General features: G+C 42.8%; 117 protein-coding genes and 1 tRNA gene (2 of these 118 cut by a window edge). 27 read left to right on the top strand and 91 right to left on the bottom strand.

From position 1 onward, the window contains the following. From ybaK to rsfS, 13 genes are all read left to right on the top strand, one after another. Window positions 1-417, top strand: partial view of a Cys-tRNA(Pro) deacylase gene (gene ybaK / locus ABE547_RS05485; protein ID WP_347377812.1) — the 3' portion only. Its footprint begins 63 nt before the window's first position; 417 of the gene's 480 nt are visible here — the last part of the coding sequence; its start codon lies off the left edge, out of view; its stop codon occupies window positions 415-417. Between the two features lie 70 nt (window positions 418-487). Beyond that, window positions 488-1,828 carry an aspartate kinase gene (locus tag ABE547_RS05480; RefSeq protein ID WP_347377811.1) on the top strand — a complete coding sequence of 447 codons (1,341 nt, stop codon included), beginning with the start codon at window positions 488-490 and terminating at the stop codon, window positions 1,826-1,828. Window positions 1,829-1,859: 31 nt separating this feature from the next. Then, entirely contained in the window at window positions 1,860-2,285 is a 426-nt protein-coding gene (locus tag ABE547_RS05475; RefSeq protein ID WP_347377810.1) for a CBS domain-containing protein, read from the top strand. Beyond that, the gene (locus ABE547_RS05470; RefSeq protein WP_347377809.1) at window positions 2,282-3,082 is read left to right on the top strand and encodes an amidohydrolase family protein; all 801 of its coding nucleotides are present in this window, start codon (window positions 2,282-2,284) and stop codon (window positions 3,080-3,082) included. The genes ABE547_RS05475 and ABE547_RS05470 overlap by 4 nt, the downstream gene beginning before the upstream one ends. Then, window positions 3,082-3,975 (top strand): DMT family transporter, encoded by an 894-nt coding sequence (locus ABE547_RS05465; RefSeq protein WP_347377808.1) that lies wholly within the window; start codon window positions 3,082-3,084, stop codon window positions 3,973-3,975. The genes ABE547_RS05470 and ABE547_RS05465 overlap by 1 nt, the downstream gene beginning before the upstream one ends. Window positions 3,976-4,104: 129 nt before the next feature. Next, entirely contained in the window at window positions 4,105-4,413 is a 309-nt protein-coding gene (rplU, locus tag ABE547_RS05460) for a 50S ribosomal protein L21 (RefSeq protein WP_235249401.1), read from the top strand. 15 nt (window positions 4,414-4,428) lie between these two features. Next, the gene (locus tag ABE547_RS05455) at window positions 4,429-4,761 is read left to right on the top strand and encodes a ribosomal-processing cysteine protease Prp (protein ID WP_347377807.1); all 333 of its coding nucleotides are present in this window, start codon (window positions 4,429-4,431) and stop codon (window positions 4,759-4,761) included. Between the two features lie 5 nt (window positions 4,762-4,766). Continuing rightward, the gene (gene rpmA / locus ABE547_RS05450; protein WP_016225477.1) at window positions 4,767-5,048 is read left to right on the top strand and encodes a 50S ribosomal protein L27; all 282 of its coding nucleotides are present in this window, start codon (window positions 4,767-4,769) and stop codon (window positions 5,046-5,048) included. Between the two features lie 102 nt (window positions 5,049-5,150). Next, window positions 5,151-6,434, top strand: a complete 1,284-nt coding sequence (obgE, locus tag ABE547_RS05445; RefSeq protein WP_347377806.1) for a GTPase ObgE — start codon at window positions 5,151-5,153, stop codon at window positions 6,432-6,434. 23 nt (window positions 6,435-6,457) lie between these two features. Beyond that, a complete protein-coding gene (gene yhbY, locus ABE547_RS05440; protein ID WP_347377805.1) occupies window positions 6,458-6,748 on the top strand; it encodes a ribosome assembly RNA-binding protein YhbY in 291 nt (96 codons plus the stop codon). A 39-nt stretch (window positions 6,749-6,787) separates the two neighbouring features. After that, on the top strand, window positions 6,788-7,420 hold the full coding sequence (nadD, locus tag ABE547_RS05435; RefSeq protein WP_347377804.1) for a nicotinate-nucleotide adenylyltransferase: 633 nt from the start codon (window positions 6,788-6,790) through the stop codon (window positions 7,418-7,420). A gap of 32 nt (window positions 7,421-7,452) precedes the next feature. Beyond that, a complete protein-coding gene (gene yqeK, locus ABE547_RS05430) occupies window positions 7,453-8,037 on the top strand; it encodes a bis(5'-nucleosyl)-tetraphosphatase (symmetrical) YqeK (protein ID WP_347377803.1) in 585 nt (194 codons plus the stop codon). A gap of 1 nt (window position 8,038) precedes the next feature. After that, window positions 8,039-8,392 (top strand): ribosome silencing factor, encoded by a 354-nt coding sequence (gene rsfS, locus ABE547_RS05425; RefSeq protein ID WP_347377802.1) that lies wholly within the window; start codon window positions 8,039-8,041, stop codon window positions 8,390-8,392. 108 nt (window positions 8,393-8,500) lie between these two features. Here the strand turns inward: rsfS and lexA are convergent, their stop codons facing one another. Next, window positions 8,501-9,118: a transcriptional repressor LexA gene (lexA, locus tag ABE547_RS05420; protein WP_347377801.1), complete on the bottom strand. Its 618-nt coding sequence runs from the start codon at window positions 9,116-9,118 to the stop codon at window positions 8,501-8,503. A gap of 228 nt (window positions 9,119-9,346) precedes the next feature. Here lexA and ABE547_RS05415 point away from each other — a divergent pair, with 228 nt between their 5' ends. From ABE547_RS05415 to ABE547_RS05405, 3 genes are all read left to right on the top strand, one after another. After that, window positions 9,347-9,709, top strand: a complete 363-nt coding sequence (locus ABE547_RS05415) for a LysM peptidoglycan-binding domain-containing protein (protein ID WP_347377800.1) — start codon at window positions 9,347-9,349, stop codon at window positions 9,707-9,709. 242 nt (window positions 9,710-9,951) lie between these two features. After that, the gene (locus ABE547_RS05410) at window positions 9,952-10,869 is read left to right on the top strand and encodes a MerR family transcriptional regulator (protein WP_347377799.1); all 918 of its coding nucleotides are present in this window, start codon (window positions 9,952-9,954) and stop codon (window positions 10,867-10,869) included. Between the two features lie 206 nt (window positions 10,870-11,075). Next, on the top strand, window positions 11,076-12,149 hold the full coding sequence (locus ABE547_RS05405; protein WP_347377798.1) for a tyrosine-type recombinase/integrase: 1,074 nt from the start codon (window positions 11,076-11,078) through the stop codon (window positions 12,147-12,149). Between the two features lie 41 nt (window positions 12,150-12,190). On the opposite strand, the gene ABE547_RS05400 is transcribed toward ABE547_RS05405, so the two are convergent. Beyond that, window positions 12,191-12,709, bottom strand: coding sequence for a hypothetical protein (locus tag ABE547_RS05400; RefSeq protein ID WP_347377797.1), 519 nt, complete (start codon window positions 12,707-12,709; stop codon window positions 12,191-12,193). A gap of 176 nt (window positions 12,710-12,885) precedes the next feature. Here ABE547_RS05400 and ABE547_RS05395 point away from each other — a divergent pair, with 176 nt between their 5' ends. After that, window positions 12,886-13,644: an ATP-binding protein gene (locus ABE547_RS05395; protein ID WP_347377796.1), complete on the top strand. Its 759-nt coding sequence runs from the start codon at window positions 12,886-12,888 to the stop codon at window positions 13,642-13,644. 47 nt (window positions 13,645-13,691) lie between these two features. On the opposite strand, the gene ABE547_RS05390 is transcribed toward ABE547_RS05395, so the two are convergent. From ABE547_RS05390 to ABE547_RS05355, 8 genes are all read right to left on the bottom strand, one after another. Continuing rightward, window positions 13,692-14,336, bottom strand: a complete 645-nt coding sequence (locus ABE547_RS05390) for a cytidylate kinase-like family protein (protein ID WP_235251170.1) — start codon at window positions 14,334-14,336, stop codon at window positions 13,692-13,694. Window positions 14,337-14,414: 78 nt separating this feature from the next. After that, on the bottom strand, window positions 14,415-15,335 hold the full coding sequence (locus tag ABE547_RS05385) for an RluA family pseudouridine synthase (protein ID WP_347377795.1): 921 nt from the start codon (window positions 15,333-15,335) through the stop codon (window positions 14,415-14,417). Next, window positions 15,313-15,822, bottom strand: a complete 510-nt coding sequence (gene lspA / locus ABE547_RS05380; protein WP_347377794.1) for a signal peptidase II — start codon at window positions 15,820-15,822, stop codon at window positions 15,313-15,315. Before lspA ends, ABE547_RS05385 begins: the two co-directional genes overlap by 23 nt. Window positions 15,823-15,869: 47 nt before the next feature. Further along, window positions 15,870-16,625: a YlmH/Sll1252 family protein gene (locus ABE547_RS05375; protein WP_347377793.1), complete on the bottom strand. Its 756-nt coding sequence runs from the start codon at window positions 16,623-16,625 to the stop codon at window positions 15,870-15,872. Continuing rightward, on the bottom strand, window positions 16,625-17,167 hold the full coding sequence (locus tag ABE547_RS05370; RefSeq protein ID WP_235250152.1) for a cell division protein SepF: 543 nt from the start codon (window positions 17,165-17,167) through the stop codon (window positions 16,625-16,627). The genes ABE547_RS05375 and ABE547_RS05370 overlap by 1 nt, the downstream gene beginning before the upstream one ends. Window positions 17,168-17,191: 24 nt before the next feature. Continuing rightward, window positions 17,192-17,890 (bottom strand): YggS family pyridoxal phosphate-dependent enzyme, encoded by a 699-nt coding sequence (locus ABE547_RS05365; RefSeq protein WP_347377792.1) that lies wholly within the window; start codon window positions 17,888-17,890, stop codon window positions 17,192-17,194. A gap of 17 nt (window positions 17,891-17,907) precedes the next feature. Continuing rightward, window positions 17,908-19,281 (bottom strand): HlyD family efflux transporter periplasmic adaptor subunit, encoded by a 1,374-nt coding sequence (locus ABE547_RS05360; RefSeq protein WP_347377791.1) that lies wholly within the window; start codon window positions 19,279-19,281, stop codon window positions 17,908-17,910. A gap of 15 nt (window positions 19,282-19,296) precedes the next feature. After that, window positions 19,297-20,244, bottom strand: coding sequence for a TIGR01212 family radical SAM protein (locus ABE547_RS05355; protein WP_347377790.1), 948 nt, complete (start codon window positions 20,242-20,244; stop codon window positions 19,297-19,299). Between the two features lie 84 nt (window positions 20,245-20,328). On the opposite strand from ABE547_RS05355, the gene ABE547_RS05350 reads away from it, so the two are divergent. Next, window positions 20,329-20,529, top strand: a complete 201-nt coding sequence (locus ABE547_RS05350; protein WP_235250160.1) for a DUF378 domain-containing protein — start codon at window positions 20,329-20,331, stop codon at window positions 20,527-20,529. A gap of 147 nt (window positions 20,530-20,676) precedes the next feature. Here the strand turns inward: ABE547_RS05350 and ABE547_RS05345 are convergent, their stop codons facing one another. The 33 genes from ABE547_RS05345 to ABE547_RS05185 all read right to left on the bottom strand — a co-directional run bounded on the left by ABE547_RS05345 (window position 20,677) and on the right by ABE547_RS05185 (window position 51,626). After that, window positions 20,677-21,663: a serine hydrolase gene (locus tag ABE547_RS05345; protein ID WP_347377789.1), complete on the bottom strand. Its 987-nt coding sequence runs from the start codon at window positions 21,661-21,663 to the stop codon at window positions 20,677-20,679. Then, complete coding sequence (mgsA, locus tag ABE547_RS05340) at window positions 21,647-22,042, bottom strand: methylglyoxal synthase (RefSeq protein ID WP_235250165.1); 396 nt, start codon at window positions 22,040-22,042, stop codon at window positions 21,647-21,649. The genes ABE547_RS05345 and mgsA overlap by 17 nt, the downstream gene beginning before the upstream one ends. A 13-nt stretch (window positions 22,043-22,055) precedes the next feature. Further along, a complete protein-coding gene (locus ABE547_RS05335) occupies window positions 22,056-23,180 on the bottom strand; it encodes an FtsW/RodA/SpoVE family cell cycle protein (RefSeq protein WP_347377788.1) in 1,125 nt (374 codons plus the stop codon). Beyond that, window positions 23,177-23,389 (bottom strand): cell division topological specificity factor MinE, encoded by a 213-nt coding sequence (locus tag ABE547_RS05330; protein ID WP_347377787.1) that lies wholly within the window; start codon window positions 23,387-23,389, stop codon window positions 23,177-23,179. Before ABE547_RS05330 ends, ABE547_RS05335 begins: the two co-directional genes overlap by 4 nt. Window positions 23,390-23,401: 12 nt before the next feature. Further along, window positions 23,402-24,193, bottom strand: coding sequence for a septum site-determining protein MinD (gene minD, locus ABE547_RS05325; protein ID WP_347377786.1), 792 nt, complete (start codon window positions 24,191-24,193; stop codon window positions 23,402-23,404). Then, window positions 24,175-24,765, bottom strand: a complete 591-nt coding sequence (locus ABE547_RS05320) for a septum site-determining protein MinC (protein WP_347377785.1) — start codon at window positions 24,763-24,765, stop codon at window positions 24,175-24,177. Before ABE547_RS05320 ends, minD begins: the two co-directional genes overlap by 19 nt. A 21-nt stretch (window positions 24,766-24,786) precedes the next feature. Continuing rightward, window positions 24,787-27,729, bottom strand: a complete 2,943-nt coding sequence (locus ABE547_RS05315; RefSeq protein ID WP_347377784.1) for a penicillin-binding transpeptidase domain-containing protein — start codon at window positions 27,727-27,729, stop codon at window positions 24,787-24,789. Then, window positions 27,722-28,240 carry a rod shape-determining protein MreD gene (gene mreD / locus ABE547_RS05310; RefSeq protein ID WP_347377783.1) on the bottom strand — a complete coding sequence of 173 codons (519 nt, stop codon included), beginning with the start codon at window positions 28,238-28,240 and terminating at the stop codon, window positions 27,722-27,724. The genes ABE547_RS05315 and mreD overlap by 8 nt, the downstream gene beginning before the upstream one ends. Before the next feature lie 3 nt (window positions 28,241-28,243). After that, entirely contained in the window at window positions 28,244-29,128 is an 885-nt protein-coding gene (gene mreC / locus ABE547_RS05305) for a rod shape-determining protein MreC (protein WP_347377782.1), read from the bottom strand. Beyond that, window positions 29,128-30,156: a rod shape-determining protein gene (locus tag ABE547_RS05300; RefSeq protein ID WP_347377781.1), complete on the bottom strand. Its 1,029-nt coding sequence runs from the start codon at window positions 30,154-30,156 to the stop codon at window positions 29,128-29,130. The genes mreC and ABE547_RS05300 overlap by 1 nt, the downstream gene beginning before the upstream one ends. 14 nt (window positions 30,157-30,170) lie before the next feature. Continuing rightward, the gene (gene radC, locus ABE547_RS05295) at window positions 30,171-30,863 is read right to left on the bottom strand and encodes a DNA repair protein RadC (protein WP_347377780.1); all 693 of its coding nucleotides are present in this window, start codon (window positions 30,861-30,863) and stop codon (window positions 30,171-30,173) included. Window positions 30,864-30,899: 36 nt separating this feature from the next. Next, complete coding sequence (locus ABE547_RS05290; protein WP_347377779.1) at window positions 30,900-31,160, bottom strand: DUF4321 domain-containing protein; 261 nt, start codon at window positions 31,158-31,160, stop codon at window positions 30,900-30,902. Window positions 31,161-31,254: 94 nt separating this feature from the next. Beyond that, window positions 31,255-32,892, bottom strand: coding sequence for an FAD-dependent protein (locus ABE547_RS05285; protein WP_347377778.1), 1,638 nt, complete (start codon window positions 32,890-32,892; stop codon window positions 31,255-31,257). Continuing rightward, window positions 32,889-34,169, bottom strand: coding sequence for an NAD(P)/FAD-dependent oxidoreductase (locus ABE547_RS05280; protein ID WP_347377777.1), 1,281 nt, complete (start codon window positions 34,167-34,169; stop codon window positions 32,889-32,891). Before ABE547_RS05280 ends, ABE547_RS05285 begins: the two co-directional genes overlap by 4 nt. A 41-nt stretch (window positions 34,170-34,210) precedes the next feature. Then, window positions 34,211-35,497, bottom strand: a complete 1,287-nt coding sequence (locus ABE547_RS05275) for a methionine gamma-lyase family protein (RefSeq protein WP_347377776.1) — start codon at window positions 35,495-35,497, stop codon at window positions 34,211-34,213. A 14-nt stretch (window positions 35,498-35,511) separates the two neighbouring features. Then, window positions 35,512-35,808: a hypothetical protein gene (locus ABE547_RS05270; RefSeq protein WP_347377775.1), complete on the bottom strand. Its 297-nt coding sequence runs from the start codon at window positions 35,806-35,808 to the stop codon at window positions 35,512-35,514. Continuing rightward, the gene (miaA, locus tag ABE547_RS05265; RefSeq protein WP_347377774.1) at window positions 35,802-36,743 is read right to left on the bottom strand and encodes a tRNA (adenosine(37)-N6)-dimethylallyltransferase MiaA; all 942 of its coding nucleotides are present in this window, start codon (window positions 36,741-36,743) and stop codon (window positions 35,802-35,804) included. The genes ABE547_RS05270 and miaA overlap by 7 nt, the downstream gene beginning before the upstream one ends. Window positions 36,744-36,746: 3 nt before the next feature. Beyond that, the gene (gene mutL / locus ABE547_RS05260; protein ID WP_347377773.1) at window positions 36,747-38,756 is read right to left on the bottom strand and encodes a DNA mismatch repair endonuclease MutL; all 2,010 of its coding nucleotides are present in this window, start codon (window positions 38,754-38,756) and stop codon (window positions 36,747-36,749) included. A 3-nt stretch (window positions 38,757-38,759) separates the two neighbouring features. Further along, window positions 38,760-41,390 (bottom strand): DNA mismatch repair protein MutS, encoded by a 2,631-nt coding sequence (gene mutS, locus ABE547_RS05255; RefSeq protein ID WP_347377849.1) that lies wholly within the window; start codon window positions 41,388-41,390, stop codon window positions 38,760-38,762. A 93-nt stretch (window positions 41,391-41,483) separates the two neighbouring features. Continuing rightward, on the bottom strand, window positions 41,484-41,900 hold the full coding sequence (locus ABE547_RS05250) for a hypothetical protein (RefSeq protein ID WP_347377772.1): 417 nt from the start codon (window positions 41,898-41,900) through the stop codon (window positions 41,484-41,486). A gap of 77 nt (window positions 41,901-41,977) precedes the next feature. Then, on the bottom strand, window positions 41,978-43,420 hold the full coding sequence (miaB, locus tag ABE547_RS05245; protein WP_347377771.1) for a tRNA (N6-isopentenyl adenosine(37)-C2)-methylthiotransferase MiaB: 1,443 nt from the start codon (window positions 43,418-43,420) through the stop codon (window positions 41,978-41,980). Then, on the bottom strand, window positions 43,386-43,568 hold the full coding sequence (locus ABE547_RS05240; protein WP_347377770.1) for a DUF4250 domain-containing protein: 183 nt from the start codon (window positions 43,566-43,568) through the stop codon (window positions 43,386-43,388). The genes miaB and ABE547_RS05240 overlap by 35 nt, the downstream gene beginning before the upstream one ends. A gap of 65 nt (window positions 43,569-43,633) precedes the next feature. Then, window positions 43,634-44,188 carry a 5-formyltetrahydrofolate cyclo-ligase gene (locus tag ABE547_RS05235; protein ID WP_347377769.1) on the bottom strand — a complete coding sequence of 185 codons (555 nt, stop codon included), beginning with the start codon at window positions 44,186-44,188 and terminating at the stop codon, window positions 43,634-43,636. Beyond that, entirely contained in the window at window positions 44,166-44,387 is a 222-nt protein-coding gene (locus tag ABE547_RS05230; RefSeq protein ID WP_347377768.1) for a DUF896 domain-containing protein, read from the bottom strand. Before ABE547_RS05230 ends, ABE547_RS05235 begins: the two co-directional genes overlap by 23 nt. A gap of 79 nt (window positions 44,388-44,466) precedes the next feature. Further along, complete coding sequence (locus ABE547_RS05225) at window positions 44,467-44,844, bottom strand: OadG family protein (protein ID WP_347377767.1); 378 nt, start codon at window positions 44,842-44,844, stop codon at window positions 44,467-44,469. Window positions 44,845-44,890: 46 nt separating this feature from the next. Further along, window positions 44,891-45,712: a pyridoxamine kinase gene (locus ABE547_RS05220; protein WP_347377766.1), complete on the bottom strand. Its 822-nt coding sequence runs from the start codon at window positions 45,710-45,712 to the stop codon at window positions 44,891-44,893. A 2-nt stretch (window positions 45,713-45,714) separates the two neighbouring features. Further along, window positions 45,715-47,382 (bottom strand): polysaccharide biosynthesis protein, encoded by a 1,668-nt coding sequence (locus ABE547_RS05215; RefSeq protein ID WP_347377765.1) that lies wholly within the window; start codon window positions 47,380-47,382, stop codon window positions 45,715-45,717. A 13-nt stretch (window positions 47,383-47,395) separates the two neighbouring features. Then, window positions 47,396-47,890: an rRNA maturation RNase YbeY gene (ybeY, locus tag ABE547_RS05210; protein ID WP_347377764.1), complete on the bottom strand. Its 495-nt coding sequence runs from the start codon at window positions 47,888-47,890 to the stop codon at window positions 47,396-47,398. After that, window positions 47,890-48,879 (bottom strand): PhoH family protein, encoded by a 990-nt coding sequence (locus ABE547_RS05205; RefSeq protein WP_347377763.1) that lies wholly within the window; start codon window positions 48,877-48,879, stop codon window positions 47,890-47,892. The genes ybeY and ABE547_RS05205 overlap by 1 nt, the downstream gene beginning before the upstream one ends. Window positions 48,880-48,882: 3 nt before the next feature. Then, window positions 48,883-50,139, bottom strand: coding sequence for a sporulation protein YqfD (locus ABE547_RS05200; RefSeq protein ID WP_347377762.1), 1,257 nt, complete (start codon window positions 50,137-50,139; stop codon window positions 48,883-48,885). A gap of 12 nt (window positions 50,140-50,151) precedes the next feature. Continuing rightward, window positions 50,152-50,436: a YabP/YqfC family sporulation protein gene (locus ABE547_RS05195; RefSeq protein ID WP_347377761.1), complete on the bottom strand. Its 285-nt coding sequence runs from the start codon at window positions 50,434-50,436 to the stop codon at window positions 50,152-50,154. A gap of 50 nt (window positions 50,437-50,486) precedes the next feature. Next, window positions 50,487-51,203 (bottom strand): DNA alkylation repair protein, encoded by a 717-nt coding sequence (locus ABE547_RS05190; protein WP_347377760.1) that lies wholly within the window; start codon window positions 51,201-51,203, stop codon window positions 50,487-50,489. Between the two features lie 15 nt (window positions 51,204-51,218). Next, window positions 51,219-51,626 (bottom strand): PH domain-containing protein, encoded by a 408-nt coding sequence (locus ABE547_RS05185; protein ID WP_347377759.1) that lies wholly within the window; start codon window positions 51,624-51,626, stop codon window positions 51,219-51,221. Between the two features lie 112 nt (window positions 51,627-51,738). Between ABE547_RS05185 and ABE547_RS05180 the strand changes: the two genes are divergently transcribed. Next, the gene (locus ABE547_RS05180) at window positions 51,739-51,969 is read left to right on the top strand and encodes a helix-turn-helix transcriptional regulator (protein WP_347377758.1); all 231 of its coding nucleotides are present in this window, start codon (window positions 51,739-51,741) and stop codon (window positions 51,967-51,969) included. 39 nt (window positions 51,970-52,008) lie between these two features. Here ABE547_RS05180 and ABE547_RS05175 read toward each other — a convergent pair whose 3' ends face one another. From ABE547_RS05175 to ABE547_RS05065, 23 genes are all read right to left on the bottom strand, one after another. Next, window positions 52,009-52,797 (bottom strand): Cof-type HAD-IIB family hydrolase, encoded by a 789-nt coding sequence (locus ABE547_RS05175; protein ID WP_347377757.1) that lies wholly within the window; start codon window positions 52,795-52,797, stop codon window positions 52,009-52,011. A 20-nt stretch (window positions 52,798-52,817) separates the two neighbouring features. Further along, a complete protein-coding gene (locus ABE547_RS05170) occupies window positions 52,818-53,528 on the bottom strand; it encodes a DUF6198 family protein (protein WP_347377756.1) in 711 nt (236 codons plus the stop codon). A gap of 90 nt (window positions 53,529-53,618) precedes the next feature. Continuing rightward, window positions 53,619-54,170: a GNAT family N-acetyltransferase gene (locus ABE547_RS05165; RefSeq protein ID WP_347377755.1), complete on the bottom strand. Its 552-nt coding sequence runs from the start codon at window positions 54,168-54,170 to the stop codon at window positions 53,619-53,621. A 68-nt stretch (window positions 54,171-54,238) separates the two neighbouring features. Then, window positions 54,239-55,138 carry a recombinase family protein gene (locus ABE547_RS05160; RefSeq protein ID WP_347377754.1) on the bottom strand — a complete coding sequence of 300 codons (900 nt, stop codon included), beginning with the start codon at window positions 55,136-55,138 and terminating at the stop codon, window positions 54,239-54,241. Between the two features lie 12 nt (window positions 55,139-55,150). Next, window positions 55,151-56,005, bottom strand: a complete 855-nt coding sequence (locus ABE547_RS05155) for a HipA domain-containing protein (protein WP_347377753.1) — start codon at window positions 56,003-56,005, stop codon at window positions 55,151-55,153. 237 nt (window positions 56,006-56,242) lie between these two features. Further along, window positions 56,243-56,722, bottom strand: coding sequence for a 23S rRNA (pseudouridine(1915)-N(3))-methyltransferase RlmH (gene rlmH / locus ABE547_RS05150; protein ID WP_347377752.1), 480 nt, complete (start codon window positions 56,720-56,722; stop codon window positions 56,243-56,245). A gap of 3 nt (window positions 56,723-56,725) precedes the next feature. Next, window positions 56,726-57,313 (bottom strand): HAD family phosphatase, encoded by a 588-nt coding sequence (locus ABE547_RS05145; RefSeq protein ID WP_347377751.1) that lies wholly within the window; start codon window positions 57,311-57,313, stop codon window positions 56,726-56,728. A 17-nt stretch (window positions 57,314-57,330) separates the two neighbouring features. Next, the gene (locus ABE547_RS05140; RefSeq protein ID WP_347377750.1) at window positions 57,331-59,364 is read right to left on the bottom strand and encodes a UvrD-helicase domain-containing protein; all 2,034 of its coding nucleotides are present in this window, start codon (window positions 59,362-59,364) and stop codon (window positions 57,331-57,333) included. Window positions 59,365-59,412: 48 nt separating this feature from the next. Continuing rightward, window positions 59,413-60,186, bottom strand: coding sequence for a ZIP family metal transporter (locus ABE547_RS05135; RefSeq protein ID WP_347377749.1), 774 nt, complete (start codon window positions 60,184-60,186; stop codon window positions 59,413-59,415). A 134-nt stretch (window positions 60,187-60,320) separates the two neighbouring features. Next, the gene (gene gltA, locus ABE547_RS05130; protein ID WP_347377748.1) at window positions 60,321-61,709 is read right to left on the bottom strand and encodes an NADPH-dependent glutamate synthase; all 1,389 of its coding nucleotides are present in this window, start codon (window positions 61,707-61,709) and stop codon (window positions 60,321-60,323) included. Further along, a complete protein-coding gene (locus ABE547_RS05125) occupies window positions 61,709-62,596 on the bottom strand; it encodes a sulfide/dihydroorotate dehydrogenase-like FAD/NAD-binding protein (protein ID WP_347377747.1) in 888 nt (295 codons plus the stop codon). Before ABE547_RS05125 ends, gltA begins: the two co-directional genes overlap by 1 nt. A 166-nt stretch (window positions 62,597-62,762) precedes the next feature. After that, a complete protein-coding gene (locus ABE547_RS05120) occupies window positions 62,763-63,944 on the bottom strand; it encodes an iron-containing alcohol dehydrogenase (protein ID WP_347377746.1) in 1,182 nt (393 codons plus the stop codon). 148 nt (window positions 63,945-64,092) lie between these two features. Further along, window positions 64,093-65,340 (bottom strand): chitobiase/beta-hexosaminidase C-terminal domain-containing protein, encoded by a 1,248-nt coding sequence (locus tag ABE547_RS05115; protein WP_347377745.1) that lies wholly within the window; start codon window positions 65,338-65,340, stop codon window positions 64,093-64,095. Beyond that, window positions 65,330-67,762, bottom strand: a complete 2,433-nt coding sequence (locus ABE547_RS05110; protein ID WP_347377744.1) for a DNA translocase FtsK 4TM domain-containing protein — start codon at window positions 67,760-67,762, stop codon at window positions 65,330-65,332. Before ABE547_RS05110 ends, ABE547_RS05115 begins: the two co-directional genes overlap by 11 nt. Before the next feature lie 64 nt (window positions 67,763-67,826). Beyond that, window positions 67,827-68,549: an ATP-dependent Clp protease proteolytic subunit gene (locus ABE547_RS05105; protein ID WP_347377743.1), complete on the bottom strand. Its 723-nt coding sequence runs from the start codon at window positions 68,547-68,549 to the stop codon at window positions 67,827-67,829. A 52-nt stretch (window positions 68,550-68,601) separates the two neighbouring features. Next, entirely contained in the window at window positions 68,602-69,882 is a 1,281-nt protein-coding gene (locus tag ABE547_RS05100; protein ID WP_347377742.1) for an O-acetylhomoserine aminocarboxypropyltransferase/cysteine synthase family protein, read from the bottom strand. An 11-nt stretch (window positions 69,883-69,893) separates the two neighbouring features. Next, window positions 69,894-70,670 carry a CFI-box-CTERM domain-containing protein gene (locus ABE547_RS05095; protein WP_347377741.1) on the bottom strand — a complete coding sequence of 259 codons (777 nt, stop codon included), beginning with the start codon at window positions 70,668-70,670 and terminating at the stop codon, window positions 69,894-69,896. A 26-nt stretch (window positions 70,671-70,696) separates the two neighbouring features. Next, entirely contained in the window at window positions 70,697-71,428 is a 732-nt protein-coding gene (locus ABE547_RS05090; RefSeq protein WP_347377740.1) for a YebC/PmpR family DNA-binding transcriptional regulator, read from the bottom strand. A 46-nt stretch (window positions 71,429-71,474) separates the two neighbouring features. After that, a complete protein-coding gene (locus ABE547_RS05085; RefSeq protein WP_347377739.1) occupies window positions 71,475-72,269 on the bottom strand; it encodes a hemolysin family protein in 795 nt (264 codons plus the stop codon). 25 nt (window positions 72,270-72,294) lie between these two features. Beyond that, entirely contained in the window at window positions 72,295-72,642 is a 348-nt protein-coding gene (locus tag ABE547_RS05080) for a type II toxin-antitoxin system PemK/MazF family toxin (RefSeq protein ID WP_347377738.1), read from the bottom strand. Between the two features lie 87 nt (window positions 72,643-72,729). Continuing rightward, window positions 72,730-73,896, bottom strand: coding sequence for an alanine racemase (alr, locus tag ABE547_RS05075; protein ID WP_347377737.1), 1,167 nt, complete (start codon window positions 73,894-73,896; stop codon window positions 72,730-72,732). After that, complete coding sequence (locus tag ABE547_RS05070; RefSeq protein WP_347377736.1) at window positions 73,883-75,397, bottom strand: NAD(P)H-hydrate dehydratase; 1,515 nt, start codon at window positions 75,395-75,397, stop codon at window positions 73,883-73,885. The genes alr and ABE547_RS05070 overlap by 14 nt, the downstream gene beginning before the upstream one ends. Before the next feature lie 77 nt (window positions 75,398-75,474). Beyond that, window positions 75,475-76,119: a redox-sensing transcriptional repressor Rex gene (locus ABE547_RS05065; RefSeq protein WP_235248225.1), complete on the bottom strand. Its 645-nt coding sequence runs from the start codon at window positions 76,117-76,119 to the stop codon at window positions 75,475-75,477. A 122-nt stretch (window positions 76,120-76,241) separates the two neighbouring features. Between ABE547_RS05065 and ABE547_RS05060 the strand changes: the two genes are divergently transcribed. Further along, the gene (locus ABE547_RS05060; protein ID WP_347377735.1) at window positions 76,242-78,194 is read left to right on the top strand and encodes an ABC-F family ATP-binding cassette domain-containing protein; all 1,953 of its coding nucleotides are present in this window, start codon (window positions 76,242-76,244) and stop codon (window positions 78,192-78,194) included. Between the two features lie 86 nt (window positions 78,195-78,280). On the opposite strand, the gene ABE547_RS05055 is transcribed toward ABE547_RS05060, so the two are convergent. The 15 genes from ABE547_RS05055 to mgtE all read right to left on the bottom strand — a co-directional run bounded on the left by ABE547_RS05055 (window position 78,281) and on the right by mgtE (window position 94,430). After that, window positions 78,281-78,457, bottom strand: coding sequence for a DUF6472 family protein (locus ABE547_RS05055; RefSeq protein ID WP_347377734.1), 177 nt, complete (start codon window positions 78,455-78,457; stop codon window positions 78,281-78,283). A gap of 55 nt (window positions 78,458-78,512) precedes the next feature. Continuing rightward, window positions 78,513-79,712 (bottom strand): NADP-dependent isocitrate dehydrogenase, encoded by a 1,200-nt coding sequence (locus tag ABE547_RS05050; protein ID WP_347377733.1) that lies wholly within the window; start codon window positions 79,710-79,712, stop codon window positions 78,513-78,515. Window positions 79,713-79,768: 56 nt separating this feature from the next. After that, entirely contained in the window at window positions 79,769-80,425 is a 657-nt protein-coding gene (locus ABE547_RS05045) for a GntR family transcriptional regulator (RefSeq protein ID WP_347377732.1), read from the bottom strand. A 10-nt stretch (window positions 80,426-80,435) separates the two neighbouring features. Further along, entirely contained in the window at window positions 80,436-81,830 is a 1,395-nt protein-coding gene (locus tag ABE547_RS05040; protein WP_347377731.1) for a 2-isopropylmalate synthase, read from the bottom strand. Window positions 81,831-81,999: 169 nt separating this feature from the next. After that, entirely contained in the window at window positions 82,000-83,214 is a 1,215-nt protein-coding gene (gene ilvA / locus ABE547_RS05035) for a threonine ammonia-lyase (RefSeq protein WP_347377730.1), read from the bottom strand. A 35-nt stretch (window positions 83,215-83,249) separates the two neighbouring features. After that, window positions 83,250-84,188, bottom strand: a complete 939-nt coding sequence (gene ftsY, locus ABE547_RS05030) for a signal recognition particle-docking protein FtsY (RefSeq protein WP_347377729.1) — start codon at window positions 84,186-84,188, stop codon at window positions 83,250-83,252. Window positions 84,189-84,197: 9 nt separating this feature from the next. Beyond that, a complete protein-coding gene (gene smc / locus ABE547_RS05025; RefSeq protein ID WP_347377728.1) occupies window positions 84,198-87,758 on the bottom strand; it encodes a chromosome segregation protein SMC in 3,561 nt (1,186 codons plus the stop codon). Window positions 87,759-87,765: 7 nt separating this feature from the next. After that, window positions 87,766-88,461, bottom strand: a complete 696-nt coding sequence (gene rnc, locus ABE547_RS05020) for a ribonuclease III (protein ID WP_347377727.1) — start codon at window positions 88,459-88,461, stop codon at window positions 87,766-87,768. A 91-nt stretch (window positions 88,462-88,552) separates the two neighbouring features. Next, a complete protein-coding gene (acpP, locus tag ABE547_RS05015) occupies window positions 88,553-88,786 on the bottom strand; it encodes an acyl carrier protein (protein WP_235248213.1) in 234 nt (77 codons plus the stop codon). A gap of 34 nt (window positions 88,787-88,820) precedes the next feature. Beyond that, window positions 88,821-89,843, bottom strand: coding sequence for a phosphate acyltransferase PlsX (plsX, locus tag ABE547_RS05010; protein ID WP_347377726.1), 1,023 nt, complete (start codon window positions 89,841-89,843; stop codon window positions 88,821-88,823). 121 nt (window positions 89,844-89,964) lie between these two features. Continuing rightward, the gene (gene rpmF / locus ABE547_RS05005) at window positions 89,965-90,144 is read right to left on the bottom strand and encodes a 50S ribosomal protein L32 (RefSeq protein ID WP_004606185.1); all 180 of its coding nucleotides are present in this window, start codon (window positions 90,142-90,144) and stop codon (window positions 89,965-89,967) included. Window positions 90,145-90,147: 3 nt separating this feature from the next. Further along, window positions 90,148-90,675 (bottom strand): DUF177 domain-containing protein, encoded by a 528-nt coding sequence (locus tag ABE547_RS05000; protein WP_347377725.1) that lies wholly within the window; start codon window positions 90,673-90,675, stop codon window positions 90,148-90,150. 68 nt (window positions 90,676-90,743) lie between these two features. Beyond that, the gene (locus tag ABE547_RS04995) at window positions 90,744-91,934 is read right to left on the bottom strand and encodes an acetate kinase (RefSeq protein ID WP_347377724.1); all 1,191 of its coding nucleotides are present in this window, start codon (window positions 91,932-91,934) and stop codon (window positions 90,744-90,746) included. A gap of 42 nt (window positions 91,935-91,976) precedes the next feature. Continuing rightward, the gene (gene pta / locus ABE547_RS04990) at window positions 91,977-92,978 is read right to left on the bottom strand and encodes a phosphate acetyltransferase (RefSeq protein WP_347377723.1); all 1,002 of its coding nucleotides are present in this window, start codon (window positions 92,976-92,978) and stop codon (window positions 91,977-91,979) included. Between the two features lie 114 nt (window positions 92,979-93,092). After that, the gene (gene mgtE / locus ABE547_RS04985) at window positions 93,093-94,430 is read right to left on the bottom strand and encodes a magnesium transporter (RefSeq protein ID WP_347377848.1); all 1,338 of its coding nucleotides are present in this window, start codon (window positions 94,428-94,430) and stop codon (window positions 93,093-93,095) included. Window positions 94,431-94,666: 236 nt separating this feature from the next. On the opposite strand from mgtE, the gene ABE547_RS04980 reads away from it, so the two are divergent. Next, on the top strand, window positions 94,667-95,890 hold the full coding sequence (locus ABE547_RS04980) for a nucleotidyltransferase (RefSeq protein WP_347377722.1): 1,224 nt from the start codon (window positions 94,667-94,669) through the stop codon (window positions 95,888-95,890). A gap of 4 nt (window positions 95,891-95,894) precedes the next feature. On the opposite strand, the gene ABE547_RS04975 is transcribed toward ABE547_RS04980, so the two are convergent. The 5 genes from ABE547_RS04975 to polA are packed head-to-tail and all read right to left on the bottom strand — an operon-like array spanning window position 95,895 to window position 101,637. Beyond that, a complete protein-coding gene (locus ABE547_RS04975; protein ID WP_347377721.1) occupies window positions 95,895-97,259 on the bottom strand; it encodes a PFL family protein in 1,365 nt (454 codons plus the stop codon). Between the two features lie 32 nt (window positions 97,260-97,291). Continuing rightward, window positions 97,292-97,564, bottom strand: a complete 273-nt coding sequence (locus tag ABE547_RS04970) for an ACT domain-containing protein (RefSeq protein ID WP_347377720.1) — start codon at window positions 97,562-97,564, stop codon at window positions 97,292-97,294. Between the two features lie 35 nt (window positions 97,565-97,599). After that, entirely contained in the window at window positions 97,600-98,397 is a 798-nt protein-coding gene (locus ABE547_RS04965; RefSeq protein ID WP_347377719.1) for an MBL fold metallo-hydrolase, read from the bottom strand. Window positions 98,398-98,418: 21 nt separating this feature from the next. Beyond that, on the bottom strand, window positions 98,419-99,009 hold the full coding sequence (coaE, locus tag ABE547_RS04960; RefSeq protein ID WP_347377718.1) for a dephospho-CoA kinase: 591 nt from the start codon (window positions 99,007-99,009) through the stop codon (window positions 98,419-98,421). 12 nt (window positions 99,010-99,021) lie between these two features. Then, window positions 99,022-101,637, bottom strand: coding sequence for a DNA polymerase I (gene polA / locus ABE547_RS04955; protein ID WP_347377717.1), 2,616 nt, complete (start codon window positions 101,635-101,637; stop codon window positions 99,022-99,024). 149 nt (window positions 101,638-101,786) lie between these two features. On the opposite strand from polA, the gene ABE547_RS04950 reads away from it, so the two are divergent. Continuing rightward, window positions 101,787-101,869 (top strand) — tRNA-Leu (locus ABE547_RS04950). A gap of 176 nt (window positions 101,870-102,045) precedes the next feature. Then, window positions 102,046-103,824, top strand: a complete 1,779-nt coding sequence (locus ABE547_RS04945) for a bifunctional homocysteine S-methyltransferase/methylenetetrahydrofolate reductase (protein ID WP_347377716.1) — start codon at window positions 102,046-102,048, stop codon at window positions 103,822-103,824. Window positions 103,825-103,890: 66 nt separating this feature from the next. On the opposite strand, the gene ABE547_RS04940 is transcribed toward ABE547_RS04945, so the two are convergent. The 5 genes from ABE547_RS04940 to ABE547_RS04920 form a co-directional block, all read right to left on the bottom strand. Then, window positions 103,891-104,532, bottom strand: a complete 642-nt coding sequence (locus tag ABE547_RS04940) for a hypothetical protein (RefSeq protein WP_347377715.1) — start codon at window positions 104,530-104,532, stop codon at window positions 103,891-103,893. A 28-nt stretch (window positions 104,533-104,560) separates the two neighbouring features. Beyond that, window positions 104,561-105,835: a diaminopimelate decarboxylase gene (locus tag ABE547_RS04935; RefSeq protein WP_347377714.1), complete on the bottom strand. Its 1,275-nt coding sequence runs from the start codon at window positions 105,833-105,835 to the stop codon at window positions 104,561-104,563. After that, window positions 105,832-106,548 (bottom strand): helix-turn-helix domain-containing protein, encoded by a 717-nt coding sequence (locus ABE547_RS04930; protein ID WP_347377713.1) that lies wholly within the window; start codon window positions 106,546-106,548, stop codon window positions 105,832-105,834. The genes ABE547_RS04935 and ABE547_RS04930 overlap by 4 nt, the downstream gene beginning before the upstream one ends. Window positions 106,549-106,709: 161 nt before the next feature. Beyond that, window positions 106,710-108,146 carry a pyruvate kinase gene (gene pyk, locus ABE547_RS04925; protein ID WP_347377712.1) on the bottom strand — a complete coding sequence of 479 codons (1,437 nt, stop codon included), beginning with the start codon at window positions 108,144-108,146 and terminating at the stop codon, window positions 106,710-106,712. A 54-nt stretch (window positions 108,147-108,200) separates the two neighbouring features. Further along, entirely contained in the window at window positions 108,201-109,073 is an 873-nt protein-coding gene (locus ABE547_RS04920) for a hypothetical protein (protein ID WP_347377711.1), read from the bottom strand. Window positions 109,074-109,297: 224 nt separating this feature from the next. Here ABE547_RS04920 and ABE547_RS04915 point away from each other — a divergent pair, with 224 nt between their 5' ends. From ABE547_RS04915 to ABE547_RS04900, 4 genes are all read left to right on the top strand, one after another. After that, window positions 109,298-113,551 (top strand): acyl-CoA dehydratase activase-related protein, encoded by a 4,254-nt coding sequence (locus tag ABE547_RS04915; protein ID WP_347377710.1) that lies wholly within the window; start codon window positions 109,298-109,300, stop codon window positions 113,549-113,551. A 54-nt stretch (window positions 113,552-113,605) separates the two neighbouring features. Further along, window positions 113,606-114,370 (top strand): alpha/beta hydrolase-fold protein, encoded by a 765-nt coding sequence (locus ABE547_RS04910; RefSeq protein ID WP_347377709.1) that lies wholly within the window; start codon window positions 113,606-113,608, stop codon window positions 114,368-114,370. A gap of 10 nt (window positions 114,371-114,380) precedes the next feature. Then, complete coding sequence (locus ABE547_RS04905) at window positions 114,381-115,133, top strand: alpha/beta hydrolase-fold protein (RefSeq protein WP_347377708.1); 753 nt, start codon at window positions 114,381-114,383, stop codon at window positions 115,131-115,133. Between the two features lie 64 nt (window positions 115,134-115,197). Beyond that, window positions 115,198-115,343 carry the start of a carbamoylphosphate synthase large subunit gene (locus ABE547_RS04900; RefSeq protein ID WP_347377707.1) on the top strand. 1,051 nt of this gene lie beyond the right edge of the window, so the window shows 146 of its 1,197 coding nt (coding positions 1-146); it begins with the start codon at window positions 115,198-115,200; its stop codon lies beyond the right edge, outside the window.

The following is a 115,343-nucleotide window of genomic DNA, read 5'->3' as shown; positions in this document are numbered from 1 at the left end:
ACGTATGAAGAGTATGAATGTGATGAATTTACAGATGGGATCCAGGTGGCTGATAAGCTGGGATATGCACATGAACTGGTATACAAAACGCTGGTGACGACAGGAAAAACGGGTGGATACTATGTCTTTGTCATTCCGATCGAAGAAGAGATTGATTTTAAGAAGGCGGCCAGGGTTGTCGGTGAAAAGTCCCTGGAAATGCTGCATCTGAAAGATCTGACCCGGGTAACAGGTTATGTCAGAGGCGGATGTACTGCGATTGGTATGAAAAAGCAGTTTCCTACGGTTATACAGGAAAATGCATGTGAACTTACGAAAATGCATGTAAGCGGCGGGAAACTCGGAATGCAGATTACCTTATCGCCTCAGGATCTTCAAAAAGCAACGAATGCAAAATTTGCTGATGTAATACGTTGAAGTTCTCCAGAAAATGATGTAATATAATAAAGGTTAAAAAGAAAAGTATTTTGAAGGAGTACGAAAGAAGATGAAAAAAGTTGTAAAATTTGGTGGAAGTTCGCTGGCGAGTGCCGAGCAGTTTAAAAAAGTAGGCAGAATTATTTCAAAAGATGAGACGAGAAGATATGTCATTCCTTCCGCACCCGGAAAGCGTACGCCAGATGATACAAAAGTTACTGATATGTTATATAGCTGCTATGGGCAGGCGCTTCTGGAAGATGATTCAGAAGATTGTGAGACAAGCTTTGTTGAACAGTTCCATAATATTGAAGAGCGATACAACAGTATCATTGAAGGTCTTGGGCTGTCACTTGACTTAAGCGAAGAATTCAAAATCATCCGAACAAATTTCAGCAGGAAAGTAGGAAGGGATTACGCTGCATCCAGAGGAGAATACCTGAATGGTATTATTATGGCAGCATATCTTGACTATGAATTTATTGATGCGGCGGATGTAATATTTTTTGATGAAAACGGTAATTTTGATGCAGAAAAAACCGATCAGATTCTCTCTGCACGGCTTGAGCATACAGAACGTGCGGTCATACCGGGATTCTATGGATCCAGACCGGATGGAAGAGTACAGACTTTTTCCAGAGGCGGATCGGACATTACAGGTTCCATTGTTGCAAAAGCAGTGCATGCAGACATGTATGAAAACTGGACAGATGTTTCCGGATTTCTGATCGCTGACCCCAGGGTTGTTAAGAATCCAAAGCCAATTGACGTAATTACCTACAGGGAACTCAGAGAGCTTTCCTATATGGGAGCAACCGTACTTCATGAAGATGCAATCTTCCCGGTAAGAAAGGAAGGTATCCCGATCAATATCCGCAATACGAATTCGCCGGAAGATAAAGGAACTTTAATTGTGGAAGACACCTGCAGAAAACCGAGATTTGTAATTACCGGTGTTGCAGGAAAGAAGGATTTTGCATCTATTACGGTTGAAAAGGCGATGATGAACTCAGAAGTGGGGTTCTGTAAACGAGTACTGGAAGTGTTTGAACAAAATGACATCTCTATTGAACATATGCCGTCCGGAATAGACACCATGACGATCTTTGTTCATCAGGATGAATTTGAAGAGAAAGAACAGAAAGTGATCGCAGGAATCCATCGTGCAGTTGAACCGGACTTTCTGGAACTGGAATCGGATCTTGCACTGATTGCAGTCGTAGGAAGAGGAATGCGTGCAACACGCGGAACATCCGGAAGAATCTTTTCTGCACTGGCACATGCCAATGTGAATGTAAAAATGATTGATCAGGGCTCCAGTGAGCTGAATATTATCATCGGTGTCCGCAATCATGATTTTGCGGCAGCCATTAATGCAATCTATGACATCTTTGTAAAAACAATCATATAATGAAATGACGAAGACTTGGGGAGGTCTTGTAATGAATATACTTTTTTTCCTGAAGCCAAAAAGTGAACTTGCTTACATATATGACTATCACACACTTAGACAAGCGTTGGAAATAATGGAATATCACAAATATTCCAGTGTGCCGATTCTGAATAAAGAGGGCAAATACGTGGGGTCGATCACAGAAGGTGATCTGCTGTGGTCATTAAAGAAATTGAATCTATTTAATATAAAAGAAGCAGAAGAGATTAGTATCATGAAGATTGAACGTCGGGTCGATTATCAGTGCGTGACGGCTGAATCAAATATGGAAGATCTAATAGGACGCGCTATGGAACAGAATTATGTGCCTGTCGTAGATGACAGAGGACATTTCATCGGCATTATTACCCGACGGGATATCATCGGATATTGTTATGACAAAATGAAAGAGAAAGAAAGTGAAAGAGAAATATGATTATTGATTTCCATACACATATATTTCCGGAAAAGATTGCTGAAAAAACAATTGATTTTCTCAGCGGAGTATGTCAGGCCACTCCATGTACCAATGGTATGTACGGTGGACTGAAGGCTTCCATGCAAGAGGCAGGAATCGATATCTCTGTAGCACTGCCGGCAGTAACAAAAGCCTCGCAGATGTCTTCTGTGAACTGCTTCGCAGCACAATATCAGGATGCTCCGATTATATCATTCGGCGGAATTCATCCGGACTGTACAGACTATAAAACAGCACTTCGCGAGATCCGCGACATGGGCATGAAAGGGATTAAGCTTCATCCGGACTATCAAGACAGATATTTTAATGACATCCAATATAAAAGGATCATCAGTTATGCATCCGAGCTTGATCTTGCAGTGGTTGTTCATGCAGGTGTGGATCCAAAATGTCCGGAGGATGTTCACTGTACCCCGAAGATGGCGCGTGAGTTACTGGATGAAGTGAAGCCTGTAAAGCTGGTTCTGGCACATATGGGCGGTAATGAAATGTGGGATGATGTGGAGAATTATCTGGTCGGTGAAGATGTATATCTGGATACGGCTGTTGTGCTTGACAGAATGTCACAGGAACAGTTCCTGAGAATGGTTCGTTCCCATGGCGCTGAAAGAATCCTGTTTGCAACAGATTCTCCATGGGCAGGACAAAAGGAATTTGTTAAGATTCTTTCAGAGATGCCACTTACGGACGTAGAAAAAGATAAAATATTTTATAAGAATGCATGTAAGTTATTGAATCTGTCAGGAGAATCATAATGAAGAGAGTGGCTCCTTTGTTTGTATTATCGGCTTCCGTTCTGTGGGGATCCATGGGAATTGTGACAAGATATGTGGCATCGCTCGGATTCAGTACCCGTCAGACAGCAGCGGTACGAATCTGTTCTGCTGCACTGGTTCTTGTCCTGTATCTGTTGATTACGGACAGACAAAAGTTTCATATCGAAAAGAATGATCTGAAATGGTTCCTGGGTACCGGATTTGGAAGCCTGTTTGTTAACAATCTTGCATATGCGGCCACGGTACAGATGGCATCATTGTCGGTTGCTGTTGTTTTGTTGTATACTGCACCGTTTTTTGTATTGGTTTTATCAGTAGTCCTTTTCAGGGAGACGTTGACACTTCGGAAAGTAGCTGCACTTCTTCTTGCATTTACGGGATGTATTCTGGTGGTTGGGTTGTCAGGAGCAAACCTGGGAGAAAAGCCTGTTCTTACACTTTTTCTGGGATTATGTACCGGTCTGGCATATGCGCTTTACAGTATTATCGGAAAATTTTTGGTTGGCAGATATGAATCAATGACTGTGACGGTATATACCTTTATTTTTGCAGCTTCAGGTACGTTTCTGATCAGTGATCCCGGAGATACGTTCTGTATCATAGCAGAACATATAAAAGAGATGCCGATTGTTATAGTCGGAAGTGTGATTACACTGGCCATGCCATATGTGTTGTATTCTCTGGGGCTTCGCTATATGGAGAGCAGCAGAGCATCAATTATAGCATCCTTTGAGGTTGTGGCTGCCAGTCTGTTTGGAGTGATTTTCTTCCATGAACGTCTGGATTTTCTGAATCTTGCAGGAATCGTATGTGTGATAGCTGCGTTGATTCTTCTTCAGGTGAATTCTGAAAAAAATATTGAAAATAATTGATGCAGAACACTTGATTTTTATGAAATCATATGATATCATGCAATAGTGTGCCGCACAATGAGGTTTAAGTTCTGCCCTGTTACAGGTCGGACACCGTAGTTGGCGAGTAATGATAATAGGAGGTGCCATATGTACGCAATTATAGCAACAGGTGGTAAACAGTACAAAGTAGCAGAAGGCGATATCATTAAAGTAGAGAAGCTTGGTGTAGAAGCCGGAGAGACTTATACATTTGACCAGGTGCTTGCAGTAAGTGACAATGGATTAAAGATTGGTAATCCTACTGTTGAAGGTGCAACAGTTGAAGCTTCTGTAGTTGAGAACGGTAAAGCAAGAAAAGTTATCGTTTACAAGTATAAGAGAAAAACTGGATACCATAAGAAAAATGGTCACAGACAGCAGTATACTGCAGTAAAGATTGAAAAAATCAACGCTTAATATTGGAGAACATCCATGATTCATGTAACCATTTATCAAAACGCTCAGAACGAATATACAGGTTTTCAGACAAAAGGGCATGCGGGATATGATGATGCAGGACATGACATCGTCTGTGCAGCAGCATCAATTCTTGTCATCAATACGATCAATGCGATTGATCAGTTTACGGATGACGATATTTCACTCAGTTCTGATGAGAAAGATGGGATGATTTCCTGTTACATCGGCGGGGAAGTGTCTGATGCTACACAGCTTCTTTTGAAAACAATGGTTCTGGGACTGGAGCAGATGGTTGATGATGAGAACTATGCAGAATATATTGATTTAACATTCGAGGAGGTGTAACAACCATGATGAAATTAAACCTTCAGTTTTTCGCTCATAAAAAAGGTGTTGGTTCTACAAAGAACGGTAGAGATTCTGAGTCTAAGAGACTTGGTGCCAAGAGAGCTGACGGACAGTTCGTTAAAGCTGGTAATATCCTTTACAGACAGCGTGGAACAAAGATCCATCCAGGTATCAACGTAGGTCGCGGTGGAGATGATACTTTATTTGCACTCGTTGATGGTGTGGTAAGATTTGAAAGAAAAGGAAGAGATAAGAAACAGGTTTCTATCTATCCGGTAGCTTAATTATGAGTTGAAAAGAGCGTTGCAGTTAACTCCGTTTACAGTTATGATGCAGCGCTCTTTTTTATGTCACAGAAAATATGATCGAACAGAAAGGAAAGACGTATGTTTGCAGACAGAGCAAGGATATATATCAGATCCGGTAAAGGAGGCGACGGTCACGTCAGTTTTCGCCGCGAATTATATGTACCGAATGGCGGACCGGATGGCGGAGACGGAGGCCGTGGCGGAGATGTGATATTTGAAGTGGATGAAGGACTGAATACGCTTCAGGATTATCGACACAAAAGAAAATACACGGCAAAAGACGGACAACCGGGCGGTAAGCGCAGATGCCACGGAGCAGATGCAGATGATATTATATTGAAAGTTCCGGAAGGAACTGTAATTAAAGAATCAGAATCCGGAAAAGTAATTGCGGACATGTCCGGAGATAATCGCAGACAGATTGTTTTAAAAGGCGGCAAAGGTGGTCTGGGAAATCAGCATTTTGCGACTGCGACCATGCAGGTGCCAAAGTATGCACAGCCCGGGCAGCCTTCCAGAGAATTGTATGTGGATCTTGAGCTTAAGGTGATTGCAGATGTAGGTCTTGTAGGATTTCCAAATGTAGGAAAATCTACTTTTTTGTCCAGAGTTACTAATGCACAGCCAAAGATTGCGAATTATCATTTTACAACACTGAATCCTAATCTCGGGGTTGTTGATCTGAAGGATGGAAAGGGATTCGTAATTGCAGATATTCCCGGACTGATAGAAGGAGCTTCTCAGGGAGTGGGGCTTGGACATGAATTTCTGCGTCACATTGAACGTACCAAGTTAATGATCCATGTTGTAGATGCTGCAGGAACTGAAGGACGTGATCCGGTAGATGATATCTATAAGATCAATGCCGAACTGGAAGCTTATAATCCGGAAATCGCAAAACGGCCACAGGTGATTGCTGCAAATAAGATTGATGTCATATATTCTGACGAAGATGATCCGCTGAAACGTCTGAAAGATGAATTCGAGCCAAAAGGAGCCCGTGTATTCCCGATATCCGGAGTCACAGGAGAAGGCATCCAGGATCTTTTATATTATGTATCTGAACAGCTGAAGGGACTTGATCAGGCACCGATCGTATTTGAGCAGGAATATTTCCCGGAAGAAGAGCTCTTACTGGATGATCTTCCGTATACAGTTGAAAAGGAAGATGATATGTATGTAGTGGAAGGACCGAAGATTGAGAAAATGCTGGGATATACGAATCTGGATTCTGAAAAAGGATTTGCATTTTTCCAGAAATTCTTAAAAGAATCCGGGATTCTTGAACAGCTGGAAGCAGCTGGAATTCAGGAAGGCGACACCGTGCGTATGTATGGGCTTCAGTTTGATTATTATAAATAGGTATATTACAGGAGAATGAAAAGATGACAACAAAACAAAGAGCATATTTGAAAAGCCTTGCGATGACTATGGAACCGATATTCCAAATTGGGAAGAACAGTATGACTCCGGAAGTTACCAGTGCAATCCAGGAAGCTCTGGACGCAAGAGAACTGATTAAGATCAGTGTTCTCAAGAACTGTGCGGATGATCCGCGTGCGCTTGCGGAAGTAATTGCGGAACGTACCCGTTCCCAGGTGGTTCAGGTAATCGGTAAGAAGATCGTTCTATATAAAGAAGGAAAAGATAAGAATAAAAAAATTCAGCTTCCGTAATTATGGAACGGAAACAGCAATGCAGAGATGGAGGGTGTTATGAAGACTGGAATTATGGGCGGAACCTTTGATCCGATACACAACGGGCACCTGATGCTGGGACAGGCCGCATATGAATCATTTGATCTGGATCAGGTATGGTTTATGCCAAATGGAAATCCTCCGCATAAGAAGTCTTCTTCCATGGAATCGGAGGTGGAAGACCGGATTCGTATGACAGAACTTGCAATTCGGCCTTTCCCGCAGTTCAAGATAGAGTTATACGAGGCAGAACGTACAAAGATTTCTTATTCTTACAGTACGATGGAATACCTGACAAAAGCACATCCGGGTGATGCGTTTTACTTTATCTTAGGAGCGGATTCTTTATTTACTATTGAGTCATGGAGATATCCGGAACGATTCTTTCGTACCTGTACTGTTTTGGCAACGTACCGGGATGATATAAATACAGTAGAAAAGATGAATACTCAGATCCGGTATCTGAGGGAAAAGTATGATGCCAGAATAGAGCTCTTTGCGACTTCCCCTGTCAAAGTTTCATCTCATGAACTCAGGGAAGAAGTAAAAGAGGGCAGATGCATTGCCTCTTATGTTCCGGCAGAAGTAGAAACGTATATATCGGAGCATCACTTATATCAGGACAGATCATGCATTCTGCTCCGTAAGTGAGTCTTTAACAGAACATTAAAAGAGGAAAAGAAATGGACGATAAGATTACAAAGATACGTATAAAACTTGAAAAAGAACTGGATAAGGATCGATTCCAGCATACTCTCGGAGTTATGTACACGTCGGCGGCTATGGCAATGCGCTATGAGGCAGACCTGGAACAGGCACTTCTTGCGGGTCTTCTTCATGACTGTGCCAAATGCATTCCCGGAGATAAAAAAATCCAGCTGTGTGAAAAACATCATCTTGGCGTATCCGAGGTAGAACGAAAAAATCCAAGTCTATTGCATGCGAAGCTCGGAGCATTCATAGCAGAAGAAAAATACCATATCAAAGAGCGGGAGATTCTGGATGCTGTTCGAAGTCATACAACCGGAAGGCCCGGAATGTCTCTCCTGGAAAAAATCGTATATATTGCAGATTATATGGAACCGGGAAGAAAAAAACTGCCCAATATGGCTGATGTTCGCAAGCTTGCTTTCACAGATATTGATGCATGTCTGTACAGGATACTGAAAGATTCTCTGGTATACCTGAATACCCGTAATATATCTGTGGATCCGATGACGCAAATGACGTATGAATATTATAAGAAAGAATTAGGCAGGGAGGATTAGTATGGATCAGGCAAAGGAAATGGCACGTGTCGCTTTTACGGCACTGGAAGATAAAAAAGGAAGAGATGTCTGTATTATTGATATTTCAAACATATCCGTTCTCGCAGACTATTTTGTTATAGCAGATGGTACCAGTGACAGCCAGGTAAGCGCACTGGTAGATAATGTAAGTGAAAAAATGCATCAGGCAGGATTCCAGCAGAAGCAGTGCGAGGGACAACATGGCGGATCATGGGTGCTTATGGATTATGGTGACGTGATCGTTCATGTGTTTGACCGGGAAAGCAGAGAATTCTATAATCTGGAACGCATCTGGAACGATGGAAAAAGAATTGACAGGCTCAGTGAATTATAAGATAAAAAATATGTTAAAAAATAGAATTGCCGCAGAACGCTGTTGCTCTCTGAATGATGCAGCTGCATTCTGCGGCAATTCTTATATGTGATTTGTCAACAAACATAATTAACGCAGAAAACGGAAAACGCCAATAACCTTTCCCATAATCTGCACTTCCGAAACAATAATCGGATCTAAAGCGTCGTTCTCAGGCTGAAGCCTATAAATACCTTCTTCTTTGAAGAAGCGTTTTACAGTTGCTCCATCTTCAACAAGTGCAACGACAACTTCACCGTTACGTGCAGTCGGGGTCTGTTCAACCAGTACAAAATCTCCATCGTAGATTCCGATATTAATCATACTGTCGCCTCTGACTTTCAGCATAAAAGTCTGATTGTTCGGCATATAATCCATTGGAATAGGGAAGTAATTTTCAATATTCTGCTCTGCAAGAAGTGGTTCTCCGGCGGCAACACGGCCAACGATCGGAACGTTAACCATCTCACGGCGATTAAAATTAAATGTATCATCCAGAATCTCTATTGCACGGGGCTTAGTCGGGTCTCTGCGGATATATCCGTTCTTTTCCAGTGTCTCCAGATGAGAATGTACGGAAGAAGTGGATTTTAAATGAACTGCTTCACAGATATCACGAACAGAAGGCGGAAAACCTCTTTCCAGAATCTGAGACTTAATATATTCTAATATTTCCTGTTGCTTTGCACTGATTTTACCCTGAGCCATGAAATCCTCCTTGTATATCAAATATGATACGAAATTCTTAATATAAATATTTTATCATAGGAAAGTTGAAAACGCAAACAAATGTTTAGAAAATATGTTCGATTTTTTTGCAGTTCCTATATTGACAAACACATGTTCTGGATATATAATACAAATACAGAAGCGAACAGATGTTCAGAACTATTGTTCGCAAAAGGGGATATAAGTATCATATGAGGAGGAATTGTCATGAATGCACACAGATTACATGTAACTAGTAAAAGAAGAAGAGATGTATATTTGAAAAGAATGATGCTTGTCTTTACAGCTTTGATCCTGGTTTTGGGAATCAGTGTATTTTATGGAACACGTCTTGTAGACGCTCATGATCGTACAGATTATACTAATACTGCAGATCATAAATATTATAAAAGCATTCAGATTGTTTCCGGAGATACATTATGGAATATTGCAGAAGAATATATGAATGAGAATTATGATTCTGTTACCGAATATATTGATGAATTGAAAAAAATTAATGGACTGACGTCTGATGATATTCAGGAGGGACAGTTTATTACGATTGCATATTTTGATACGGATTCTAGATAACATGTATGAATCTATCTGCCGATATATAAGAAAATTCTTTATCTTATATATATTATACTCACCCATGGCAATGCCGGAATTCAGGAACAATTTTCCTTTTCAGGCATTGTCTTTTTGTTTATAATTAGATTTGTATATATAAATATTAAAAAAATAATTGACATTATAGCGACTTTAGGGTCTATGATTTAGGAAAGAAAAGACATACGCGTATGAATTTAAATTTATGAGAGGTGAAGCAAATGCTGATAAAAGAAGTAGAGCAGGTGACAGGGATAAAGAGTGTGAATATCCGATATTACGAGAAAGAAAATCTGATCCACCCGGTTAGAAAGCTGAACGGGTATCGGGAATATTCAGATGAAGATGTCAGACGACTGAAGCAGATAAAAACACTGCGGCTTCTGAATGTGTCCGTTCCGGATATTCAGGAGGTTCTGGATGGCAAAACATCCCTGAGTTCGGTGATGGAAAAAAGGCTGAATGAACTGCAGGAGGAAGAGCAGAAGTTAAAAGAAATTAAAGCCACATGTGAAACAATCATCATGGATGATATCAGTGTTGCCGATCTCGATGAAAGTGTACTTTATGGTGATAAAAATACCTGGAAAGTGAGGTTGGAACAAATTATGAAGGAAGATATTGATAAAAAATTTTTAGGAAAGAGTATTCTTTATCTTATATTATGGATTTTACTCGGAAAAATGTTTGTTGTGGCATTTTCGCATCTGTCACCTCCTGAGGCAGATATCGCCGTAGTTACCTCCTATGTAGTGAAAGGAATCGGTATATTTTTTATCTTATATGGAATTGGTCTTACTATATTTGAAGGAATCACGGGAAAAGATTTTTTATGGGTTTATGGAAGAGACTGGGGTGCAAACGGACTTGGTGCCCTTGGCAATTCTTTTGCAATCTGTGGTCTTGGAATTGCATTTTTGGGATCGTCTGTAGTACAGATTCTTATTGAATTCGTGGTTGTATGTGCAATCTGCATCGGAATACGCGGATTTATTATGTATCGGAAAAAAGCCCTGAAACGAAGTGGTCGGATGCCGATGAAGAACAGCGTGATCATGTTGATTGCTACAGGTGTATTACTCGTAATGTTTATTCTATCAATCAGATTCCTGCAGTATGATTATTCCATTCATCTGTAGAAAATATAAAATTTGAATCATGCGATTTCACAAGAAAAGCTGAGGTAAGCGAATGAGCGTCGAAGCGTTCTTGTGAAATCGCAGGTTTTCAAATAGATCTATACGACAAATACCGATTTTTCCAAAAGATATAGACGAAAAATGAAGGATATGGTATGATAAATGCAATTAAGGGGTTCATACATTTCTTTTAAGGGGGATTTTTTATGACTGATACACAAAAAACTCGTACCTACCATGAACAGACTCGTATAGATCAGACCATACGTCTTCGTGAAGTTCTGAAAACATTACCGCCATTTGCGAAAGATTATTTTCGTGCGATTGAACCAAGATCTTCAGCAAAGACCCGCATTAGCTATGCATATGATATCCGGGTTTTTTTTCATTATTTAGTAGATAATAATCCTGTATACAAGAATTATACCATGGATCAGTTTACACTTCAGGATCTGGAACGGCTGGAACCTGTGGATATTGAGGAATACATGGAATACTTAAAAGTATATACACGTGAAAATGACGGGGAACTAATAACAAACGGGGAAAAGGGATTGTCCAGAAAAATGTCTGCATTACGCAGTTTTTACAATTATTATTTTAAACATCAGATGATTTCGAAAAATCCTACTTTGCTCGTGGATATGCCAAAGCTCCATGAAAAAGCGATCATTCGTCTGGATACGGATGAAGTTGCCATGCTGCTTGATTATGTAGAAACTGCAGGTGATCATCTGACCGGTCAGGCACTTACTTATTATAAGAAAACACGCGATCGTGATCTGGCGATTCTGACACTTCTTCTGGGAACCGGAATCCGAGTCTCTGAATGTGTGGGTCTCGATCTTACCGACGTTGATTTTAAAAATAATGGTATCACGGTTACGCGAAAAGGCGGTGGACAGATGGTTGTATATTTTGGTGAAGAAGTTGCAGAGGCGCTGATTAATTACATAGAAGGTGACCGGAAATCCATTACTCCCCTCTCCGGCCATGAAAATGCATTATTCCTGTCTTCTCAGAAGAAACGCATGGGGGTCCAAGCCATTGAAAACATGGTAAAAAAGTATGCCCGTCAGGTAACACCGAATAAAAAAATCACACCACATAAATTAAGAAGCACTTATGGTACCTCTCTGTATAAAGAAACGGGCGATATTTATCTGGTCGCAGATGTTCTGGGGCATAAAGATGTCAATACGACCAAAAAGCACTATGCAGCAATCGATGAAGACAGACGCCGGAAAGCTGCGACAGCTGTACATCTTCGGGAACCATAACTCAAAAATAAGCGTATGACTACAGAAAGAGACAGGAATGATTACCAGATTCCATAACAGACAGATCGTTCAATCACAGCAACCAGAATCGTGGTTATCAGATTACTGATAATAATTGCAGATAAGAGGCGCTTTTTTCTAGTATCTCCCACATCTTTTTTTAAAGAAAAGTACATGATCGGTCCTTCTGCCAATAACGTCAGAATGAAATAATATGTTCCGACTGTATAGATATGATCATATTGTATCATATCAGAAAATACAGGGTATTTCATATGTGTAACCTGGTCTGCCCAGTTCAGAAGATATGGTACAAGAAAAGATACCATGTTTGCCAGTATATTCATACCAAATACTTTATAAAGGCGATGTACGTTTCCACCCCAATTGATTGCAGCTGTTTCAATAAAAATGGTAGCAACGGCAACTATGGGAAGGAGGTCAAACGGTCTTGTTTCTGATATCCACTGCCAGGATGAGTTTGCAAATACAGTGGTATCAAAAAGAACTACGCTAATCAGTAAAAATAATATCAAAGAAGCATGAATCCATCTCTTCATAGGATCATCCTTTCCGTCTGTTATTTGTCCGTTTTATTATCTTCTATCTTAATTGTTTTACCGGATGATATCAACATACTTCATGAATTCATAAAACGATATTAAGAAAATATTATGTACATTGGCGTGCGCTTCTGCTAAAATATAGTCTGGATATTACGAAAGGACAGATGAAAATGAAACTACAGAAATTACTCAGCTATACAAGAAAAGCTGTTGATGAATATCAGATGATTGAAGAGGGGGATCATATTGCAGTTGGAATCTCAGGAGGCAAGGACAGCCTGACTCTATTATATGCCATGCATGGTCTGCAGCGATTTTATCCAAAGCATTTTAAACTCAGTGCCGTGACTGTGGATCTTGGATACCGCGAATGTGATTTTACACCGGTCGTAAAACTGTGCGAAGAGCTTGGAGTTCCCTATAAGATCGTAAAGACGGATATTGCACATATATTATTTGAAGAACGAAAGGAAAGCAATCCCTGCTCTCTGTGTGCAAAGATGAGAAAAGGTGCATTAAATCAGGTGGTAAAAGAGATGGGATGTAATAAAGTGGCATATGCTCATCACAAGGATGATATCATAGAAACCATGATTTTATCCATGCTGTTCGAAGGCCGCTTTTACTCTTTCTCTCCGCGTACGTATCTGGACCGTATGGATCTTACAGTCATCCGTCCGATCATGTTTGTGGAAGAGGCAGAGGTCATCGGATTTAAGAATAAGTACCAGCTTCCGGTTGTGACCAGCCGTTGTCCGATTGATGGATATACAAAGCGCCAGTATGCCAAGGAGCTTGTAAAACAGCTGAACATAGAGCATCCAGGTGCAAAACAGAGGATGTTTACTGCGATATTAAATGGAAATATTTCCGGGTGGCCGGAGCGTGTTCCTTATGTTCGACACAAAGAAAATCCTGAGATAAATTGATATATCTCAGGATTTTCTTGTGGGAATCGCGCGTGACAGAGTAATCGTCAGATCTTTTTACTGCAGTCCCGCTCTTTAATTTCAATTATTTTTTCAATTGCTTCGGCAGTTCCGTCAATTCCCAGAATCGAACTGTCCAGACAGATATTATAGCTTTCTGCAGCACCCCATTTTTTGTTGCTGTAATAGTTATAATAGCTGGCTCTCTTTTTGTCTGTTTTACGAATAATATCCTTTGCTTTTGCATCCGTAAGATCATAGATTCTTGCAATTCTTCTGACCCTTGCATTGATATCTGCATGAATGAACACACTCAGAACATTTTCGTATTCTTCCAGTGCATAATCTGCACATCTTCCTACAAGTATGCATGGGCCTTCATCTGCAATTTTACGAATTGCGTCAAATTGAGCAAGAAAGATCTTGTGATTGATTGGCATATCCGTATAATTTGAAGATGGATAGCCGAGAGAATAAGAATCCATTACCAGAGAATACAGGAAACTGTTTGTTGGCTTCTCATCATGTGTCTGAAACAGCTCTTCGCAGATTCCGCTTTCTTTTGCTGCTCTTTCCAACATCTCTTTATCATATAATTTGATATCAAGGTCTTTTGCAACCTTATATCCAATCTCGCGCCCAGCACTACCATACTCTCTTCCGATAGTAATAATTGTATTTGTTTTAGCCATATACTTCACGCTCCTCATGATTAATATAAAGCTATTATACAATAATTGAAGAGAAAAGTATAGAATTATCACATTATTTTAATTCTTAAGTTTTCTTAGTCTGTCTAATAATTGAATAAAATAGTCAGGAAGAGGTGCATTGATTTCCAGATATTCACCGGTTCTTGGATGAATGATACCAATTGTCTTTGCATGCAATGTCTGTCCCTGCAGATACGGAAACGGACATTTTCTGGGACCATATACCTCATCGCCCAACAAGGGATGTCCAATGCTGGCCATATGGACACGAATCTGATGAGTTCTTCCGGTTTCAAGTTCGCATTGAATATATGTGTAATCCCCAAATCTTTGCAGAACTTTAAAATGTGTGACTGCTTCCCGACCGTTTTTTGCATGAATGCTCATCTTTTTGCGCTCAACCGGATGCCTGCCGATCGGAGCATTGACTATCCCCGATTCTTCTTTAATATTTCCATGAACAACGGCTACATAGATACGTCGGATGGAATGTTCCTTGAGTTGTTCTGAGAGACTCTGATGTGCCATATCATTCTTGCATACAACCAGTGAACCGGTGGTGTCCATATCAATGCGGTGTACAATTCCCGGACGCATGGTTCCATTGATACCGGATAATTCACTTCCGCAATGATACATCAGTGCATTTACGAGTGTTCCGGTGTAATGTCCCGGAGCAGGATGGACAACCATCTGTTTTGGTTTGTTCACAATGATAATATCCTGATCTTCATACAAGATATCTACAGGAATATCCTCAGGAACGATGTCGGGCTCCTTTGCCTCCGGAAGCTCTATCTCTACCCTGTCACCCAAAGAAAGCCTGTAATTGGCTTTTACAGGCTTGTCATTAACGATTACGTACTGATCTTTGATTAACTTTTGAATATAGGATCTTGATCTGTCCTCCAATTCTTCCGAAAGATACCGGTCTATACGGTCACCGGCCTGATTTTCAACGATGAAGTATTCTTTCAAGTTCTTCCTCCTTATAATAGAAAAATATGAGCAGAATAATCAGAAAAGCAGAAACCGTTACATAAATGTCTGCCACATTAAATATCGGGAAATCTATCAGCTTAAAATAAAAGAAATCTATTACATACCCGAGTCGGATCCGGTCAATGCAGTTGCCGAAAGCTCCTGAGATGAGCAGGACTGCACAGATTCTTAATGGTAAAAATCTGCGTTCAAAAGGTACCCTGCTGTAAAACAGTATCACAATAATGCATATGATAACTACGCTGATAAGAAAGAAAACTCTCTGATTCTGAAACAGTCCAAATGCCGCTCCCCGGTTTTCAAGATATTCCAGCTGAAATACACCGGGAATCAGAACGCAGGACGGCTTATCTTTCAGATTGCCGACTGCCGCATATTTGGTAATCTGATCCAGTATGGTAAGCAGGCATATACTGATCAATGCTCTCATGTAATAGACATAACGTTTTTTGTGTGTATTCATAGTATTCCCAAGCCTCATATTATTATTAATTCTATTATGTTTGTGTATCAGATATATTTTCTGACAGATATCATATAACGTCCTTTTTTCGTTTCGGAAAGAATTCCCATATAAGCGATTCGCCCCATTTTTCGAACAGATATCATATCATTTTCTTTCAACCGGTATCCATTACTTGTGACCAGTTTTCCATTCACAAACACTCTTGCACCTTCAATGAGCGCTGTCAGTTTGCTTCTCGAAAGCGGATATGCGATGGACAGGACGGTATCCAGACGAATTGACGGAACGGTTCCCTTCAGTTCCTCATAATCCGGTTCATAATCACTGTTGAATTCTGCGGTAAATGTTGTTGCTACACTTGTGTGTCGAATCTGTGTGAGATGTTCAGCAATATATTCGGCCATTTCTTCTTTTACAAAAAGCAGAGCACGCCCCTCTTCCACTATAATATCTCCCAGCTTGCAGCGCTCAATCCCCAGATTCATCACAGCTCCCAGATAATCCCTGTGAGTCAGTTCTTCTGCAAATCGTTTATTCAATGGTCTGATTTCAATAATCCGGACAGGATATTCATAATCATAATAAAGAGCATCAGGTAGAAATGCTGCCATCTGACGCTCTGATAAGTCATATCCGCCATATGTCTTATACTGTGATAAAAACATGTTCTTTGGCGTAGTATGAAGAATATTTAATTCATTCAGATTAAGAAAATCAGAGAATGTGACAATTCCCCGGTTATATGCCATACGGGACAGCTCAATGAGCCTTTTTTGCAACATGCTCTCTTCTTTATTCATTAGAACCTTGACCTCATAGATGACGCGTCAAATGAGGTGTTCAGAAGATCCTGAAGATCACCGGAAATATCTACATTTGTCGGTGTAACCAGGAATATGTAATTGGAAATCTTCTGAAGATTGCCGCTGATTGCAAATGTAGCACCTGAAGTAAAATCAATAATACGCTGTGCTACTTCAAGATCCATGCCTTCCAGATTCAGGATTACAGTACGACCACTTAAAAGAGTCTCTGTAATCTCACGTGCGTCATCAACGGAATTTGGTTTGATGACACATACTTCCATGCTTACACTGCTTCTTCTTGAAGGTTGACGCATCGGTGTTACTTTATTATTTGAATATGATGATTTTGTCTTTGCAGGAACTTCATAATCATCATCGTAATCGTCGTAATCCTTTTCCTTTTCTTTATGAAAGAGACTTCTCTTGGGCTTCTTTTCATAATCATCATCATAATCGTCATCGTCGAAGAATTCGTCATCATCGTAATCTTCGTCGTCTAACTTCATGATATTTAAGAATTTATCTAATACTCCCATCTTCAATCTTCTCCTATCCTAGGTTTATACTTGTTGAGTATAATCACGCGCACCAAAAATTCCGGTTCCAACCCGGACCATTGTTGCACCCTCTTCTATAGCTACCTGATAATCATTGGTCATACCCATAGAAAGAATACCCATAGACATATTATCAACGTTTTTCTTTGCGATGTCAACAGATAATTTGCGTAAATGCGCGAAAATCGGGCGATTTTCCTCCGGATCATCTACAAAAGGAGCAATTGTCATGAGACCTTTTACACGCAGATGCGGAAAATCTGCAAGTTTATCCACAAAATCAATGACTTCTTCCGGCATGAGGCCGTATTTGCTTTCCTCTTTCGCAACATTTACCTCAATGAGGATATTTACCGTAACGTTACGTTTTTCAGCCTCTTTCTCAATTGTTTCCGCAAGTCGGACTGAATCAACGGAATGAATGAGATCAACCTTGTCAACAATGTATTTTACTTTATTGCGCTGCATATGCCCGATCATATGCCAGTGAATATCATCCGGAAGGACTTCGTATTTACCTGCAAGTTCCTGGGCTTTATTTTCACCAAATATCCGTACGCCAAGATCATAGGCTTCCTGAAGGGTTTCTACTGGTTTTGTCTTACTGACTGCGATCAGTGTAACTTCGCTGCGGTCTCTGCCTGCCCGTTCACATGCGGCCTGAATATTTGCTTCTACTGCTTCAAGATTTTCTCTTAACATTTCTGTATCTCTCCTTTTTAATACACTACGTCATTTTCATGAACATCTTTACCAACCAGTGCGATATGATCATAGTTTGCAAGTCCATAATTGCTGCCGGCTTCCACAATATAGTATTCATCACTTTCGCAGAGGATATGAATCTGTTTGAAAACGGCATAGCCTTTATTTATATTATATACTCCTTTAAGACTCATGGTCTTTTCCAGAGGATAAGTCTCTGTAGAATCCGGTTTTCGAAGAGACGTGTTTTTCTTAAAATCATTGGGGTCAAGATATACTGTTCCGTTTTCTTCATCCCGATAGTAGACCTCTACACTCTGGAATTCCGCGTTTTTGTCCCCATTATCGATCAGAACTCCGGTATTATTGCTGTTACCTCCCTGAGTCAGATAATCCTGTGGAACCAGATAGAAATCTTTTTCCGTGACAGCAGATTTTGGAATCTTCAGTCCGGATACATCCTGAAGAATCAGCTCCAGATCCAGGTATCTCTCCTGTACATAGCGGACCATAGAATTGCTGAACGAAAGGACTCCGACATTCATTCCATTGATTTTCTGCACGGAAAAGCCTGCAACTGCAGTTTCATTGTCTTTTGAAAAACGAACTTTTACACTTGTCATCTCAGACATGTCTTTTGCACTTTCATCACTGAGAAGAATCACGATATTCCATTTATTATCCTGTATCAGTTTATAGATTGCATCTCCCTTTTTTACCTGCGTATTATCTTTTACGCTTGAAGACTCATACCCCTTTTTATTCAGGATATCTTCTGTCAGGTCACTAAGTGTTATGTTTTCATATCCATCTGTTGAATAGGCGATAATTCCGTCTCCGGATGCATTGAATACCTGCAGACCATTCTGTCCTTCGGAAGCCATAGCATCAAGCTGGATCTTTCGGCTCTGACTGGATTTTCCATCAAGAACATCAGTAATGGTGTCTTTCATGGAATAAACATCGCTGAATTTCTGATCATCAAAATCTTCACAGAACGCCTGTGTTCTTACAAGCATAGATGCCTGTTCTTCGGCAGTCAGTTCCTGAGTTTCTGAATTGTCACTGTTAAAGTCCAGCTTTTTATCGGACAGAGAGTAAATCCTGCTTTTGGCTCCGACTTTACTTCCCTCCGTAGCAAAGAAGTTAATATATCCACCGCTCTCTGCCTTAATGACCTCTTCCTCACGCAGAATAAAACCGGTATAGGAATTATCCTTGAGGATAGAGCCTTCACGAACTTCGTATGCAGTAATATGCTTATTGGTAAGATACATCAATACTGTAACAAATAAATAGACAAATATGACACCAAAGATGATAATACCAATATTAATATGTCCTTTTTTATGATATACCTTTATATTTGTTAATTCTTTTCCAGCCAAAGCCTGATAAGCCTCCTAATCTAATAGTCTAAGCGCAGCACCATCAAGATAGTCATAGTGTTTCCCTTGATAACTACTATTTTCTTTCATCATCATAAGCAATTCATCTTTTAATTTCCACCAGCTGGTTCCCCAGTTACAGAAGACAGCATCCTCTGACGGAATCCGACTGAACAGACGCTCTACCGCAATTGATGGATCCAGATATTCCAGAAACATCATAAGACGAAAGAGATAGTCCTCTTTTGAGCATAAAGTTATTGTACCATTTTCATACGCTTCACACAACCTTGTGTTTTTGGCAATGTAAAGAGAATGTACTTTTACAACGTTTGTTTTCAGAGCAGAGATGATTTTTGCAGATTCAATGGCGTCTTCTGTATCATCCTGAGGCAGATTCAAAATCATATGTGTACAGATATCAAAACCGTATGGCCGGATTCGAAGAACAGCATCAATATACTCTGCAAGACCATGCCCACGGTTGATCTGCTGCAATGTATGATAATTGACCGTCTGAAGGCCAAGTTCTATTGTAATCTGTACTTCATGTGAACGAGATATCTCCTGCAGAATATCAAGATAATCTTCACGGATACAGTCTGGTCTCGTAGATACTGCGATTTCTACAATATCGGGAACACTTAATGCTTCCTCAAGATATTCCCGGAAACGCTCTGCCGGGAGAAAAGTATTGGTATAATTTTGAAAATATGCAATAAACTTATGTGCATGATACTTTTTTTCAATATGTATGCGTGTCTTTTCCAGCTGTTCCCGGACCGACAGCTGATTACTCAATGCTTCGAACCCGGTTCCTGACTCTGCACAGAAGGTGCATCCCTCTCCGAGCAGACGGTTCGGACAGGTCAGAGGAAGATTGACCGGGAGCTTATATACTTTTTCCTGATATTTTGATTTCAGATATTCAGAATATGGATAATATGGAAGCTTTTCGTTCATCTGATTATTTTTCCCTTCAAAAAATGTATATTTCCTCTCTAAGACGCTCATACTAGCTTCAGTATGATAAAAGGAGGAAATCATATGAAATGGTTCGATAATACTGCATTAACACTGGTGATCATCGGAGCAGTCAACTGGCTTCTGGTTGGAATCTTCCGACTGGATCTTGTTGCCGTTATTTTTGGAAATCTGTCATGGCTGTCGCGTATTATCTATACGATCATAGGATTGTGTGGATTATATTTAATCAGCCTTTATGGAAGAATCGGCGGTTCTGATTAAAGGCATATAGGGCTCAATTTATAATGAGAATTGCCATGAAGCAAGGGACTGCTGAAAATGAATCGGCTGCCGCTCAGTGATATCACGAAAAACGGCAGCTTACATTTTTTAACAGTCCCTTCATGGTTGATTGTTTTGTAGATTTTCTCATTCATTATCCCCGGGAATTGCATTGATCAGGGCTGTCATATCCTGATATAGTAATGCCTTGGTGTCAGCACCCATCACGATTGAAATGTATGGATGCTGCTCTTCATCTTCTTCAAGCAGAACCAGACAGTTACCAGCCGGTGTTGTTGTTCCGGTCTTGCCACCAATTACAGTTGCATTGTCCGGCAGCGTAGCTTCTCCTGTCGCATAGTAATTTGTCGGTTCCCATGTAACCTGCCGTACATATCCGTCTGCGCCAGTGATATCAGCCGTATAGGATCTGGAACTGATGATTTCCATAAATTTATCATATTGCATGCATTGATCAAATATCAGATACAGGTCGTACGCAGTCGTATAATGATTATCATCATGAAGACCACTGGAATTCACAAAATGTGTTCCCGTAGCAAAGATCTTTTCTGCCTCTTCATTCATCATATCTGCGAATTCTTCCATTGTTCCCCCGATATATTCTGCCACAGCAACCGCATTATCATTACCTGAATGCAGAAGCAGGCCATACAGAAGATCCAGTAATGTAAGCCGGTCTCCGGTTTCCAGACCACAGGTCTGTTCATCTGCCGCAAAACTGTCTTTATCCGCGTGTGACGATACAGTCACTACTTCGGACAAATCAGCATATTTCAATGCAATGAGTGCAGTCATAAGCTTTGTTGTACTTGCCGGATATACTTTTTCGTATACATTATATGAAAAATCAACCTTTTTCCCGTTCAGATCAAACAGTGCAGCAGAATACAGATTCTCTGTTACTGATGATGAAATGCCGTCTAAAGAGACATCACCGGATGCGATACATAAGTCGGATGCATATAACTTTTCTTTATATAGACTCTTATTATAAGTGTCTGTTTCATAGTCTGCAACTACGGCTTTCGGATGAAAGATACAGGCAGACAAAAGCAGTGCAGATGACACTGCAGCCAGAGCTGATTTATATACTTTATCGATACATTTCACGCCAATCAAGATCTCCTCTGTCTATTGCTAATACGATAAGTTCCGCTGTTGCCAGGTTCGTAGCTAACGGAATATTGTAGGTATCACACATACGAATGACATCATTCAAGTCCGGATCATGGGGTTTTGGATTAGAAGGCTCCCTTAAAAAGATCAGAGCATCGATATCGTTCTGTGCAATCTGAGCACCTAACTGCTGTTTTCCGCCAAGAGGTCCGGCCAGATATTTGTGAACTTTCAGGTTCGTGACTTCTTCAATTAATCTTCCGGTAGTTCCGGTAGCATAAAGACTGTGTTTGCTTAAAATTCCTCTATAAGCAATACAGAAATTCTGCATTAATGCCTTTTTTGAGTCGTGGGCAATCAGTCCTATATTCATTATTATTCACTCCTTACTGGTATTTTTTAGGCTGCAGGCCAACATTCAGTACAAGTCCTATACCGATATATAAACTAACCAGAGAAGTCAGTCCATAGCTTACAAAAGGTAACGGAACGCCTGTGTTGGGCAGTATTTTTGTAGCAACACCGATATTAATAAAACTTTGTATTCCTATGAGACCGCCGACCCCACAGCATATGATTCTCCCTGCCAGGTCCTGCGATCGCATGCCTATCAATATACATTGTATCACAATTAACAGTAATAACGCAATAATTATGCAACTTCCAACAAAACCAAGTTCTTCTCCGACAATAGCAAAGATGAAGTCTGTCTGCGGTTCAAGAATAAAGTTACCATTTTTTACAGAAGTAGTCGTATTATTGTTCAGTCCCTTTCCGGTCAGCTGTCCGGATCCTATTGCCATAACAGAGTTTTTCTGCTGATATGCTTCATCACTTTCATATTTTTCCGGTTCAATAAATGCCAGAATACGCTTCTGCTGGTAATCTTTCAATATTTTCTGATCCGGCTGCACAACGATACTCAGAAAGATAGCTGCTACCGGTATGAGGATCAGTAAAACAGAGACGATAAATTTGTAGCTCAATCCACCGACATAGATCATAAGACAGATCAACAGCGCAGTACATATCGTTGTAGACAGGTTCGGCTCAACGATAATCAGTGCAAGCGGTATTCCTGCAAGAATCGCATATTTTATCAATGTAAACTTATCGTTGATATCTTCTTCATGTTCCATAATAAACTTGGAAAAAAACAGTATCAGAAGAATCTTGGCCAGTTCTGACGGCTGAAATGTCGTAAAGCCAAGGTCGATCCATCGGGTTGCACCATTTACATTGGTTCCGATAACCAGAACGGCACCAAGGATCAATACGGTAAATATATAGATCAGCCAGTAAAAATTCTGAATCCACATATAATCGATCATGGAAACAATAAACATGGCAATCAGTCCGATAAATACACCCAGAATCTGCTTTCCCTGAAAAGAAGCTTTGGCACTTCCTACGACCAGCACACCGATCACCGATAATGCCAGTACAAGAAATACCAGACTGAATTTGTAATCTTTTAAATGATATGGTTTTGTAAATCTATGTGATCTCACGTCTCTTCTCCTGTGAATGTAATAATAACCTGTGTTCTTTTAAATTCCACTTGAAAATTCTCTTCTGTAAGCTCTATATATTTTGAAAGTGATTCGTATAATTCCCTGCATATATTCTCATACGCTCCGGGAATGCAGCTGACACGATCAGAGACAACCAGTGCCTTTAACCGGTCTTTTGCGATTACAACAGAAGATTTTTTCAACATCTGCTTTCCCTCCTAATCTTTTTTAAAGATATGTGAAAGCTTTGAAAACAATCCGTTTCCGGCATCCAGATCCAGGAACGGAACTTCAATGCCCAGAATTCTTTTGCATATGTTCATGTAAGCCTGTCCGGCTTTTGAATCAATTCCAACGACCGGTTCTCCCTGATTGGTGCCGATTACTACTTTCTCATCATCAGGAAGTGCACCAATCAACGGAACAGACAGAATCTCTGTCACATCATCAACGGACATCATATCTCCCCTTTTTACCATATCCATACGGATGCGGTTAATAATGAGGTCAATCTTTTTCATCTGATTATGTTCCAGAAGACCAATGATCCGGTCGGCATCCCGGATGGCAGAAACCTCCGGTGTCGTAACAACGATCGCACGATCAGCTCCCGCAATTGCATTCTGGAAACCCTGCTCAATTCCGGCAGGACAATCCAGGAGGATATAATCAAATTCTTCCTTAAGTTCAGAAGTCAGTTTTTTCATCTGGCCGGGAGAGATTGCTGACTTATCCTTTGTCTGTGCAGAAGGCAGAAGATAGAGATTCTCATATCTTTTGTCCCGGATCAGAGCCTGCTTCAGCCTGCAGGATCCTTCGATTACATCGACCAGATTGTACACGATCAGATTCTCCAGACCCATGACAACATCCAGATTGCGCAATCCCAGATCAGTATCTATCACAACTACCTTTTTGTCAAATTTTGATAATCCGGCGCCGATATTGGCAGTTGTGGTTGTCTTGCCAACGCCGCCTTTTCCTGATGTAATTACGATAACTTCGCCCATGAATAACTTCCTCCTATAACTGGTTTTACTTCAATATCTCCGATGCGCAGCTTTCTTGGCTGCATATGGAGAGCTGCAATGACTGCATCCTGTCTTCCGGAAGCGCCTGCAATCACGGTACCGTAGATCGTCCCGGTCACGATCACATGACCCTTGGATGCCACGGTTGCTCTGGTGTCTACATCTCCTATGATTACAATGCTTGTCTCGGATTCCAGAATCTGTCTTCCTCTGAGTGTACCTTTATAGAACTGACCGTCCCTCTCATGTATGGCTTTCAGGCTCTCTCCAAGCATACGTTTATGAACCTGTTCTGTGTAAGTGTTTTTTTCAATGATACATCTGATTCGTATATCAGCAGCGCTCTGAATGACTTCTGTCATCCTTCGCTCTTCCTCTTCTGTGAAAGTACGGCCCTCATACTCCACTGCCATGTCTGCATGTTCAAAAAAATGTGCAGATGCCTCGAACTTGTTTTTTACCTCTTTCGTTAATTCTTCAAAAGGCATGTCCGAATCAAAGTATATGGTTATGCCGTATCTGTTACTCTTTATGAGTACCGGATCTTTCACATACACTCATCCTTTCCGCTTTTAGTCTCCTCCGGAGTTTCCTGCACTGATAACTGCTGCTTCACCTGTAATGATCTCATCCTCAGGCGTTACTCCATAATAGTACTCCATGACGGCATTTCCGATTTCAGCAGCATAGGTAGAGCTGTATCCGTTTGCGATACGGATCGCAAATGCTACTTCCGGGCTGTCACTCGGTGCAAATCCGACGAACAGGCCGTGGTCAGGATGCGTCTGACTCTGTTGTGCGGTACCTGTCTTTCCAGACAGTGCTATCCCACTTGCAATTAACTTTGAAAAAATATCTGCATGTGCCGAAGTTACAACTGCCCGCATTCCATTATGGACTGCCGTCCATGTGGAAGAAGATACGTTGGTGACGGTATTCTTCACTTCCGGTGTGTAATCTTTGATCACCTTTCCGTCCACATCTGTAACCTTATCGATCAGGCTGAGATCATAGACGGTTCCCTTGTTGGCAACTGCAGTCACATAACGTGCAAGCTGGCTGGTGGTATAGTTATTCGTTCCCTGTCCGATTGCAGACGGAACAGAGGATTCATCTGATATCTGTGGTTCTGATTCGGGGATCTCAAGCCCGGAGGTGTCCCCGAGTCCAAATTCTTCTGCGTATTTTTTCAGCTTCTCAATACCAACATCACTGGAATAGTAGGACTGTGTAGCATCGCCTTCCTCATTATCGGACTCAATCTGTGATTCTCCGCTTTTGGTGATTCCAAGCCGGTAACCAACTTCATAAAAGTAACTGTTACAGGAATTTGCTATTGCACCTTCCACATTCAGACTTCCGTGAGCAGACGGATAGATCCAGCATTTTGGATATGGCGTTACTTTTTTATATTCCCCGTAGCAAGGAAGGTATTCACTGGCATTAATCACACCTTCTGTAAGACCTGCAATGGCAACCAGCGGTTTGAAAGTAGAACCGGGTGCTGTTTTTTCCTGTGTCGCATTATTGTAAAATGGTCTTGCATTATCTGTAACGAGCTTGTTGTAATACGTGGAATCCATGGTATTTGCAAGCCGGTTATTGTCATATCCCGGGTACGATACACAGGCAAGAACCTCGCCTGAATTCGGATCGGTCATCACCAGAGAACCGGTGCATGGTTCAAGGGCAAGCTGTCCGGGAGTAATTTCCAGCGTCTGTATCTTTCCTCGAATAAAATCATATGCTCCGATGCTTCCACTGTTAAGTGCACTGTATTGAGCTTCGTCATACTGAAGAATTTCCTGCTCATAAAGCATCATACAGATCTGACGGCCCGTAACAGCACCGGATTTGATCATATACCGGTAGATCAGTTTATCAAAACTGTTATCAGAATCAATATAATCCTGAATAAATGCAATAATTCCCTGATAGATCTCACCGGAATCTGAGTAATCCCCCTTGGAAGATACATAATCCTTTAACAAAGATGTATCCACCCAGTTCTGTGAAATGGCATAATTCAGATACGTATATATATTGATGGATTCATCGTCCCTCCAGGCTTTATATGTCGCATCTTTTGTGTCCAGCACATCCGGATCAATAATATTGGTTCCATTCGTCAGAACGTCTGTGACCAGATATGTCAGATATGCCTGCATCTCTTTTGGCTGCTCTTTATAAGCGCCTGCATTGGGATCGGATAATACATTCTGAAGTTCTTCTTTCACTTCCGTCTTACGTGAAACAAACGCTTCGGAAACTTCCTGCTCGGCAATGCCTGCTTCTTCATCTGAAAAATGTTTAATATCCAGAATATCATTACTGATAAATGTATCATACACATCACCGATTGGAATAATTACATCACTTCCGTCTGTAACCTGTGTTCTGTCATAGGTCAAAGTATTCTGGATCTTTGCGAGAAGAATTCCTGCAAGCTCCTGCTCAATGATGTTATATGCTGCCTTCTGAAGATCTGCATCAATGGTAAGATACAGATCATTACCTGCTTTCGGGTCTGTGCCCTTCACAGTCTCAATGACTCTTCCGACACTGTTCACATAGAGCTTTACTTCACCCTTTTTCCCCTGCAGAACAGAATCCATGGTCTTTTCCAGTCCCGATTTTCCAACGGTATCTGTTTTATCATATTGTTCCTGTTCTTCTTCACTGAGCGCATCATACTCTTCCTGAGAGATCTGTCCGGTATAGCCGATAATATTGGCAAAACATTTACTGTCGGTATATCTTCGGAGAGATTCTTCTTCAATATTGATTCCCTGAAGCTCATCAAGATGCTCCATCACATCAGCGACGGTCTCTTCACTGACATCTTCCGCAATGGTGGTGGTAATATATTTCTGGTAATTATTGAGCGACAGATTATAGCGTATGTTCACCATCTTAAGGACTTCTTCTTTTCCAAGTTCGCTCTGATCAATTCCATAGCCATTGATCTTATCTGTACAGAGATAATTGATTACTTCCTCTGCGGTATTGTTCTGTTGTTTTGCTGACAGTTGATCGATTGTTTTCTTTCCATAAACATCAGCAATAAAACGAAGCTTCTGTGTCTCGTTTTCTGCAACATACTTATATTCATTATTGTTATCCAGAATAATACCAAAGTCATTGATCACGGTATCACCATTCGATTCCACCATATCAATTACAGTAGAAACGGTCTGATTGATGATGGTATTCTTCTGTTTGATACTGTCGTACTCTCCGTTATCTTCAATCGTGACGGAATAAGCCAGTTCATTATAGGCAAGGAGATTACCGTTGCGATCATAAATGTTGCCACGGGTACCCTGCACTTCTTTTGTCTTCTGGATCTGCAACTTATAATCGTCAAAATATTCCTGCCCTTTTACTATCTGAAGATAGAATACTCTCTGTACCAGAATTGCAGACAACACGCAAAATACGATGATGACCACAAAGATTCTGGATTGTACGACTTCTGCGATTCCGGACTTTATCCGTTCCCATAAACTATACAAATCTGCTTGCACTCCTTTGTTCTTCTGCTTCGAGTTTCTTATTAATCTGTAATATGATCTGATACAGGATCAGAGTAACCAGAATCGTGTATACCAGTTCCGGAAGAATAATCTGCATCAGATAGATGCCAAATGCAAAATCGCCCTGGAGCATCTGCATACAAAAATAGCATACCAGACCGTAGATCATCTCACTGGCAGCAATCAGAGCAATCGGAAGTTTGATATCGTCATCAAAAAATAATCGTCTGAAAGAACCATTCATGTATCCGATCACTGCGAACAGCAGGGTATGAAATCCAAGAAGATTTCCCCAGCATATGTCAATCAGCAGTCCGGAACACACCCCCACCGCCATGCCTTCTTTCTTGCCACGCATAAAGCCGAACGAAGAAGTGATAATGATCAGCAGGTTCGGTTTTACGGAAGCAAATGACAACCTGTGAAATACGGTACATTCTAACAGAAAACAGACAATGATAATGATAAAAGTAATCAGCTTTCGTTTCATGCTCTAATCTCCCTTGCTATTTTCATCCGCATCTGAACCATTGATGAGATCCTGTTTTGTTGTAGTAATGACCAGGACCTCCTGAAGTTTGGTAAAATCTACGGCCGGAGTGATATAACCGGATCTGGTCAGGTTATTGGAATCTACCTCCACTTCACTGATATATCCTATAAAAAGGCCCTGCAGGAAACGACTGCTTACATGAGAAGTTACTACCTGCTCTCCGACCTCTATCTCATTGTCGTTATTGGCAAGCTTTTCAAACCGGATCCTTCCGTCAGACATTTGTTTCAGATCACCTCTTACAATACAGGTATCTGACGTGGACAGGATCATGCCGCTGATACTGCTGGAATCATCGATGATAGAACGCACTCTGGCATAATTCGGTCCGACCTCCGTAACAATACCGACCAGACCGCTTCCGGCCAGAACATTACAGTCTTTTTTAATTCCGTCGTTGCTTCCTTTGTCAATCGTAAAATCATTGAACCAGTTACTTCCGTTATTTGCAATTACATGAGCGCCTATCTTGGTGTAATCCGAATAATTTTCATCCAGCTTGTACAATTCTCTGAGCCGCTCCAGTTCGTACTGCTCCTGCCTCAGTCTGGTATTATCTATGGTCAGTTCATCAACTTTCGTCTGCAGCTCATCATTTTCTTTTTTCATCTCTTCCAGCGTCTTGAAATTATCGGAGAGATCGCTCATAAAACGACCCACATAACTGATTCCCTTCTGCATCGGAATCACTGTATAATTTGCTACAAATCTCAGAGGACCTCCACCATCGGTAAAACGTTCGATTCCAAGAAGGATGATGCAGCACACGATGATAATCATCAGCCAGTATTTACTTGGTAAGGAAGATTGGTTTTTCATTTTCATTATCTCATCCACCTATAATTTTCATCAATCATTGAGTATGCAAGTTTACGTAATTCTTTGGACATAATAATCTTCTTCAGACCATTGACTGCACAGATATCGGGTTCCAGAGCAGTTCTTGTTTTGATACCTGTCATCTGTTCAATATAGATCTCAAGTCCGGGCATGTGTGCAATGCCTCCGGTCAGAAAGATTCCGTTTTCATGAATCGCTTTTCGCATTTCCGGAGGTGTACGGTCCAGAAGAGAATTGATTGCACGTACACATTCCAGAAGAGGATCTTTCATAGCCGCCCGGACCAGTGTAATAGAGATTGGTTTACGGACCGGAACGCCGGTGATAAGATCACGGCCGGCAACAGATAACACAGACTCTGCATCACCCGTAAAGATTGCAAAATTCTTTCTCAGTGCCTCGGCAGTCAGTCTTCCGATCAGAAAATCATGACTGTGACGCACAAGCGTAATGATAGAATTATCAAACGTTGAACCTCCGACCTTCAAAAGCTGGTTGAAAACCAGTCCTCCACCGGCAATTACAGAAATCTCAGTTGTCTCTCCGCCAAAGTTGGCAATCATCGTTCCGGCGGTATTCTGAATATCAAGATTCAGTCCAACCGCATCCGCGATTGAACGTTCCACAATATTGACTTCTTTCGCTCTGGCAGTAGAATGAATTACCAGATCGAAGAACGCCTTTTTTTCAACTTCTGTGACATCTGTAGGAACAGCAATTACATACTCTGAACCTCTTGAAAATTGTCTTCCTCTTTTTAAAAGATTCTGAAGCAGAAACTGCATATCGTTAAATCTTGAGATAACACCCTGTTTCATTGGAAAGGCAATCTCAATGGATGAAGGGGCCTTTCCGTACATTTCATATGCATCATCTCCTACCGCAAAGATATCTCTGTCACGGTTATTCTTAAATGCAATCACATCTTTTTCTTTCCAGATCGTATCTTTTTTCTTATCATAGACCTTGATCTCATAGGAGCCAAGATCCAGTCCGTATACATTTCTCGCCATCTGACAGGTCCTTTCTACAATATGCCCTCCTCCCTGAAGCTGATATAACAATTATTGCCAATAATGATATGATCTAACAATTCAATCCCGATCAATGCACCTGCATCCAGGATCCTTTTGGTTGTCAGCATATCTTCCCGGCTGGGAGTCGGATCACCACTTGGGTGATTATGCATAATCACAATAGACACGGCATTTTTTTCCAATGCCTCTATGAAAAGCTCTCTTGGTGTGATCACGGAAGCATTCACAGTTCCTTTCGAGATATTGGTCTCACCAATCAGCTTTGCTTTCGAATTTAACATTAACAGTTTCATAAGTTCCTGCTTTTCGTGCCGGAGGTCTTCCATATAATAATTGGCGATCGTCCGGGGATCCGAAAAACAGAGTGCTTCCTGATGTGAGGCCTTGGAAAGCCGCTTTGCAAGTTCCGATATGCAGGATATCTGAATTGCTTTTACTTTTCCAATGCCCTTCATTCTCATAAGTCTTTCAATGCTGAAACGATGGATTCCAAGAATTCCGTCTTCACCGGAATCATATAGAATGCGGCGTGCCAGATCGAGTGCACTCTCGCCCCTGGTGCCCGTACGTAAAAGTACGGCCAGCAATTCAACATCACTCAAACTGCCGGCACCCTTGCGTACACATTTTTCGTATGGACGTTCGTTTTCCGGCAACTCTTTCATGGTATTTGTCTGATTCATCTTATCTTTGGATTCGCATGATACTCATAATAGAACTTACAAGAAACGATATAATATAATGGAAAGAATTACGCCAATAATACTTGCCATAGTAATCTTTATGGACAGGCCAAATGTAATGACCAGAATCCCCAGATTCAGGATGATCGGCTCATCCAGACCAAAAGACTGTCCATAGCTCAACCAGGAAAGTGCCGGCACCCCTTCCGCCAGCATTCCGATGAAACCACCGAGAACTATGCCACATAAGATCATCAGAAATAAAGTCCAGGCGTTTTTATTTCCTTTTCCTTTCATATGTACTCCTCCTCGTTTTTTATCTATCTAAAAAACTCAATACATTTTATCACATTTAAAAAAATGTGTATAGACTTATCCCATTAAATTTTTCTTAATCATCCGACACCGTGTCGAATGGGCGGTAGGCCATGGCAATATTTTCTGCCACTTTTAGTCCATCCATGGCAGCTGATGTAATTCCACCCGCATATCCGGCACCTTCTCCACAGGGAAAGATTCCCCGGATATTGCTCTGAAGAGTGTCATCACGCAAAATCCTGACAGGGGAAGAGGTGCGACTCTCTACACCGGATAACACAGCGTCCTCTCTCGCATATCCGTGAATCTTCTGTCCGAAAGACCGGATACCTTCTTCCAGAGACTGTGCAATCTCTTCCGGGAAAATACTTCTTACATTGCTCCAGGCGTATTCGCCTTTCATCTGTGGAAGTACTTCCTGAGGGCCATCTGAGACCTTATTGGAACAAAAATCGCCGAACAATTGTACCGGAATCTTTCCATTCCCTGCAAGATATGCGGCCTCCTCAAGTCTGCGCTGGTATTCCATACCGGATAAAGCATCCCCGTTTCCGTAATCTTCAGGAGTCACGGTGACGATCACAGCACTGTTTGCATTTTTTCCGTCACGTCCACTGTAGCTCATCCCATTTACGGCAAGACGATGTTCTTCTGACGAAGCATTGACAACATATCCGCCTGGACACATACAGAAGGTATAGACCCCTCTTCCGTTTTCCAGATTAACTGCCAGTTTATAAGGTGCTGCCGGAAGACAATCAGGGTAATGCTCTCCATATTGATCTTCATTGATCATAGATTGTGGATGTTCCATACGGACACCGACTGCAAAAGACTTTGGTTCCATCGTCAAACGATGTCCCTTCAGCATGGCAAAGGTATCTCTCGCGCTATGTCCGATCGCAAATACTGCAATGTCTGTAAAAAGAAGTTCCTCTTTGCCGGTATGCAGGTCTCGAACACAGAGTCCTGTCAACTGCTCCCTGTTATCAGAATAAGATGTCCTGATATCTGTCACCTGAGAATGAAAACGAACTTCCCCGCCATGTGTACAGATGGTATGACGCATATTTCTGATCACGGAAGCGAGTATATCCGTTCCGATATGTGGTTTGCTCTGATACATGATCTCCTGTGGTGCACCATGTGCGTGAAAGATCTCAAGAACTTTGGTGTTGCGGCCAAGTTTATCATTGACCAGTGTATTCAGTTTTCCGTCCGAAAAGGTTCCTGCTCCTCCCTCCCCAAATTGTACATTCGAATCAGGATTCAGAGGACCTCCGTTCCAGAAACATTCCACATCTTTCATACGCTGATCCACATCCTCGCCGCGCTCAAGAAGAACAGGGCGATATCCGGCAAGCGCCAGCATATATCCGCAGAACAGGCCGGCAGGTCCTGTGCCTATGATTACAGGTCTGTGCATAAGCGGCTGTGTACCGGAAACGGAGAATGAATATTTCACCTGCTGCTTTCCGAAAATGACCTGTCCGTTTTTCACTTTCTTCTTCAGGGAAGATTCATTTTTTACGTGGACGTCCACGGAATAAATGTAGAATAACTGTGGTTTTTTCCGGGCATCAATGGATTGCTTCTGAATCTGCCAGGAAAGAAGTTCTGAGTCGTTGATACGCAGTGTTTTCAAGATCTTTTTCTTCAGATCATCTCTGGTATGTGTGATCGGTAATTTTAATTGACTGATTCGGATCATGAGCGTTTTCCTTTCCCTGATGTCTTTGGTTTCTTTCCGGTATCTCCGTGTCCGGAGGATGCGCATGCTCTTCCGGCCAGATAACCGGTTGCCCATGCCCATTGAAGATTATATCCTCCACAGATGCCGTCTACGTCAAGAAGCTCTCCGGCCAGATAGAGCTGCCTCATACACCTGGATTCCATCGTCCCCGGATCTATTTCTGTAAGAGGAACACCACCGGCACACACCTGTGCATTTTCAAATCCATTGGTGTCGGTGATCGTCACCGTATCCGCTTTTACTATGCGTACCAGTCGGTGAAGCTGTCTGTCAGTCAGACCGGAAGCTTTCTGATCCATACGGATATCTGCACGCTCCAGAAAACGTGGGATCATTTTTTTGTGAAAGATCCCCATGAAAAAATCAGCACATGTCAGAAACGTGTTTTCTTCTTTTCTCCTTTTTAAAAGTGAAAGCAGTTCTTCTTCTTTCACATCAGGAAAAAAATCAATCACTACCTGCACGTTACGTTTTTGCCGGAGACCGTCTGCAGCAAAACGACTGATCTGAAATACCGGAATTCCGGAGATGCCATATGCTGTAATCTGAAGTTCTCCCTTATCGGATGCAATGGGTTTGCCGTCGATGACGGCGGTCACCTGTGCATCTGTACGGACACCCGCTGCTTTGGCATACGGATGCTGCTTTACTTTCAGCTGCACAAGAGCCGGAACAACCGGGACAAGGCTGTGCCCCGCTGACTTTGCAAGTGTATATCCACTTCCATCGGATCCGAGTGCAGAAGATGCACGGCCGCCGGCAGACAGAATCACGGCGTCTGCCTGAAAATTCTGAGCACTCGAATGAATACAGAAGCCTTTGGCACTGCGGGTAATCCGTTCAACATGAATCCCTGTCTGTATCTGTATTCCAAGCCGCCTGGTTTCCATAAGCATCAGATCCAGGACCGCAGCTGCCTGATCCGATCTGGGATACACATAATCTCCGCGCATCCGGAACAAAAGTCCCAGAGAAGAAAAGAAGGAAAGCGTCTCTTCATATGTGAATTGCCGCAGGATCTTCTCTGCAATCTCGGGATGACGACTCCGGTAACAGTCCATTGCCTGAAACCGATTGGTCAGATTGCATCTGCCGTTTCCGGTTGCCAGGATCTTCTTACCGGGGCTGTCTTTATGCTCCAGAATACAGATCTGTGCTTTGGGATTCATTCTTGCCGCAGTAATTGCAGCTGTAAGACCGGAGGCCCCGCCTCCGATAATCATGATTTTTTTCATATTTGATCTTCAACCTCACAAAGTGATGAAACAGCTATATTTTAACCTAAGGTTACAATTCCTGCACGTACAAGATATTCAAGAGACATCAGAATACCAAGCTTTGCATGCGGCCATGTAAGGCCTCCCTGAAAATATACGGCATACGGAGGCTTGATCGGACCATCGGCACTCAATTCGATAGAAGAACCCTGAACAAATGCTCCCGCCGCCATGATTACGTCACTGTCATATCCCGGCATTGGCCATGGTTCCGGTGTAACATAAGAGTCTACCGGTGCTGCGGCCTGAATTCCCTTACAGAACTCTATCACGCCTTCCGGAATACCGAATTCCACGGCCTGAATAATATCATGTCTGTCTTCGGTTCCGTCTGGAATCACATAATATCCTAATTTTTCATAGATATTGGCTGCAAATATCGCTCCTTTTAACGCTCCCGCAACAACAGTCGGCGCAAGAAAGAGCCCCTGATAGAAATCCTTCATGACTCCAAGAGATGCACCTACTTCCCTTCCCAGTCCCGGTGAAGTCAGACGGTAGCCGCAGGCTTCGATCAGATCCGCCCTGCCGGCAATATAACCTCCAATCGGTGCAAGTCCGCCGCCCGGATTCTTAATCAGTGAACCAACGACCATGTCTGCGCCTACATCACTTGGCTCGATCGTTTCTACAAATTCTCCATAACAGTTGTCAACCATGCAGATCACATCCGGCTTGATCGACTTCACAAAAGCGATCAGCTCTCCGATCTGTGCAACAGAAAAGCTCGGACGCGTCTGATATCCTTTGGAACGCTGAATCGTAACAAGCTTTGTTCTGTCATTGACCGCTTTTCGGATATTGTCATAATCAAAGGTTCCATCCTCCAGAAGATCCACCTGTGAGTAGGTCACTCCATATTCTGCGAGAGAACCGGTAGAAGGACGGATCCCGATTACTTCTTCCAGGGTATCATATGGCTTTCCAGCCGGCGACAGAAGTTCGTCACCAGGTCTCAGATTTGCAGACAGGGCAAGAGACAGTGCGTGTGTTCCGCAGGTAATCTGCGGACGAACCAGAGCGCTTTCCGTATGAAATACGGCAGCATACACTTCTTCCAGAGTATCTCTTCCCAGATCATCATATCCGTATCCGCTCGCATAATTAAAGCATCCGGCACGAACCTTACTGTCCTGCATGGCTTTGATCACTTTCAACTGATTGTATTCTGCAATCTCATCGATCCGGTCAAATCTTTCTTTTAATCCGGATTCAACCTCAAGGCCAAAATCCAGCACCTGTTTACTGACTCCAAGTTCCTGATACATATTATCTATTATCGACATATCTTTGTTCCTTTCTAGTTCATGGCTTCCATAATTTTTGTTCTGACATAAGCACATCTTGCATCAAACTCCGGATTCAACGGATGAATCTGCATAATGATGTCTGCGGCTTCTCTGTACCTTTGCATATCATACAGAAGAGAGGCACGGTTCAGGTCATAGAATGCCCGTTCTCCCTCTGTACGAATCAGAGATTCCAGTCCCAGAAGTTCACGAAAAGCAAAATCAACATCATGACTTTTGGAATAAATCTCCATCAGTGTATTCATTTTTTTTAAAAATTTTGAACCTCCAAATAATCTTCTTAACATATAACTCCCTTCGTATATTGAATCATCGCATTCAGAATGCGTTCTTCATCATAAGCATACTGGTCCTTTTCAATCCAGGTCACCTGACGCTCCCTCTTAAACCAGGTGATCTGACGTTTCGCAAAATGTCTGGTATCTCTTTTGATAATATATACAGCCTCTTCCAGCGTACATTCTCCGTCCAGATATGCAAGAATCTCTTTGTAACCAAGCCCCTGCATGGATACCATATCCCGGGTACATCCCATCTCTCTGAGATGTCTGACTTCTGCTACGAGTCCCTGTTGTATCATCTGATCGACTCTCATATCAATCCTCTGATATAGATTTTTTCGGTCATCATTCAGCACAAAATATACGAACTGATACGGAGACTGTTTTTTTCTCTCAGTTTCATTATGTTCTGAGATTCTCTTCCCGGTCTGATGGTAATACTCTAACGCGCGGATGACACGTTTTACGTTATTGGCATGAATCTCCTCCGCTGCTTTTGGATCCACCCTGCGAAGCATATCATGAAGATAAGCTGCACCCTTTGAATCCGCATATGCTTCCAGCTCTCTGCGATAACTATCTTCCTCCCGGGTTTCTGTAAAATCAATATCATACAGAAGTGCCTGAATATAAAAACCGGTTCCGCCAACAATGATCGGGATATTTCCATGGGAATAGATCTTTTTCATCGCTTCTTTTGCCATCTGCTGAAAGCGGACAACATGAAATTCTTCTGATGGTTCCAGCTCATCAATCAGATAATGCGGAACCCCTTCCATCTCTTCCGGCATTATTTTTGCAGATCCGATATCCATATGCCGGTAGATCTGCATGGAATCAGCAGATATGATCTCCCCGCCGATCGCTTTCGCAAGGCCGATAGACGCTTTTGTTTTCCCGACTGCCGTAGGCCCAGTTAGTACTACTAATGGTTTTTTCATATCTTATATAATCCTTTTGAATTTCTTTTCTAATTCTCTCTTTGTCATTGCGATAATCGTTGGTCTTCCATGCGGACAATGATATGGATTGTCCAGTGTCAGAAGTTCTCCGATCAAAGTATCTACCTCTGCTGCAGACAGCTTCATATTTCCCTTCACAGCCGCTTTACATGACATGGATGCTACTTTTTCGTCAATCAGTTCCGGGGAAAGATTCCGGTTCAATTCATCTGACAGACTGTCCAGCATCTGCAGAAGAAGATCTTTTTTTGCAATACTGAACAGATTATCGGGTACTGCCCTGACTGCATAAGAATCCTGTCCAAATTCTTCAATCTCAAACCCGATTCTCGTAAACTGATCCATATAACGGTTCAGAAGTTCTCCTTCCTGCATACTGAGATTCAGAACGATCGGCGGGCTGATCATCTGCGAAGTATATTCTCTTGTTTTCATGGAACGCAGTGTTTTTTCATACAAGACTCTTTCATGAGCCGCATGCTGATCGATAATATACAGATTGTCATGATACTCTACCAGCCAGTAGGTTTCAAACACCTGACCAATGATCTTATACTCTGCTTTGGCCTCTTTCGTAAGAAGCTTTTCTTCAAACAGATCGAGCTGTTTTGGCTGTATTGGTTCCGATGGTTCAGGAACCGGAATTGTCGGAGCCGGAACCTCTGGTAACGGAATCTTTAAAGTACGAGCCTTTGGAATCGGCGTCTCCGAAACACGATAGGAGGTTTTGTCTTCTCGAACAGAATTGTCCGACGGCTTTTCTGAAGCAGTACGCTGACGATGTTCTGCCATGACACGTTCTTTCATCTTTGTCATAAAGTAGTTCAGATCTCGTTCCTGCACCGGCGGAACCGCAGATTTTGCAGGTGTAACCGCATTTTGCGGTATGCTCTCTTTCTGCGGTTCGACTGCTTTTTGCGAAATGTTCTTCTGGGACAGTGAATCTGTAGTTTGCGGTGTGATTTTTGACGTTGGTACATCTATCTCTACGTGTGGGATCAGTTCCTTCTCATGCAGGCCCTGATCAACCGCCGCATAGACAGTATTGTATACCTCCTGCTGGCGATTGAACCGAAGTTCCATCTTCGTCGGATGTACATTGACATCCACGGATTCTCCGTCAATATCCATATGAAGCACTACAAACGGATACTTATGCTGCATCGTAAAATCTTTGTATGCATCTTCAATCGCTTTGGAAATGATGCTGCTCTTTACATATCTGCCGTTGATATAGTAGTTTTCAAAGTTCCGGTTGCCTCTGGAAATCAATGGTTTCCCAAGATATCCTGTCACCTTGATCCCGGAAGCTTCATAGTCGGCTGACAGCAAATTTGCTGCAATGTCTCTGCCATAGATATGATAGATGACATCTTTCAGGTTACCATTTCCGAATGTATGAAGCTTTGACTGTCCGTTATTGATAAACTGAAAAGAGATGTCCGGATGGGACAATGCCATACGTGTCATCAGATCCCCAACATGACTTGCTTCTGTCATGGGCGTTTTCAGAAATTTTCTTCTCGCCGGCGTATTGTAGAATAACTGGCGGACCAAAAAGGTAGTTCCGTCCGGAGCACCTGCATCCTCAAGCTCTTCTTCCTTTCCTCCTGCAATACGGTATCTGGTTCCGAATGTCTGTTCTTTGGTCTTGGTAATGAGCTCTACCTGCGAGACAGCCGCAATACTGGACAGTGCCTCTCCGCGAAATCCAAGAGAACCGATATGTACCAGATCATCTGCTGTCCGTATCTTGCTGGTGGAATGCCTCAAAAAGGCTGCCGGAACATCCTCACGGTCAATTCCGCTTCCATTATCTGTGATACGAATCAGGGAAATTCCGCCATCTTTAATCTCGACAACGATTGAGGTGGATCCCGCGTCAATTGCATTTTCCACCAGTTCTTTTACGACAGAAGCAGGCCGCTCAATGACCTCTCCTGCTGCGATCTTATCTATTGTAACAGAATCTAATACTTGTATCTTATTCATATATTACCACCTGTTTTTCAGCTTATTCTGAAGCTGATACAATGTATTCAGCGCATCGATCGGTGTCAGATGTGCAAGATCCAGTTCTTTAATCTCCCGGATCACATCATCATCCTTAACAGTATCAAACAGAGACATCTGAGTAAGATCCACTTCATCATAGTGCTTTGCCTTTTGTCTGAACGGTTCCTGCCCGCGTACGGCAATGTCCTTGATCCGTCCTGTGATATCCGTCTGAATCAGCTCCTCCACGATCTCTTTTGCGCGATTCGTCACAGATTCCGGAACCCCGGCAAGCCTTGCAACCTGTATGCCGTAGCTCTTATCTGCACCGCCTTTTATGATCTTACGCAGGAAGATGATGTCATCACCTTTTTCTTTCACCGCGATACAATAATTATTGACATTGTCAATCTTACCTTCCAGTTCTGTCAGTTCATGATAGTGTGTGGCAAACAGGGTCTTGGCCCCAAGCAGTTTGCTGTTGCTGATATACTCGATCACTGCCCATGCGATACTCAGGCCGTCGAATGTGCTGGTACCTCTTCCGATCTCATCCAGAATCAGAAGACTCTTATTCGTTGCATTACGAAGAATATTGGCAACCTCAGTCATTTCCACCATAAAGGTACTCTGTCCGCTTGCAAGGTCGTCGGAAGCCCCCACACGGGTAAATATCCGGTCAACCACCCCGATATTTGCACTGGATGCCGGAACAAACGATCCGATCTGAGCCATAAGTACGATCAGTGCCGTCTGACGCATATAAGTGGATTTACCGGCCATGTTCGGTCCTGTAATGACAGAGATCCTGTTCTTTTTGTCATTCAGATAGGTATCATTGGCAATAAACATATCGTTTGGAATCATTTTTTCGACAACCGGATGGCGTCCGTCTTTGATATCAATGATTCCTCTTTCGTTCATCTTAGGTCTGACATAATTATTACGTTCGGCGACCAGAGCAAGAGATGCATATGTATCAAGCATTGCAATTGCTTTTGCGGTATTCTGTATCCTTACGACTTCTTTTCCGATCGCATCACGAACTTCACTGTACAGCTGATATTCCAGTGCGTAAAGCTTGTCTTCTGCACCCAGGATCGTGTCTTCCAGTTCTTTGAGTTCCGGAATGATATATCGCTCTGCATTTGCAAGTGTCTGTTTACGCGTATAATAGTCCGGAACCAGATTTTTAAATGAGTTCGTGACCTCCAGATAATATCCGAATACTTTATTGTAACGGATCCGGAGATTTTTGATTCCTGTTTTTTCTCTTTCCTCAGTCTCCAGCTTTGCAAGCCAGTCCTTCCCGTCTGATTTTGCACTTCTCAGTCGGTCCACCTCTTCATTGTATCCGTCACGGATAATCCCGCCTTCTTTCATGGCGATCGGCGGATCTTCTTTAATCGCGTTTTTTACCAGGCTGCAGAGATCCTCCAGCGTATCCATGCTTTCATATAACTCCTTCATCAGTGGAGACTGCATATCCTGCAGAATACATTTGATGTGAGGAAGCATAGAGAGAGAACTCTCAAATGCGATCAGATCTCTGGGATTTGCTGACTGATACGTAATCTTACACACCAGACGCTCCAGATCATAGATCGGAGACAGATATTCCCGGATCTCTTCTCTCAATATAGCGTTTTTCTTCAGTTCTTCTACTGCATCCAAGCGCTTTTCAATCATCTTTTTATCAATCAGAGGCTGCTCTATGAATTTACGCAGAGTTCTTGCACCCATTGCAGTCTTTGTCTTATCCAGTACCCAAAGGAGAGACCCTTTTTTCTGTTTTTCGCGAAGTGTTTCACACAATTCAAGATTCCGTCTGGTGGAGCTGTCAAGCAGCATATATTTTCCGGTTGCATAGACAGACAGATGAGAAATGTGTGACAGATCCCGCTTCTGAGTTTCGGTCAGATACTGCAGCAGTGTGCCTGCTGCGATCACTCCACCGTCATAATCTCCAAGCCCCAGTCCTTCCAGTGTTCCCGCATGAAAATGTTCTTTCAGTACTCTGGCGCAGATTGCGTCATCAAAATACCAGGAATCCAGAGAATAGATCGTGATTCCAAGCTTATCTTTTAACAGATCAAAGTCCATACCACTCATATAAAAAGCCTCATTGCATACAAGCTCTGAGGGCATGAATCTGTAGATCTCGTCAAATAATTTTTCACTGTCTTCGATCTCTGTCACCATATATTCTCCGGTCGTGACATCCGCCACAGACAGGCCATACCGATCCGCAATGTAGACCACGCACATGATATAATTATTCTTCGTCTCATCAAGCGCCTGTGTATCAAGGTTTGTTCCCGGTGTAACGATCCTGACAACTTCCCTCTTTACAAGCCCCTTTGCAAGTGCCGGATCTTCCATCTGTTCACAGATCGCAACCTTATATCCTCTGGATACCAGCCGGTTAAGATAACTATCCACTGCATGATAAGGGACGCCGCACATCGGCGCACGCTCTTCCAGTCCACAGTTTTTTCCGGTCAGTGTAATTTCCAGCTCTTTCGATGCTGTCAGTGCATCGTCAAAAAACATCTCATAAAAATCACCAAGTCTATAAAATAAGATGCAGTCCGGATATTCCTTTTTTGTCTCCATATACTGCTGCATCATAGGTGTTAATTCAGCCACGTTTATTCTCCTCTTTTAGTTAAATGTTTTACATTTAATTATAACATTTTCGATTTATTTCGAAAAGATACAATTTTACAAGATGTGATAATCCGGTTTTTCCTCACCATACAGCCAGTACAGCAGATTGCCGCCAAGCCAGATGCCAACAGCACACAGCCCGGAAAACAGGATTGCAAACGGCAGACAGATCTGCCCAAACAGCTGAAGCGGCATAGTACTGTAATCCCAGATCGCCAGCTGAAACCATTTATTTACAATAATCCCGGTAATAAATTCTGCAGATACTACGAATATGGTACATCTTAAGATCTGTCTCCACATCGGATCCTCCCAGTGGAGCATCTGACCCTGAACGGTAAAGAAAACCAGACAGATTCCACCGAGTACAAACATCGTCCAATGAGAGAACCCTCGGAAAACCATCTCCAGCGAATAATATACGGTTCCTCCAAGTGCCCAGAGAAATAAATATTCACTCACTTTTTTCATGTAAAAACGCCCTCACTATCGTATCAAAATACTTGCTACTACATAGTTTGAGCGTTTTTTTTACAAATATAAGCAATTTATTCTGCCATTTCTCCCAGATAATAGAAACCTTTACACTCCGTAAGCTGCACCGGGATCAGCTGTCCGATCAATTCTTTGGATCCTTTCAGGTGAACCAGCAGGTTATTGCTGAGTCTTCCGGTTACCATAGAAGAGTCATGTTCACTTACTCCCTCAATCAGCGCCGTCTGAACGGTGCCCTCATGTACAGCGCATACCTCTGATGCAATCGTCTGTACTTCTTTCAGAAGACGGTCAAAACGATCTTTTACCACATTCTCAGGTATCTGATCCGGCATGGCTGCAGCAGGCGTTCCGGTCCGTCTGGAATAGATAAATGTAAAAGCACTGTCATATCGTACTTTTCTTACAATATCCAGGGTCTCCTGGAAATCTTCTTCCGTTTCACCGGGAAATCCAACAATAATATCTGTCGTCAGAGAGATATCAGGGACTGCCTTTCGAATCTTCGCAACCAGTTCCAGATACTGCTCCTTGGTATATCTCCGGTTCATTTTCTGTAAGATCCGCGTGCTTCCGGACTGTACCGGAAGATGAAGATGTTTGCAGATCTTTTTTGACTGTCCCATAACTTCAATTAACTCATCTGAAAGATCCTTCGGATGCGACGTCATAAAACGGATCCGCTCAAGTCCTTCAATCTTTTCAATCTCCTGCAAAAGCTTTGCAAATGTCATGGGATGTTCCAGGTTTTTGCCGTAAGAATTCACATTTTGTCCGAGCAGCATGACTTCCACCACTCCATCGGCGACAAGCTTACGAATCTCAGAGATGATGGCCTGTGGATCCCTGCTTCTCTCCCGTCCGCGAACATACGGAACGATACAGTAGCTGCAGAAATTGTTGCATCCAAACATGATATTCACACCAGATTTGAAAAAGTACTTTCTGTCATTTGGAAGATCTTCCACGATCTTGTCCGTATCCTTCCAGATATCTACAACCATCTTTCCGGTCTCATAGCGTTCTGTGATCAGCTCTGCAAACTTGAATATATTATGTGTTCCAAAGATAATATCTACAAAACGATAACTTTTCTTAAGCTTTTCCACCACCTCAGGTTCCTGCATCATGCAGCCGCACAGCCCAATCCGCATATGTGGATTCTCTTTCTTTCTTGGTTTGAGCTGTCCGAGACGTCCATATACTCTGGTGTTGGCATTTTCTCTTACGGTACAGGTATTATAGATCACAAAGTCGGCTGTCTCCTCCGGCGCCTCCTGATATCCGATCTTTTCGAGAATTCCTCTCAGTTTTTCCGAATCCCTGGCATTCATCTGACAGCCAAACGTAGTGACACAGAAGGTCAGCGGACGTCCAATCTCTTCGGATTCCTTTCTCACATATTCTTTTGCCTTTTCTATGTAATAATACTGGCGTCTGGTATCATCTTCCGGTATCTCCTTAGACAAACTGATGTCTGGATTCATCATATTCATAATCAATTCCTTTCAATGTATTTACAATCTCCTCTTTGTCTACCTGCATGTCGTCACACAGTGCATCCAGTGTATGATAGTGATCACGGATTTTTGTGTTCACCACACTGAGCAGCAACATGGGGTCTTTGGGCAGATTTATCTGCATGGCTATCACTTCCCCTTTTTCATACTTGTCTGTTATCTGTTCTGAGTAAAAAATGCTTCCGAGGATCAATATGGTCCACGGATCCGATCCTGCGTTACCAGAAGCATCGGCCGGATATCATGCTCATCAGCCGGAATCTCCGGAAGCACCTGATCTTCAAATGCGATCGCCATCGTAAAATGTTCCGGGTGCCGCTCCAGATATCTGTCATAATAACCGCCTCCAAAACCGATGCGGTGCCTTTCCTCATCAAATGCAACTCCGGGCATGATCATGAGTCCCGAGTCTCCGTGATACATAATATCTCCGGAAGGCTCCTGAATTCCATAAGCTCCGACAGTCAGCCGGTCTTTGCTCTCGGTCAGAAAGAATTCCATCCGCTGTCCTTCTGTTCTTGGCAGCCATACCCGTTTCCCAAGACGCCATGCCTCCCGAATGATCTGCCAGGTTCCTACTTCCTTTCGAATATCCATATAGATACAGACATCCGAAGTCTTCTGAAACCACGGATGTGAAGTTACCCGTTCGGCAATCTGCGCCGTTGCTGTCTCCCATTCCTGTAAGTCTCGATCCTTTCGGAGTTTTAGTATACGTGTTCTAATGTCCTTTTTTGTTTCCATACTTTTCTCCCAGATCCGTGATGCTTCCATCTGCTTCCTGAATAGAAATATTGTTAAGCTGACTGCGCAGGTTTCTCTTAAAGGAATCGATGTATTCTCTTCTTAAGATCTGCTGTTCCTTCTGTTCCTCGGAAGTCAGTCCCTCTGCTTTTGATTTGTGATATAATTCATTAATTCTTGCGATCTTCTTATCGTCCATATCTTTGGTCCTTTCTTAACGGATTTCCGCTACTTATCTTACACTATCCGGCGCATGAAGTCCACAGATTCTTTCCTGTTTAACTGGAATAGTTCTCCAGAAATCCGTAGAGCGCCTCTGTATCTTCCATATATTTTCCATTGCGTATCTCTTCCTGCACGGCGGATGGGAGTCCGTCATATCTGATATCTGTATACTCATATACTGTTTTTTTATCGCTCAGATATACAACTACATATCCATTGACTTCCATCAGATAATAGCAATCTTCCTTCAATGCCTGACCATCCGTCGATATGGAAGGCTCTTTTACAGTTGCGTTTTCCTGCTGTTCTTCTGCAATCTCTTCTTTCACTTCTTTTTTAGCTTTGTAAAAACTGAAGGAAGAGGCACAGGATATGACTAACATGATAATAATTACTGCAGCAAAAAAACCAATACCATACTTATTTTTCATAAGGACATCTCCTTTTTTTGTACAGTATTGGCCAATATATGGGAGTTTATACTAATTTCCGTAAAGTTTTCTCAATCAGAAGCCCCTCACGTTCCGGATATTCATAACGCTCACTTTCACGAATACATTCACATACAAATGCGTGAGAAGCCTGTACACTCTCCAGCATGGTGTAGCCAAGAACGAGCTTTGCAACAAACATCCCGTCAAATGCATCTCCGGTTCCGTGATATTCCCCAAGCATTTCTCCATTTCCGAGATACAGAAATGCATCATCTTCATACAGAACAATTCCTTTTTTACAGTCGTCTTTTGGTACACTGGTGATGATCATGTCAGATGCACCAAGCTTTTTCAGGTCACGGCACAGCGTTAAGACATGACGATGATTGCCGGTAATCTGGTATTCCTGTCCTGTCAGGAGATAGCATTCTGTAAGATTGGGCAGTATGATATCTGCATATGGAAGGAGCCGACGCATCGCAAATGCATAACTCTCATCAAAATTACTGTAAAATCTGCCGTGATCACCCATGATCGGATCCAGAATCACCTTCGTATCCGGAAATCTTTTGATAAAGTAGATGACTGCGTCAATCATATCGACATGACCAAGATATCCTACAAAAATAGCATCAAAAGTTATATTCTGCTCTTTATAATGATCTGCACAGGAACGGATGTATGCCCCCGGGATCTGAACAACCGCCGGGGAATCATATCCTCCCGTATGTGTAGACAAAAGCATGGTTGGAATCGGGCACGCCTCCACTCCCATTACACTTAATATCGGCATCATATTCGTAAGCGCTGCTTTTCCGACCCCGCACATATCATGAAGCAACGCAATTTTTTTCACCGGTCTCATGTTTATCGATATTCTCCTTTTATCAGATGTAATTTTCTGCAGAGTGTTACCAGAGAAGCACCTTTTGGCATGTCCAGAAGTTCCTCTTCTGTGATTCCTCCAAGCAGAATAATAAAGACTGCGTAAGTAATAACTGCTGCAATTACAGCAACTATGGTCGCAATATATGGTCCTGCAAATAATTCAAATAACAGATGTACAACGATCGCGATCACACCCATAATGGCAGATGCGATGGTTGGAATGATAAATGTCTTTTTCTTTTCCTGAACGTATCCGATTCTCTCACGCAGAGCATGTGCATTCAGAATACAGATGGTACCGGCGAACACAATCTTACTGAGTACCACCGCATAGATATTCCACTTGAGAACCACAAGCATCAGGAACAGTGAGATAATATGAATCACCAGAGAAATTGCCGCATTTTTCACAGGAGTGATCATATCATCCAATCCCTGTAATACGGAATTGGTTACGGTTGAGAGACAGAAAAATACAACAGACAGGGCTCCAAGCTGAAGCATAAGAGCAGCGGTCGTATTATCCTGTGTAAAGAACAGGAGGTCCAGAAGCGGTTTTGCCAGCACCAGGAATCCAACTGCACATGGGATTGCGATTAGCATGTTAAACCGGCAAACGGTTGTAATCTTATTATGTACCTGTTTCCTGTTTCCGGTCTGAACCGTGGCTACCAGACTCGGAATCAAAGAAGCAGCCAACGCGCTTGCAATCGAAAGAGGAACATTGATCAGCGTGCTGTACTGGCCCTGGAACATGCCCAGAAGACTTGCGTACTCCGTCTTTTTATATCCCTGTGCAGCCATGATCGTATTAAACAGCGCACTGTCTGCGAAATCACTGATATTATAGACGGTCGCACTCAAAATAACCGGAGCGATCGTTGCAAAAAGAACTTTATATATTCTCTGATAACTTTCTTTATGTCTGGTCCGGTCTCTTCGCATTTTGCGCTTAAATATCTTTTTATAAGCAAAAAAGATCAGTGCTACAAATATCAGAGCGGAAAATGCACCGGCAATCGTTCCGAACGTTCCGCCGGCTGCCGCATACGCAGGACCATAAGACTTATCATTATGCTTTTCGGCAAGTTCCTTTCCTGCCTGGAGAAGAACGTATGCACCGGCAACAGAAGCAACAGCATTGACAATCTGTTCCACAACCTGAGATACTGCGGTCGGTACCATGGATCCATTGCCCTGAAAGAATCCGCGGATTACACCAAGAAGTGCCACCACCAGAATACAGGGAGCCAGCACACGCAGCGCATAAGCACTTTTATCCAGATGCATCACAGAATCCGCTATAAAGTCTGCTCCAAAAAAGATGATCAAAGATACCAGTCCGCCGCCAAGAATCGCAAACGTCATGGCTCCTTTAAAGACCTTATAGGCATTCTTATACTCTCCTCTGGCCACTCTGGCAGACACCAGTTTGGATACTGCAAGCGGAAGGCTGTATGAAGTCAGCATCAGGGCTACCGTGTAGATGGAAAATGCCACACTGTAATACCCCATACCTTCATCCCCGACGATATTCATAAGAGGGACTCTGTATATCACTCCTATAATCTTTGTAATCACTCCGGCAATTGCCAGAATCGATCCCTGCACCAGGAAGTTTTTCTCTTTCTTTTTTTGATCAGCCATAAATTACTCCATCTTATCGTAATATATTTAATCTTTCCATTATGTCCCTTTGCTTCTGTTCCATAACCATACGTTCCTCTTCCTCCATATGATCGTATCCGGTCAGATGCAATACAGAATGTGCAATCAGAAACGCGTATTCTCTGCGAACAGAATGGCCGAATTCCTCCGCCTGCTCCAGAACTTTTTCTTTTGATATTACAATATCTCCCAATATCAGTTCTCCGGATTCCGGATCGAAGCAGTCATCCACCTCTTCAAGAAAATCAAATGTTCCAGGCTCCGGATAGTCGATCATCGGAAAAGAAAGGACATCCGTTGGTCGGTCAATTTCCCGAAACTCTCTGTTCATCTCGTGAATCTGTTCATTCTGTGTCAGTAAAAGATTCACCTGCGTCTCATAAGGACAGCCAATATAATCAAGCGCTGTTTCAATCACCTGCTCTGCAAGTTCTTCACATGCAATCGGAAGCGCAATCGCTCCTTCTTCTTCGAAATAGAGTGTCATTACTTTCTCCTCTTTTCTCTTCCTTTGTATTTTGCTTTATTTTCATATTCTTCATAAGCTTTTACAATCTTCTGTACCAGTGGGTGACGCACAACGTCTTTACTGGTCAGATGACAGATGCTGATATCTTCAATGTTCTTCACCACGGATGTGGCAACATCCAGTCCGGAGGTCTGCCCGGCAGGAAGGTCTTTCTGTGTGGAGTCACCCGTAATCACAACCTTGGAACCAAATCCGATACGGGTCAGAAACATCTTCATCTGTGCCGGAGTCGTATTCTGTGCCTCGTCAAGAATAATGAATGCATTATCCAGTGTCCGTCCTCTCATATACGCAAGAGGAGCAACCTCAATCAGCCCTTTTTCCGAATTCTTGATAAAACTCTCCGCCCCCATGATCTGATACAAAGCATCATATAACGGACGGAGGTAGGGATCGATCTTGCTCTGAAGATCTCCCGGAAGAAATCCAAGCTTCTCTCCCGCTTCAATTGCAGGTCTTGTCAGAATGATTCTTCCCACCTCATTATTCTTAAATGCAGTGATGGCCATAGCCATAGCCAGATAGGTCTTTCCTGTTCCGGCAGGTCCGAGTCCAAAGACGATCATCTGATTACGGATTGCATCTACATACTTTTTCTGTCCCAGCGTTTTGGGCTTGATCGGTTTTCCCTGCAAAGTGTGACAGATGATATCTTTGTCGATTCCCAGTATATCCTCTTCACTGTCTTCCATAACCAGCGCAAGTGTATAATCTACATTCTGTTCCTGAATCGTATTCCCTCTGCGGGAAAGCTCCACCAGCTGACTCAGAACCTTTTTTGCCTTTTCTACTTTTACCGCATCTCCCATAATCTTCACATTCTCGCCTCTGGCGATCAAAGTGACATGAAGGGTGCGTTCGATCTTTTTCGCATAAGCATCAAACTGCCCGAACACATTGCTTTCGTGTTCTGCAGGAATATCAATAACTGCTTCAATTAATCCCATGCATTATTCTCCTGTCTTACTTTCTTCATTCTGCGATTCTTCCAAAGCCGGAACATCAAGCAGGGTTGATGGGACTGAGTCACCAATCGGCATCTCTACCGTCAGCGTACCCCTCGCTGTGGCATACTCAGACTCTGTGTATATTTTAACATCATTCTCAATAATTTCTACCCCTTTTTTCTCTAATTCTTTGCAATAGCTCTGAAAATCTGCGGATAACCGCTCCTGACAGACACTGCCGGACATCTTTTTTGCAACGGTATGATATGGCCTGGCTGTCCTTACTCCGTAAGAAACCGGTAGGGAAAAGTTCTCACCGATCTTTATCCCACGCTCATATCCATACAATTCCCACTTCTCATAAGCATTATTAATGGATCCCAGTCGAATAAAAAAAGAGCCGATGCGGACGTGATATTCGTATTTCTGTACAGATTCATATATTTTTTCTTCATAAGTCAGTTCAAGTTTTCTGGAATAGGAAAGTGTCGTCTGTCCATAGATATCTGCATCGGACTGCTGATACTGATAGGCAACCGTTTCACCCGAATCGTTATTGACCGGTATCTGACCGGAGACAAGAAGCTCCCCCTTTTTTACTTCTTTCCCCACTTCTACAGCCACAATCCCTGTACGCGGAACGATACGTGTAATGATGCAGTCTCGGTCAGCAACAAGATCTGTTGGACCTTTCTCCTCCTTTTCTTCCGGTTCCTGAATAGAGTCTTCATTTTCCTTAATCTGTATGATAAGTCTGGTTCCCTGAATGGATGCTGATACCCAGATGATTCCATCATATTCTTTTCGTATATCCTTTACAATCTGTACACAATCCACATCTGCTTTCGCCATGCCGTCTTCTACATGTCTGGACTTTAAAAACCGGATCAGCATCTCATCCGTATACGTCTGGTTGCCGCTGATATCTATACTCCAGATATGTCTCGACATTGCAAGAATCATGAAGATACAGATTACAGCCCCGAGAAAGAACAGCTTTCTTTTTCGGTATTTGTGTAACAGAAAAGGAAGACCAAAGCGTCTGATAATCATCACTTTTGCTCCAGTCTTCCTGATAATCGGTTTTAACTGCCGAAATCCCTGAACGGTAAGATTCATCTCGTAAGCACCGGAAACAGGTTTTAATCCCCATATATAGATGCCTTTGTAGGAACATGCATTCAGGAATCTTTCGGGTGAATAGCCTACGACGCGAATACGAACATAGCCTCTGATATACCGGATGATACGTAACAGCAATTTCGATTCCTCCTAATTCTGGTATTCAATCGATTCAATCCGTCCGTTAATCTTCATCTCGTCATTGGTATAGTAAGCAATCTTCAGTCCACGCCCGTTGACACGTATCTGGCCGCTTTTGGTCCTGACACGAATCAGTACATCTGTATATTCAATCATTCCCCGATAATTTTCAATATTCAATTCCACCTGGCCTACCATGGTAAGCACAGGGAGCCCCATGGAGACATCTCCTGGAAGTTCTGACAGATCAGAGAGTTTCTCTCTCAATGAATGGTTCGAATTTTCCGACTTCATGATAATGCCATTCCAAGAATTTATACCAGTTTATGCCGGAAATTACCCACCTATGCCAGTGTTCTTGGTCTTTTCAGCTCTTTTAGCGCATCCTTCTCTTCTTTTGACACACGATAGGATTCCCGAATCTTCTGAATCGACTTATTCTGTGTAAAATCATCCATGGAATTATTCTCCAGAAATGCTCTGGTTTTCTCCGGAAACTTCACATAGCATACCGATACTGCCCATGCAACAGCCATCTTCACATAATATCCATCGTGCCGGATGCTGTCAAATAATGCCAGTGCAGAATCAATATATTCTGCGGTCATAAAATGCGCCAGAAGTGACACAACCAGAAACCGAAGCTCAAATTCCTCGCTGCTGTCCGCATACTTCCAGATATAGGTATGCCAGAACTCGCGATCCTTTTCCATAAACTTCATATTCATAACACAGGTATCACACACTGCCCAGTTCTGAATCTTAGGAACAAACTCATCCAGATATCTGACACGTTCTTCTTTTCCCATCTTTGCATATCCAAGCACCAGTCCCTGAAGTTGCAGTTCCTCATGAAAGGAATCTACTGTGAGTTTTTCGGCTGCCGCATCCAGATAAGAAAAAGCATCCTTCTTCACAATCGATTTTGCAAGCTGCTTCAGAGCCGGAACACGGATTCCCAGCACCTGATCCACTCCCGGAAGCAGTTTCCTGTTGAACTCTTTATAATCTTCTTCTGACAGATGATATAACTGGTCTCTGATCTCTTCTATGATATCCATATCCGCACCAATCCGTTAAATCACATACTTAATCTTCTTGTTCATTTTCAACAGCTCATTCACAAATGCCTTATTGTCTGTCAAGGCAATAAAGACAGTCGTTTTTCTCTGAGATTCAATCCCAACTCTCTGGAAAGAAGCGGCAAAAGAAGCACCATAGGACTTCATGATCCGAATCGTTGTAATCTCCTTTACCGGCAGTTCTTTCTTTAAAAATCCGAAACGGACCGTCACAGATTTTTTGTCTACCGTAACTTCATTTCTTAAAACCGGCGGGATAAAATACAGATCCACGATCAATAATACCAGAATATATGGCAAAATCTTAGAAACGCCTGCATATATGGAAGTACCAATCGTAATACCGTTCAGCACTCCGATCACAACATACCACCATATATCAATCTTACCTTTAAATGTCATAAAACCCCTCCCAAAAATAAATTGACAAAACGTCGATACCAATACTATAACCGCAGAAGGGTAACATAAGCAATAGGTTTCTGGAAGAAAGCCTCACATTTTTTCAGGGATTTTGCATATACTGCATTTTCAACGGTTGGAAGATTTACGAATTGACCATGACAAGACGCAGTCTGAAGTGGCTGATTACCTGGGATGTCAACGTGAAGTGTATCGCAGATACGAAAAAGGAACTCGTCAGATTCCCATTGATCTGTTAATGAAGTTATCCACTTTGTACGAAGTTAATCTTGATTATATGGTTGGACTTACAGACATAAAAAGACCATATCCGAGGAAATAAAACCAATGATTCTATTCATTTCCTGAATATGGTGTTCTTTTATAGGATTCCCAAATGTATGCAGGCGTTTTTAATTCCATCTTCCATAAGAGAAGTGGTGATATAATCAGCTGCATGTTTTGCATCTTCTGAACCGTTCCCCATAACAACGCCGATTCCTGCCGTTTGTAACATTCCGATGTCATTAGCACTGTCTCCGAATGCGATCGTATCCGATAGATCCATGTCAAGCATCTCACATACTTTCCGAATTCCGGTTCCTTTATCATAACCCTTTGGAACCATCTCCACCACATATGGATTGTGGATCAGAAAATGATAATAAGGAGAAAGCTCCCGAAAACAATTCTCGCGGTCTGCGTGATCTGTCGCGCAGGAGAGCTTGGATATCTCCCATCTGCCCCATTCTCCCTGGATCGTTCTCAGATAATCTCCCATCTCCCGGATCAGTTTCTGTCCATAGCGATCTTCTGCAAATTCATCCGGATCCATATACAGATAAGTTCTTCCCTCCAATATCGGCCGGCATCCATACTTCCTTGCAATCCGTATGGTATCAGCAGTCAGATCTACGTCCATCTTCTCATACAGAATCGTCTCATCGTGATATTCGATCATCGTACCACATCCGGACACAATTCCGTCAAAACCGATATTCAGAAGCTTTGGATTACGTATGTAAGCTTTCGTCCGTCCGGAACAGATAAAAGTAAGATGTCCATTCTTCCGTAACCTGTGAATGGACTCAATCGTACTGTCCGGTATGTAATTATTTCTGTCCCATATCGTCCCGTCTATATCAAAAAATATTGCCTTTTTCTTTTGCATTCTGTGTACCTCATCATAATCTAATTCAGATTCTCGGTTCCGGAAAGCACTGCCATCTTTTTCTTGAAAAAGTGATTGAATACGGCAATGACGCGTCCGACTCCGATGACTGCCAGCACGGTTCCCAGTCCGACTCCGATCAGCCTGCCTGCAAACAAAAGTCCGACACAGATCGTAATCGTGATATTAAAAAGATCAAAACAGTTCTTGGTGAATCCCACTTCTTTTTTTACGCAGTCTGAGATTGCCTGTACAATTCCGTCTCCGGGATTCGGGATGATATGCATATTCAGTGAAACAGCAGCCCCGATTCCGGTAAGGATGATCGCGATGATCAGGGTCACGATCCGTCCCGGAAAACTGCTGTAATATACGCTTACGCCAGGGGTATCATAAGCTGGGATCATGGCGGAAAACAGGTTCATAAACCGGGTAAATATCAGGCTCAGCGGGAACTGAAGCACATCTTTCAAAAGCTTCAGCTTCAGATTGCTATTCCCGGTCTTGTAATGTTCTCTGATATGTAAGAGCATCTCCACAACGATAAACGAAGAATACTGGATCAATGTCATATTTCCAAAATTCGACTTTAAAATCGTCGATATGCTATAGGAAACCGATATAATCGGTGATACTCCAAGTCCTGCTTTTGTATTCAGTATAATTCCCAGAGCCAGCACAAGAAGACCGCCAAGATAAAAGAATCCCCGGTAAATATTTGTTTTTTTCACTTCATCACATTCCTTTTCTATGTAAAATAATAAGGAACTGTTACAAATATTTTTGTAACAATCCCTTTTATCATAACATTATATTTTCTTTTATGTAAGTAGTGTTTTACAGAATTCCCCTTCTGCCAATAATGTTAATACACTTTCCGGTGCCCGAAAAATCGTACATTCATCCAGTGCTACGGCTCCCAGAGAACGGTAGAATTCCATACTTGATTCGTTCCAGTTCAGGCAGCACCATTCTATTCTTGCACATTTTCGTTCCAAAGCAACTTTTGCCATGTGACTGATCAGTTTTTTCCCGATTCCCCTTCCGCGGTATTCCGGATCAATGTACAGATCATCTATGTAGATTCCGCCTTTTCCGAGGTAAGCAGGAAATGTATGATAAAAAAAGACAAACCCGACTTCTGTTCCATCCACCATAGCAAAAATCGCTTCTGCCCGATTCTTTTCAAACATCCATTCTTCAAGCAATTCTTCCGTTGCATGAACTGCTTCCGGAACCTTCTCATACGCAGCCAGTTTTTTGATAAAATGCAGGATCAGCGATACATCCTTTCGATCTGCACAACGAAAAGTAACATTATTATGCGAATATCCATTTACCATTACCTCTGCACTATCTTTAGCATTCAACATATTGTATACACGCTCCTTTTATTGTTATGACATAGGGTTCTTCATAACATACACAAATAAGGTTTTTCCTACCATTTTTTCAATTCACGCACTTTCCTATAGAAAGTAGACTTTGAATTAATTTTTGTCCTTCGCATCGCTTCCTCAACAGAAATAAGACCTTCTTTAAGTTCTTTATTCACCTGTCGAAGCACCTTTTCATCCACTTCTATCGGCTTTCTTCCAGTATACTTTCCAGAATTCTTTGCCTGCTCAATCCCTACTCTTCTGCGTTCTTCATGCTCACGTCTAGTAATAATCCTTTGTGTAACTACAATCGGAACCACCGCTGCACGTGTCATTGCATCAATCAAAACCTGACCACTTTGATTGATAATATCAACACCATTTGTTACTGCTGTAAATATTTCATCTGTAAATCCAGCCACAGTATTTGCAATTGCTTCCATAGAATTCACAATAATCTTATCTCCATATTGAAGTGTCGATAATCTTCCTGCTGTAAATTCCTCCACAACTTGTGAAGATCTTCTTCGTTCAACAATCAAATTGTCATTAGCTGATCTCATCGTCGTTCTGAGAAGCCATTCAAAACGATCATAATAATCAAGACCTACCGATTCCAAAATATCCCACAGATCCTCTCTGTTTTCCGAAGGAGTTCTTTCTGCGATAAAAGTTGGAATATAGTTTACTCTGTAATATCGTTCTAAACGGAGGTCCATATCTATTCCTGGTATTCCTTGGAATATACTTGCCGGAAGTCCATCTATTATCTCCCAATATGGACTAATAACATACTGGAAATTTTCTTCATCAAATTCCTGATAATCGATTTGAGCTATGCTAATCTTCTCACCACTCCTCATAACCGCCTTGATAATTCCAGAATTAATATAAGAAGGGCTCCCTGCAAGCGGTGTAGTTATTCTATTTCTAGGTTGCCAATTGGAAACTACTGCTCGCATATCTTTCCCCCCTTATCTTGACATTAATTCATTATAAGATTTGAGCAATATATTCTCATATCTCTGTTTGAGAATTGTTTTATAAAATTCCCTACGTATTTCGCTGATATATTCTACTGAATCAATGAGTTTATTAATCTTGTCAAAATCAATTCTCTCTACTATCCTAACGAGTGCAAAATTACATTCCTCAAAATCCAAACTTGATATAATTTCATAATACGAACTTTTCTTTCCGTTATATTTCACCTGTGATGTAGGAAATTTGTAAATACGCCTATTTATTTCTTCCTGATTTTCAAGAACCGCTTCGATTTTTTCGTCAGTATTTAACTGTGGAAATAAACTGGAACCATTATCAAAAACAGGTGACAGTCTATATTTATTATCCTTTTTTATAAATCCCCAGTTGCTGCCATGCCGATCAAAGTTTGCAATGAAAGCATCCACAATAAACATATCCCAAAACATATCTATCGTTTGTTCAACATCTGTAAGTTTTACATTATCTTGAAGCATTTTAATAATGTCTTCATAAGAATATTGATATTTCTCTTTATCCTGTTCCAGAGAACTATCACCCACACCATTAAAAGGTACAAACACTTCATCTTCCTCAAGGAAATCCTGTATTACTACTACATTTTCATTCTTGTATGTTCCTAAAAAAGTTTCTTGAGATTCTATTCCAAGTAAAGCAAAAATGTGGCTTCCTAAATATTCTGAAACATGGTTAAAACGTAATCCTTCTCTGGAATTCTTTTGAAATTTAACTAAATAGGGCTTTTTATTTATCAAAATAGATTTTTTTCGTTCAGCACCAGAATAATACCGATTTCCTTCTGGATATCTTGAATAATCCTTCAAAAGTATCACCTCAATTTTATTATATTTATCATTCTCTTTAGTGTCAATAGAGTTATTTTAGTTTTGACACTTCTGTTTTTTTTATACAATTCATTTACTAATAATATTAAATGTAATATCCTTGTTAATACATCAAAAAAGACTATCGGAAATGATTCGAGGATTTCTTCTCCTCTCTTTCCAGATAGTCATTTTATATATCATAATTTTTCCATCATTGTTGATGAAAAACCCTATTTACTTATGATATGGTTCTCCGTTCATGATCCGGTAGCTCCTGTACACCTGTTCCAGCAGAATCACTCGCATCAGCTGATGTGGGAAGGTCATTCTGGAAAAGCTGAGTGCATAATCTGATTTTTCCAACACTGATTTTCCAAGTCCGATGGAACCACCGATAATGAAGATGATATGACTGGTTCCCTGAATACCCAGTTTTTCTATCTTTTCCGCAAGTTCTTCAGAAGACAGCAATTTACCGCCGATCTCCAGCGTAATGATATAAGCATCTTCTTTTACGTATTTCAGAATACGTTCCGCCTCTTTTTCACGTATGGCGTTCTCAACCGTTTCACTGGCATTCTCCGGAGTCTTCTCATCAGCCACCTCCACAATCTCCAGCTTACAATATTTACTGAGCCTTTTGCTGTATTCCGCAATCGCATCTTTCAGATATTTTTCTTTGATCTTTCCGACTGTAATAATCGTGATTTTCATATATTAAAGTACTCCTTTGACCGCTTCATAATCTCCCTGAAATACCATGCCCTCCATACCGACAGCTTTAGCAGCCTCAATATTATCTGCTCTGTCATCAAGGAAAAAGCATTCCTCCGCCTTCAGCTGATAACGTTCCAGAAGATATTCGTAGATTTTCCGATCCGGCTTTATGAGGTGAATATCGCTGGATACCACAACTCCGTCAAAAAAATCAAGCGGTAAAAAGGATGGAAAATAGTCATAAAAGGATACACTTGCATTCGACAATACATAGAGCTTATATCCTTTTCCTCTGGCATATTTACAGAATTCTTCTGCTCCTTTGACCGGTTTCATGCACATGGACCAGTGAAGGGTACAGTCTTTCAGTGCCGGGTGGAGATATTCGGGAACACGCAGCTTTACGCTGTCATATAACTCTGCCTCTGTTATATTTCCAAGATCTGCATCGACCCACTCCGGCCCGTCAAATAATTCTTTTTTTATGATCGCTTTTTCTTCTTTTTTCTCCAGAAAATGATCCAGACAGACATCCGGATTATAATCCAGAAGTACATTTCCCATATCCAAGATTATATTTTTTATCATAATTACCTCTCACATTTTTACAGATTCAGTTCATACATGTATAGTTCATGCAGTGCTCTTGTCGCACAGATATATTTTGCCTGTGCATTCATCGGATGTTCATCCTCATGAAACACACCGAACACCTGATCAAATTCAAGTCCTTTGGCAAGGTAGAACGTGGTAACAGTCAGTCCTTTCCGGAATGTACGGCTGTCACGGTCAATATAATGAATCTCTTCCCCGCGAAGCTGTAACAATCGACAGATATCGCTGGCCTCTTCCTTTGTCATCGTGATGATGGCAGCTGTTTCATAGCCTGTCTCTTTCAGATTCGTCTGCTTCAGCACTTCATCCAGCAGCTGATCCACGGAATGAAACTTCTGTTCCTGCACTTCTTTTCCATGACGGTTCAGAAGTTCCAGATCTGTTACTTTACTGATCTTTCCGGCATATTCCGCAATCTCTATTGTATTGCGGTAACTTTTGTTCATAACGATCTTTCGAACCGGCACATCAAATATCTTCGGCAGAAACCTTAATACATCCTGCTGCTTTGTATCCAGCGTCTGTGCCCTGTCACCAAGGATCGTCATACGGCACTGAAAGATCTGATTCAGAATCACATATTGGAGGTAAGAATAATCCTGCATTTCATCAATTACCAGGTGCTTGATATTTTGGTGTACTGCCTTTCCTGTCAGGCGATACTTCAGATACAGCATCGGATACACATCTTCGTATTCCAGGATCCGTTTTTCATACTCCGTCTCCGGAAGCTTCTGATAACCGCAGTATTCTATCAGCCAGTTGTAGATAGAATAGATATCCTTCGTTACATACATCCGGTCAAATTTTTCCTGAACAACGATTCGTTCTTCTTCGCTCAGATCACGGCCACATAATGTCTCGTATTCATCAACGCAGTATTCCATGACCGCGTCCATACGCTTAAGAAGCGGCGTATTCTGGAATTTAAAATAAAACAGATGAATCAGGTCTTCTTCCGTTTTTTTGATTCCTTTATATTCAATCTTTCTGAAATCCATCAGTTCATCTTCCAGACAGGCCAGAAATCCTTCCATCTGTCCCACAAATCCGGCAGACTGCTTTTCGTCAAATCTGTTCTGCACGATCGGATCCGGGAACTTCATCATTCGTTCCAGATGGTCATACCGGTCTTCACAGTCTGATACCACACTTTTTAATTCCCGGTAGGCAAAGAGATCAAAACTCATCTCTTTTACATTTTCCTCTCCGAGTTCCGGAAGAATGTGGGAGATATAATCCGAAAACACACTGTTTGGAGACAGAATCAGTATATTGGACGATTTTAAGTGTTCTCGTTCGTGATACAGAAGATAGGCAATGCGATGAAGTGCAACGGAAGTTTTTCCGCTTCCCGCAGCTCCCTGGATCACCAGGATTCTGTCTTTCGTATTGCGTATGATCGCATTTTGCTCCTTCTGTATGGTACGCACGATATTCTTCAGCTGAACATCACTGTTGGTCCCAAGTTCCTGCTTCAGAATCTCATCATCGATCTTTGTATCACTTTCAAATGCATAGATCATCTTTCCGTTTTTGATCTTGTACTGCCACTTGGAGGCAATCTCGCCCGTCATGACACCGGCCGGTGCTTCATAGGATGCCGGACCTTTATCATAATCGTAAAACAATCCGCTGACCGGAGCTCTCCAGTCATAGATCAATGGCTGCATACCGGCTCTCGGTGCAAAGTTGCCGATTCCAATATAAAAGACTTCTGCCGCATCTTCTCCGTCATAAACATAATCCACACGCCCGAAAAACGGAGCATCCAGCATCTTTTTCAGTCGATGACGCAGTTTCAGTTTCTCCTGGTTATCATTGACCTGATGAAGCAGTGCCTGCTGGTTATCATAATCCTCATAACCATACTGATCCATCTCCGTATAATTTTCCCAGTAATATTCATGCATGTTTTGTATATCTTTTTGTCCGGCCTCCAGGGAAAGATCTACTTCTTCGATGCGTTTTTCAATTTTTTCTGTTACTTCCTTCAGAAATAACTCTCCGTGACTGCTTTCCATACTTTTTCATGTATCCCTTCTGATTATTAGTAAATTCTCGTTACGAGATTATCCCAGCGCTACATCCAGAATCATCATGATCACAAAACCGATGGCAAATCCTATCGTTCCGATATTGCTGTGTTCACCTTCCGCGGACTCAGGAATTAATTCCTCCACGACTACGTAGATCATGGCTCCGGCGGCAAACGCCAGAAGATAAGGAAGTGCAGGTGTAATGTATGCGGCAAGGAGTACGGTGATTCCTCCGGCAATTGGTTCTACGATTCCGGACATCATTCCGGACATAAATGCTTTTCCCCGTCCTCTCTCACTTCGAATCGGAAGTGATACAATAAATCCTTCCGGAAGATTCTGAATCGCAATTCCGATAGACAGTGCAAAAGCACCTGCCAGTGTAACATTGGCATTATCTGTAAGCAATCCTGCAAACACGGCTCCACTGGATATGCCTTCCGGTATATTATGGATCGTGACTGCCAGAATCAGCATCGTAGATTTTTTCAGGGAACATTTTGCTCCTTCTGCCTCGTCACAGCCCAGATGAAGATGTGGGATCAGACGATCAAGGGCTAACAAAAATATGATACCCAGAAGGAAACCGGATGCGGCAGGAATGAATGCAAGCTTTCCCATCGCTTCTGACATCTCCATGGCAGGGATCAGAAGTGACCACACGGAAGCAGCGACCATGACACCTGCGGCAAATCCGAGAAGTGACTTCTGAATTATCGGCAATAACTCATTTTTCATAAATAATACACATGCGGCTCCAAGTGTGGTGCCGATAAATGGGATGATTAAACCTGTAAATATTGTCATAATACCTCTCTCTTTTCAAAACATTATATATAATCATACCATATCTATTCCAATTGGTACAGAAAAAGTCCCTGTATCATAGATAATCAGTATCTACAGAACAGGGACTTTATATACTTTATGATATCACGTTACTATTTTGCGGATAACAGTTCATGAATTCCTTTTGCACCGGCTTTTCCTGCACCCATGGCAAGGATTACAGTAGCTGCACCGGTAACAGCATCACCACCTGCAAATACACATGCCTTGGAGGTCTGTCCATTGGATTCTTCCGCTACGATACATTTTCTCTTATTTACTTCCAGACCCTTGGTTGTAGAAGAAATCAACGGGTTCGGAGAAGTTCCGAGAGACATGATAACGGTATCAACTTCGATCTCATATTCAGATCCTGCAATTTCTACCGGGCGTCTTCTTCCGGAAGCATCAGGCTCGCCAAGTTCCATCTTGATGACTTTCATGCCTTTTACCCAACCATTCTCATCCACAAGAATTTCCTTTGGATTGGTCAGAAGATCAAAGATTACACCTTCTTCCTTTGCATGATGTACTTCTTCTACTCTGGCCGGAAGCTCTGCTTCACTACGACGGTATACGATATGTACCTCTGCGCCAAGACGAAGAGCTGTTCTTGCAGCATCCATTGCTACGTTACCTCCACCAACGACAGCAACCTTCTTGCCTGCTGCGATCGGTGTATCATAAGAGTCATCAAAAGCCTTCATCAGATTACTTCTTGTCAGGTATTCATTTGCAGAGAATACACCGTTCGCGGTCTCACCCGGAATACCCATGAACATTGGAAGACCTGCACCGGAACCGATGAATACAGCTTCAAAATCTTCTTCTTCCATCAGCTGATCGATCGTTGTAGACTTTCCGATTACTACGTTAGTCTCAAATTTAACGCCAAGCTCTTTTACTTTTTCAATCTCTTTCTTAACGACTTTCTGTTTTGGAAGACGGAACTCAGGAATACCATATACCAATACTCCGCCCAGTTCATGCAATGCTTCGAAAACAGTCACTTCATACCCAAGTTTTGCCAGATCACCTGCACAGGTAAGTCCTGACGGTCCGGAACCAATCACTGCCACCTTATGACCGTTGGTTTTTTCTGCTTTTGCAGGCTTAATATCATTTTCAAGAGCATAATCTGCTACAAATCTTTCCAGCTTTCCGATGGATACCGGTTCACCCTTGATACCGCGGATACACTTGCTCTCGCACTGGGATTCCTGTGGACATACACGTCCGCAGATAGCCGGAAGTGCGGAAGATTCACCGATTACCTGATATGCACCTTCGATATCTCCATCTTTCACTTTTGAAATAAATCCCGGAATATTAATGGATACAGGACATCCCTGGATACATTTTGCATTTTTACAGTTCAGGCAGCGCGTTGCCTCATCCATTGCTTCCTCTTTGTTATATCCATAGCATACTTCTTCAAAGTTTGTTGCTCTGACCTTTGGATCCTGTTCTCTAACAGGTACTCTTTTTAATACGTCTGCCATTACTCGTCACCTCCGCAATGTCCGCATCCACCATGATGGGTGTCGCCTTCTTGTAATTTCAGAACAGCACGTCCTTCCTGTGTCTTATACATCTGCTGTCTCTTCATTGCCTCATCGAAATTGACAAGGTGTCCATCGAATTCCGGTCCGTCTACACAGGCAAACTTGATCTCATCTCCAACATGCAGACGACATGCACCGCACATTCCGGTTCCATCCACCATGATCGGGTTCATGCTGACGATCGTTGGAATCTCAAGCTTCTTTGTGAGAAGACATACGAATTTCATCATGATCATAGGTCCGATTGCTACACAGATATCATATTTATTGCCTTTTTCAACCAGCTCTTCAATCATGGTTGTAACCATACCGGCATGTCCATATGATCCGTCATCTGTACAAGGATAATAATTACCAGAAACAGCTTCCATCTCTTTTTCAAGAATCAGGAGATCTTTCGTCTTAGATCCAATGATGACATCTACATCTACTCCATGTTCATGCATCCATTTTACCTGTGGGTATACCGGAGCCGCACCTACACCGCCGCCGACAAAGAGAATCTTTTTCTTTTTCAGTTCTTCAATGTCTTCTTCGATCAGTTCAGAAGCATTTCCCAGTGGTCCTGTGAAATCACGGAAATAATCTCCTGCCTTTAATTCTTTCATCTTCATGGTAGATGCACCTACCGGCTGGAATATGATTGTGATCGTTCCAGCTTCTCTGTCATAGTCACAGATCGTAAGCGGGATTCTTTCCCCTTTTTCATCCATCTTAACGATTACGAACTGTCCAGGCTCACAATGCTTTGCTACACGAGGAGCTTCTACATCCATAAGAAAGATGTTAGCAGTCAATTGTTCTGCTCTTAATATCTTATACATCTTATTTCCTCCTATTTTGCGATATTAATTCTATAATAATACCCCTGCAGGATTTTCGCAAGTGATTATCGTTATTTTATTGTCAATATTGAAAATTTTTTCTAAAAAAGATTTCACAAAAAAGCAGATGCCATGAAACACCTGCTTTTTTTCATATCTGAATCCTCTAGAAATCAACCTCTGTTCCGTAATAAGTACATGTAAATAATTTTGCCATTGCCTCCGGATCAATTGTTCTTGGATTGGATCCTGTACATGCATCACCAACTGCCAGTTCTGCGATCTTATCAAGTTTTTCTTTGAACTCGTCTTCATTAATACCAAAGTCTTTCAATGTTTTTGGAATATTTAATTTTACATTGAATTCATCGATCTTCTCACACAGACTGTTGATCAAAGCTTTTTCTGACGTTCCTGCAAGTCCCATTCTGCGTGCAATCTCAGCATAACGTGATGCGGCAACCGGATCCTTTGCATTATATTTGATTACATATGGAAGGTAGATTGCATTGGCACATCCATGAGGAATATGTCCGGTAGAGAATGCTGCTCCTGTCTTATGTGCCATAGAATGTACGATACCAAGCAGTGCATTGGAGAATGCCATTCCTGCCAGACACTGTGCATAATGCATCTGCTCTCTGGCTTCCATATTGCCATTATAAGAAGCCGGAAGATAATCAAGTACCATTTCAATTGCCTGCAGTGCCAGTGGATCTGTAAATGGACAATTTAATGTAGATACATAAGCCTCAATCGCGTGTGTAAGTGCATCCATACCCGTATAGGCAACCTGTTTTGCAGGAAGACCCATGACAAGATCAGGATCTACAATGGCAACATCCGGTGTGATATTAAAGTCAGCAAGCGGATATTTTACACCTGTCTGATAGTTTGTGATAACTGAAAATGCGGTCACTTCTGTTGCAGTTCCGGATGTAGAAGGAATTGCCGCAAATCTTGCTTTCTGTCTTAATTCCGGGAAATTAAACGGAATACACAGATCTTCAAATGTGGTATCCGGATATTCATAGAACGCCCACATTGCTTTTGCAGCGTCAATTGGAGATCCTCCACCCATTGCAACGATCCAGTCCGGTTCAAATGCGCGCATTGCTTCTGCACCTTTCATAACAGTCTCAACAGATGGATCTGGTTCTACACCTTCGAACAATTCAACTTCCATTCCGCCTTCCTTCAGATAACCAACAGCCCGGTCCAGAAATCCCTGACGCTTCATAGAACCACCGCCGACAACAAGGATTGCCTTTTTTCCTTTTAAATTCTTCAGCTCCTCCAGGCATCCTTTTCCGTGATACACATCTCTTGGTAAAGTAAATCTTGCCATTGTACAATCTCTCCTTTTTAAAATGATGTTTTGTTAAATGTTTGTCAATATTATAACTCCGTTAAATTATTAACGCAATATATATCCCGAAGAAAATTGTATTTTTTTAAATACAAAAAAGGCTACTGCTTATTACAGTAGCCTTCCACTAATTACCACTATTATATACGTAATTTCTTGTTGTGATATCACTGGTGCGTCCCTTTGCATTGACAAGAATTGCTTTAAATATTGTCTCTCCTTCCGGCATTGGAATCGGGCCGGTATACTTGGTTGACGCAGTTGTCGGATCACTCTTGTCCATTGTATAATATGCTTCGTATCCGTCCGGAACTTTTATCTCAATCTGCATCGCAGATTCATATTGTCCTGTGGAAGGTGAAACTGCCGGAGCGTCTTCAACAGGAAGCTCCACGGTATATGTCTTCTTTGACGGAAGACTTGGAATTCCATCCTTGTTGACTGCAATTGCAATGATGACTGTTTCTCCCTCTTTTATCTGGATCGGAGAAGAATACTTTTCACTGTTCGTAGTCGGATCCTTCTCATCTGTCGTGTAATAGATCGTATAACCTTCCTTTGCAGTCAGTGTCAGTTCCTGTACATCATCATATACCTCTTCTGAATCAAGGCTGAATTTTGGTTTGCTGATCACATATTCCGATAATGCATCAACTACACTGTCCTTGGCATCTTCAAGGAGAAGCGGAATCTCCTCTTTCTGATCCGTGTCCATGTAATATTGAATACATGCATCATACAGATCAACATTATCTTTCTGCTTATCGATTGCATTCAGGAAAACGCTTTCTGCCTTATCTTCATTCTTCTGCGCAAGATATACCTTTGACAGTCCGATATATGCATCCGCTCTTTTTTCATCCTTGGATAATGCCTTTTCAAAATAAGATTCTGCAAGGTTATAGTCTTTATTATTCAGATTTTTATTTCCTTTATTGATCATTCCAATATAGGAAGTCTGATATGCTGCAATCCCTACAATCAGGATGATCAGAAGCAGACCGCCAATAATCAGAAGAGCACGCTTTCTTTTTCTGCGTCTGATCGCTTTTCTACGCTCTGCCTGTCTTCTTCGTCTTTCCCGTTCGGACATCTGTCTGCCGGTTGTCCTGGTGGCAGTCCTGCCGGTTGTTCTGGAAGTAGTTCTTCCGGTTGTTCTCCTGTTGTCATTTTTATGGAAATCACCGGTATTTCTGATGGAATCATAGATTTCTTCCGCATCGTAACTGTTATCTCCGGTGATAGCGCCCTTGATCTGCGCCGTCAGCATATCGTCCAGCGGATTGTAGTCAGGAACAATACAGACTTCTTTTCCGCAATGGCTGCAATATAATTTTCCCTCAGGTATTATGCGTCCACAGTACCTACATTTCATCTTCCGAGTTCCTCCTGCCTGATTGCTGATTCGTATACTGTTCAAATTCTTCAGAAGTCATCAGTACTTTTCTTGGTTTTGTACCCTCTTCCGGTCCGACAACTCCCGCCTCAAACAGCTGATCCATAATCCTAGCCGCTCTGTTAAATCCTATCTTGAACGCTCTCTGAAGCATTCCGATCGATGCTTTCTCTTTTTCAATGATCAGTCTTCCGGCTTCTGTAAAATATACATCTCTTCCATCATCTTCTGAGGCCGAAGCAGAAGTAAGACCTCCACTCTGACACGTATTTACTTGCTGCACCACTTCATCATTATATGTAGCATCTCCATTTTGCTTTATCAGGTAGTCAACGACCTCCTGTACTTCAGAATCCGTCACAAAAGATCCCTGCACGCGTGCAGGCTTCTGATAACCGGCCGGATAAAAGAGCATATCTCCCTTACCGAGAAGTTTTTCTGCGCCATTCATATCAATGATGGTTCTGGAATCGACTCCTGATGATACAGAAAATGCAATACGTGATGGCATATTTGCCTTGATCAGACCCGTAATAACATCTACAGACGGTCTCTGAGTCGCAAGAACCAGATGGATTCCCGCTGCTCTGGCAAGCTGTGCCAGACGGCAGATTGCCTCTTCCACTTCTCCGTGTGCAACCATCATCAGATCTGCAAGCTCATCTACGATAACCACGATCTGTGGCATCGGTTTTAACGGATCTCCGTTTTCATCCTGCATACCTCTGATCTTCTCATTATATCCCTTCATATCACGCACCTGGTTGTCGGCAAATTCCTTATATCTTCTTGTCATCTCTGCAACTGCCCAGTTCAGTGCACCTGCAGCTTTCTTCGGATCTGTGACAACCGGGATCATAAGGTGTGGAATTCCATTATATACACTTAATTCTACTACTTTCGGATCGATCATGAGCAATTTTACTTCCTCCGGCCTCGCCTTATACAATATGCTCATGATCAGGGTATTGATGCAGACCGATTTTCCGGAACCTGTTGCTCCTGCGATCAGAAGATGCGGCATCTTTGCAATATCTGCAATGACAGTGTTGCCTGCAATATCCTTTCCGACTGCAAAAGCGACCTTCGAAGTACTGTTTTTAAATTCGTTCGTTTCCAGAAGATCTCTGAGTCTGACTGCAGTATTTTCTTTATTCGGCACTTCAATCCCGACAGCCGCTTTTCCGGGGATCGGTGCTTCGATCCGAATATCCGCAGCCGCAAGGTTCAGTTTGATATCATCTGCAAGCCCGACAATCTTGCTTACTTTTACTCCCATCTCCGGCTGAAGCTCATATCGTGTCACAGATGGTCCACAGCTGACATTCGTAATTGTTACATTTACACCAAAGTTCTGCAGTGTCTGCTGAAGCTTCATCGCGGTTTCCCGTAAATGAGCATCTGATTCTCCGGCAGTCCTTTTTCCCCGTTTTAACAGAGATATCGGAGGGAATTTATATGGTTTTTTCGGTTTTGCCGCTTCTGCTGCAACACTTGCTGCAACATTCGCAACCTCTCCTGCAATTCCTTCTTCGCTCATTCTGCTTTTTTTCTTTGGAACATCTGACACATCATCTTCCGGCATTCCGGACACATCTTCCTGTGCCCCCGTCTCGACTTCACCCTCTTCATAAGGCTCCGCACGATTAATCACAAAATCTGGTTTTTCAGGGCCCCTTGCTTCCTTAGGATCAACAGGAAGTTCCTTTACTTCCGGAGATTTTTTAGCAATCGTAGTATCAAACGACACGCCCTCTACATGTCTGTCGCTTCTCTTTCTTCCCTTTCCCTCTCTGTCATCAGAGGTTCGTCCGGTTTCTTCCTTTATTCTTTCTTCTTTCTGTTTTTTCTTTTCTTCTGCATGTTCACGCCGTTTTCTTGCGTCTTCTCTGGCCCTGTCATAGGCTTTTTCACTTCCAGTCCTGACACCCTTAAGTGCAGACTTTCCTGTGATGAGAACCATACAGATAATCATCAGTATAATCGTTACAACATATGTTCCTGCGGTTCCGATCGCCGGTACCAGTACAGATGTCAGTTTCTCACCAATGAGTCCCCCCAGTTCATTGATCAGATGAAGAAGCATCCCTGCTGATACGGTAAATATCAGACCTGCAGCAACCTTCATATATGCAATCCCATTTTCTTTATTCGATATAAGAAATGCAACCATTCCAAATAAAAGGAAAGGCACAGCATATGCAATCCATCCAAATATTTTCAGAAGAATTTCCGAGATCGTCTCCCCTACGAACCCGCCAATTCCAAAATTACTGATCAATATCAGAATACTGACTGCAAGTGTCACCCAGACAATGATCTCATCTCTTACAAAACTTGACTGCGTAGTTTTATTTTTCGCCTTTCGCGCAGTTTTACGCTTTTTTGACTTTCCAGCCATGTAATCTCCCCCTTATTTATGGCGATACTATCTAATAGTATACCATTTTTTCAATAAGCTGTCATTACACATTTTCACTCTTTTTCTGTATCCATATATCAATCATTTCGTGCAATTTATGCAATGCACTGCTTAATCCTCCCACCTCATCGATCAGACCCTCTTTTACCGCCTCTTCTCCCTCCAGAAGTGTTCCCACATCTTTTACAAGTTCCGTAGGATTCAGCATCAGTTCCTCAATTCTCTCTTTTTTCATATGCGAGTGATCCGCCAGAAACTTCGTAATGCGATCCTGAGTCCGTATCATATTATGCAGACTCTGTGGAACTCCGATAAACATTCCGTTAGACCGAACCGGATGTATGATCATCGTACCACTCGGAACAATAAAGGAATATTGTGCGGAGACGGCCAGCGGCCCTCCGATAGAATGACTGCCGCCCAGCACCAGTGATACGGTCGGCTTACTAAGTGATGCGATCATCTCCGCAATGGAAAGTCCGGCCTCTACATCACCTCCCAGTGTATTGAGAAGTATCAGTATTCCATCAATCTCTTCGCTGTCTTCGACTTCCGCAAGCATAGGAAGAAGATGTTCATATTTTGTTGATTTTGTATTTCCGGACACTGCTTCATGACCTTCAATTTCACCAACGATCGTCAGTAATTTGATTCTGTGTTTTTCTTTCCCTTCTTCCAGACTCAGACTTCCTGTTTCCCGGATCTGCTCCGCTTTTTCTTCTTCATTCTGTGTTCTTTCCCGTGAATTTGTACTATTGCTCTGCATCCTAAAAATACCTCCATACTTTTTCAATTAGTATGGAGGTATCCAGACATTTTTATACCTGTTCCAGAGCCTGCTTGAGGTCTGCAATAATATCATCAATATGTTCAATTCCAACACTGAATCTGATCAGATCCGGCTGTACTCCTGCTTCCAGAAGCTCCTGATCGTTCATCTGGCGGTGTGTATGACTTGCCGGATGAAGTACACAGCTTTTTGCATCTGCAACATGAGTTACGATAGAGATCATCTTCAGGCTGTCCATCATACGTACACAGGCATCTCTTCCGCCCTTTACGCCAAATGTAATAACACCGCAGGTTCCATTTGGCATATATTTCTTTGCAAGATCATAATATCTGTCACCTGGAAGTGACGGACAATTTACCCATGCAATCTTTTCATGGTTCTGGAGATACTGCGCTGCAGCCAGTGCATTTTCACAGTGTCTTTCCATACGAAGATGCAGAGATTCCAGACCCAGATTCAAAAGAAATGCATTCTGAGGAGACTGTATGGACCCCAGATCTCTCATTAACTGGGAAGTTGCCTTTGTTATGTAAGCGCCTTTGCCAAATCGCTGTGTATACACGATTCCATGATAGGTCTCATCCGGTGTTGTCAGTCCCGGGAATTTATCTGCATATGCTTCCCAGTCAAAGTTCCCACTATCAACGATCGCTCCACCTACCGCTGATGCGTGTCCGTCCATATACTTTGTTGTAGAATGTGTCACGATATCTGCTCCCCACTCAAACGGACGGCAGTTGATCGGTGTTGCAAAAGTATTATCTACAATAAACGGAACTCCGTGTGCATGTGCAACTTTTGCAAACTTTTCAAAATCCAGAACAGCAAGGGATGGATTCGAGATTGTCTCTCCGAACATTGCCTTGGTATTCTCCTGAAATGCTGCGTTTAATTCCTCTTCTGTACAGTCCGGATCAACAAACGTAGCGTCTACTCCCATTTTTTTGATCGTGTGGGCATACAGATTATAAGTTCCTCCATATATTGCAGAAACACACACGATATGATCCCCCTGCTGTGCAATATTCATGATCGCATAGAAACTTGCTGCCTGTCCGGAAGAAGTCAGCATTGCTGCAACTCCGCCCTCCATATCGCAGATCTTTGCTGCCACTGCATCATTGGTCGGATTCTGAAGACGGGTATAGAAGTAACCACTGTCTTCCAGATCAAACAGTCGTCCCATCTGATCACTTGAATCATATTTGAATGTTGTACTCTGATAGATCGGGAGAGATCTTGGCTCTCCGTTTTTCGGTGTGTATCCTGACTGAACACACTTTGTTTCAATCTTATAATTGCTCATGTTCCCTCTCCTTATGAATAAAAGTATCTCTTTTGTAATTCCTGAACCATATCGATATACAATTCCCTGCATTCTTCTTTTTTATCTTTCTCAATCAGCCGAATACATGGAAGCAGATAATTCTTATACAGCCCTTCATATATCTCCGGTGCATCCGGACGCATACCTACTGCCATTACGATTCCGGGAGCAATATCATAATACTCCTCTATCAGTTGTCTTCCCGATTCCGTCTGCGCCAGATAATCATCCCGGTACCTGCGAAGTGTTTCCAGTTCATAGCAGTCATCCGGCTGATTGCGGCTGGAACATACCGCAGTCGTAATATAACAGAGCCTGTTTTTAAAACCGCTCTGGATCAGATCATACGATGATTCCGAGAGCGTATAACCTGTAACCGGCAGCTCATTCCAGATCTCTATCATCCTTACTGTCAATGGATTCCCCTGATCCCTTTTATTATGAAAAACACTGTAATTCACCAGCGGAATCACATATACTGCCATTGTCATATTATAATCTGCAAAGAAACGTTCTTTCTTTCTCTTTGAAGAAATACCATCCAGCTTCTCTTTCGCATACTCGGGAATTACTCTGGCGTATGCTTCCAGTTCTTCCCGATCCGCATCTTCGCTGCATGCTTCTGCCAGCACATTCAGACATTCCTGATTGCCACGATACAATATCTGAAATGTTTCTGCATATGTTTTTCTTTTGAACATATTGAGCAGATCCAGCGAATCGTCAAATAACTTTTTCAATCCAGCCTCAGCCTTGCATTCTGCCATCTTTCTCCTCCTGTATCACAGAGAAATTATTCGTCCCAGTTATGATATACATCCTGTACATCGTCATCATCATCCAGCATATCCAGCGTCTTCTGAATATTGGCAATATCCTTTGGATCCGTAAGTTCCACATATGTCTGAGGTATCATTGTTACTTCTGCAGAAGCCATCGGGATTCCGGCTTCTTCTATCGCAAGACGCACCGTACTGAAATCATCAGGATCCGTCAGAATCTCATAACTGTCTTCTTCCTCCACAAAATCCTCTGCACCTGCATCCAGTACCTGCATCATCAGCTCATCTGCGTCTCCCTCATACTCTTCTTTATCGATCACGATCTGACCTTTTTTGTCAAACATAAATGAAACGCATCCCGGAGTACCTACATTACCACTGCCTTTTGTAAACGCATTTTTTACATTGGAAGCGGTACGATTCTTATTATCTGTCAGTGTCTCAACGATGATGGCCGTTCCGTTCGGTCCATATCCCTCATATGTAATATGTTCATAATTGGCAGCGTTTGCATCTCCTGCTGCACGCTTGATATTTCTTTCAATCGTATCATTCGGCATGTTGTTGGATTTTGCCTTTGCGATTACATCGCGCAGTTTACTGTTATTTGCAGGATCTGTACTTCCGCCCTCTTTAACCGCAACTGCAATTTCTTTTCCGATCTTTGTAAAGATCTTTCCCTTTGCAGCATCATTTTTTTCTTTCTTATGTTTAATATTGGCAAATTTTGAATGTCCTGACATTTTTTAACCCTCTCTTTATCTCTATTTTCGCACTTTTTTTATTCTATCACGCTTCCGGACGTTTTTCAATCTTAACTCTCTGTATTGTATTATTGTCCACCAGAAGAATCGTAAATCGATATCCCTGATAATCAACCTCACAATGCTCATCTTCTGATGGAATTCTGTCAAGCTGATCGATCAGGAAGCCATTCAGAGTCTCAAACTCTTCCTTTTCAAACTGCAGCGGCATAAGATCTTCCAGATCTTCCAGATCTGTCATCCCATTCACAAGATAGCTTCCGTCTGCCTGGCGTGATATCATCTCCTCTTCTTCGTCATGCTCATCCAGAATGTTTCCTACGATTTCTTCCAGAATATCTTCCATCGCTACGAGTCCCGAAGTCTGCCCATATTCATCCAGCACGATCACCATATGATTTTTTTTCGCCTGCATCTCTTTAAAAAGCGTATCTATACTTTTCGTTTCAGGGATATATGTAACCGGTCTTATATATTCTTTCAGATCCTTTACCCGTTTTTTCCGATTGTTCTCATCCAGATAACAGGCTGTTGCTTCTCTCAGATGTATGATTCCGGTGATTTCATCTATATCTTCTTCATAGATTGGAAATCTGGAATAATTCTCCTCCAGAATAAACCGGAGAGCATCTTCAAGCGTCTCATTTCCATCGATTGCAACAATGTTTTTCCGATGCGTCATGATATCCTTTGCATCTTTATCCATATACCGGAAAATGTTGCGAATCAGCTCTGCGGCTTCTTTCTGAGTTTCCTCATCCATCTCATCTTCCAGCTGGAATATCTGTTTCATTCTGCCAAACAAACTTCCTTCTATCATAATTTACTATCCTCAAACTCCTTTTCTATGTATGAAGCTCTAAACTGACTTTCAGAGCCTCATCTACTTTGTTCATTATCTCTTTATCCAAATGGCATACCAGATCCTTCAGCCGTTGTTTATCTATTGTCCTAATCTGTTCCAGCAGAATCACAGAATTCTTCACAATCTGATATTTCCTTGCATCTATCTCAATGTGTGTCGGCAATTTTGCCTTATTCATCCTGGAAGTAATCGCCGCACAGATCACAGTCGGGCTGTGACGGTTGCCCATATCATTCTGTATGATCAGTACCGGACGAATGCCTCCCTGTTCGGATCCGACAACCGGACTAAGATCTGCGTAATAGATATCTCCACGTCTTACCTGCACTTTTCATTCACACTCCGATTTCACTTGATAACATAAGTATCTCCATCTTTTTCGGATGTATTCTTCAAAATGCAGGAACCTGCAGAATCAGAGAAAATAATCTACCTGTTCCACGATTTCTCCATGCCGGATATATTCTCTCGGAATTCTCTTTCCAAGATTACATACAAATTCATAATTAAATCTTCCCGAAAGATCGCTCAGGGTTTCTACCGGAAGGACCTCATCCCCGTCTTTCCCGATCAACGTCACTTTGTCACCGAATTTCACATCATCTATACCCGTTACATCAACCATGAACTGATCCATACATACTCTTCCGAGAATCGGTGCTTTCTGTCCATGGATCAGAACATATCCCTGGTTGGACAGGCTGCGGGGATATCCATCTCCATATCCAACCGGAATCGTGGCAACTTTCGTCGGATAAGCTGTCACATATGTTCCTCCGTAACTGATCCTTCTTCCTTCTTCTACCCACTTTACAAAGGCCACATGACTGATCAGCTCCATTGCAGGCTTAAGAGGAACATTTTCTTTTTCCACTTCATCCGACGGATACATTCCGTATGTCGATATACCTGCACGTACCAGATTCAGATTAGCTTCCTTCATATCAATGATACCTGCACTGTTGGAGCAGTGATAATAAGAAAATACAACATTTCTTTCTTCCAACGCCCTTTTCATCCACAGATACTGATTGATCTGTTCATGTGTATACGTCTTATCCGTTTCATCCGCTTTGGAAAAATGTGTAAACATTCCTTCCATGACTAGGTTCGGAAGCTTGCTGATGGCAGCAATGATGTCTGCATTTTCTTCTGTAATCTGAAAGCCCAGACGCCCCATTCCCGTATCCAGCTTAATGTGAACATATACTTTTCTTCCCATACGTTGTGCAAGTTCGGATACTTCTTCAGCCATCTCCTTTGTAAATACTGTCATGCGAATCTCATTCTCAATCATGTCTTCCCACTGATCCGGAAAGATACAGCCAAGAACAAGTATTGGCTTTTTGATTCCTGATCTCTTCAGGTGAACAGCTTCGTCAAGCGTTGCTGCCGCAAAGCCCCAGATATACTCTTTCGGATCCAGCACTTTTGCAATCTGTGCAGCTCCATGTCCATATCCGTCCATCTTAATAACGGCCATGATCTGAACACCCTCTTTAATATTGTTTTTCATCATCTCTATATTATATTCAACTGCATCCAAATCGACCCTCGCCATAACTCTGCTATACTTCTTCATAAGCCAACTCCTCCTGATCTATGAACACTTTGCCTATATTTTCAATAAGATCTTCTGCCATAACGCTATAGCTTCCCATGATCTTCCGGGCATAATCTCCGCAACAGCCGTGCAAATAGACTCCCAGAACTGCTGCATCATATCCGGATACTTTCTGTGCCATCAGACCTGCGATCATCCCCGCAAGGACATCTCCTGATCCGGCTTTTGCCATTGCACAATTGCCGGACAGATTCACATATATGCGGGATCCTGAAGATGCAACCATCGTTCTGGAATCTTTCAACGCTACGACTGCCGGATGTTGTTCCGTGAATTCTCTCAGAACAGCTGTCCGGTGTTCCCGGATCTCTGATACCATTTTGCCGGACAATCGTTCCATCTCCTTCATATGAGGAGTCAGCACGATCTCTCCGTCCGATACCTGCTTCAGTGCTTCCATATTCTCTGATAACAGATTCAGTCCATCCGCATCAATCACACACGGTACCTTTATATTTTTCAGTGTTGTCTGTAGGATCTTCTTCGACAAGTCGTTCGTTCCGAGCCCGGATCCGATACATACGGTATCGGCCCACGCAAGAAGCGAACACAGTTTTTCTTCTTCAAAGGACTCGTAGGCAGTAATAATTGCTTCCGGCAGCAGAGTCTGAAGAATCACACGATTCTCCTCCGGAGTATAGATCTGCACCAGTCCTGCTCCGGCCCGATACGCTGCTTTGGCATTCAGATATGCTGCTCCTGACATTCCCCTGCTTCCGGCAATTACCAGAAGCTTTCCATATGTTCCTTTATGTGAATCCGCCTTTCTGACCGGCAGCAGACGGCTATATTCTCTTCTATCATACGTATATGCCACAGATATGTCATCCCTGATCCTGTCTGTGCAGATTCCTATGTCAACAGGATAGATCTCTCCGGCGTATTCCCGTCCCGGATACATCTGAAGTCCCAGCTTTTCAAGCTGAAAAGTAACCGTAATATCTGCATGAAATGCGATTCCCAACACCGCACCATTCCCGGAAGAGATTCCGGACGGAATATCGACTGCAACCTTTATTCCCGTCGAACGATTCATCTGATCGATGATCTCACGATAGTTCCCCTCAATCTTTCTGCTCAGTCCCACACCGAAGATCGCATCGATCAGTACGCTGTATTTTGCCTCTTCGTATCCATATATAATCTTGCCTCCGGCTTCCTTAAGGAGACGCATCTGTTCTTTTGTCTCTTCTGTACAATGCTCCTTATTGCCAATAAAACAGGCGGTAGCCGGATATCCCATCCTGGTAAGGATTCTCGCAATTGCCAGACCATCTCCGCCATTATTCCCGGAGCCACATACAACACAGGCTCTGGACAGATCCAGATATCTGTCTGTCATTACCTGCACACAGCATCTGGCAGCCCGCTCCATCAATACAAGGGACGGAGTACCTATTGTCTGGATCGTATACTGATCTGCAGCCTTCATCTGACTGCCATCCACCAGATATCGCATTGTCTCACCCCCATATCAAAGAACGTGTAAGAACAGGCATGTCTGCACATGCCGGACCTTACACGTCTACATCATCTTTATTTTTTGTGTTCTTCGTTATAACGGCTTATATTATAGGATAACTGCATAAGACTTTCAGATAAATGCACATTTTCCACGATGATATTCTCTGGAAGATTCAGGTCTGTATGTGCAAAATTCCAGATCGCACGTACCCCGTTTTCAACCAGCATATTCGCAACCTCAATTGCCTTTTCTTTTGGAATCGTAAGAACAGCAATATCTATATTATTATTCTGTACAAAAGACTTCAGATCATCCATCATACGTACCGGAACGCCCCGGATTGCCACACCCTCCAACCGTGGATTCACATCAAAGATTCCCTTTAATATAAAACCACGTTTTTCAAATGCTGCATAGTTGGCCAGTGCCTGCCCCAGATTACCAGCTCCGATAATAATAATATTGTGATCTTCTTCAAGTCCGAGAATCTTACCAATCTCTGTGTACAGATACTTTACATTATATCCGTATCCCTGTTGACCAAATCCTCCGAAATTATTAAGATCCTGACGAATCTGTGACGCAGTCACTTTCATTCGTTTACTGAGATCATTTGAAGAGATTCGTTCTACTCCATTTTCTAAAAGTTCTCCCAAATATCTGTAATACCTTGGCAACCTTCGTATTACCGCCTGCGATATCTCTCTTCCTTCCAATGTATTCACCTTCCTGTTATAGTCTAAAGATATTATATAAAATCGGAAGATTAATGTCAAACAATAGTTGTAATTTACACCATTTCCGTTATAATTATATCGTATGCAAAGGAGGAAATACCATGATATTAGCATGTCACGGAATCAATAAATCCTTCGGTGAAAACGTAATTGTCGCCGATGGATCATTTCACATAGAGGATCATGAAAAGGCTGCACTGGTCGGACCAAACGGCGCCGGAAAGTCTACTCTCCTGAAGATGGTCGTCGGAGAACTGCCTTCTGACGGCGGAACTGTCATTCTCACAAAAGGAAAGACTCTCGGCTATCTCGCACAGCACCAGCAGATGCAAAGCGGCAATACCATCTATGAGGAAGTGAAGCTTGCCAAGTCAGAGATCATCTCCATGGAACAACAGATTCGTTCTATCGAACTGGAATTAAAACATCTCTCCGGTGCGGAACTGGAAGCACGTCTGAACACTTACAACCGCCTGACTGCCGCTTTCGAACGCGCCAACGGATATGCCTATGAAAGTGAAATTACGGGCGTTCTTAAGGGTCTTGGCTTTACAGAAAACGATTTCTCCAAGCCGGTTGACACACTTTCCGGCGGACAGAAAACACGCGTATCTCTTGGAAAGCTGCTCCTCACAAAACCGGATATTCTCCTGCTGGATGAGCCTACCAACCACCTGGATCTGAATTCCATCTCATGGCTTGAGACTTATCTTCTCAACTATCCGGGGGCTGTTCTGATCGTCTCCCATGACCGGTACTTTCTGAACAGAGTTGTCACAAAGGTACTGGAAATCGAGCAGGGATCTTTGATGACCTATCAGGGCAATTACAGCGATTACGCCGACAAGAAAAAGAAACTTCGGGAAGCGCGACTGAAGGAATATCTGAACCAGCAGCAGGAAATCAGACACCAGGAGGCTGTCATCGAAAAACTTCGTTCTTTCAACCGTGAAAAATCCATTAAACGTGCAGAAAGTCGCGAAAAAATGCTGGAAAAGATGAAGCCTGTAGAGAAGCCCCAGGAGCTGAATACGGAGATTCATCTGACACTGGAGCCTTCCTGTGTCAGTGGAAACGATGTATTAACGGTAGAACACTTAAGCAAATCATTTCCGGGGCAGACCTTATTCTCTGACATCAGCTTCGAAATAAAACGCGGAGAACATGTTGCAATCATTGGCGACAACGGAACCGGCAAAACCACATTATTGAAAATCCTGAATCAGGTAGTTTCAGCTGACAGCGGAACCTTCTCGCTTGGAACGAATGTAAAAATCGGATACTATGACCAGGAACATCACGTCCTTCATATGGAAAAAACCATCTTCGATGAGATATCGGATGACTATCCGACACTGACAAACACCCAGATCCGCAATGTTCTTGCAGCATTTCTCTTTACCGGAGAGGACGTCTTCAAACAGATCAGCTCTCTGAGCGGCGGGGAGCGCGGACGTGTTTCACTTGCGAAACTGATGCTGTCCGAAGCAAACTTTCTGATCCTTGATGAGCCAACCAACCATTTGGATATCACCTCCAAAGAAATTCTGGAAAAAGCATTAAATGATTACACCGGAACTGTATTGTATGTCTCTCATGACCGATATTTTATTAATCAGACCGCAACAAGGATCCTGGATCTGGTAAACCAGACATTTGTCAATTATATTGGTAATTATGATTATTATCTGGAGAAAAAAGAAGAACTGACAGCCATCTATGCCGGCAGCACTGCTTCGGCTCCAATTCCCGGAAGTGTAAAGGCCGCTTCTTCCGCAGCAAAATCTTCCACGAATTCCATCACAGATTCCAAACTCAGCTGGCAGGAACAAAAAGAAGCTCAGGCACGGGAGCGAAAACGAAAAAATGAACTGAAAAAGACGGAAGACCGCATCTCTGATCTCGAAGAACGCGATGCCGAAATCGATGAATTAATGATGCAGGAAGAGATCTTTACGAATTCAGTAAAATGTCAGGAACTGGCAAAGGAAAAAGCTTCTATCGCAGAAGAACTTGCAGAATTATATGAAAAGTGGGAAGAACTTGCAGAATAAAGAAAGGAAACATTATAAAAACCAGGATATCACCTTTCCGAATATGATATCCTGGTTTTTCATGTACAAGCAACGCTCCCTGAAATTTACATCTGATGCCTGACCACCGTATACTCGTCTCCATAACTGTAATACGGACAATCCCGATATGTATTTGTCACAAACCGATATAGCTCGTCCTCATCCAGATCCATCTGACAGACGTAACATTCATAATCTTCATCATATTCATAATGTGCACAGGACTCACAATTACTTTTCATACCACACGACTCCTTTCATGGGAACCAGTATAACAAATTATGTTTATTTCATAATTTACTGCAATTTTTCCGCAATTGCTTTGATGAAGTTCTCACTGTTCAATACAGTTAGATTCTCCAGCGTCGTAATCAGTGCCAGATCTTTTGTCATCTTTCCTTCTTCAATCGTGTCAATCGTTGCCTTTTCAAGTTTATCGGCAAATTCCATCAATTCCTGATTGCCATCGAGCTCGCCACGTTTTCTCAGCGCACCTGTCCATGCAAAGATTGTTGCAACAGAGTTGGTTGATGTCTCTTCCCCTTTCAGATGCTTATAATAATGGCGCTGTACCGTTCCATGTGCAGCTTCATACTCATAATATCCTTCCGGTGATACCAGTACAGAAGTCATCATGGCAAGTGAACCAAATGCAGAAGACACCATATCACTCATAACATCTCCGTCATAGTTCTTGCAGGCCCAGATATATCCGCCTTCGGACTTCATGACACGGGCTACCGCATCATCAATCAGTGTGTAAAAGTATACGATACCTGCCTTTTCGAACTTTTCAGCATATTCTGCATCATAGATCTCCTGGAAGATATCTTTAAATGTATGATCATATTTTTTAGAGATTGTATCCTTTGTAGCGAACCAAAGATCCTGTCTGGTATCCAGCGCATAGTTAAAACAGCTTCTTGCAAAGCTTTCAATGGAACCGCACAGATTATGTATTCCCTGTGCCACACCGGCTCCTGCATAGTTATGTACCAGTTCTCTTGTCTTTGTTCCATCTTCTGCCGTATATACAAGCTCAACCTTCCCGGGTCCTGGAATCTTCATTTCTGTGTTTTTATAAACGTCACCATACGCATGTCTTGCAATCGTAATTGGTTTCTTCCAGTTTTTCACACATGGTTCAATGCCTTTTACCACGATTGGCGCACGAAATACCGTTCCATCCAGAATCGCACGGATCGTACCATTCGGACTCTTCCACATCTCTTTCAGATTATATTCTGTCATACGTGCTGCATTTGGAGTGATCGTTGCACATTTTACGGCAACTTTATACTTCTTTGTCGCATTTGCCGCATCAACAGTAACCTGATCATTCGTCTCATTACGGCATTCAAGACCCAGATCATAGTATTCTGTATTCAGTTCAACAAATGGTTCCAGCAGATTTTCTTTAATCATTTTCCAGAGAATTCTGGTCATCTCATCTCCGTCCATCTCCACAATAGGTGTTGTCATCTTAATTTTTGCCATCTTTACATCTTCCTCCTGTTTGAATCTTTGTCGCTGTTTCCGTAGGTTTTATAGTTCTATATTTCATTCAGATGCAGATTTTTCATAACATTGATGATATGCTGATTTGCAAGCTTTTCAGCCAGATCTGCATCCTTTGCTCTGATCGCATTTAATATTTCGCGATGTTCTTCAATAGACCGCTGAGCACGTGTCGGTGCTTCTACCGACATCGTCCTTGCCATCTGTACATACTTGTGAAAATCTTTTAACACATGTTCCAGTATACGACTATCGGACGCTTCATACAAGATCTTATGGAACTTTCCATCCATCTCTGACACCTGTTCCGCCTGTCCATTCCTTTTTTTGTGCAAATGATATTCCGACAGGAGTATGATCTCCTCCAGTTCTTCTATCTGCTCATCTGTAATATTTTTCGTAGCCCATCTTGCACATAATCCCTCCAGCTGGGAACGAATCTTATAGATATCTTCCACATCTTTTGCAGTGATGCCTGTTACGTAAGCCCCTTTATTCGGGATGATCGTAACAAGTCCTTCCAGCTCAAGCTGCCTTAGTGCTTCTCTGACCGGAGTCCTGCTCACGCCAAGCTCCTCTCCGATCGTAATCTCTCTTAATTCTTCGTGTTCCTGATAAACTCCATTTAAAATATCTTCTCTTAATCGTTGAAAAACCTTTCCCCGTAAAGATCCGTCACGATATTCCTCCATATTCTCACCTCTATCTGACCAGACTGATTCCCAGTTTCTTACAATTTTCTTCAATCACCTGTAATAGTTCTTCGTCTGTCAAAACGGTAACTCGTCCATCTTCATATTCCTGATCTACCCAGTCTTTTACACAGCTTACAAGTTCTGAGTTTTTATCCACCTGTTTTTCTTCCGGAAGGCTGAAGTAGGAATTAATCCAGTGTGCGATTCCTGCAAGTCCGGAAGTATTGGATACTGCAACAAGCGGCGGACGATTCAGAAACTTGCCTGTATCAAAGATATTGTAGATCTCTTCATTCTTCAACAGTCCATCCGCATGAATTCCCGCTCTTGTAACATTAAAATTCTTACCGACAAAAGGAGTCCTTGACGGGATCTCATATCCAATCTCTTTCTCATAATATTCTGACAGTTCCGTGATCACACGTGTATCCATACCATCCAGCGTACCGCGAAGCTGTGCATACTCAAATACCATTGCCTCCAATGGAGTATTGCCGGTGCGCTCTCCGATTCCGAAAAGAGAACAGTTCACACCACTCGCTCCATACAGCCACGCAGTTGAAGAGTTGCTTACTGCTTTATAAAAATCATTGTGTCCGTGGAATTCAATCAATTCGCTCGGTACTCCCGCATGTACCCGGATTCCGTAGATGATTCCCGGAATGGATCTCGGGATCACTGCACCCGGATAGTTTACACCATAACCCATTGTATCACATACTCGCACTTTCACAGGAATTTTATATTCATCCATCAGTCTCATCAGTTCCAGACAGAACGGAATCACAAATCCATAGATATCGGATCTTGTAATATCTTCCAGATGACATCTCGGACTGATTCCAGTCTCGAGACACTCTCTGACAATTGACAGATAGTGTTCCATTGCCTGACGTCGCGTCATTTTTAATTTATAAAAAATGTGATAATCCGAACAGCTGACCAGCACACCCGTTTCCTTCATTCCAATCTCTTTTACCAGATCGAAGTCTTTTTTACTCGCACGGATCCAGCTAGTAATCTCCGGAAATTTATAATCCTTTTCCATACATTTGTATACTGCATCCCGGTCTTTTTTGCTATACAGGAAAAATTCACACTGACGGATCTTTCCATTCGGGCCTCCAAGACGATGAAAATAGTCATATATTTTTACAATCTGCTCTGTACTGTATGGTGCCCGTGACTGCTGTCCATCCCGGAATGTCGTATCCGTGATCCATATTTCATCCGGCATGTGATGCGGTACAATTCGATCATTAAATGCTATTTTCGGAATCTCATCGTAATGAAAAAGATTCCGGAATACGTTTGGTGTATCCACATCAACCAATGGATACATATGCTCCTCCAGCTGTAATAAATTCGTATGTTCATTCAGATATACTTTTCTATTTTCCATTTTACTCGCTCGCTTTCCAATATTTTAGTAAGATAAAGCACTAAACTAAACATGTATAATTGTATACAATTATACATTCAGTGTCAATACGTTTTTTTACAGAAAATAGAAAGAGGTCATGACTTTCATAACCCTCGATGAAAATCATGACCCTTTTGTCAATATGTTATTAATATAGTTTTGCGCCGATTTCTCTCGGACGGAATCCGCCCTCTTCCAGTGCATTTAAGATCTGATGCTTGTGCTCCGTACCAAATGCTTCCATTGTAATACGAAGCTCCACTGCGGCATTACGATTGGTGCTGACAAACTGGTTATGTTCAAGTTTAATAACATTGCCATTTGCATTTGCAATCGTTGTTGCTACACGCACAAGCTCACCTGCTTTATCCGGAAGCAGTACGGATACAGAAAAGATACGGTCTCTCTGAATCAGTCCGTGCTGAACAATAGACGACATCGTGATGACATCCATATTTCCGCCGCTTAATATAGCGACTGCCTTTTTTCCTTTCAGATCCATCTGTTTCAAAGCGGCAACCGTGAGAAGGCCGGAATTTTCAACGACCATCTTATGATTCTCCACCATATCCAGGAATGCACCGATCAGTTCATCGTCCTCTACCGTAAGAACCTGGTCAATGTTCTCCTGTGCGTACGGAAAGATCTTTTCTCCCACACGTTTTACGGCAGTACCATCGGCAATCGTATTGGCACTTTCCAGCGTAACCGGCTCTCCCATCTGAAGAGCCGCTGTCATACTTGCTGCAGCAGCCGGTTCCACTCCTATAACTTTGATCTTTGGATTCAGCATCTTGGCAAGCGTGGATACACCTGTTACCAGTCCACCGCCGCCAACAGGTACAAATATATAGTCTACAGTAGGAAGTTCCTGTACAATCTCCATTGCGATCGTTCCCTGTCCCGTCGCAATATCCAGATCGTCAAACGGATGCACAAAAGTACATCCTCTATCTTGTGCAAGCTTTTGTGCATATGCGCAGGCATCATCATAGACATCTCCATGGAGAATAACCTCTGCTCCGTAATTCTTCGTACGATTCACTTTAATCAGCGGAGTAACCGTTGGCATAACAATCGTTGCCTTACATCCGAATTTCTGTGCAGCGTATGCAACACCCTGTGCATGATTTCCTGCAGAAGCCGCGATGAGCCCCTTTTCTCTCTCTTCTTCTGTCATAGTGCTGATCTTATAATAGGATCCTCTTACTTTATATGCTCCTGTATACTGCATGTTTTCCGGCTTCAGATAGATCTTGCCGCCGGTCTGCTGGCTCAGATATTCACTGTATACCAGCTTGGTCGGAAGTGTAACGTTTTTCACCATTTCACTTGCCTGTTCAAACTTCTCTAATGTCAACATCCTTCATATCTCCTCTTCTCGTATCATATACCATTTTATTCCACGTTAAATAATGCATTTACAAAAGTATCCGAATCAAACTTCTGCAGATCATCAATGGTTTCACCTACACCGATATATTTTACAGGGATTCCAAGCTCTGCCTGTATTGCGACAGCAATACCTCCCTTGGCGGTTCCATCCATCTTGGTCAGAACAATTCCTGTAATATCAGCCACTTCATTGAATTCTTTCGCCTGCTGAAGTGCATTCTGTCCCGTAGTTGCATCAAGAACCACCAATGTTTCCCGATGTGCATCCGGATATTCTCTGTCAATAATCCGATTCATTTTCTTAAGTTCTTCCATCAGATTCTTTTTATTATGCAGTCTTCCGGCCGTATCAATCAGAAGTACGTCCGCATGCTTTGCTTTTGCGGATGCCACTGCATCAAATACTACGGAAGCCGGATCGGATCCTTCCTGTCCTCCGATCAGATCAGCCTGGGCACGATGTGCCCATTCCTTCAGCTGTTCTCCGGCAGCCGCACGGAAGGTATCTGCAGCCGCAAGAACAACCTTCTTTCCCTGGGCACGAAGTTTGCCTGCAAGCTTGCCGATCGTCGTTGTCTTTCCAACGCCGTTGACACCGATCACCATAACCACTGACGTCTTCTCTTCGAACTCATATGCCGTTTCTCCGACATCCATCTGTTCTTTAATACTTTCAATCAAGATTTCTCTGCATTGAACAGGTTCTTTGATATGCTGTTCTTTTACCTTTGCCTTCAGATCTTCCAGAATATCATCGGTTGCCTGTACTCCCAGATCTCCCATAATCAGAACTTCTTCCAGTTCTTCATAAAAATCATCATCGATCTGTGAAAATCCATGAAAGATACTGTCCATTCCGGAAACGATATTGTCTCTTGTCTTACTGAGTCCTGATACCAGTTTCCTGAAAAATCCCATCTTTTCTTTTTGTTCTTCTGCCATGACATCCTCCTATTGTTCCAGTTCATTTTCCAGAAGACTGACAGATACCAGCGTTGACACGCCTTTCTCCTGCATAGTAATACCATACAGTCTGTCTGCCGCGGTCATTGTACCGCGCCTGTGTGTAATTACAATAAACTGTGTATTTTTCGTCAGTTTATGCAGATACTGTGCAAATCTGACTACATTATTATCATCCAGTGCAGCCTCGATCTCATCCAGGAGACAGAATGGCGATGGCTTCTGATTCTGAATTGCGAATAATAAGGCAATCGCCGTAAGTGCTTTTTCGCCTCCCGAGAGCTGCATCATATTCTGAAGTTTCTTTCCCGGCGGCTGTGCAATGATCCGGATTCCCGCATCCAGAACATCCTCGTCTTCCATCAGTTCCAGCGTTCCCTTGCCTCCACCGAATAATTCTTTAAATACTGCATCAAACTCCTCTGCAATCATTGCAAACTGCTCTTTAAACTGTTTGCGCATGGCATCGTCAAGTTCGTCAATAATCTGTTCCAGTGTTGTCTCTGCCTCCACAAGATCGTCATGCTGATTTTTCAGAAATTCATAGCGCTCAGAAACCTGTTTATACTCTTCGATTGCATTCACATTGACATTTCCCAGAGAACGTATCTCCGACTTCAGCTCCTGAATACGTTTTCTCATTTTGGCAAGATCTGTCAGATTCACATCTCTTAGCTCTTTCGCATGATTGTAGGTGATCTCATACTCTTCCCACATATAATTGATCTGCTTTTCAGAGGCCTCCTCATATCCGGTCTTCTGACTTTCCAGACGATAAGCTTCCTTATCGAGGTCTGCCATGTGCTTTGCAAGATCCTCTCTCTTTTGCAGGAACACTTTATGCTGATTATTCAGTTCTTCACGCTGCCTCCTGGATTTCTCGATCTCCTTCTGAATCTCATCAAACAGATCTTTGGAATCCTCTATGGTCTGTCTCAGATCAGCGATCTGTGCTTCCTTTTCTTCAATTTCTCTGGAAGTATCACCTTTATTTTCTTCCAGCTTTTCAAGCTCTGCATGAAACTTCTCATTTTCTTCACGAATACGAGTCATATTTTCTACGACGAAATTATATTTTTGTTCCAGATTCGCGTAGATCAGATGAATCTCTTCTGCCGCTTTTATCCGTTTTGTTTCTTCCTCGTGCTCTGCATCCAGCAGTTTCTGCTCATCCTGAATCTTTTTCGTCAGTTCCTTCTCAAGACTTTCCGAAGTATCCAGTTCTACATTGATCGATTCCTGATTATCCATGATATCGGCAATCTGCGCAATCAGTTTTTCATCTTCTTCTTTCAGATTCCGCTCTGTATCTTTTGCATTTCTGATTCTGGACTCCGCCTGATCCGCATTCATCTTTGCCGTATTCTGAATCACATACGCCTTCTGTAATTCACTGCTGATTCCATCTATCTTTTCATAATACCCTGCACGCTCTTTCCGAAGTTTCTCTGTGGAAGCTTCCATCTCATCCATTTCCTGCTTCAGCTTACGGACTGTTTTTTCAAACTCCTCAATCTCCCGTCGTCTGCTCAGAAGGTTACTGGTATTTTTAAATGCTCCTCCTGTCATGGAACCGCCCGGGTTGATCAGCTCGCCTTCCAGCGTTACAATCCGGATCGTCTGATGATATTTTCTTGCAATTGCAGTTCCGTGATCAATATGATCCACCACCAGCGTACGCCCCAGAAGATAATCCGCAAGAATCTGATACTTTTCTTCGACTTTTACCAGCTGATTGGCGGCTCCGATCACTCCGGTCTCTTTCAAAGCTTCCGGATGACTGATTCCGGCATTCGCCCGGATGGATGTCAGCGGAAGGAATGTCGCACGTCCATATTTATTCTTCTTCAGAAACTGAATCATACGTTTAGCGGTATCTTCATCCGCGGTTACAATATTCTGTATATTTCCGCCCAAAGCGGTCTCAACTGCAATCTCATACTCTCTGGAAACTTTTATAATATCAGCAACAACACCCAGAAGACCTTTTTCACGGTCTTTATTATCCATGACCTTGCGGATACTGTTTCCGTATCCGTCATATCGCTCGGTGATGTTCTTCAGCGAATCCAGTCTGGACTGCTCCCTGTGATAGGCAGTCTGCCCCAGACGGAACTGCTCTGTCTGCTTAGATATGATCTCCTGCAGTTTCTTTATCTTCTCTTCATACTGTGAATTCTGTTCTGTTAATGCGATGATTCTGGAAGACACTTCCTTTAATTCCTGACGATATCTTGTCAGTTCTTCATTCTCCCTGTCTGCATCACTTTCAGTTTCGATGATCTGACGGCTGATCTGTGCCCGACGAACCTGAATCTGCTCCAGCATGGTATCATATTTCTGAATCTTTGCCTTGGTAGAAGCCCGATTATTCAGAATTTCCATGATGTCATTCTTTTTCTGATCGACGGAATCTGTAATACCTGCAATCCTAGTTTGTACATCAATCAACGCTTCCTTCGCCTGATTCTCTTTCTGAAGATGTTCTTCCATCTTCCTGCGGATCGTTCTCTGTTCACCCTGCAGGTTATCGAGCTGGCCTTCCCTCACGCGTATCTCAGAATCAATGGTTCTCGCACGCTGGTCATAATGTTCATCATTCATGCGGGAACTGTGAATCTGCTCTTTCAGAAGTTCGATCTGATTCTGAAGCTGCTGTTTTAAAATCGTGGTCTCATTGAGCTGACTTTTTGACTTTTCGATCAGCGCATCAATACTGTCAACCTGTTCTTCAATTGCCTCATATTCGGCTTTCATATCATCATATTGGCGACTGGTATCCGCCAGTTCCTGTTTGGTGATGTCAAGCTTCTCTTCTGCACTTCGGATCTGATCCTGAATTCTTTCTGTTTCCAGAAGGAACATGTTGATATCATAAGTTTTCAGCTGCTCTTTTTTCTTAAGATATTCCTTTGCAGTCTCTGCCTGCCGCTCCAGAGGTCCGACCTGTTTTTCAAGCTCTGCCAGAATATCATTGACACGAAGAAGATTCTGTCTCTCTTCTTCCAGTTTTTTCACAGACATGCTCTTCCGGCGCTTGAACTTCACAATACCGGCAGCCTCATCGAATAACTCCCGGCGTTCTTCCGGTTTACCACTTAAGATCTTATCAATCTGTCCCTGTCCGATGATAGAGTATCCTTCTTTTCCGATTCCCGTATCATAGAACAGTTCATTTACATCTTTTAATCTGCAGGGGCTTCCATTGATTAGATATTCACTCTCCCCGGAACGATAAAGCTTTCTCGCTACCGTAACTTCTTCATACTCAATCGGAAGTTTGTGATCAGAATTATCCAGAGTAATCGCTACAGAAGCATAGCTTAAAGGCTTACGGTTCTCCGTCCCCGAGAAGATAACATCCTGCATGGATCCGCCTCTTAACTGCTTGATTCTCTGTTCTCCCAGTACCCATCTTACCGCATCTGCCACATTACTTTTTCCACTTCCGTTTGGTCCCACAATCCCGGTAATTCCATTATGAAAGTCGAATTTTATCTTATGGGCAAATGATTTAAATCCCTGCACTTCTATGCTTTTTAAATACATTCTACACCTACTTTATATTCTGCGCATGCAGCTTCAAAATGCTCTGATATGCCGCATCCTGTTCTGCCGCTTTTTTCGTACGTCCGGTACCGACTCCGTATTCCGTCTCTCCAATAAACACTGCCACATGGAAAGACTTGTTGTGATCCGGTCCTTCTTCACCCGTCAGACGGTATGAGATTGTCTCCTTGAAATGTGCCTGAACAATCTCCTGCAAGATAGTCTTGCTATCGTAAAAGAGCTTTTTATTTTCCAGATCCTGCAGTATGAATCGATGAATAAACTCTTTTGCACTAGCAAAACCACCGTCAATATATATTGCGCCGATCAGCGCTTCCATTGCATCTGATGTAATCGACTCTCTCTTACGTCCTCCGGTTGCTTCTTCTCCCTTTCCGAGCAGTAGATATCCGCCCAGTTCAAGATCCCGGGCACAAAAAGCCAGCGCCGGCTCACACACCATACTTGCCCGCGTCTTTGTAAGCTCTCCTTCCGGCATCTTATGATCATCATAAAATAAAAATTCACTGGATACCAATTCCAGTACAGCATCTCCCAGAAATTCCAGACGTTCATTGCACTCATACTTAGGAAGATGCATCTCATTTGCATATGAACTGTGTATCATTGCTTTTTTGAGTAAGTGAAAATCCTGAAATTTATATCCGATTTTTTTTTCTAATATTTTTAAGTCTTTTCCCATACCATGCACCATCTACATGTTTTGCCTTTCTTATACAATCAGAAAAGCGAAAAAGCCCAACCGGGCTCTTTCGTTCTTCTTTGTATTTTGCCTAGTTATTTGTTGCGTTCTTGATCTGTTCAACAGCATCCCCTACTGTTGCAATATTTTCTGCATCGTCATTATCAATTTCAATGTCAAATGTTTCTTCTATTCCCATAATAATCTGGAAGATGTCCAGAGAGTCAGCTCCCAGATCATCCACAAATGTTGTGTCCTCTGTAATATCATCTGCATCCACATTCAATACATCTGCAATGATTTCCTTTAATTTTTCCAGTTCCATAACCCGTTCTCCTTTTCTCATAGTTAGTAATATATTATTCAGCAGATTTTACTTCCGCTTGAATACTCTCTCTGATTTTTTCATTGATTTTCTGTTTTTTGAATGTCACACACTGAATCAGCGTATTGGTTACTTCTTTTGCTTTTGCACTTCCGTGTGTCTTTACGACCAGGCCATTCAGACCAAGCAGAGGTGCGCCGCCGTATTCGCTTGCATCAAAAGACTTCAGCGTAGACCGAAGAGCCGGCTTGATCAGAAGTGCACCGATCTTGCTGCGAAGACTGGTCATCAGTCCGGATTTTACTTTACTGATCAATACAGATCCGACACCTTCGTATAATTTCAAAATGATATTTCCGGCAAAAGCTTCACAGACTACAACATCTGCCTGCCCATGCGGAATCTCTCTTGCCTCTACACTTCCGATAAAGTTGATATCTTTTTCTTCTTTAAGAAGCGGAAATGTCTCTTTCACCAGTGCATTTCCTTTCTCTTCTTCTGCCCCGATATTGACAATTCCAACCTTCGGGTTCTGAATGCCAAGTACATGTTCCATATATATGGACCCCATCTTTGCAAACTGTACCAGATGTGAAGGTCTCGCATCTACGTTGGCTCCGCAGTCGATCAGAAGACTGACACCTTTCTCTGTAGGGATCAGCGGTGCAAGCGGTGGTCTCTCCACCCCCTTGATTCTTCCGACAATGACCTGACCTCCAACCAGAATGGCTCCGGAACTTCCTGCAGATACGAATGCATCCGCCCGCCCTTCCTTTACCATCTTCATTCCGACTACAATCGATGAATCTTTCTTTTTCCGGATGGCATTCACCGGAGGCTCCGCAGTTTCAATCACTTCCGTTGCATTCACCACTTCAATTCTTTCTTTATCATAAGTATATTGACTCAGTTCTGCATTTACGACTTCTTCCTTACCAATCAAAAATACTTTGATATCTTTTTCGCGGCCAAGTGCATCGATCGCGCCCTTTACCATCTCGCCCGGAGCGTTGTCACCGCCCATAGCGTCCAATGCTATTTTTGTAATTTCTGACATCTTAATTCCTCCTAGCATTACTAGGTTCATTCTACTAGACATCAACTCAAAAATCAATATCTTTAAAAAAAATAAGACCCGCCAACATTCGGCAGGTCTTATTCTTAATACATTTTCATAATTAGTCCTGTGGGATGATTTCTTTTTTGTTGTAAGAACCGCAGGCTTTGCAAACTCTGTGAGGCATCATTAATTCACCACATTTGCTGCATTTTACCAGGTTTGGTGCGCTCATTTTCCAGTTTGCTCTTCTTTTGTCTCTTCTTGCTTTTGAAGATTTATTCTTTGGACAAATTGACATAGGTTACACCTCCTTAAAATTCTTAAATACATCGCGGATAACTGACATTCTAGGGTCGAGCCCCGTATCTTCACAGTTACAGGTACCTTCGTTCAGGTTCTGACCACATACATTGCAAATACCTTTACAGTCATCGCTGCATAGAATCTTCGTCGGCCACCCTACCAATAACTCGTTGTAGATCAATTGCTCTACGTTGAAGCTATATCCGTCAATATAGTTATTCTCGTCTAATTCATCTGCCTGCTCTAAAGCATCAGGATCCACGCTTACCTCATGCTCAAACTTGAGCGGGACATAAACTTCTACATCTGTAAGACATCTGTCGCATGGTGCAACTGCCGTAATCCCGGCCTGTCCAAAGACTTTCAGCTTTTTATCCCCCGCATATTCAATCCGTAATGTAAGCGGTGTCTTTTTGATAATCTCAAACTTTCCCATCTCTGACTGAAAACTTGTCATTTCAACGGGAACAGACTCCTCGATCACTTTATGCTGTTCAGACAGAACGTCGGATAGGTTTAATATCATATCTAATTACTCCTATTCACACACTAGACTATTATATCACGTATTATGATTTTGTCAACAAAAATCTTCTAAACTAATGCAACTGTTTCGCGTGCAATTGCTAATTCCTCATTTGTAGGAATTACCATTACAGTTACCTTGGAATCCGGAGTAGAGATAGTAATTTCTTCTCCACGAACACCATTTGCTTCTTTGTTCAGTTCGATACCGAGATATCCAAGATATTCTACTACTTTCTCGCGAACGTTTCCGGCATTCTCACCGATACCAGCTGTAAATGCGATCACATCTACACCGTTCATTGCTGCCACATAGCTTCCTACGTATTTTGCAACACGATAGCAGAATACATCCAGGGCAATTTCTGCTTCTTTGTTTCCTTCTGCCGCAGCCGCATCCAGATCACGGAAATCACTGGATAAGTTATTGGAAAGTCCATACACACCGGATTTCTTGTTCAGCATTGTCATAAGACCTGCAATATCAAGATCCTCTTTCTTTGCAATGAACTCAAGAATTGCCGGATCAATGTCTCCGGAACGTGTTCCCATTACCAGACCTTCCAGAGGTGTAAGACCCATGGAGGTATCTACAGATTTTCCATTCTCTACAGCACAGATGCTTGCTCCGTTTCCAAGATGACATACAATTGTTTTCAGCTGATCATACGGTTTTCCTGCAAGCTCAGCTGCTCTCTTGGATACAAAGCTGTGGCTGGTTCCGTGGAAACCATAACGTCTTACTTTGTATTTATCATAGTATTCGTAAGGAAGTCCATACATATACGCTTTTTCAGGCATTGTCTGATGGAAAGCAGTATCAAATACAGCAACCATCGGTGTACCCGGCATTAATTCCTGGCATGCATTGATACCGATCAAGTTTGCAGGATTGTGAAGCGGTGCAAGGTCATTACACTCTTCGATTGCTTTCTTTACTTCTTCTGTGATTACAACAGACTGTGCAAACTTTTCTCCGCCATGTACGACACGGTGTCCGACTGCACCGATCTCATCCAGACTCTTAACAACGCCTGTCTCAGCATCCGTCAGCGCATCAATTACAAACTGAATTGCTTCTGTATGTGTTGGCATAGCCTTTTCAGATTTTACTTTCTCACCGCCGGCCGGCTGATAAGTAAGACTTCCGTCAATTCCGATTCTTTCGCAGAGTCCCTTTGCAAGTACCTGCTCTGATTCTGAATTGATTAATTGAAACTTTAATGATGAACTTCCACAGTTAATTACTAATACATTCATTTTTGTTACCTCTCCATTATATGTTGTTTATGAACATGAAACTTATTCTTCTGACATACACTGAACAGCTGTGATTGCTACAACACCTTCGATATCCTTCGCACTGCATCCACGGGACAGGTCATTCACAGGGGCTGCGATACCCTGTGTTAACGGGCCGTATGCTTCTGCTTTTCCAAGTCTCTGAGCAAGTTTGTATCCGATATTTCCTGCATCCAGATCCGGGAATACCAGTACATTTGCTTTTCCTGCTACCGGGCTTCCGGGTGCCTTTGATGCTCCGACTTCCGGAACGATCGCTGCATCCAGCTGGAATTCTCCATCCAGAAGAAGTCCCTCCGGTGCATTTTCCTTAGCAATACGGGTTGCCTCTACTACTTTATCAACGTCAGGATGTTTTGCACTTCCCTTGGTAGAATGAGACAGCATTGCTACGATTGGTTCTTTGCCTGTTAACAGTCTGAAGGAGTCTGCAGAAGACAAAGCGATTGCTGCAAGCTTCTCCGGATCCGGATTCTGCTCCAGACCAGAATCTGCGAATACAAATGTTCCGTCAGCACCCATATCACAATCCGGTACAACGATTACGAAGAATGCAGATACAAGCTTTGTACCCGGTTTTGTCTTCAGAATCTGCAAACATGGTCTTAATGTGTCAGCAGTAGAGTGGCATGCTCCTGATACCATTCCGTCTGCATCTTTCATCTTAACCATCATAACACCATAATACAGATAATTAGAGAGAAGAAGTTCTCTTGCCTGCTCTTCTGTCATACCTTTTTTCTGTCTTAACTCAACAAGTTTTGCAATATATGCATCTGTCTTTTCATACGTTGCAGGATCTACGATTGTAGCACCGCTGATGTCAAAATCACCTTTGTTCTTTGCAATCTCTTCTTCACTTCCAATCAGAATCAGATTAGCAGTACCTTCTCTTAATACTGCTTCTGCAGCTTCATAAGTTCTGATATCTTCTGTCTCCGGAAGAACGATTGTCTTTTTACATGTCTTTGCTTTTGCCTTAATATCATCTATAAATCCCATGATTGATAGACTCCTTTCCATATAATCTCAGTATTTTTATTATAATACAAAGAGACCTTGCAGACAAGGTCTCTTCTTGGAATCTTGTGTCTATTTTTTGATACAATTCCATGCTTAGAGTCGGAAAACATAACTTACAATTGCAAAGTATACACTGATCGTACTGATATCAACCAGAGTGGAGATCAGTGGTGTTGCCATGATTGCCGGATCAAGCCCTACTTTCTTCGCGATCAGAGGAAGCGTACATCCAACTACCTTTGCAATGATAACCGTACATGCCATCGTAAGACCGATCGTAAATGCCATCGTTGCATCTCCCTGTCCCATCAATACAATACGAATTCCATTCACCACAGACAGAATCAGACTGATACACACGGCAATTCTTACTTCTTTCCAGATGACTTTAAAAAGATCACGAAATTCAATCTCTCCGACTGCCAGTCCGCGAATCACCAGTGTTGAACTCTGAGAACCGCAGTTTCCTCCGGTACCGGTCAGCATCGGAATAAAGCCGGCAAGCTGTGGCATAACCGCCAAAGCAGCTTCATAACTGTTCATGATCATCTGTGTAACCGTAGCCGACAACATCAGAAACAATAGCCATGGAATACGACTTTTCACGTGTTCGAATACCGTCGTTCCAAAGTAGGATTCTTCATTCGGAGCGACACCGGCCATGATACTGATATCTTCTGTCGTCTCTTCCTGCAATACCTGCATAGCATCATCAACCGTGACGATTCCGACCATGCAGTTTTCATGATCAACGATTGGCAGTGCAATCAGACCGTATTTGGTAATGGTTCTTGCCACGTCTTCCTGGTCATCCGTTGTATGGGCGTACAACAGATTGGTATCCATAATCTCTTCTATCGTCTTGGATTCACCGGTCGTCAACAGTTCCTTTACATCCACCTGGCCGATCAGATGTCTTTTTTCCGTAACATAACAGGTGTAGATCGTCTCACGATTCAGACCAACCTGCCGAATCTTCAATATGGATTCGGCAACCGTCATTTCCTTACGCAGAGCGATGTAATCCACATTCATGACACTTCCGGCACTGTCTTCCGGATACTGCAGCAACTGATTAATCTGCACACGCTTCTCTTCATCCGTCACCATAAGGAGACGGTCTACCACATTTGCAGGCATTTCTTCCAGTACGTCAACCGTATCATCCAGATACATTTCTTCCATGACCTCTTCCAACTCAGAATCAGTCAGTGCATTGATCAGAAGTTCTCGCATATCACTGTTCATGTAGGTAAATGTCTCTGCAGCTTCCTCTTTTGCAAGAAGACGGAACACCATCACCATATGCTTCTGATCAAATTCCTCCAGAATCTCAGCCAGATCGACCGGATACATGTTATTCTCAAGTTCTTCTTTCAGTTCCTTATACTTCCGGGAATCAAGCATGTCCATAATACGTTCTTCTGTCAGTTCTTCCCGTTCTTCCAGATAGTCATACTCCTCTGCTTCCGGTACGGGTTCCGTCTCCGGAACACCTTCCTCAAGGCCACGCTTTCCCAGACGCTCTTCTTTCATTTCAGTCTCTTTTTCCATAACATGTACCCCCTTTCCATTATTCTCTATAATTTTTATCTATTACCCTTTATTTGCATCCACAATCCCTCTATAGTATAATCAATTTAAAAAAGATATACAAGGAGATTCTTATGAAAATAGTCGGCTTAATTACGGAATATAATCCTTTTCACAACGGACATCTCTACCATATTGAGAAGGCACGCAGGCTGACCGGTGCCGACAGCGTAATTGCAGTCATGAGTGGTGATTATGTACAGCGGGGAACTCCCGCAATACTGTCCAAGCGACTTCGTGCTGCAATGGCCCTGCGCATGGGGGTTTCCGTTGTCATTGAACTGCCTGTTGCTTATGCTACCGGAAGTGCAGAATATTTTGCCGAAGGGGCAGTCTCTATCCTTGATCAGTTAGGCTGCATCGATTCTATCTGCTTTGGAAGCGAATGTGGTGATATTACCATGCTGGAAGAACCGGCAAGACTACTTGCCGACGAACCGGAACATTATCAGACTGCACTGAGAGCGGCCCTTCGCAAGGGCCAGGCATATCCGAAAGCCAGACAGACAGCACTCGTACAATGTCTGGAAAATGCATCTGAACAAATACTTGAAAAACCGAACAACATTCTTGGTGTTGAATACCTGAAAGCACTGTATCGTCGAAAAAGTCCGATCAAGGCATATACCATCACACGTAAAAGCTCCGGCTATCACGACACAGAACTGAAAGATCGCTTCAGTTCTGCTACTGCGATCCGAAAAGAGCTCTTACACGGAAGTCCGGATGAGGTCATATCACAGATCCCTGCTCAATGCAATGATCTTATGCAGGAAAATATTCTGAACAGACAGTTTCTCTGTGCCGATGATTTTTCTCTTCTGCTAAAATATGTGCTTCTGAAAGAAACTCCGGAAACTCTTTGCCGCTATCAGGATGTATCCGAAGATCTGGCAAACCGCATCTGGAAAAACCGCAATCAGTTTCAGTCATTCGAAAAGTTCTGTGAGCTTCTGAAAACCAAAGAACTGACATACAGCCGGATCAGCCGGAGTCTGCTTCACATCCTTCTGCAGATTACAACAAATGATGTAACCACATATAAAAAAAATGGCGGCTGCCGATATGCCCATATTCTGGGCTTTCGTAACGACAGCACCGCCACTCTCACGCATATGAAAACACATACCTCCATTCCACTGCTGACCAGACTTGCGCAGTCCCAGGAATTGGATGACTGTGCGCTTCACATGTTAAAACAGGATATCTTTGCTTCTGATCTGTATGAAAGTGTCAGAACAGACAGATATCAGATCCCCTTCTGCAGCGAATATCAGCAACAGATTCTGCGAATCTGAGATTCTAGTTCTTAAAACTGTGTATCGGAGCCGGAATTCTTCCCTTTCTGTTCACAAATGCGCTGCAGTCATACTCATTAACGGGTATGATCGGCGCATACCCCAGAAGGCCGCCAAATTCCGCTGTCTCTCCGACATCCTTTCCAATCACGGGTATCAGACGTACAGCTGTCGTTTTCTGGTTCACCATACCGATCGCCATCTCGTCCGCAATGATTCCGGATATGGTAGATGCCTTTGTCTTTCCCGGAATTGCAATCATATCAAGGCCTACAGAGCACACACAGGTCATAGCCTCCAGTTTCTCTATGGTAAGTGCTCCCAGATTCACCGCATCGATCATTCCCTGATCTTCACTGACAGGAATAAATGCTCCACTTAGGCCCCCAACATAAGAGGATGCCATAACACCGCCTTTTTTCACCTGATCATTCAGCATCGCAAGTGCAGCCGTTGTCCCCGGTGCTCCCACTCGTTCCAGACCGATCTCCTCCAGGATCTCAGCCACACTGTCTCCGACTGCAGGTGTTGGTGCCAGTGACAGATCCACGATACCAAATGGAATCCCCAGACGTTTTGACGCTTCTCCTGCAACAAGCTGACCAACTCTCGTTACTTTAAACGCCGTCTTCTTAATAGTTTCACACAGTTCTTCAAAGCCTCTGCCCCTTACCTGTTCGATCGCATGTTTTACGACTCCCGGTCCGCTGACACCGACATTGATCACCGCATCTCCCTCAGTCACACCCAGAAATGCCCCTGCCATAAATGGATTATCGTCCGGAGCATTGCAGAATACCACCAGCTTGGCACATCCGAGGGAATCCTGATCCCGGGTAGCCTGTGCAGTTGCTTTGACGATCTCTCCGCATAAGCGTACCGCATCCATGTTGATACCGGTTCTTGTAGAACCTACATTGATTGAACTGCACACCCGATCTGTACATGCCAGTGCTTCCGGAATGGAACGGATCAGATTCTCCTCACTCTTTGTCATCGCTTTGGACACCAGAGCAGAGTAGCCGCCTATAAAGTTAACGCCTACCTTTTTTGCCGCTTTATCCAGTGTCTGTGCAATTGTAACATAATCTTCCGGTTTCTTACATGCAGACCCGCCGATCAGAGAGATCGGGGTAATAGAAATTCGTTTATTGACGATCGGGATACCGAATTCTTTTTCGATCTGTTCTCCGGTAGCTACAAGGTTCTCGGCCACCGCAGTAATTTTTTTATAGATGTTTTCATTCAATTGATTCAGATCCGAATCAATGCAGTCGAGCAGACTGATTCCAAGAGTAATCGTTCTGACATCCAGGTTCTCCTGCTCTATCATCTGATTGGTTTCATAGACTTCATATCTGTTAATCATAATGTACACCCGGCCTTTCTGGATTCATCCTGCTATAATCTGTGCATTTTTTCAAAGATCTTTTCTCTCTGACAGTGGATGGTGACTCCGATGGAAATCCCGAGTACTTCCAGTTCTTTTGTAACAGTAACAATTTCTTTGTTTGCATCTGTGACATCAACGATCGCCATCATATTAAAGTAGCCGCCGACGATGGTCTGTGAGATATCAAGAATATTGATATTCGTCTCTGCAAGATAAGTACATACCTTTGCAATAATACCTACGGTATCTTTTCCTACAACTGTAATTACGCATTTCTTCATAGCATGGTCCTCCTGTCGTTGTCTGTGTTATTAAATTATAGTGTAATGATATCAGATATCTGATCTCTCTTAGCAACCATCATCGGGATATTATCTCCTCTGTAAGGATTGTCCCCGATGCTGACCTCCAGCTTTACTGTCTCATAAGCCAGTTCTTCATAATTATTCTCTTTACTGAGATGTCCGAGCACTACATATTGCAGATCATCATGCAGAATATCACACAAAAGCCTCCCTGATGATTCATTGGAAAGATGCCCCTTATCCCCCATCACTCTTCGCTTCAGAGGATAAGGATAAGGTCCTACCTCCAACATATGTATATCATGATTTGCTTCCAGCACGACTGCATTAAGATCACGCAGATTCTGCACGATATATGGATCGTATTTTCCAAGATCTGTCGCAACAGCTACTGCCTTTTCCTCATTTTCCACTCTATACCCGGAAGGTTCATTCGCATCATGGGATATCGCAAACGGCGTAATCTCAAGTGTTCCAACGGTAAATCTTCGATCTACATCCACTTCATGAAGCAATCCTTCCGGAAGCTTTCCGAGTGATCTGCAGGCACGGATTCCTGCAATCGTACCTCTGGTCGCATAGATTGGAACCTCATACTTTCTGGAATATACTCCCAGCCCCTGAATATGATCAATGTGTTCATGAGTGATCAGTATTCCGTCTACTTCCTCTCCCTTGATCCCAAGCGTTGTCAGACCCTGATCAATCCTCTTCTTACTGATTCCGGTATCCACCAGCAGATGGGTGTGATCATCTCCCACATAGATACAGTTTCCGCTGCTTCCACTGGCAATGCTGCATAATCTCATAGTATTTGTAATCTGCCTTTCTTATAAATCTGCAATAATCTTATCCAGCTGCATCTTCGTCTCTTCGAACACACCACTGTTATCAATCACTCTGTCACAATGTCTCATGAACATATCTTTCGGGAGCTGAGCCGCAAACATCTCATCAATCTTTTTCGTCTCATACCCTCTTGCATATTTCAGCCTTTTCTTACGGATTGAATCTTCTACATAGATATACCATAATTCATCACAGATCTCTTCATAATGATCTTCGATCAGAAGCGCTCCTTCAATGATCATAAGATTCGTATTCTTTCTTTCTTCTTTCGTGATCTTCTTCAGGATCTCTTCCTTTACCAGTGGATGAACGATACTGTTCAGCACCGATAATTCCACTTTGTCGGCAAATACGATCTCTGCAAGACCTGCTCTGTTGAGTTCTCCTTTTTCATCCAGAATTCCATCACCGAAATGTTCTACAATTCTTTCAAAGCAATCTGTTCCCTTTTTCTGGAGCTTCTTTGCAACTTCATCTGCCTGGCAGACCGTTGCCCCGTATCTGTTGTTCAGATACTCCAGTATCTGTGTCTTTCCTGCTCCTACTCCACCTGTAATTCCAATAACTTTCATCCTTCACACCTCTTACTTTGCTTCGTACCAGTTATCTCCTGTATGCATATCTATTTCAAGCGGCACATCCAGACTCGCCGCATGCTCCATCTCTTCTTTCAGAATCTCCTGCACCCTGCCAAGCTCCGGCTTATATGCTTCAATCAAAAGTTCATCATGAACCTGAAGAATCAGCCTTGACTTCATCTTCTGTTCCTTCAGCCGCCTGTTGACACGAACCATCGCAATCTTAATGATATCCGCTGCAGTTCCCTGTATCGGAGCATTCATCGCAACACGTTCTCCAAAAGACCGCTGCATAAAATTGCTGGAAGCCAGTTCCGGAACCGGTCTTCGTCTTCCGAACAACGTAACTACATACCCCGTTTCCTTCGCATGCTTCACAGTGTCATCCAGAAATGTCTTGATTCCCGGATAAGTCTTAAAATAATCATCTATATATCTGGCAGCTTCTTTTCTGGTAATACTCAGATCCTGACTCAGTCCGAAGGAACTGATTCCATAGACAATTCCAAAATTCACCGCTTTGGCATTCCTTCTCTGCTGATCCGTCACCTCTTCAAACGGTACATGGAACACCTGAGAAGCAGTGATTCTGTGAATGTCACTTTTTTCTTTATAAGCATCAATCAGATGGCTGTCTCCCGAACAGTGCGCCAGAACACGCAGTTCAATCTGTGAATAATCCGCATCCACGAATACGTACCCGTCTTCCGGAATAAATACTTTCCGGATCAGTCTTCCCAGTTCCATCCGTACCGGAATATTCTGCAGATTTGGTTCTGTACTGCTGATGCGCCCGGTCGCTGTGATCGTCTGGTTAAACTTACTGTGGATTCTTCCATCTTCTCCTATATAATTCGCAAGCCCGTCCGCATACGTGGACTTCAGCTTTGTATACTGCCGATACTCCAGGATCTTTGCGACGATCGGATAATCCGGTGCAAGCTTGTCCAGTACATCTGCCGCCGTCGAATATCCTGTTTTTGTCTTCTTTCCACCCGGAAGCTTCATATGTTCAAAAAGAACCACTCCCAGCTGCTTCGGAGAATTAATATTAAATGTCTCTCCCGCCTCTTCATATATATCTTTCTCAAGTTCAACGATCTTGACCGCAAGCTGATCTCCATAGATCTTTAACGCCTCTGCTTCCACAAGGATGCCATTTTGTTCCATATCATACAAGGTAAATACCAGCGGCATCTCTATTTCTGTAAACAGACTCTCCAGTTGGAACTCTCTGAGTTTTTCCAGCAGTTTTTCAACAGACGCATAGATCGTGTACGCTTCATAGCATACCCGTGCCTCCTCTTCAAGCTTTTCATCTATCATCAGATTCAACTGTTCTCTGGCTACATCTTCGTACGTATAATTACTCTTCAGCGGATTCAGAAGATATGCCGCCACAGCTGTATCAAAGCAGTTATCCTGCCTGTGAATCTGTACATATTCCATCGCCTGCTTCAGATCAAACATGGCAAAACGCTCTGTCTTCCGTGCCACATCGGAAAGTTCATCCAAAAGCCATCTCTGTTCAATTCCATTGCCCGTCCGGATGCAGTAAATCTCGCGTTCAGAAAAGCAGATTCCAATTCCTCCGATTCCGGCCTGATCAATAAAAAGTGGCAGCACATTTCTGGTATCTTTAAAGATACACGCCCCTGTACAGGCTGATATCCTGGCCTTTTCAAATACCCTTTGCGCCTCTTTCTGATCCGTAACGATCCGGAAGGAATCCTCAATCTGATTGGAAGGTGCAGTCACATCAAATCTTGACAGCAGATTCTTAAACTGCAGCTTCTGAAAATACGCATATGCTTCTTCTGTATAGATATTACCAAGCTTTGCATCTTCCAGTTCATAAGCAAAATCAGCATCTACATTGATCGTTGCCAGTACCTTGCTCATCACCGCCATGTCCCAATGCTCTTTGAGTGCTTTTGCAGCTCTTGGCGGCTTCAGTTCATCTGCGTGTGCATATGCTTCTTCTATTGAATGATATTCCGTGATGATCTTCGTCGCTGTCTTCTCACCAATGCTTGGAACACCCGGAATATTATCAGATGTATCACCCATCAGTGCCTTCAGATCAATAAATTCTGTCGGCGTCACCTGATATCGCGCCTTTACATCCGATGCATAATAGTCTTCCACCTCTGTCCGTCCCTGCTTTGTCTTCGGAATCCGGATCTTGACATGCTCTGTCGCAAGCTGCAGAAGATCCCTGTCTCCGGATATCACAGATACTTCCATTCCCTGATTCTCACATCTCTTTGAAAGCGTTCCGATCAGATCATCTGCTTCAAGTCCTGCTGATTCAATGATCTTAATTCCCATCGCCTTCAGAACTTCCTTGATCACCGGAACCTGCTGTCTTAATTCATCAGCCATCGGTTTTCGGGTGCCCTTATACTCCGCATACATCTCATGCCGAAATGTCGGCGCATGCACATCAAAAGCCACCGTAAGATAATCCGGGTTCTCCTCTTCCAGAAGCTTGAACATAATCGTCAGAAATCCATATATAGCATTTGTATGAAGACCATCCGCATTTGTGAGATCCGGCAAACCGTAAAATGCACGGTTCAAAATGCTGTGTCCATCGATCAATACAATCTTACTTTTCATACTATTTCTCCATGATAAAAATAAATGTACTTTCTTACTATACACCAAATCTACATTTTTTAAAAGGAGAAAATTTAAAATCAAAAAAGGATTGACAGTTTCATGTTTTAAGGTTATAATTTAACATGTTGTTGATATGTTCAACACATGCGGATGTGGCGGAATGGCAGACGCACAAGACTCAAAATCTTGCGGGGGCGACCTCGTGTGGGTTCAAGTCCCACCATCCGCATAATAGCCATAAACCTTGATATTTCAAGATTTATGGCTATTTTTTTATCCTGTATCAACACAACACACTACTGATCAGATAAATCTTTCCTATTACCGGCTATAAATATTCCCAATACATGAGCTCCTGAAAATGTGTTATACTAAAAAGCAAAACTTACATAAGGAGAATCTCCCATGACGATAAATGAATATCTAAAACATCATAAACTCATCACCGACGGTTCCTTTGGAACTTACTACTCGGAAAAATATCAGACAGACGACATGCCTGAAAACGCCAATACTTCTTTTCCGGAACGGGTTCTTGAGATTCACAGCTCTTATATCGAAGCCGGGGCAAAACTGATTCGTACGAACACCTTTGCCTCCAACACATCCCTGCTGTCTTCTGACTGGACAACTGTCGAAAAAAATATTCTGGCTGCCATCAAGATCGCAAAAACGGCTATTGGAGACAAAGAAGTCTTTATTGCCGGAGATATCGGTCCCATCCCTGAAAGCACTCCAAGGAACTCTGATACCGATCAATTGTCAGAGGAATATTATCAGATTGCAAGATGTTTCGTCGAAAACGGGATCTCTGTTCTGACGTTTGAAACATTTCCGGATACAGAACATATACTCTCTGCAATTCAACGCATCAAAAAAGAGTATCCGATTTTTATCATGGTACAGTTCTGTGTAGATCAGTTTGGCTACAGCACTTCCGGCCTGAGTGCAAAAAAACTGCTTGAGACTGTGAAAGCTATGCCGGAAATTGATGCGATTGGTTTAAACTGTGGTGTCGGACCCGGACATATGGCTCAGATATATAAAAAAGTAAATTTAAATTCTGACAAATATCTGATCTCCCTTCCCAATGCCGGATATCCGAAACGTATCCAGAGCCGACAGCTTATATTTGACAACAACTGCGGATATTTCGCTGACAAGCTTGCCGATCTTTCTGCATTCGGAATGGACATTCTTGGCGGATGCTGCGGTACAAACCCTGCATTTATCAAGGTGCTCTCAGACGTTCTGGATATAGAACAGCCAACGAAAACAACCGTGAATCTGCAAAAAGCAAAAATTGAAACTCCCAGAAAAAACACGGGTTTTATCTATAACAAAGATGGCTCATTAAAAAACAAAAAACTCATTGCCGTTGAACTTGCCCCTCCCATCTCTTCCAATGACGAAAAGCTTCTGGAGGCTGCTCATTTCCTTCAGAATGAAGATGTGGATGTACTGACTTTTCCTGATTCTCCTTCCGGAAGAACTCGTGTTGATTCTGTCCTGATGGCAGAAAAGGTCAGACGTGCAACCGGCATGTGTGTGATGCCGCACATTTGCTGCCGTGACAAAAATGCAATTGCTATGAGATCATTATTTTTGGGTGCATATATCAATGATATTCACAACTTTCTGATTGTTACCGGTGACCCGATTCCATCTCTTGCAAGACAGAACATAAAATCTGTTTTTAACTTCGATTCCGTCGGATTAATGCAGATTGCAAAAGATATGAATGAAGAAACATTCACAGACATGCCCATCGCCTACGGTGGTGCTATCAATCAGGGGCGACGCAATATTGACGTGGAGATAAAAAGAATAAAAAAGAAAATGGATACCGGTGCTTCATTTTTCCTGACCCAGCCTGTTTTTTCTAAAGAAGATGCCGACCGCGTCCGCTATATCAAAGAAATGACCGGCGCACGGATACTATGCGGAATCATGCCTCTCATCAGTCGTAAGAATGCGCTCTTTATGAAAAATGAAATCGCCGGGGTCACCGTAGCAGATACTATTATTGAAAGATATCCCGAACACGGTTCAAAAACAGAAGGAGAGGCAGTCGGAGTTGCAGTCTCCAGGGAGATGATTGAATATACATACGACTTTGCTGACGGATACTATTTCTCATTCCCGTTTAACAAAGTACATCTTCTAAAAGAAATTATGAAATGATGTCTTTATTTATCCAAAAATACCAAAAGGGCTGAAAACGGTATAAACCGTCAGCCCTTTTGCATATTAAAACATATTTTCCGGGAAAAGAGTCCCATCGATTGCCGTAAGATCTTCCTCTGGTATATACCAGACTCCCTCAGAGTCGGGTTTTACATGGATCGTAATAATCTGTTCCTCTCCGTAGGATGGATCTGCGAGTCTTGCTGCCATCAATTCATACATTTTCTGAAGAAACTGTTCATTCAGCTCTTCCTGTGTCGGAACCTCCGTGGCATCTGCGTACTGCTCTGTCAGCCAGGCTTCTGTCTCTTCCGTAACTCCTTCAAATGCAGTAAATGCACAGACCTTTACGTCCAGCGTATAGGAATCATCTTCCTCTTCTTTTGCCTCACCGACTTCGTATTTCGCACTCTGGAGCATATCTTGAAACAGCTGCCTGTAGTTGGCTTCCAGCTCATCAGAGATTCCCAGCTCTTCAAAACCGCTTTCCGCCATGATCACATCCAGGCTGGCATCATAGATCTCCTGTGCCTCTTCTTCTGTAGATTCCGTCTGTTCAATGTATTCTTTGAATTCTCCTTTATAACTGGCATCCAGAATGGACTGCGTATACAACGTAGCATCCTCTGCTGACATACTTCCACATCCTCCCAGTAACATGACAGCAACGGAAAGAATCAGAGTCAGCATGCATTTTTTCTTCATACTCCATCCCCCATTATACTTTAATCCATTATTTTTCAATTAATTTTTTTCCGATATCGAAGCAGTCAAATGTCGCAAAGTAATCTGCCGGGGTCTCTGCTCTTCGGATCAGCTGTGTGCTTCCGTCTTTTTTCAGAAGAACTTCTGCGGATTTTAATTTTCCATTATAATTATATCCCATGGAAAATCCATGTGCTCCTGTATCATGGATTACGAGAACATCACCGATATCGATTCCCGGAAGCATACGATCTATTGCAAATTTATCATTATTCTCGCACAGAGATCCGGTCACATCATACTTATGGTCACACGGCTGATTTTCCTTTCCCATGACCGTAATATGATGGTATGCTCCGTACATCGCCGGGCGCATCAGATTCACTGCACATGCATCCACTCCAATGTATTCCTTATGTGTGTGTTTCTCATGAATTGCAGTTGTAACCAGGCAGCCATATGGTCCCATCATAAAACGTCCCATCTCTGTATAGATCTCTACATCACCCATTCCTGCCGGAACCAGAACTTCTTCATAGACACGGCGTACACCATCACCGATTGCACGGATATCATTCGGTTCCTGGTCCGGCGTATAAGGAATACCTACACCACCGGAAAGATTGATGAACTTGATATGTACTCCTGTTTCTTTCTGAAGCTTCACAGCCACTTCGAACAATACTTTTGCAAGCATCGGATAATAATCATTGGTTACGGTATTGCTGGCAAGGAACGCATGGATACCGAATTCCTTTGCGCCTTTTTCCTTCAGAATCTTAAAAGCATCAAACAGCTGCTCTGTGGTCATACCATATTTTGCATCTCCCGGATTGTCCATGATATCGTTGCTGATCTTGAACATTCCGCCCGGATTATAACGGCAGCTGATCGTCTCCGGTATATGTCCGATCGCCTTCTCCAGAAAATCAATGTGAGTAATATCATCCAGGTTGATGATCGCACCCAGCTTCTCTGCATAGACGAATTCCTCTGCCGGTGTATCATTGGATGAGAACATGATATCTGCACCCTTTGCACCAATCGCTTCAGACAGCATCAGCTCTGTATAGGATGAGCAGTCGCATCCACAACCATACTCTCTTAAGATATCAATCAGAAAAGGATTCGGTGTGGCTTTTACTGCAAAGTATTCGCGATATCCTTTATTCCAGGAAAATGCATCTCTTAAGGTTTCCATATTTTTCCGGATCCCTTTTTCATCATAGAGATGAAACGGAGTCGGATATTCCCTGATGATCTCATCTAATTGTTCCTTTGTTACAAATGTTTCCTTTTTCATTGTGCGTTGTTCTCCTCTCGTATGGACAGTAATTTGATTTCATTGGAAAGTGCAGTCTTATATAACTCCACAAAATTCTTTTTTCCGGAGTACAGGCATGTATTCATACTTCCCTCTCCGTATTCGCCGGTCAGTACATATCTGGAATCTGCGATCACACCGATCTGTGTTCCTCTGCTTTCTCCCACATATACTCTGGCATTTTCAAAAGTTACCGGCTGATCCGTAATGATCACGACTTTTTTCTTTGCTTTCATGAGCTCCTGAAGCTCTCTTACAATCAGAAGCAGATAATTCCTTGTACAGCTGATATAGACACGCTTATCCACCTGAGCCAGTATGTTGCGTATTTTATTCAGTATATGGTCTGCGCCTTCTATCGTAATGTAGCCCTCTGTATAGGTCTTTTCCGATGGCATATGGCTTTCCAGCCATTTTCTTGATTCTTCCAGCTTTCGTATCCGATTCTTGCAGAATTCATCAATCGGAACAGGAATATACTTTCTTGTATTTCCTTCCTCCACAAGATACGCTGCTCCTTTCTCAGTCATATTTGCCAGAGAATTATAAGCATTCGACCTGGAGATTCCTGTCTGCTTTGCCACTTCGTATCCCGTTACTTTTCCTTCTGTTGACAGACACTGATAGATACAGGCCTCCTGCCTGGTCAGTCCAAACTCCATCAGACGTTCCACAAAAGATCTTTCTTCCATTCTTTTTCTCCTGTTATATTTAAAACGATTCTTTAGTAGTTCTCTATGGGAACACTATATATGATATTCTGCTTTCTGTCAAGACATATCTGATATAACATAGACCGGAGACGAAAAAACTTCATTGTTTCTCATCTCCGGTCTGTATATGCCTTATATCATTAATCAACAACAGCAATACGCATCATATTGCTGACACCCGTTTTCTGTCCTGCCACATTGGTAGACGGTATGCCTGCCGTCAGAATCACAACATCTCCTGTCTCCGCCATCTGTTTTGCACAGATCAGATCAATCGCACTGTTACAGATATCTTCCGTTGTACGCACTTCAATAGATTTCAGTGGTCTGACACCCCAGTAGATCTGCATTCTTCTCAGGGTCGCTTCATTCGGGCTGACTCCTATGATGTCCATCTTCGGTTTGAACTTGGATACCACTCTCGCAGTAGCTCCGGATACAGTAGGCGTAATAATGCATTTCGCGCGAAGGTTATTGGCCGTTGTTACTGTTGCATGTCCAAGTGCACTGGAAGCACTCTTCATTCTGTGCTCACCGGCCTTTTTCAGAATCTGCTCGTAATCCAGATGCTCTTCTGTATTTTCTACAATATGAACCATCATCTGGAGTGCTTCAATCGGATATTTTCCCTGTGCAGTCTCCCCTGAGAGCATAACCGCATCAGTTCCATCATACACTGCATTGGCAACGTCTGTTACTTCCGCTCTGGTCGGACGTGGATTACGGATCATAGAATCCAGCATCTGCGTTGCAGTAATAACCGGTTTATAATTATCATTGCACTTCTGAATCATCAATTTCTGCAGATACGGAACCTTTTCAGCCGGTATCTCCACACCAAGATCTCCTCTGGCAACCATGATTCCATCCGCACATCGAATAATCTCATCAATATTCTTGATTCCTTCTGCATTTTCTATCTTGGCAATCACCGGAATATACGGAGCGCCGCACTCTTTCAGATACGCCTTGATCTCAAGAATACATTCAGCATTTCTGACAAAAGATGCTGCAATAAAGTCTACCTTCTGTTCTACACCAAACTTCAGATCTTCTCTGTCTTTCTCCGTAATTGCCGGAAGTCTGACCGGAACATTCGGTACGTTCACACCTTTGCGTTCTCCCAGCTCTCCACCGTTTATAACCTTGCAGACAATCTCAGTGTCTCTTTTTTCTTTTACTTTCAGTTCAATCAGACCATCATCGATCAGAATTGTACTTCCAATCTGCACATCTGCAGTCAGTCCCGGATAAGTGATCATAGTCCTTGTCTCATCGCCAACAATCTCTTCCGTACAAAGACTAAAGATACTTCCCGCCTTCAGCTGTACTTTTTTGCCATCTTTCAGGACACCTGTACGGATCTCCGGTCCTTTTGTATCCAGAAGTATCGCGATCGGCCTCTGTTCTTCTTCACGGATTCTTTTTAACATGTCCATGCGCATCTTCTGTTCTTCATGGTCTCCGTGTGAAAAGTTAAATCTCGCAATATCCATACCACTTTGAACTAACTTTCTCATGATATTCTCGTCATTCGTATTTGGTCCCATTGTACAGATAATTTTTGTCTTTTTCATATTTACTCAAACCTTTCTTAAACTATTTTCAATATCACCTGAACGCTTCCCGCATCACTTGACATGTGTATGCGTGAACAGATGATCCTGACAGTATTCATAATTACCATTACATTTTGAACAATACCGGAATTCCAGATTCGGATCATCAAGTTCTGTTCGTCCACAGACTGCACATCTGTGCTTTGCACCGTTTGCATATACATTGACCGGGCGGCTCGCCTGATTTACCTTCCGTTTAAAATCCTGCTTTCTCTTCATCTGCTTCGGAGAATACGGCTGCATATTTCTGGATCCCAGGAAAAAGAGCAGGAAATTCAGGATTGCAATGAAGGCCGCCAGAGCATTTGCCTTATAGTATACCCCATATACGCCTCCGCCATAAGCCGGAAGGAATGCCTGTACAACCGCATACAGGAAATACAGCCCGTCAATCAGTGCCAGCCATTTTACCTTAACCGGAATGACAAAGAAAAGCAGAAACTGAACATCCGGATACAATGCCGCAAATGCAAAGAACAGGGACATATTCAGATACCATGTATCCATCGGAAGAACCAGCCCCGTCAGCAGATATGCAAGAATTGCTCCGATTACAGTAAAAAACATACCGGAAAAGAAATACAGGTTGAATCGAAAAGCTCCCCAGGCATATTCCAGCTGCTTTCCGATCATATAATACAGATACAGTGAAAATATAATGAATACCAGGCTGCTGGAAGGTGCCTGAATGATGAAGGTAAAGATTCTCCACACCTGTCCCTTAAGAATCATGCTTGCATCCAGGGACAGATACTGGTAATAAAATAACGGATTTACAAGATTCAGAACAAATCCCGCTGCATACAGGATGATAATATAGTACATCAGATTCGGAATTGCATATCTTCCGAACTTTCTCTCCAGTTTATTCAGCCAATTATTCATACACAAACTCCTTTTTTTGAAATTACACTGTAGTCATTCTAACGTCTTAGATTTTATTTGTCAATTCTGCCACTCAAACTTAACAGCATTTTTACAAATATATAGTATTTGTTAATTGTCTTTTCCCATCTTTTGTCGTATAATGTTACAGGTTGTAAAATGGCAAAATGCATTTAATAGGAAGAAACACATATGAATGTTTATATGACAAGGAGTTACATATTATGAATCGTAAGGAACATTACACACTTGGCATCGACATCGGTTCTACCACCGTTAAGATTGCCATATTAGATGAGAATAATGAAGTGGTATTTTCTGATTATGAGAGGCATTTCGCAAACATCCAGGAAACACTTTCTGACTTGTTGGGAAGGGCACTCTACAAATTAGGTCCGATCCATGCTTCACCGGTCATTACCGGTTCCGGCGGTCTTACACTTGCCAAGCATCTCGGAGTCCCGTTTGTTCAGGAAGTCATTGCTGTCTCCACTGCTCTGCAGGACTATGCTCCACAGACAGATGTCGCAATCGAACTTGGCGGTGAGGATGCCAAGATCATATATTTTGAGGGCGGTAACGTGGAACAGCGCATGAACGGCGTATGCGCCGGAGGTACGGGATCCTTCATCGATCAGATGGCTTCTCTTCTTCAGACAGACGCCTCCGGACTGAATGAATATGCCAGAAATTACAAAGCTCTCTATACAATTGCCGCTCGATGCGGTGTGTTTGCAAAAACAGATATTCAGCCACTGATCAATGATGGTGCCGCCAAAGAAGATCTTGCTGCATCAATCTTCCAGGCAGTTGTGAATCAGACAATCAGTGGTCTTGCCTGCGGAAAACCAATACGCGGTCATGTGGCTTTTCTGGGCGGACCATTACATTTCCTTTCTGCACTCAGAGAGGCATTTATCCGGACACTGAAACTGGACGATGAGCACACAATTGCACCGAAAAACTCCCACCTGTTTGCTGCGATCGGATCTGCAATGAATGCAAAGCGGGATCAGGATGTCTCACTTCGCGAAATGCAGAATCGCCTTGACGGAAAGATCAAGATGGAATTCGAAGTTGACCGTATGGATCCCCTTTTTGAAAGCGAAGCAGATTATCGGGCATTTACGAATCGCCACGCAAAGCACCAGGTGCCAATCAAAGACCTTTCCACATACCGCGGCAAGGCCTTCCTGGGAATCGATGCCGGATCAACAACGACAAAAGCCGCTCTGGTAGGCGAAGACGGAACCCTGCTTTATTCTTTCTACCATAATAATGACGGAGATCCTCTCGGAACTACCATCTCTGCGATCAAGGATATCTACAGTCAGCTTCCGGAAGGTGTTGAGATCGTACACTCCTGCTCTACCGGATATGGAGAAGCCCTCATAAAAGCTGCTCTTCTTCTGGATGAGGGAGAAGTTGAGACAGTGTCTCATTATTACGCCGCTTCTTTCTTTGAACCGGACGTTGACTGCATTCTGGACATCGGCGGACAGGATATGAAGTGCATCAAGATCAAAAATCAGACCGTAGACAGTGTGCAGCTGAATGAAGCCTGCTCTTCCGGATGCGGATCCTTTATTGAAACATTTGCAAAATCACTGAATTATACGGTTGAGGATTTTGCACACGAAGCATTATTTGCAAAAAATCCAATTGATCTTGGAACCCGCTGTACCGTATTTATGAATTCAAAAGTGAAACAGGCTCAGAAAGAAGGCGCTGAAGTATCTGACATCTCCGCCGGTCTTGCTTATTCCGTTATCAAGAATGCGCTCTTTAAGGTAATCAAAGTATCGGATGCCTCCGAGCTCGGCGAACATATCGTCGTTCAGGGCGGTACCTTCTACAACAATGCTGTTCTTCGAAGCTTTGAAAAGATTGCCAACTGTGAGGCAATCCGTCCGGACATTGCCGGAATCATGGGTGCATTCGGAGCTGCTCTGATTGCCCGAGAAAGATACGTTGACTGCGAAGGTACAACCATGCTTTCCATCGAAGAGATCGAAGCGCTGGAATATTCTACTACCATGACAAAATGTAAAGGATGTACGAACAACTGCCGTCTGACGATCAATCATTTCAGCGGCGGGCGCAGATTCATCACCGGTAACCGATGCGAGCGTGGCCTTGGAAAAGAAAAATCCTCAAATAAGCTTCCGAATCTGTTTGAGTACAAGTTAAAACGTTACTTTGACTATACTCCGTTAAGTGAAGAGGATGCCAGACGGGGAACCATCGGCATTCCACGGGTTCTGAACATCTACGAGAACTATCCGTTCTGGTTTACATTGTTCAGTCAGCTGGGATTCCGTGTTGTGCTGTCCCCTGTTTCCACCCGCAGGATCTATGAACTGGGAATTGAATCCATTCCAAGTGAATCAGAATGTTATCCGGCAAAGCTTGCACACGGACATGTACAATGGCTGATCAATGAAGGAATTCAGACCATCTTCTATCCGAGCATTCCTTATGAACGCCAGGAATTTGCTGAAGCCAATAACCACTATAACTGTCCGATCGTAACCTCTTATCCGGAGAACATTAAGAACAATATTGATGCTATCATCAATCATGAAGTTGACTTTCTGCATCCATTCATCTCGTTTGCAAGTGAGGAGACCATCTCTTATCGACTGATTGAAGAACTTTCCGAAAAATTCTCAATCCCCGCAGATGAGATCAGAACTGCCACTCATGCCGCATGGGAAGAACTGAATGCATGCCACAGGGATATGCAGAAAAAGGGTGAAGAGACCGTCCGGTTCTTAAACGAGATCGGAAATCGTGGAATCGTCCTTGCCGGCCGGCCGTATCACATCGACCCGGAGGTAAATCACGGAATTCCGGAACTGATCAACTCCTATGGAATTGCTGTACTGACGGAAGATTCCATCTCCCACCTTCATCCGGCGGAACATCCGCTTAACGTCATGGATCAGTGGATGTATCACTCCCGTCTGTATGCTGCAGCCAACTATGTAAAAACCGTGGACAATCTGGATCTGATCCAGCTGAATTCTTTCGGCTGCGGACTGGATGCCGTTACGACCGACCAGGTAGCTTCCATTCTGACAGATTCCGGAAAAATATACACTACACTGAAGATTGACGAGGTCAATAACCTGGGTGCTGCCCGAATCCGTGTCAGATCCCTTCTTGCCGCAATCCGCGTCAGAGAAAAAAGAGGGGAAAAGCGCGAGATTCAGTCTTCTGCCATCGAAAAAGTAGTATTTACCAAACAGATGCGTGAGGAATACACGATTCTGTGTCCGCAGATGTCTCCGATCCATTTTGAACTGCTGGAAACCGCTTTTAATGCTTCCGGCTATCATCTGGAAGTATTGCCGAACGATAATAAACAGGCCGTAGATGTGGGACTCAAATACGTTAATAACGATGCCTGCTACCCGTCTCTGATGGTAGTCGGCCAGATTATGGAAGCAATTCTCTCCGGTAAATACGATACACACAAGATTGCCGTGATCATCAGTCAGACCGGCGGAGGATGCCGTGCATCCAATTATATCGGATTCATCCGCAGGGCACTGAAAAAAGCCGGTTATGGTTATATTCCGGTAATCTCCATCAACTTAAGCGGTCTGGAAGACAACCCGGGATTCAAACTGACACCGAACCTGGTTCTTCGCGGCATCTACGGTGTAATATTTGGCGATATCTTTATGAAATGTGTATACCGGCTGCGTCCATATGAGGCAGTTCCCGGTTCCGTCAATGCAATGCACCGGAAATGGGTAAAGGTGTGCCAGGAATTCCTCTCCAACGGATATCCGAGCCGCCACAGATTCAATCAGCTATGCCGTGAGATCATTGCAGACTTCGACAACCACATAGAATTACTGGATATCAAAAAACCACGAGTTGGTGTTGTAGGTGAAATTCTTGTAAAATTCCTTCCGGCAGCCAACAATTATCTGGTTGAACTGCTGGAAAGCGAAGGTGCAGAAGCCGTCGTTCCGGATCTTCTGGATTTCCTGCTCTACTGCTTCTATAATCAGAACTTTAAAGTATCACATCTTGGTATGAAGAAGTCCAAAGCATGGACCGGCAACATGGGAATCAAAGTACTGGAATGGTTCCGCGCTCCTGCTTCCAGAGCATTTGCACAGAGCAGGCACTTTGATCCTCCGGCTAGGATTCAGGATCTTGGTGAGATGGCATCTGATATCGTATCTCTTGGTAATCAGACCGGTGAAGGCTGGTTCCTGACCGGAGAAATGCTGGAACTGATCCACAGTGGTGCACCGAATATTGTATGTACACAGCCATTTGCCTGCCTTCCAAACCATGTGGTAGGAAAGGGTGTCATCAAGGAATTACGCAGACGCTATCCACAATCCAATATTGTGGCTATTGATTTTGACCCGGGTGCAAGTGAGGTAAATCAGCTGAATCGTCTGAAACTGATGCTTTCAACAGCCAACAAAAACCTGGAAAAACAAATGAAGTAAACATCTTAAGGGACGGCTGTCTTGCACAGCCTGTCCTGATATGGAGGTATATATATGGTTTATACATGGGACATTACTATTCCTGAGCTTACTGCCGACGAACCCCGAAAAGCCTATGTCTATCTTCCGGAATCGTATCAAGAAGATCCAGATCAGCGCTACCCGGTTCTGTATATGTTTGACGGACACAATGTATTCTTTGATTCGGATGCAACTTATGGAAAAAGCTGGGGAATGAAGGAATATATGGATGCTACATCCACTCCTTTGATAATTGCCGCAGTAGAATGCAATCACAGTCCGGACAACGGACGGCTAAAAGAATACTCGCCTTACAGTTTCAGAGATTCCCGTTTCGGAAACATTACCGGGAAAGGAAAAATAACTATGGACTGGATGGTCCATACATTTAAAAAGGAGATCGATCAGAACTTTCCGACTCTGCCGGATCGTAAACACACATTTATTGCCGGCAGCTCCATGGGCGGACTGATGAGCCTGTACGCAGTGATGAAATACAACAGTTTTTTTTCCGGTGCTGCCTGCTTATCTCCTTCCCTCTGGGTAGACCTTCCAAAGATCAGTCGTCTGATCGAGCACTCCAGACTCCGTCCCGGAACGGTCGTCTATATGGACTATGGCTCCAGAGAACTGAAAAACCATCCGGGCATGTTAAATCAGTTTCAAAAAACGGCATCTCTGCTTCTGAAACGACACGTGATGCTGAACTGCCGGATTGTTCCGGATGGCGAGCATTGTGAGGCCAGTTGGGAAAAACAGATTCCATTTTTCATGAATACCTTGTTATACGAACGATAGGAGACAACATATGAATGTACAGTATTTTAAGCAATACAGCCCTTCTCTGAACAAAGACATGGAATGCAAAGTATACGGCCATGCCGGCCGTCCGGTTCTCTTTATTCCCTGTCAGGATGGACGTTTCTTCGATTTTGAAAACTTCCATATGACAGACACCTGGGAACCATGGATTGAATCCGGTGAGGTTATGGTGTTTTCCATTGATACGATCGATCAGGAAACCTGGTCAAACAAAGACGGAGATCCCCGCTGGCGCATCTTCCGATATGAAGAATGGATCCGCTACATTACCGATGAGATGGTTCCTTTCATGCGTGCAATGGTCAACGAATACAATGGCTGGACCGGCGAACCTGGTGTACTGGTATTCGGCTGCAGTCTTGGGGCAACGCATGCTGCCAATCTGTATTACCGCCGCCCGGATCTTTTTGACCGTCTGCTGGCGCTCAGCGGAATCTATACATCCGAATATGGATTCGGATCTTATATGGACGATCTGGTGTACCAGAATTCACCGGTTCACTATCTTCCGAATCTGCCCCTGGATCATCCATACATTCCGATGTACAATGCACAGAAGTCTGTCATCTGTGTAGGACAGGGAGCCTGGGAAATCCCTGATTCCACCAGACATCTGGATGCGATCCTGAAGAGCAAAGGAATTCAGACCTGGGTTGACTATTGGGGATGGGATTGCTGCCATGACTGGGACTGGTGGTATAAACAGGTTGCTTACTTTGTTCCATATTTATTGGATTAGAGAGTTTTTTCTCATGAAGTCAGTGTTATAGTTATTTTACACACAAGAAAGAGAGTGAGTACGAATGATGAAGAATTTTATTTTTATTTCTCCGAATTTCCCGACAAACTACTGGCAGTTCTGTGCAGAACTGAAAAACAACGGACTGAATGTTCTTGGTATCGGCGATCAGCCTTACGATGAACTGTCTCCGGAGCTGAAGTACAGTCT

The organism is Dorea sp. YH-dor226 (genome assembly GCF_039832105.1).
Lineage (GTDB): Bacteria > Bacillota > Clostridia > Lachnospirales > Lachnospiraceae > Dorea_A.
This window is presented reverse-complemented; position numbering and strand designations above follow the sequence as displayed.

Excerpts from the sequence above, each read along its gene's own strand:
- nadD (WP_347377804.1), top strand. The coding sequence starts at position 6,788 with ATGAAGACTGGAATTATGGGCGGAACCTTTGATCCGATACACAACGGG.
- ABE547_RS05040 (WP_347377731.1), bottom strand. The coding sequence starts at position 81,830 with ATGGAAAATAGAAAAGTATATCTGAATGAACATACGAATTTATTACAG.
- ABE547_RS05375 (WP_347377793.1), bottom strand. The coding sequence starts at position 16,625 with ATGAATAAAGAAGAGAGCATGTTGCAAAAAAGGCTCATTGAGCTGTCC.
- acpP (WP_235248213.1), bottom strand. The coding sequence starts at position 88,786 with ATGGAACTGGAAAAATTAAAGGAAATCATTGCAGATGTATTGAATGTG.
- mreC (WP_347377782.1), bottom strand. The coding sequence starts at position 29,128 with ATGAAAATGAAAAACCAATCTTCCTTACCAAGTAAATACTGGCTGATG.
- ABE547_RS05415 (WP_347377800.1), top strand. The coding sequence starts at position 9,347 with ATGAATGCACACAGATTACATGTAACTAGTAAAAGAAGAAGAGATGTA.
- ABE547_RS04905 (WP_347377708.1), top strand. The coding sequence starts at position 114,381 with ATGAATGTACAGTATTTTAAGCAATACAGCCCTTCTCTGAACAAAGAC.
- ABE547_RS05125 (WP_347377747.1), bottom strand. The coding sequence starts at position 62,596 with ATGTATAAGATATTAAGAGCAGAACAATTGACTGCTAACATCTTTCTT.
- ABE547_RS04930 (WP_347377713.1), bottom strand. The coding sequence starts at position 106,548 with ATGGAAGAAAGATCTTTTGTGGAACGTCTGATGGAGTTTGGACTGACC.
- ABE547_RS05165 (WP_347377755.1), bottom strand. The coding sequence starts at position 54,170 with ATGTTGAATGCTAAAGATAGTGCAGAGGTAATGGTAAATGGATATTCG.
- pta (WP_347377723.1), bottom strand. The coding sequence starts at position 92,978 with ATGGGATTTATAGATGATATTAAGGCAAAAGCAAAGACATGTAAAAAG.
- ABE547_RS05270 (WP_347377775.1), bottom strand. The coding sequence starts at position 35,808 with ATGTTAAGAAGATTATTTGGAGGTTCAAAATTTTTAAAAAAAATGAAT.
- ABE547_RS05195 (WP_347377761.1), bottom strand. The coding sequence starts at position 50,436 with ATGAAGTCGGAAAATTCGAACCATTCATTGAGAGAGAAACTCTCTGAT.
- rpmA (WP_016225477.1), top strand. The coding sequence starts at position 4,767 with ATGATGAAATTAAACCTTCAGTTTTTCGCTCATAAAAAAGGTGTTGGT.
- gltA (WP_347377748.1), bottom strand. The coding sequence starts at position 61,709 with ATGGCAGACGTATTAAAAAGAGTACCTGTTAGAGAACAGGATCCAAAG.
- ABE547_RS05145 (WP_347377751.1), bottom strand. The coding sequence starts at position 57,313 with ATGATAAAAAATATAATCTTGGATATGGGAAATGTACTTCTGGATTAT.
- rplU (WP_235249401.1), top strand. The coding sequence starts at position 4,105 with ATGTACGCAATTATAGCAACAGGTGGTAAACAGTACAAAGTAGCAGAA.
- ABE547_RS05060 (WP_347377735.1), top strand. The coding sequence starts at position 76,242 with ATGATATTAGCATGTCACGGAATCAATAAATCCTTCGGTGAAAACGTA.
- ABE547_RS04935 (WP_347377714.1), bottom strand. The coding sequence starts at position 105,835 with ATGAAAAAGGAAACATTTGTAACAAAGGAACAATTAGATGAGATCATC.
- ABE547_RS04920 (WP_347377711.1), bottom strand. The coding sequence starts at position 109,073 with ATGAATAATTGGCTGAATAAACTGGAGAGAAAGTTCGGAAGATATGCA.
- ABE547_RS04970 (WP_347377720.1), bottom strand. The coding sequence starts at position 97,564 with ATGAAGAAATGCGTAATTACAGTTGTAGGAAAAGATACCGTAGGTATT.
- rnc (WP_347377727.1), bottom strand. The coding sequence starts at position 88,461 with ATGGGAAAAGACTTAAAAATATTAGAAAAAAAAATCGGATATAAATTT.
- ABE547_RS05100 (WP_347377742.1), bottom strand. The coding sequence starts at position 69,882 with ATGAGCAATTATAAGATTGAAACAAAGTGTGTTCAGTCAGGATACACA.
- smc (WP_347377728.1), bottom strand. The coding sequence starts at position 87,758 with ATGTATTTAAAAAGCATAGAAGTGCAGGGATTTAAATCATTTGCCCAT.
- ABE547_RS04965 (WP_347377719.1), bottom strand. The coding sequence starts at position 98,397 with ATGAGATTATGCAGCATTGCCAGTGGAAGCAGCGGAAACTGTATCTAT.
- minD (WP_347377786.1), bottom strand. The coding sequence starts at position 24,193 with ATGGGCGAAGTTATCGTAATTACATCAGGAAAAGGCGGCGTTGGCAAG.
- ABE547_RS05185 (WP_347377759.1), bottom strand. The coding sequence starts at position 51,626 with ATGACATTTAAAGGTAAGATTGATATATGGTGGTATGTTGTGATCGGA.
- ABE547_RS05190 (WP_347377760.1), bottom strand. The coding sequence starts at position 51,203 with ATGGATATCATAGAAGAGATCAGAGACCAGTTATATCATCTGTCAGAA.
- ABE547_RS05290 (WP_347377779.1), bottom strand. The coding sequence starts at position 31,160 with ATGAAAGGAAAAGGAAATAAAAACGCCTGGACTTTATTTCTGATGATC.
- yqeK (WP_347377803.1), top strand. The coding sequence starts at position 7,453 with ATGGACGATAAGATTACAAAGATACGTATAAAACTTGAAAAAGAACTG.
- mutL (WP_347377773.1), bottom strand. The coding sequence starts at position 38,756 with ATGAATAAGATACAAGTATTAGATTCTGTTACAATAGATAAGATCGCA.
- ABE547_RS04945 (WP_347377716.1), top strand. The coding sequence starts at position 102,046 with ATGACGATAAATGAATATCTAAAACATCATAAACTCATCACCGACGGT.
- ABE547_RS05370 (WP_235250152.1), bottom strand. The coding sequence starts at position 17,167 with ATGGGAGTATTAGATAAATTCTTAAATATCATGAAGTTAGACGACGAA.
- ABE547_RS04995 (WP_347377724.1), bottom strand. The coding sequence starts at position 91,934 with ATGAATGTATTAGTAATTAACTGTGGAAGTTCATCATTAAAGTTTCAA.
- pyk (WP_347377712.1), bottom strand. The coding sequence starts at position 108,146 with ATGAAAAAGACAAAAATTATCTGTACAATGGGACCAAATACGAATGAC.
- ABE547_RS05055 (WP_347377734.1), bottom strand. The coding sequence starts at position 78,457 with ATGAAAAGTAATTGTGAGTCCTGTGCACATTATGAATATGATGAAGAT.
- ABE547_RS05240 (WP_347377770.1), bottom strand. The coding sequence starts at position 43,568 with ATGCAGATAAATCTGCCCAAAGACCCCATGTTGCTGCTCAGTGTGGTG.
- rlmH (WP_347377752.1), bottom strand. The coding sequence starts at position 56,722 with ATGAAAATCACGATTATTACAGTCGGAAAGATCAAAGAAAAATATCTG.
- ilvA (WP_347377730.1), bottom strand. The coding sequence starts at position 83,214 with ATGTTGACATTAGAGAAGTTTGAACAGGCAAGTGAAATGGTGAAAAAC.
- ABE547_RS05045 (WP_347377732.1), bottom strand. The coding sequence starts at position 80,425 with ATGGAGGAATATCGTGACGGATCTTTACGGGGAAAGGTTTTTCAACGA.
- radC (WP_347377780.1), bottom strand. The coding sequence starts at position 30,863 with ATGAATCAGACAAATACCATGAAAGAGTTGCCGGAAAACGAACGTCCA.
- ABE547_RS05365 (WP_347377792.1), bottom strand. The coding sequence starts at position 17,890 with ATGTTAAGAGAAAATCTTGAAGCAGTAGAAGCAAATATTCAGGCCGCA.
- ABE547_RS05300 (WP_347377781.1), bottom strand. The coding sequence starts at position 30,156 with ATGGCGAGAAATGTATACGGACTGGATCTTGGCTCCTATGAGATCAAG.
- ABE547_RS05330 (WP_347377787.1), bottom strand. The coding sequence starts at position 23,389 with ATGTTGAAAAAATCTTCTGTTGTAATCGCAAAAGACCGGTTAAAGGCA.
- miaA (WP_347377774.1), bottom strand. The coding sequence starts at position 36,743 with ATGAAAAAACCATTAGTAGTACTAACTGGGCCTACGGCAGTCGGGAAA.
- ABE547_RS05285 (WP_347377778.1), bottom strand. The coding sequence starts at position 32,892 with ATGATCCGAATCAGTCAATTAAAATTACCGATCACACATACCAGAGAT.
- ABE547_RS05250 (WP_347377772.1), bottom strand. The coding sequence starts at position 41,900 with ATGAAAAAAGTGAGTGAATATTTATTTCTCTGGGCACTTGGAGGAACC.
- ABE547_RS05110 (WP_347377744.1), bottom strand. The coding sequence starts at position 67,762 with ATGGCTGGAAAGTCAAAAAAGCGTAAAACTGCGCGAAAGGCGAAAAAT.
- obgE (WP_347377806.1), top strand. The coding sequence starts at position 5,151 with ATGTTTGCAGACAGAGCAAGGATATATATCAGATCCGGTAAAGGAGGC.
- ABE547_RS05480 (WP_347377811.1), top strand. The coding sequence starts at position 488 with ATGAAAAAAGTTGTAAAATTTGGTGGAAGTTCGCTGGCGAGTGCCGAG.
- ABE547_RS05115 (WP_347377745.1), bottom strand. The coding sequence starts at position 65,340 with ATGAAATGTAGGTACTGTGGACGCATAATACCTGAGGGAAAATTATAT.
- ftsY (WP_347377729.1), bottom strand. The coding sequence starts at position 84,188 with ATGGCAGAAGAACAAAAAGAAAAGATGGGATTTTTCAGGAAACTGGTA.
- ABE547_RS05105 (WP_347377743.1), bottom strand. The coding sequence starts at position 68,549 with ATGCAGAGCAATAGTACAAATTCACGGGAAAGAACACAGAATGAAGAA.
- ABE547_RS04975 (WP_347377721.1), bottom strand. The coding sequence starts at position 97,259 with ATGATTAACAGATATGAAGTCTATGAAACCAATCAGATGATAGAGCAG.
- lspA (WP_347377794.1), bottom strand. The coding sequence starts at position 15,822 with ATGAATACACACAAAAAACGTTATGTCTATTACATGAGAGCATTGATC.
- ABE547_RS05070 (WP_347377736.1), bottom strand. The coding sequence starts at position 75,397 with ATGCGATATCTGGTGGATGGCAGTCAGATGAAGGCTGCAGATCAGTAT.
- alr (WP_347377737.1), bottom strand. The coding sequence starts at position 73,896 with ATGAAGAAGTATAGCAGAGTTATGGCGAGGGTCGATTTGGATGCAGTT.
- ABE547_RS05230 (WP_347377768.1), bottom strand. The coding sequence starts at position 44,387 with ATGGACGATAAGAAGATCGCAAGAATTAATGAATTATATCACAAATCA.
- ybeY (WP_347377764.1), bottom strand. The coding sequence starts at position 47,890 with ATGACACTCTATTTCGAAGAAGAAGGAGCGATTGCGCTTCCGATTGCA.
- ABE547_RS05090 (WP_347377740.1), bottom strand. The coding sequence starts at position 71,428 with ATGTCAGGACATTCAAAATTTGCCAATATTAAACATAAGAAAGAAAAA.
- ABE547_RS05275 (WP_347377776.1), bottom strand. The coding sequence starts at position 35,497 with ATGTCGATAATAGATAATATGTATCAGGAACTTGGAGTCAGTAAACAG.
- ABE547_RS05225 (WP_347377767.1), bottom strand. The coding sequence starts at position 44,844 with ATGAAAAATAAGTATGGTATTGGTTTTTTTGCTGCAGTAATTATTATC.
- rpmF (WP_004606185.1), bottom strand. The coding sequence starts at position 90,144 with ATGTCAATTTGTCCAAAGAATAAATCTTCAAAAGCAAGAAGAGACAAA.
- ABE547_RS05390 (WP_235251170.1), bottom strand. The coding sequence starts at position 14,336 with ATGGCTAAAACAAATACAATTATTACTATCGGAAGAGAGTATGGTAGT.
- ABE547_RS05160 (WP_347377754.1), bottom strand. The coding sequence starts at position 55,138 with ATGCGAGCAGTAGTTTCCAATTGGCAACCTAGAAATAGAATAACTACA.
- ABE547_RS05395 (WP_347377796.1), top strand. The coding sequence starts at position 12,886 with ATGAAACTACAGAAATTACTCAGCTATACAAGAAAAGCTGTTGATGAA.
- yhbY (WP_347377805.1), top strand. The coding sequence starts at position 6,458 with ATGACAACAAAACAAAGAGCATATTTGAAAAGCCTTGCGATGACTATG.
- ABE547_RS05350 (WP_235250160.1), top strand. The coding sequence starts at position 20,329 with ATGAAATGGTTCGATAATACTGCATTAACACTGGTGATCATCGGAGCA.
- lexA (WP_347377801.1), bottom strand. The coding sequence starts at position 9,118 with ATGGCTCAGGGTAAAATCAGTGCAAAGCAACAGGAAATATTAGAATAT.
- ABE547_RS05175 (WP_347377757.1), bottom strand. The coding sequence starts at position 52,797 with ATGCAAAAGAAAAAGGCAATATTTTTTGATATAGACGGGACGATATGG.
- ABE547_RS05095 (WP_347377741.1), bottom strand. The coding sequence starts at position 70,670 with ATGGCAGAATGCAAGGCTGAGGCTGGATTGAAAAAGTTATTTGACGAT.
- ABE547_RS04940 (WP_347377715.1), bottom strand. The coding sequence starts at position 104,532 with ATGAAGAAAAAATGCATGCTGACTCTGATTCTTTCCGTTGCTGTCATG.
- ABE547_RS05455 (WP_347377807.1), top strand. The coding sequence starts at position 4,429 with ATGATTCATGTAACCATTTATCAAAACGCTCAGAACGAATATACAGGT.
- ABE547_RS05465 (WP_347377808.1), top strand. The coding sequence starts at position 3,082 with ATGAAGAGAGTGGCTCCTTTGTTTGTATTATCGGCTTCCGTTCTGTGG.
- ABE547_RS05280 (WP_347377777.1), bottom strand. The coding sequence starts at position 34,169 with ATGAAAAAAATCATGATTATCGGAGGCGGGGCCTCCGGTCTTACAGCT.
- ABE547_RS05135 (WP_347377749.1), bottom strand. The coding sequence starts at position 60,186 with ATGACAATATTTACAGGTTTAATCATCCCATTTATCGGCACCACACTT.
- ABE547_RS05410 (WP_347377799.1), top strand. The coding sequence starts at position 9,952 with ATGCTGATAAAAGAAGTAGAGCAGGTGACAGGGATAAAGAGTGTGAAT.
- ABE547_RS05235 (WP_347377769.1), bottom strand. The coding sequence starts at position 44,188 with ATGGAAACAAAAAAGGACATTAGAACACGTATACTAAAACTCCGAAAG.
- ABE547_RS05085 (WP_347377739.1), bottom strand. The coding sequence starts at position 72,269 with ATGATAGAAGGAAGTTTGTTTGGCAGAATGAAACAGATATTCCAGCTG.
- mreD (WP_347377783.1), bottom strand. The coding sequence starts at position 28,240 with ATGAAACGAAAGCTGATTACTTTTATCATTATCATTGTCTGTTTTCTG.
- ABE547_RS05050 (WP_347377733.1), bottom strand. The coding sequence starts at position 79,712 with ATGGCAAAAATTAAGATGACAACACCTATTGTGGAGATGGACGGAGAT.
- ABE547_RS05205 (WP_347377763.1), bottom strand. The coding sequence starts at position 48,879 with ATGGGATTAATTGAAGCAGTTATTGATATTCCTGCAGAACACGAAAGC.
- ABE547_RS05400 (WP_347377797.1), bottom strand. The coding sequence starts at position 12,709 with ATGAAGAGATGGATTCATGCTTCTTTGATATTATTTTTACTGATTAGC.
- ABE547_RS05000 (WP_347377725.1), bottom strand. The coding sequence starts at position 90,675 with ATGATATTAAACCTATCCGACGTTCTGTCTGAACAGCATAAAGTGATC.
- polA (WP_347377717.1), bottom strand. The coding sequence starts at position 101,637 with ATGAAAAGTAAGATTGTATTGATCGATGGACACAGCATTTTGAACCGT.
- ABE547_RS05475 (WP_347377810.1), top strand. The coding sequence starts at position 1,860 with ATGAATATACTTTTTTTCCTGAAGCCAAAAAGTGAACTTGCTTACATA.
- ABE547_RS04915 (WP_347377710.1), top strand. The coding sequence starts at position 109,298 with ATGAATCGTAAGGAACATTACACACTTGGCATCGACATCGGTTCTACC.
- ABE547_RS05355 (WP_347377790.1), bottom strand. The coding sequence starts at position 20,244 with ATGAACGAAAAGCTTCCATATTATCCATATTCTGAATATCTGAAATCA.
- plsX (WP_347377726.1), bottom strand. The coding sequence starts at position 89,843 with ATGTCAGAAATTACAAAAATAGCATTGGACGCTATGGGCGGTGACAAC.
- ABE547_RS04910 (WP_347377709.1), top strand. The coding sequence starts at position 113,606 with ATGGTTTATACATGGGACATTACTATTCCTGAGCTTACTGCCGACGAA.
- coaE (WP_347377718.1), bottom strand. The coding sequence starts at position 99,009 with ATGAAAGTTATTGGAATTACAGGTGGAGTAGGAGCAGGAAAGACACAG.
- ABE547_RS05405 (WP_347377798.1), top strand. The coding sequence starts at position 11,076 with ATGACTGATACACAAAAAACTCGTACCTACCATGAACAGACTCGTATA.
- miaB (WP_347377771.1), bottom strand. The coding sequence starts at position 43,420 with ATGAATATGATGAATCCAGACATCAGTTTGTCTAAGGAGATACCGGAA.
- ABE547_RS05220 (WP_347377766.1), bottom strand. The coding sequence starts at position 45,712 with ATGAGACCGGTGAAAAAAATTGCGTTGCTTCATGATATGTGCGGGGTC.
- ABE547_RS05215 (WP_347377765.1), bottom strand. The coding sequence starts at position 47,382 with ATGGCTGATCAAAAAAAGAAAGAGAAAAACTTCCTGGTGCAGGGATCG.
- rsfS (WP_347377802.1), top strand. The coding sequence starts at position 8,039 with ATGGATCAGGCAAAGGAAATGGCACGTGTCGCTTTTACGGCACTGGAA.
- ABE547_RS05470 (WP_347377809.1), top strand. The coding sequence starts at position 2,282 with ATGATTATTGATTTCCATACACATATATTTCCGGAAAAGATTGCTGAA.
- ABE547_RS04980 (WP_347377722.1), top strand. The coding sequence starts at position 94,667 with ATGAAAATAGTCGGCTTAATTACGGAATATAATCCTTTTCACAACGGA.
- mutS (WP_347377849.1), bottom strand. The coding sequence starts at position 41,390 with ATGATGCAGCAGTATATGGAGACAAAAAAGGAATATCCGGACTGCATC.
- ABE547_RS05140 (WP_347377750.1), bottom strand. The coding sequence starts at position 59,364 with ATGGAAAGCAGTCACGGAGAGTTATTTCTGAAGGAAGTAACAGAAAAA.
- ABE547_RS05120 (WP_347377746.1), bottom strand. The coding sequence starts at position 63,944 with ATGGCAAGATTTACTTTACCAAGAGATGTGTATCACGGAAAAGGATGC.
- mgsA (WP_235250165.1), bottom strand. The coding sequence starts at position 22,042 with ATGAATATAGGACTGATTGCCCACGACTCAAAAAAGGCATTAATGCAG.